This is a genomic window from Ruminococcus albus 7 = DSM 20455 (genome assembly GCF_000179635.2).
GTDB classification, from domain to species: Bacteria; Bacillota; Clostridia; order Oscillospirales; family Ruminococcaceae; genus Hominimerdicola; species Hominimerdicola alba.
The window spans coordinates 2,438,497-2,553,839 of the sequence record NC_014833.1; the positions used below are offsets into that span (position 1 = coordinate 2,438,497).

Below are 115,343 nucleotides of genomic sequence, written 5' to 3' on the forward strand. Positions count from 1 at the left end.
ATATCCTTTGCGTAATTCTCGTAAAGGGTAATGGCTGTTGGATTCTTCAGTACAAAATCCTTATCCATAAAACTTTTCATCATTATACTCCTTTTTTACAGGGTAACACCTGTTTTGAATATTGCAATATCTCGGGAATCGTATATTTCATTTACGGTCTTCTGACCTCCTGCAACAGCTGCAACAAGATCAACAAGTGAATCAAGCTTGCTTTCAAAGCTTTCGCCCTGAGCTATCGTTCCCGCATCAAAGTCTATCCAGTTTTTCTTACGCTGAGAAAGCTCTGTATTGGTAGATATTTTCACAGTAGGTACAAAACCGCCGAAGGGAGTACCCCTGCCTGTTGTAAACAGCACAAGCTGACACCCTGCGCAGGCAAGATCAGTAACAGCTACCATATCATTTCCGGGGCCATTCAGCAGATTGAGTCCGTGTTCAACAACACAGTTTCCTTCCATCAGAACGTCACACACTTCACCGGTACCAGATTTCTGAGTACAGCCGAGAGATTTATCCTCAAGAGTGGTTATACCACCTGCTTTATTGCCCGGTGAAGGATTTTCATATACAGGCTGATCATGTCTTTTATAGTACTCCTTGAATCCGTTTACCAGATGAACGACCTTCTCAAAGGTCTCAGCATCCTTTGCGCGGTTCATAAGGAGGTGTTCAGCACCGAACATCTCAGGCACCTCAGTAAGTACTGTAGTACCTCCGACCTCAGCCATATAATCTGAGAATCGTCCGACCAGCGGATTTGCAGTTATACCGGAAAGACCGTCTGAGCCGCCGCATTTAAGACCTACTTTAAGGCATGAGATATCCTTTGGCTCGCGCTTATCATTTTTAGCTGCTTCATATAATTCTTCGAGAAGCTGTACACCTGCTTCTACCTCGTCAGGAACATCCTGGGCGATCAGGAAACGTGTACGGCTCTCATCATATTCACCGAGGGTATCTTTGAAAACATCCATGCGGTTGTTCTCGCAGCCAAGACCAAGAACAAGAGCACCTCCGCAATTAGGGTGCTTTACCATTCTCTGCAGAAGCAGCCTGGTCCTTTCATGATCCTCACCGATCTGTGAACAGCCATAAGGGTGTGTGAAAGCATGACAACCGTCAACACCTGAAAGTTCAGGATGCTTTTCACAGAACACCTTGACTATACGCCTAGCCTGAGAATTAACACATCCGACTGTGGGTATTACCCAAAGTTCGTTGCGTATACCTGCATCTCCGTTCTTACGTACATATACATTCACATTTCGGCTGACCGCCTTTGGAAGTTCCGGCTTTGCAACTTTGTTAAAAGTATACTCCAGTGTTCCGTCAAGACAGGTATGCATATTGTGGGTATGAACATGGCTGCCTGCATTTATCTGCTGCGAAGCTGCGCCGATGACCTCACCATATTTGATGACCTGCTCACCCTCAGCTATGTTTCTTAGGGCAAATTTATGTCCCTTTTCGATATCCTCGCAAAGGACAACATTTTCAGCTGTTTCTCCTTTTGCAAGTTTTGTCAGCGCAACGCCGACATTATCCAGGGGATTGATAATGATAGTCTTTCTCATATCTCATCACCAAGAAAAGCTTTAAGTGCAGTTCTCATACCATTTTCTGTTATAGCTTTGATATGACCTGCTACCTGACGGACATTGTCATCAGTACACAGATCGCAGCCCCATATATCCGAAGCTGAAAGAGCCTTTCTTGCAATATCCTCACAGTCTGAAAGCTGCCAAAGCTCATTCCAGAAGCGCAGATACTTTTCATCATCCTTCAGAGCTATAACTTCTTCACCTCTCCTGCCTCTGTAAAATACTGTAAGTGCAGCAAATGCGAACAGGATATGTTTTGGAGCACTGCCAAAACGTTCGAGATGATACTTGTAAGTGGGGAGAAGTCTTGTAACGAACTTGGTAGTTGAATTAAGTGCTATGGACATAAGCTCATGACGAATGAAAGGATTCATGAAACGGTCAAATACGCTGTTTGCAAAAGCATCCATCTCATTAGCGGGAAGATCTATAGTAGGCTTGATCTCATCGTTAACAAGTTCTCTTATGAATCTGCCCACATCCTCATCTTCAACAGCCTCACGTACTGTGTCGATCCCGCAAAGATATGCAACGGGTACCATAGCGGTATGAGAACCGTTAAGTATCTTTACCTTGCGCTGCTTATAAGGAGTTATATCATCTGCATAGATAACGTTGAGCCCTGCCTTGTCAGCGGGGAGTTTTTCCTGTACAAAAGGTTCTTTCTGAAGTACCCACAGGTGAAAAACTTCGCCCTTGACGATATTGACATCATGGAACCCTGTTTCATTACAGATAGCCTCTGCATTATCCTTCGGATAACCAGGAACGATCCTGTCAACAAGAGTATTGGTAAAATGGTTTGCTGATGTGATCCAGTCAATGAATGCCTCATCCATACCGTTGATGCGAGCAAGCTCAATAAGAATACGCTTCAGTTCATCACCGTTATGGTCGATAAGCTCACAGGGAACTATTGCAAGACCCTTGTTTTTATCACCGTTAAAATGGTCATATCTTGCTTTCAGGAAAGCCAGCATCTTACCGGGGAAGCTTTTAGGGCATACTGAGAAATCAGTATCCGTTTTATCAAGAGCGATACCAGCTTCTGTTGTATTTGATATAATTGTTTCAAGATCCTCATTCTCAGCCAGTTCAAGAAACTTTGCATACTGAGTATATGGATCACAAACATCACTCACTACATCTATGATCTCACGTTTCTGAACGCTCTTGCCGTCATCGATGCCTTCAAGACAAAGTGTGTAGAGTCCATCCTGAGAAGCTATCTCATTTATCCTCCCTGTGGGAGTAGGCTGTACTATGACTACACCTGCATCGGTAAGACCCTTATTATTCATCTGCTGGATTATCCAGTCAACAAAAGCCCTTAAAAAGTTACCCTCACCGAACTGAAGTATCCTTACCTTTTTCTTCGGTACGGTGTGATTTGTTCTGTTTAGTTCTTTCATAATAGCGACCGCCTCATTTATTTCTCAGTTTTATGCGTTTCTCGGTCTGCTTGTCGAACAGATAAACGCTCTCATAGGGCAGATAAAAATCAAATCCCTCTCCGCTTTCAGGAGATACATGTGGATCTACTTTAAGTATGCTGTTGCCGTTGTAGATATCCACATACACATTTGTATTATCTCCAAGCAGTTCCACCAGTTCAACTACTGATGTCATATGATAACAATTTTCCGGTACATTTCTCTCTGCAAGCTTAACAGCTTCAGGACGGAAACCTAATACAACTTCCCTGCCCTCTAAACTTTCAAGTATATCCTTATCGACACATTTTTCAAGGTCGATAGTATTATTCTGCAAAGGAAGCTTTCCGTTTTCCACCCTGCTCTCAATAAAGTTCATGGGAGGCTCACCTATGAAGCCTGCAACGAACATATTTACAGGAGAAAAATACAGTTCATACGGAGTGCCTACCTGCTGGATATAGCCGTTTTTCATAACTACTATCCTGTCAGCCATAGTCATGGCTTCAGTCTGGTCATGGGTAACATATATGGTAGTAGCACCTGTCTGGCGATGTATCTGAGTTATCTCGGAACGCATTGTAACACGCTGCTTTGCATCAAGATTGGAAAGCGGCTCATCCATAAGGAAAATATCGACCTTACGGATTATCGCACGTCCGACTGCAACTCTCTGTCGCTGACCGCCTGAGAGCTCACGAGGAAGTCTATCCAGATAATCGGACAGTCCGAGAATATCTGCCGTAGATCTGACCTTTTCATCTATAACGTCATCATCAACGCCCTGTAGCATCAGACCGAATGCCAGATTATCGTATACTGTCATATGAGGGTAGAGAGCGTAGCTCTGGAACACCATAGCAACTCCGCGATCACGCGGACCCATTTCATTAGCCCTCTCACCGTCTATGAGAAAATCGCCCTTACTGATATTCTCAAGACCTGCGATCATACGCAGTGTAGTGGACTTTCCGCATCCTGACGAGCCTACAAAAACTATGAACTCGCCTTTATTTATCTCAAGATTAAAATCATGAACGGCATGAAATCCGTTCGGATAGATCTTATTGATCCCTCGCAATGTTAAATATGCCATATCTAATCCCACGCCTTTCGATCGGTATCAGGTCATTTCAGGTCAAGATTGCTGATGTTGTCCATATCATCATATGTCTGGTTCTCACCGCACATACCCCAGATGAATGTATAATTACTTGTAGCTGTACCGCTGTGAATTGACCAGCTGGGGCTGATGACTGCCTGCTCATTATGCATGATGATATGACGTGTTTCTTGGGGCTGACCCATCATGTGGAATACCACGTTATCATCTTCAAGCTCAAAATAGAAATATACTTCCATTCTTCTCTCATGAGTATGAGAAGGCATAGTATTCCATGAGCTTGTCTTATCCAGCTCTGTCATACCCATTGAAAGCTGGCAGGACTTGCATACAGCAGGATGGATATACTGATTTACTACTCGCTTATTCAGGTTTTCGGGAGAGCCGAGAGGTATATGATTAGCCTTTTCCTTGGTGATATATACCGTAGGATAAGTCTGATGTGCAGGACTTGAATTGATATAGAATTTTGCAGGCTTTTCAGCATCATCAGAAGTGAAGGATATTTCCTTAGTACCCATACCGATATAAAGACCGTCCTTGTAGTCAAGAACATATTCCTTACCGTCAAGTGTAACTGTACCCTTACCGCCAACATTGATGATACCCATCTCACGTCTTTCGAGGAAATAATCTGTTCCAAGTTCCTTTGTGCTGCCGAGTGCGAGCGCTCCGTTCACAGGCATAGCACCGCCTGCGATCATTCTATCCTGATGCGAATAAGTAAGGGATATCTCATCTGCTATGAATATATCCTCGATCAGATAATTACTGCGCAGCTCATTAGTATCATAGTGCTTAGAATCATCTGGGTGATTGCTGTATCTTATATCAAGTTTCATAACCTTCACTCTCCTAATTTAAATTCTATCTTTCAGATGTTTTACTGCAAACGGGATATCATCACCCGTTGTACCTTCAAGAACAAGTTCAGCATCAGGAACTACTTTTCTTATCTCTGAAATGATACGGTCATAATCAAATATGCCATTGCCGACTCCGCACTGTCTGAGCGTACCGTCAGCAATAACACAGTCTTTTATGTGGAAAACACATATCCTGTCGCCAAAGGTCTGTAAGCCTTCATCAAGGATATCATACATCCTGTCAATATTAGAAATATCCAAGTAATTGTACAGATCAAAAATTATCCTTATGTTTGGGCTGCCTATGGCTTTAATGACTTTGTCAAGGGTACTTACATCATAGCATACATGACCGAAGGCACCCTCCATGCCCACATTAACACCAAGCTCACCGGCATACGAACATAATTCACCAAAAGCTTCTATAACTCTACGACAAGCCTTGTCGGTACGGTTATCAGGATGATATGTCCATTTATCACCATTATATGAGCCGGTCTCGGAACCCACGATATCACAGCCTAAGCTTTTAGCAAGCCTGAGATGATCCTTGAAGACATCCATACCGTTTTGTATCTTGCTCACATCAGGGTGAACAGGATTGAAGTAGGCTCCGATAAGCGGGATATTCTTTCCCGCTGTACGGAAGACATCATTCAGCTGCTGTGCACGCTCAGGTGACATGGAAGCAGGAGTATAGCTTACATCTTCAAGGCACTTATACGTAACAAGCTGTACGCCGTCAAGACCAAGCTCATCAAGCCTTGAAACTATATTCTGCTCACCTTTTACACCTAAGTCATGAGCGCGGATATTAAGCTTCATCATCTCTGAACTCTGCCGGAAGCGTCACCGCCCATGAGGCTCTCTACCTCAGCACGGGTAACAAGATTGAAGTCACCGGGGATAGTGTGCTTCAGTGCAGAAGCTGCAACTGCAAATTCAAGTGCAGACTTGAAATTCCTGCCGTCATTCAGTCCGCAGATAAGTCCGCCTGCGAAGGAATCTCCGCCGCCCACACGGTCAACGATGGGCTTGATATGGTACTTTCTGGAATGATAGAATTCTCTGGTGCTTCCGTCCATTATGCAGGCAGACCAGTCATTATCAGATGCAGAATGGCTCTCGCGGAGAGAAGATATAACGTACTTGAAACCAAACTTGTCTATCATACGATTGAATATATCAACGTAACCGGCAAGCTCAAGCTCGCCCTTAGTAACATCGGTTTCACCCGGTTTGAAGCCAAGGACCTTTTCAGCGTCCTCCTCGTTGCCGATACATACATCTACGTACTGCATGAGGTTTGTCATGACCTTCTGAGCTTTTTCGGAGGTCCAGAGCTTCTTACGGAAGTTGAGGTCTACAGATACAGTAACACCATGCTTCTTTGCTGCTTTAAGTGCTTCCTCTGTAACTTCTGCTGCAAGATCAGATATAGCAGGAGTAATACCTGTGAAATGGAACCAGTCAGCATCAGCAAATATCTTATCAAAATCAAAATTAGAAGCTGTAGCTGTTGCTATGGAAGAATGAGCTCTGTCATATACAACATTTGAAGCTCTCATAGATGCACCTGTCTCCAGGAAATAGATACCCAGTCTTTCACCGCACTTAGCTATATTATCGGTCTTTACACCGTACTTTCTAAGTGCTGCCACAGCGCACGCACCAATAGGGTTATCGGGAACTGCAGTTATAAACTCTGCATCGTGGCCATAATTTGCCAGTGATACAGCAACGTTTGCCTCACCGCCGCCGTAGTTTACATCAAATTCATCAGCCTGAATAAATTTTTCGTTATTTGAGGTGGAAAGCCTGAGCATTATCTCACCCATAGTTACTATCTTAGCCATTACTCATCGCTCCTTACTTCTTTTCAACAAGATGTACGGCAAATCCGCCGAACTCGTTTTTGAGATATACTACTGTAAGTCTGCCGTCAGCATCGTATTTAGCTGTAGACATATCAGCCTCTATGCCCTTATGTGAAAGCTGATATACAGCCCTGCGCACACTGTTTACGGATACTGCGATATGTCCCTTGCTGCCCTTGAAAGGCGACTTCATACACTCAACGGCACTGCCAGCAAATACGCTGCTGTTTCCGTTCTTCTGTGCCCAGCCGAACATATCTTCAAAAGCTGAAGAAACATTAAGTGCATCAGATTCACTGTCGCAGTTGATACCGATGTGAGCAAGAGAGAATCCCAGCATCTTATTTACAGCTGAACGGCAAAGATCGGTTATCTCAGACCATCTGCCTTCCTTAACGAGCTTATCGGGAACTATCCAGCTTCCGCCGCAGCATACGATCTTTTTAAATGCAAGATATGTATTGAGGTTATTCTCATTCACTCCGCCTGTAGGCATGAACTTCATATTAGAATAGGGAGCGGAAACTGCTTTGATATAGGGCAGACCGCCTGCCTGTTCTGCGGGGAAGAACTTGACAAAATCAAGTCCGAGCTCAATAGCCTGTTCTATCTGGGATCCATTGGCAACACCCGGTACAAATGGTATGCCTCTTGACAGACAATGCTCAACGACCTTTGGATTAAGACCGGGAGCAACGCAGAATTTAGCACCTGCATCTATTGCTCTGTCACACTGTTCAACAGTAAGCACTGTACCAGCACCGACCAGCATATCGGGATAAGCCTTGACCATATCTGCGATGACCTTATCAGCGCCCTCTGCACGGAACGTAACCTCTGCACAGTGTATACCGCCCTCATACAGAGCCTTTGCAAGATTGACAGCATCAGCTGTGTTTTCAAGCTTTATAACAGGTACGATACCTGTGCATTCAAGCTGTTCAAGAAATTCTTTATTATCCATCATATTTACCTCCCCTAATTTATCTACCAAGCCAGCCGCCGTCTACCGCAAGGGTATAACCGTTGACATAATCACTTGCAGAAGATGCAAGGAACACTGCTGCTCCCATAAGGTCATCAGGTGTGCCCCATCTTCCGGCTGGTATCCTTTCGAGTATAGCAGCACTGCGGTCAGCGTCCTCACGCAGAGCCTGAGTATTATTTGTAGCCATATAACCGGGGGCGATGGCATTGACGTTTATACCGTACTTAGCCCACTCATTTGACATTGTCATGGTGATACCCTTTACAGCAGATTTACTTGCTGTATAGCTTGGTACTCTTATACCACCCTGATACGAAAGCATACTAGCGATCGAAATGATCTTACCGCCGCTTCCCTGTCTGATAAACTGCTTTGCGGCAGCCTGCGACAGGAAGAAAAGTGTGCGGCAGTTTACGTTCATGACAAGATCCCAGTTCTCGACTGAGAAATCTATGCTATCCTCGCGCTTGATGATACCTGCGTTATTAACAAGTATATCCAGCTTGCCAAACTCCTTGACTGCGGTACCGATTATATCACTTACAGCATCAAGAGATGAAAGATCGGCAGTGATATACTTAAAGTTCTCCTCACCGAGAAGCTCCTGTGTTTTTGTGCTGGGTGATCTGGAAACTCCGAGCACCTTAGCACCTGCTTCAACAAAAGCCTTTGAAATACCTTGACCAAGACCGGTATCACTGCCTGTAACGACAGCAACCTTTCCGGCAAGGCTGAACATATCAAGTATCATAACAATTACCTCCGTAATATATATTTATCAGAATATACCAACACTGCGAAGAATGGTCACATATATAAATATAGTGAACGTGCCCGCAAGTGTAGTCCATATCACCAGCTGACCTGCAAGTTCTTCATCTGCACCCATCTCCTTCGCCATTACAGCGGAAGCCACTGCAACAGGTGTGGCAAACACGCCTACGTATGAAGCAAAATGCTCTCCGCCAAGATGAAGTCTTTCACCCAGGAAATATGCAGTTCCTAAACCAAGTATGGGAACAGCCAGTGTTCTTATCAATGTACCTAAAATTATCTCACGTTTCAATCTGGCAGCCGTCCTGAATTCAAACTTTCCTCCCAGCACGATAAGTGCCAGAGGGGTACACATAGACTTCAGTGTTTCTAGTGTCCTGAATACAACCGAGATATCATTCAGACGGAAAGATATTCCGTTCTTAACTAATACCTCACGAACAGCAAGCACGGCAAGCCCCGAAAATGTTCCGATAATAAGGGGATTTCTGATGATATCCCTGAGTATCCCCATAAGATCAGGTCTTTTCCTGTCATCCTTTTTACCAAAAACAGTAAGTGTTATCACACTAAGGATATTGAACAAGGGGACACAAAACGCCGACATGACACCTGCCGCTGCTGCACCCTTTTCACCAAAAAGTGATGCCGCGAGAGGTATACCGATTATAGCATAATTAGAACGAAATACAGCCTGTATCAGCGCCCCGCGCTTTGCGTTTTCCCTTGTGATCATACAGCCGACTGCTATTCCAAGGAAAAATACAGCAAACACTGCCGCAACACCATATATAATGAAACCGATATTTACATCTCTTATACGTTCGATACTGTAAACATTCAGAAACAGCATTACCGGGAGGAGAACTCTGAAAACCAGTTTATTTCCCACATTCAGGAACTCTGTTGTAAGCAGCCCCGAGCGTTTGAACAGATATCCGAGTACGATCAGGAAAACTATGGGCAATACAGCGTTAGCAGAAAATGCAAAAGCATCTAGCATAGTGTCAGCTCTTTATCAGAAAACCATGGTTCAAGATAATACCTTGTACCGTCAACCATGCTGCTGAACAGTTCACGTGCTTCAGTTATAGAAAGAGCACTGCAAAGCGGCTGAGCTATGAAAGCCTCAAACAATCTGTTCAGATCACGGTTCTTTATACCATAGTAAGTATTCTCGATATTCAATGCGTTGCGAAGGACAAGCGCGCTTACATCCTCGGGAAGCTTTCTTGATGTTATGGGCTTCAGGCTGTTATGCGAGAATACACAGTTTGTCTCAACGACTGAACCCAAAGGCATTTGCGGCATCTGTCCAACATTCGGGACATTTGCATTTGATACCTTGGGCGGTATCAAACCAAGCAGTGCCTTCATAAGCTCTACTACTTCTTCATCACTGCGGTTCAGACTGATGCTTTCCGTACCATCAGCAAGACGATGTGAACGAGCTATCTTTTCAGCCATATCCTTTTTACGATAGCTTACCTCAGTAAGATGATAAAGCCATTTGTCCACAGAAGCCTTATCCTTTATGTACCAGGCACTGTTCATGAATTCAACAAGGTGCCTGTCACCTGCAGCTGCCAGTATACCAAAGCGCCTGAACAGATCCATCTTGACTTTGTTGCCGTACAAAAACGGATCATTCTTAAAACCATCAGGTGCTACTCCCTCACGCTCGCAGTAACCGCTCTCGTAGTATTTATCTATGAATGCGGGGAGCAGACTGAAAAGATCTGTGCCTTTATAGTTAGCTTCGGTGATCCAGGTAAAATGATTTACACCGCAGGCATCAATATTGATCTCCTGTCTGGAAGGTCTTGGAATAACCAGCATATCACTTACTACACAGCAAAGGAACTCCTGTGCATGGAATACCTCGTGACAGCAGCCAAAGGCTTTGATCTCCGGGAAAACATCGTAAAGTGTCTTTGTGCAGGCTGTCATGGGATTAGTCAGATTAATCACCCATGCATCCGGACAATATTTCTTGATCGCCTTAGCGAAGCCTTCATATATCGGGACTGTACGCATAGCACGAAGAACACCGCCCGGTCCGACAGTATCACCGACCGATTGATATATTCCATATTTTTCAGGGAGATGAACATCATACTCCATCTCATCAAATGTACCCGGAAGTATGGAGCATATCACAAAGTCAGCGCCGTCAAGGGCACTGCCGATATCAGGATATACCTTATAATCCCACTTCGTTATTGTATCATTGCAGGCATTTATCTTTTCACCTATACGCCTGTTAAGTTCAGCTGCTTCAAAGTCAATATCATAAAGAGCTATCTCTCCACCAAGACCTTCAGTGAGAGCAAGATCATTCATAAACACCCTTGCCCACATTTTAGAACCGCCGCCGATATAAGCTATTTTTATTGTTTTCAATTTTATTACTTCCCTTAAATTGATCTTCTAACCTCGGTATAGCACAGTATGAAAGGAGCTACACCTTTTGCATCATTTTCTACCACAGGTTCTGAGATATAGTATTCAAAGCTTCCGTCACGTCTTCGGTTATCCTCGGGACCAAGCCCTGCAACAAGGCATATACCTCCGAGATCAAATTCTCCTGTGGGACTTATCTTCAAATACTTATCGCATATACCATCAAAGGTCTTTCTGCCCATATCTGAATATGAGCTGTCAAGTACACCAAGTCTTGCACCCTTCATCATAGCATAAGCTATCATACTGCTTCCGCTTGTTTCGAGATAATTACCGTTTTTGTCACCCTGATCAACGACCTGATAGTACATACCGGTCTTTTCATCAACATAACGGGCAATACCACCAATGACTTCGCGGAATATATCACTGAGTTCAGACTTGTATTCATCATTGTCGATATATTCTATGATATCAGCAAGCGCTACAGTGAACCATCCTGTTGCCCTAAGCCAGCAATTCTGAGACTTTCCTGTTTCCTTGTCTGCCCAGAAAGCTTTTTTGGAACGATCAAGGCCGTGACACAGCAGTCCCTTATCTTCATCGAACATATAACGACGAACATTCCTGATCTGTTCCATTGTATCAGAATAGTCCTTGCTGCCGAACTCCTTCTCGTACCTGACATAGAACACTTGAGCCATATATATTCCGTCAAGCCATATCTGATCGGGGTAGATCTTTTTGTGCCAGAAATTACCTGTATCAGTACGCGGCTGATCTTTAAGCTGATCTCTCAGAAGCATGATAGCTTTTTTATACTTCTCCTTGCCTGTGAGCCTGTACAGATCAAACAGAACTCTGCCCTCGTTGATATCATCAAGATTATACTTATCTTTTGAATAACCGAGAGGTGTACCGTCTTCACCGATATAGTGATCTATGAAGCGTTCACAGAAATCCAGATAGAAAGGCTCATTCATTATTTCGGAAGCATTTAAGAGAGCAGTCATCATGCAGCCGTCTATATAATTCCAGTATGCGGGCTTTCCCTGACGGATACTCTCGATATTCCACAGAGGTTTTTCGGGAGTAGAACCCATGGCGAGTCTTTTTATATATTTTTCAATATCGGAATACATCTTATCACCTGTCATTCCTTTATAAGCTCCCCCACATTTCCAACGATAAGTTTATCTCCGATGCAGCCATCAATGGTTACATTCTTTATAGAAAGCTTATCTACATTATCAAAATACATTCCTGCCTTGCACATCTCTACTGCATTGTTCTTCATGGCAGGTATACCGGGGCGAGCATCATCAGCAAATGTAAAATGTATATCCTCAACATTTATCTCACTGATAGGCATTTCCGGCAGACCGTCACAGTAGCAGGCAGCAACACTGCAATCCAGGCATTCCATATCACGGAAAGTAAATTTACCGAGATACGGAGTTCTGTCATCAACAGGCAGCTTCTCACGGGTAGTATTATACTCGGAATACCTGTCGGGATCACAGCAGTTATACCACATATTTATTACTATAGGTGTAAGCACACCGTTCATTTTCATCTTTTCAAAAAGCACTCCGTCTATGACAGCGTCCTTTCCTCTGCCGCGGCGTGTCTTGATCCTGAGTCCGCGATCTGTATGATCAAAGATGCAGCGTTCAACCGTCAGATTTCTTACTCCGCCTGCCATTTCGCTGCCAAGGGTGACAGCTCCATGACCGAACTGCATAAGACAATTCCTGATATTATGGTTCTCAGCAGGCTGTTTGAATTTTCTGCCGATATCAATCTTTCCTGACTTGATAGCTATGCAGTCATCACCGACACTGAATCTGCAGCCTGATATCCAAACATTATCGCAGGCTTCGGGATCGAGGGCATCGGTATTGGGACTATCCTTAGGAGCAGTGATATCAAGATCGAGAAAATGCAGATAGGATGAAAAGTACGGATGTATCTGCCAGGAAGCTGCATTACATACAGTTATACCGTGTACGGTGATCAGCTTGCAGCGGTTGAAAAACAGAAGTCTTGGTCTTGGGATATTTCTTTCCTTGACGTTCTCCCACCAACCGCCTGCCTCAGCGTTTCCGTCTATCACACCTCTGCCGACGATCCTTATATCCTCAGCATATTCAGCAAAAATGAGAGCCTGATGCATGGGTACTGCATTACCCTCCCATGTGCCGAAATGTATATCTTCTCCGGTAATGATATCCTTGGCTGTACCGGGTATCACATTATATGCTGACTGATCCGGCAAGCCAAGAAGTTTCGCTTTTTCAGAGATATCGAGAGTGATATGACTTTTCAGGACGATCGGCGCAGTAAGATATACGCCCTCGGGGAAATACAGCCTTCCGTTATTCGGCAGACAATTTATTGCAGTCTGGATGCTAACAGTGTCATCGCTGAAACCGTCACCCTTTGCACCGAAATCCCTGACACTAACAGCGCAGGATTCCTTAGCTGTCCTGAATGTTACCGGATCTTCACCGGATATTTCAAGAACATACTCCCTGTCGGGCATAAGATCAAACACAGAAAATACATTCGTATCTGATTCAAAAAGAGCCTTGCCGTCAAGACATACAGTATATTTTTCCTTACTGTGATATGCAAGATCGTTATCGATCTCGAAGCAGGCACTTACAGAGCCTATGAATATAGTATTTATCATTTTATCCCTGCCCTCCGGTATTTGTGCAGGAAGCTTTAGCACCTGCATCCTGAAATATCTTTATAAAAGTATTTTTGATCGTTATAAACAGCATATCAAAGCCCAGATATAATAATCCGAACAATAAGGGTTCAACACCCAGCATACTCTGAGCAGCGGATGCATCTGCATTCGCATCTACTCCGAGTAGTACATTCAAAGCGAAGTATGTTCTGAATACACAGTATATTACAATGCCCGAATACAGAACATTGATAAACAGCGACCAGTATTTTCGTACCGTCACCATCATCCATCTGTCGTATTCTCGTTCACGCGGTTCAAAGCCTCTCAGCAGCTTGTTGACCATCAGATCGTTTGCAAGACCCGATGCTATAGCAAGCACTGCAAGCAGATCTAGACCGTGTACATATATACCAAGTCCCCACAGGATAAAATAGCAAACTGCACCTGCAAACCAGAACTTGATAAATATTATCTTCAGCCATGAAGGGATACTGAACTTCTTATCTGAAGTATATTTTCGTATCTCGGAATATGAAACCTCAGGTGCTTTCTTTGCATCAAGAAGTCTGTCTACGGCGTTCTTTTTCAGCTTATAATTACCGTAGGAAGAAATATTATCTTTATTATGCTTATTATCTGCCATAACGATCATTCCTTAATCATACATCTCAGTCGCCTGTGATATCAAGTGCTTTCATACTTCCGTTATCTTCAACGTCTACAGAAGTCCTGATCTTTCTTAAAAGTTTTGAATAAACCGGAAGAAGGATCAGCAGACCAAGAGTAACACATATAAGGATTATATGCAGGGATACTACTGTCTGGGCAGTATTTATATACATAGAAGAATTATTGATAACTATGGGATTATTTTCCCTGGTAGTTGCATTTACTATACGTTTCATATAAATACTGTCAACGAAGATCAGCGAACCAAGCATAGCAAACAAAAGACAAAGCATGACCTTATCAGCTTTTTTTCTTCTCGGGAATGTTCTCAGGAATACAACGAATGCAAGTATAGAAAACAGCATAGCAATAAATTCGCACTGTCCCATATTGGCACCGTTTATCCTTGCTGTTGTATCAGCTATTGACGACAGATTCAGGGAATAGATAAGAAACCCTGCAACAAGTGACAGAAGCGGTATGGTCTGCGGTGAACGCTTGAGGGATACCATCGACTTGCGAAGGAACTCCTTGGGACCGCGTCTGTTTGTCCTCATTTTTTTAACGGACATCTTCCTTACCTCCTTGATCTCATCTTATCGCCATTGTAGTTTCTTTATCAAAGAAATGCTTCTTATTGAATGAAACATTTACCTTATCACCTAACTTGTAATTGCACCATTCACGGAACTTACAGGTTATCTTGTGTTTGCCAGCCATACCGTTAACGAGGGTATTATAACCAAGGTTCTCATTTGAAATGACATCCACTGTTATATTGCCGCCCTCAACTACATTTTCGGGACGAACGCCCATAGTAACGGTTATACCTTCATAAGCTGAAAGCATTTCAGTTTCTTCATCAGTAAGCTTTACGCAAATATCACTGCTGACTGCCTGACCGTTCTTGATAACGACATCGAACAGGTTCATGGGGGGCAGACCGATAAAGCTTGCTACGAAGAGATTAGCGGGAGTATCATACAGCTCCAGCGGTGTACCTATCTGCTGTACATGACCCATGGACATACAGACGATCCTGTCAGCAAGTGTCAGGGCTTCGGTCTGGTCATGGGTCACATATAGCATAGTGGCATTCAACCTTTTGTGGAGGAGAAGTATCTCTCTACGTGTTGCACTTCTGAGTTTTGCATCAAGGTTTGACAATGGTTCGTCAAACAGGAAAACCTTTGGCTTACGTACTATAGCTCTGCCCATGGCAACTCTCTGACGCTGACCGCCCGAAAGCTGTGAGGGCTTTTTGTTGAGTTGGCTGGTAAGATCAAGTATCTCCGCAGCAGCAAGCACTTTCTGATGTATCTCATTTTTATTTTCTTTACGCAGCATAAGTGAGAAAGCCATATTCTCATAAATGGTCATATGTCCGTAAAGCGCGTAATTCTGAAAGACCATTGCGATATCACGGTCCTTGGGCGGCATACGTGTAACGTCCTTGCCGTCGATAAGGAGCTTACCCTTTGATATATCTTCAAGACCGGCCACCATACGCAGAGTAGTGGATTTACCGCAGCCCGAAGGTCCTACCAGTACTATAAGCTCACCGTCTTTTACATCAAGGTCGAAGTCATATACAGCCTGTACCTTGTTGTCATAGATCTTTTCAAGATGTTGTAATTTAAGATCGCTCATCGCAGCTACCTCTTATCCTTCTTCATCAAGCAGCGCCTGATAGCTGCTCAGAGTTTTTGTTTTTATGATCCCTATGATACCTGCCGCAACAAGAAGTGCAGCCGATACACACAGACATATCGTAACATACCTGAACTGTCCGCCTGACATAACAGTAGAACCATCGGCACCTACAACCGGACTTGGTGCATTATGTGCTTTCATGGGCAGCAGGAAGATACGTACTATCTGTAGTGCTCCGAGAAAGATCGAAACAACAGCATAGCTCATCTTGTAGCCCTTTACTCCTTCGGAGGAAAGAAATGCAAACAGCATAAAGATCAGGTTATATACTATTGAACCGCCTATAAAAAGCTTGTAATACCAGTTGCCGACATCGCTTCCGTATATGCTTACAAAATACAGGGCATTTACAGCTATGGCACCAAGTATAAGATCAGCGGAAAGTTTATTTTTTGTGAAACGCAAACGATCCTTTTCGACCGATGGAATGTTCTTTACTGGCATCTCATACACTCCTTCCGCTGGCAAGTGCCATCTGTTCTGCTTTCATGACCTTGATCTTGAATACCAGATTTACGATCAGCAGACAGGCAGTAAATAATAAAAATCCCAGAATACCGTATGTAAGATCAAACCAGAATGTATCTTCCGGACCGATATACAGTGTGCCCCAGTCCTTTGAGAACTCTTTCAGTGCAGTAAAATCGACCTCATTCTGAAAACGGGACTTGAATGCTGCAATATTCGGAATACTCCATGCAGCCATACCTGCCGAAGCTGCAACAGACAGTCCTGTAGCGGTATAATTACCGATATAGTACTTTCTGCGGGTATGTGTGTTAGTTAAAAACAATAATACATTTATGATGATCAGCACGATGCTCGCCTTTGTGAAAGCAGCATTGAAGCCGAACATATCATAGTATACTCTTGAGCCCTGAACGGACGTTGCATCCAGATCATAATCGGGATAGAGTATCGTTCTGGACAAGGCATCATACAGATCGGTAGACAGTCCCAGCGAACTAACGAATACAAGTGCTGAGGCTACTATAGCCATCATACATACGATCTTTTGTAATGTCATCTGTTTTTTGTACATAAGGACCTTCCTTTATGTCGTCTGCTATTATTCCCTATCATGGCCGGAACGGCAATGTCACAGCTGTAATAAAACTGTGACATACCGACCGATACCTTAAAGGGTGGTGTTAGGTAGTTGACGTTATCAAATATCAGCCATTGAGGCCTTTGTAGAAATCAAGAAGTCTGTGCCATGCTTCATTTCTGCGGGTAAGGTAAGTAGAACCGCCCCAGCCGCCGTCAGCGACTGCATTGGATACCTTTTCAGCAGTAGAAGCTGCATCCTTACCGGATTCACCGGTAAAGCCCTTGGCAATAATATCTACATACAGGTTGACCTGATCCTTAGCCATACCGAACTGTCCGGTAGCACTAAGAGCTGTCAGCTCATTTATAGCATCGATCTCAGCATTTTCCTGAGGGAGTACAGTAGGTACGGATGTGTACCATGGGTTTTCAGAAAGTGCCAGCTCAGGGTGCTTAACTGTACCAAGTGCGATCGCATTGGAAATGTGTCCTGCACCTTCCTTGCCTACATCATGAGTACACTGATACTCAAATGCCTAGCTCTTTACAAAGCTGATAGTTGAACCGATATAGTAACGTGCATAGTTGGTATAATTACCGTTCTGGAGCTTCCAGAGATCATCATAGGAAGCATCAGAAATAACAGGCCAGTCGTTACCGTTGAATGTGAACATCTCTATTTTGCCTGAATCATCATGCTTGATGAAATCATCAGGACCATAGGACATGAGTATCTGACCCTCGGGGCTGTAAGCATAGTCAATGAGCTTCAGACAAGCATTGAGCTTATTTGTATCATCGCCTACACCTGCAACAGAAATTCCCCAGCCATCGACCTTTACAGAACGCCATGACTCAGTGAATCTCATATACTTCTCCTCGCCGTCATTCCAGCGGGAAACAGGCACCATTACTGCCATATACTTCTCACCTGATGCATTATCAAGAGCAGTTGCATTGTATGCGGTCTGTGTCTGGTTATAGTCATAGTGCATGAAGCCGTTATCGTCTGTAAGGTACTTCTCGGAATTAACATCCTCCTGATTTATGAATGCCTGAGAGATCAGACCCTCGGAAGCCATATCATGCATCTTAGACAGTGCTTCATAAGTCTGGGGTTCAACTCTGGAATCGTGCAGCTCGTTATCATTACCTACATAGAGATAATCAAGTCTTGATTCCATACCGCGTACACCGAACAGAGAACCTGCAAAACGGTACATATCAACACGGCGCTGATTGTTTGAATCCTCACGGGAGAACAGGCCCTGAACATTGTCAGTACCATTTAAAGTCTGGGGATTTGCCTTAACGCAACGCAGCAGAGCTACCAGCTCATCAACATCCCATGCTGCATTCTGTCCGATGAACAGATCTGCACGGTTCTCACCGTAGTAACCATCATAGGTCTTATCAATATACTCACGCAGCATATTTACAGCGGTAACGCCATCAACAGCACCTGCTGCATTCATCTTATCAACTATATTGCCATAAGCATCATAATTCTTGCTTATGGTCTCAGAAGCAGAACCGTCAGGCTTAACAACATCAACATCAACACTGCCGGAAGTAGGCATAAAAGGTGTATATACAGGAGCTGCAGTCTTATTGCTCTTATCAGCAGTGAACTCACCTGAACCATTGAGAAGCTTCTCTACCCAGTCCGTTCTCATCAGAGGCATACGTTCAATATCATTTACACCGTCAAAGTAAGGCGCAAAATATATAGCACCTGCGTTAGGTCCTGCAGCAGCACCTGTGATAGAAAGTCTTACGATAGGATTCTGCTCAAGATAAGCCTTGAAGTTCGGCATAGAATCAAGATAATTTGCAAGATTTACAAGTTTGCCCTGCTGACCGTTCTCCGAAAGAAGAGTAGCTGTTCCGCTGAGCATATCTATCTGATCCATCTGAGCATCCCAGTACTGATACTCATCAGCAGCACCGTTACCCTGATACTTATCCTCGATCTTGATACCGAGGAGCTGTTCAATAGTCTGCCAGGTAGGCTTCAGATCGCCTGAATTATAGGTTTTTCCGTCAGCAAGAGTTATACCCTCGCCTGCAAGCTCAGCTGTGAAGCTCATACCGGTCTTATCGCTGTTGTAGCCGCACGCCATACGCAGTACAGTTCCCTCTGCAATTGTAAGCTCCTGAGCAGAACCGTCAGGCTTATTTCCTCCGTTTTTGCTGTTTTTAGCGGAGCTTCCGCAGGCTGCAAGAGAAGCAGCTGCAACGGTAAGTGAGAGAACTAACGCTGAAAGCTTCTTGATGTTCATAATGGTCATCCTCCTTAAATCATATCATTAATTATATATCACCTTTCTCACACAACACCAGACAAAGCCCGGCGGCAGTAAATATCAAATACAATGGCAGATATCTTACTGCCCGCTCGAGTATCATCTGAGTTTTTTGGAGATAGGCAACTGTCATATTATTCGCCGTATTTACGGCACTTCTTAATTATTCCTTCACGCCGCCGACGTTAACGCCCTTGGCAAAATATTTCTGAATGAACGGGTATATCACAAGTATGGGTATTATCGAGCATACGATAAGTGCATATATTACCGAATCAGGTGCATAGTTATGGCTCAGCTGCCAGTTAGTAGTGAGCTCGGGGTCTGAGTATTCCTCCAGACGAAGTCTCATATATACCTGCAGCGGCTGTTCGTTAGGACTGGAGATCATCTGTCTTGCCCAGAAGTAACCGTTCCATCTTGAAATACCGAAGAACAGAGCGACTGTCGCAAGTATGGATTTGCTCATTGGCAGATAAACTCTCCAAAGCACCTGAAGCTCGGTAGCACCGTCAACGATGGCTGCCTCTTCTATCTCGGAGGGAACACCCTCAAAGGCGTTTCGCAGAAGAATGATATTCATAGCCTGCATACCCATGGCAATAACGACGAGCCATTTGTCATCGACTATACCTACACCCTGGAATACTCGCTTGGTTGCAAGGTAGTTCAGATACTGAGGTACAAGACCTGCGCTGAACCACATTGTGAATACCAGGAAGAAGTTGAAGGTCTTTCTGAAAAGTAGTCTTTTCTTAGAAAGGGCATACGCTCCGAATATTGAGAGCATCATTTCCCACAGTGTACCGTAGAAGGTAAGGAAAAGAGTATTAGTATAAGCATTCCAGAATACATTGTCGCTGAATACATCCTTGAACGCATCGAACTGCGTATTCTTAGGGAAAAGCACTATCTTTGAATCTCTTACTTCAGCATATCCGCTTATAGCAGAAGATATGGTATAAATGAACGGATACAGACATCCGACTGCAAACATCGTCAGCAGCAGATAACTCAACAGCTTGAATATAAGCTCTGACATCTCAAGTTTTCTTCTCATAAAGCAACCTCTTTAGTAAAGTGATACATCGGATGCCTTGCGTGAGATGGTATTAGCTCCTATAACAAGCAGCATTCCGATTATATTGTTCATCATCTCGGCTGCGGAAGCCAGGCCTTTAAGGGAACCCGCGATACCGTTACGCTGAGCGAATGTTGATACAACATCGGCTGTAACATAGGTATTGGGATTATAAAGCAGCAGCACTTTTTCGTAACCGATATTCAGAAGTGAGCCGATCCTTGTGATGAGCATGATGACTATGGTCGAAAGTATCGAAGGAAGTACAACATATCTCATCTGAGCCAGCTTGTTAGCGCCGTCGATCTGCGCAGCCTCATAACTGGTGGGTGATATGGCGATTATTGCGGCAAAGAATACGATACTGTCATAGCCTGCACTTTCCCATATACCGCTTATCTGATATATAGCTCTGAAAAATTTGGGATCGTTTAACATACCTGCATAGGCTGTATCCGCTGATATAAGTCCCAGACCGGAAAGCATATGTGCAATTACACCGGGCTGCATACCTGATGTATCCGAGCCCTGCTTTACAAGCATCATCACAAGGGATGTCATAACGACTGTCGACATGAACTTCGGCAGATATGTAAGTACCTGATAGATACTTCTTGCTATATTTGAACGGATCTCGTTGAAAAACAGCGCTATCAGTATGGGCATAGGGAAACCGAATACCAGACCGTAGAAGCTAAGAAGGAACGTATTCCTGAAAGCCCGCCAGAACTGTGTCGAAAGCTCGGCGTTACCCTTGCCGATAAGCAGTGTCCTGAAATAGGAAAAACCTGAGTAATACTGCTCCGAAACAGTTTTTGCATCCTCTGTCAGTTTGAAACTTCCCAACAATTCATACATCGGGAAGTATCTCCACAGAAGGAAAACCAGTATCATCGGCACGAGCATAAGATACAAGCGCCAGTCCTTCAAAACAGTGCGGATAACATTTTTCCAGTAATGTTTTTCAACATCATCCCTTACTGCCTGCTCAGGGTCTTCCTTATAAGTTCCGCTTTCTTCATCAAATATCAAAAAGTCGGTAGCTTTGTTTGTCATTATTTTTAACCTCCCTGATATCAAATATCACCGTACCCGCTGTCTGTCTGATCAAGCATCTGACTTCTCCTGCGTTCTGACTGAGTGCGGATCAGATAAGAAACCTGATCCTCAAAAATGCCATCGAGCCTGCGGGTCAGCTGTACAGTTACGACTGCGAAAACCAGCGAAAGTGAATCTGTCAATATAAATCTTACAATATCTCCCGCCGAGCCGCCAAACACGATACCTGCAGCTGTTCTTCCTGCCTGAGCAGCAAAAAAAGCAGATGCGGTAAAGAGAAGCGAAAGTGAAGTCTTTGTTCTGACTTTTTCTTTGCCGAACGCTTTGAAAAAGAACATCGCCGCCAGTGCAAAACAGTTGCCTATACAGTAGACAGCCGTCTGTCTTAATCCCGCACCGGACACAGCACACAGTGTAAGTCCTCCTCCGAGTGCGTGAAGTGCAGCGTAGCCTCCCCAACGCATCATAACGATACAAACAATGGCGATAGTCGGCGAAAGAACATAAAGCTCATCGGGAAACCACGACCTTGCTGCAGCACCTATCAGCGCTTCTGAAACGACCAGCAACATAAGCATGATCACAAGATCTATGGTCCTGTATTGTTTCAACGATAAATTCATTATCATCATTCCTTTTATGGTGCAGTTGTCTTTCTGCTTAATTATTTTAACTTATAATCATTGAAAAGTACATCACAAAATAAGATATATTTATGGACGATACGGATAATATGGATAATTATTTAAGATATTTACCCTGAAAAATTTCCACAAATACAATACACAACGAGGTTTATCATTGTGTACTTTGACAGTCTATAATGCAGCTTTTGACTAAAAAAGGCAATTTATGAGCATATAAACAGCATCGTCGCAATTAATGAGTGTTGCTGCGTATATTCACAAATCAGCACAGTTTACAAAACCCATGTACGTTATTATCCATTTTCTACAGACTTCTCAGATATTCGTCCATAGTATCTGCCACTTGTTTTGAGTAATTTACGGCTTCAACTACAGTTCTCGCACCGCGTACAACATCACCTGCAGCAAAAATACCATCTCTGGTAGTCTTTCCGTAAGTATTGGTTACGAGGAGTCCCCTGTCGGTAACATCAAGACCTGTTGTGGTAGAAACTATCCTGTCGCGAGGACCTTGCGATACAGCGATAATAGTCGAATCTGCAGGATACAGTTTTTCACTGCCCTCGATACGCTTCCTGTTTCCTTCCTCATCCTTTTCAACACTTACAAATATTGTTCCGTTATCAGTTATCTCAACAGGCTCTACTCCCATAACGAAATCCACACCGTCAAATTTAGCGTACTCGACTTCTGTTACGCTGGCAGCAAGTTTTTCCGATCTTGAGAATACTGTAACCTTTTTGCATCCGTGTCTCAGTGCAGTACGTGCAACATCCATAGCAGAGTTGCCTGCGCCGATAACATTAAGCGTTTCGCCCAAAGTATAAACATCGGGATTGGTAAGGTAGTTTATTGCAAAATGCACATTTCCAAGGCTTTCACCTTTGATATGCAGAGTATTCGGTTTCCAGACTCCGGTACCTATGAATATAGCCTTGTAGCCGTCACGGAAAAGATCATCAATGGTTATGGTGGTACCGATGGAGGTATTCGGACGTATTTTTATACCCAGGGAAATCATGAGCTTTTTATACCTCTCCAGCAATTGCTTAGGAAGTCTGAACTCCGGTATACCATAGCGAAGTACTCCGCCTATCTTCTCACGTGATTCAAATAACGTTATGTTATATCCGCGCTGAGCAAGAAGTATAGCTATGGTAATACCTGCAGGACCTCCGCCGATGACACCTACATGGATATTGTTCTTTTTGATCTCACCGAACTGAAGCTTATCAAAATAAGTATCACTGATATAATTCTCAATATCGCTGAAATGCACAGGAGAGCCCTTGCGTCCGAGAACACAATTACCCTCACACTGATTATCGTGATTGCATATCAGAGAGCATATAACGCTGAGAGGATTATTCTCAAAAAGCATACCGCCAGCCTTATCTATATCACCATCAAGAAAGGTTCTAATAACATCCGGTATAGGCGTACTTATAGGGCATCCCTTTTTACATCCGGGATTTTTACAGTTAAGACATCGTCTAGCTTCGGTTATGATATTGAATGCCATATTATCACCTTTCCTTCCTTATCTGATTAGCATATTTCTTAGGAGAGCATCCGAAGTATTTTTTGAAAACTCTTGAAAAATAGAGCGAATCAGAATATCCGCAGATATATGCTATCTCTGAAATATTCTGCTCAAGACTCTCCGTTGAACACAGAAGCTTTTCAGCCATCTGTATCCTCAGACCTGTAAGATAATCATGGGGTGTCATACCCATCTCACTTTTGAAAAGCTTTCTCAGATAATCATAGCTGAAAGGAACTGTTCTGAGATATCTGTCAAGCCTGTAATCAGGATCGCTGAAATTCTGCATGATATTATTCTTTATCTCATCAACTATCCCATGCATGGGTTTTACATTTTTGAAAGCGTTTACATAATTGACTATAAGATTTCCGAGTGCACCTATGATAAGCTGCTTGCTTTCGATATCACTGTTGAAGAAATAGAATGCATCCCTGAAAGCAGAAAGGATATGTTTATCACTGTCATCAGTAAGGATAAGCGGCTCCTTTAAATGAAAAGTCGCATCTGCGATATGGATATGGATATTAGTAAAACCTTCCTCGCTGAAATTAGTATGAAGCATCTGAGGGGGGATCAGAACTATATCTCCCTCTCCGTATTTTAGAACTGTTTCCTTGAATTCAAATTGCCCCTGACCGCTTGTACAGTATACAAGCTCCCACTCAGTATGACTATGCTGCTTGGTAGAAAAAGTGATCAGGTGCTTACCTGCATACACTATACTGTTCATGACTTTCCTCCAAAAATACACTTTACATTACACCTTATTTTCCGTGCCCTTAACACGGGCGTGCTGACAACTGAGCCTTACACCTCCTGATCAAAAGCTTTCAAAAGCTGCCTCATCTCATCATCACCGATAACAGTGCTCCACGGAACACGGTCCGACGGGATACGACCGTACTCAGCAAATCTGGCAGTCTTATCCCTGCCCGAGTCGTTCCAGCTGTCGAAGCCTGCCGCAGCGATATGTCTGCCGTATGTACAATCAATAAACGTACACTTACCGTGATCTCTCCACGGGCGGGCAAGATAGACAGAGCCATCCGGAACTTTATCTTCACAGGTAAATATGCACTCATTGAACACGAAACCAACCTTTTGTTCATATCCATGTGCAGGTGCTGCTGTGAACCCATGCCCTCTTACGTCATAAACAGAATGGATCTCACATCTGTCAAAGAGAGCGGTGGCACAGCCGAATATAAAATCCACATTACCTGCGATAAAACAGTCCCTGAATATCTGCCTCATGGTACCGCCTGCACGAAGCGTGCTTTTCAGAAAGCCGTAATATCTGATTATCAGATCTGATGGCAGCGGTCCGCAGAACACAGTATCCTGAGTTGAGATAAAACGGCAGTTATAAGCCCTGAAGCCGTCGGCACACACAGTAAGTGCGACCTCCTGACCCTTTATCTCGGGATAAAGGGCATCATTTTCAACTGTGATATTGCGGAAAGTCACCCGCGGAGCCAGCACAGCGACTGTATATGTCCTGAACGTGTTGTATTCTACCCCTTTTTCATCCGGCTTGGTTGCATAGTCATCCCATACTATCTTTGTTTCTCCGGCAATATCACCAACTATTTCGATATCAGGCACAGTTATCTCGATCTTCTCTCGATATGTACCGGGTGCAAGTATAAACCGCGTACCCTTTTCAGCCGATCTGATCGCCTTGGAAATGCTCATGTCAGATGATAATTTTACAACATTCATCGCTAACTCCTTACAGGTCAAAACGGATATGTGTCCGTTCTGCCAAGATCCGAACAATCCATAAACTTATGGATCATGGTATAATATTACAGTATTTACAGTTCCATTTCTATAATTTTTCTTATCTATTTTATAGATAGTTTATGTTTTTTAACATCGGGTTTCAAAGAATCAAATAAATTAAGCTGTTTTCTTGATGCATATTACACAAATTTTAATCCACTTTGCGGTAATTTACCTGTGATCTGACCAAAAGTTCTACATTCTATGTAAATTGCAAACAAAATTGCAGCATACAACGACCTTCTTTTATATATTTTAGCTTATTACACCAAATTTTACAATACAAATAGCGTTTTAAAAATGGACAAATCGGACATATGAAATCAAATGAAAATATTTGAAAGTCAATATTTTTATATATAAAAATTTACTTCACGTCATTATTAACATTAACAATATTTATTTTTGTCAAATTCGACTAATAAAAAAAGACCGTGCAGATCTATCTACACGGTCACGTAAACATATTATCCGCTAAAAAGCCCTGAATCAGTGCTTTTTAAGTATTTTTTTACCTTTGATATAAGCAGATATCATCGAAATATCAGTAACGTTAACATTACCGTCACCGCTAACATCTGCTCTCGCCTTGCGTTTTTCGCTGAGAGACTTGACTCCTTTTACATGACCAGCCGTCATAGCAAGGTCAACTATATTTACAATATCATCACCGTTAACATCGCCGGGAGCAGTTTCATCACCTGTTGTATCGTCATCATCCTCACCAAAGATTATATCCGGAGTGTCAGGATCAAGAATCTCATATTTCAGATCATTCAGAACAGCGTAGATATACGCCTTTGAGTTCATATAGCATCCGATCTTGAAACCGCTGAGCTTGGTATAAACTGCCGACTCACTGTCACCAATGGTAAAACCGAAGGCTGCATCCTCTATTTCAGCTGTATTCGCAGGTATATTTACCGTTTTAAGAGAAGTACAACCAAGAAATGCTTCATACTTGTATGTAACGCCTACATCAGGTAAAGTAACCAATGTAAGAGCTGTACAATCAGCAAAAGCAGCTTCTCCCACTGTTTTTAAAGATGCAGGAAGATTTAGCTTTTTAAGTGATGAACATCCGCTGAAGGCACATACACCGATAGTCTTGACAGAATCGGGTATCGACACTGATGTCATTGATTCGCATTCCATAAATGCGCTGTTACCGATAGATAACACAGTGGAAGGTATAGTTACCGAAGTTATGGCATCGCACTGAAAAAATGCATTATCAGCTATGGAAACAACTTTTTTACCGCTAATTTTCGAGGGTATAGCGACCTTGCCCCCGTTACCTGTGTAAGCTGTTATAGCTACACCGCCGCTGACAGCCTCATAGTTAAAATCACCGTAAGAATCAGCATAAGCAGTTATGTTATCTGTTTTTTCAGTAATGGGCAGTACTCCGCTGCCGCCGATAATGAATACAGCTGCCGCAAGGCAAGCTGCCAGTCTTTTATTTAACATAGTTCCTCCGATCAATATATTACAAAATGATTACATTACTTTACTATTATACCCTAATACCTAATTTCTGTCAATTGCCATAAATGCAGAAGAAAGCCCGAAAAGACAAGCTTTTTCGGGCAATTTCATCAATTTTACGTTCATAACGCATTTTAATCATTCAGGACACAACAACCTAGCGCCTTATGTATCTGATCTTCAAATCATCCATTTACAAAAACTGCCTTATTCCCCGCAGGGACAAGGCAGATAGATTATGAAATCACTTTTCAAATGCTTTAACAGCATTGAGTTTCTGCTCATAGATGGTCTTAGCAGAACCGAAAGCAGTTGATGCTGCCTGAGCGGAAGCCACTCTGTCACTGACATTCTGCTTTGCAGCTTCAAGTGCAGATGAAACACGGTTGAACTGATCTTCTGCAGCTTCTGTGCTCTTACCCTTGATCGCGCTGCTATAGTAGCTGTTGAACTTATTGGCAAAATCCTTTACAGACACAAGATTACCTGCATCATAGCCTTCATCACAGAAAAGAACATTATGAACATTTCCCTTCTTATGGCTGAAACCGAACCCTGCACCCTTATGAGCTTCATTTATAAGGCTGAGATAATTTCCGCCCTGTGAATCCTTTTCATCATAATACCATATTGTGAAAGGATCATCAAAACCGATAGCAAGATCTTCGTCAAGACCTGTACCGTTTGAATTATTGCTGTCAGCAGCATAAAGATCGTTATTGAGGGCTGCCAGAGCCATAAGCTTGCAGCTTACTCTGATCTCGGGCATACCTTCAGCGACCCTTACCTGATTTACAAATTTAAGATAATCCACGCTTTTCTTCATACATTCAAGTGAAGCAGCATCAGCAGGATCTGCAAAATTAACAAGAGAGATAAGGTCAGAACCGACAAGTGTATCAACTCCCATCTGATCACCAACGCTCTCAAAGAAACCCAGCATACCCTTATTGTAGTTTTCCTTCTGGCTTTCATCATAATTGCGGTTAGCTTCATCAAGCTTTGCCTTTGCAGAATCATATTCGTTCTGCAGCTGATCTCTTCCAGCCTTGGCTTCATCAAGAGCTGTATTACACTGATTTAGCTTTTGTTCTGCCTGCTCATACTTTTCTTTAGCAGCATCCAGCTCATCCTGTGCTTTCTGTTTTCTTTCTGCTATCAACTCTGCCGTTGAAGCTCCGGAAGCATTTGCATCGGTATTGCGGCGGTTGTTGATCCTCTGGGTGGACTGAGTCACTATGATGTCGCCATATTCATAAGGCGCACTCTCATCACCGTCTAAAGCGATCTCAGATTCGTTACCGTTCTCATTTTCAACATCGCTGTCCTTCGCTGTATCCTCATTGAATCCGGTGACATTACTCTTATGCGAGAGGCTCTTCTCTGAGCGCTCGATCGACATCGGATCTTTTCTTAGCGAGTGTCTTATAACAAGTCCTGAAAATGCTACTACAACAATAACAACTATACCTATCCAAAGTTTAAGACTGTGTTTAACCATTTTATACCTCACTTTTCATAATTAGTGCGATTCACTCTCCTAATTGAATACAATGAATATTATAGCACAATGGAATAAATAATTTTAATACAGTTAGTGAATAAATAGTGAACCCACAAATTTGAGTGTAATTCTTTTAAGCTAACAAATGTTTCCAGCTGTCGTAATTGCACAATTAATCGTGAAAAAAGTGTTTTTTATAAATGAACGGTTAAAAAGGCACCCCTTTCGGAGTGCCTTTATATCATTCGGTATCAGTTGTATTTTTGTCTTTTTCAAGAGTAAAGAAACTGTCATTCTTATGTTCGCCATAAGTAGAGATATAAGCCTTTTTAATGATGATATCCTTTTTGGGGCGCAGATCTTCATCTTCCTTAACTACTTCAGAACCGCATATAGCATCATAAGCCTCAAAACCGTCATAGACCTGAGCGAATACTGTATACTGCTGAGAGAAATTAGGTACACCGCCTTTCAGCTTAAAGGCTTCTACAAGTTCCTTGTTTCCCCCTGCATCATCAAGTTCAGCCTTGAATTCATCCGTAAATTCAACAGTATCAACAAACAGGATCCTACTGCCTGACATTACCTTTTTATCAAATATACTTCCGCCTTTATCACCATAGGAGATAAGAGCACCCCTGAAAGGCCACAGATCCTTGTGAAGTTCGGAATCTATGGAAGTTTTATCAGTATCTGAGGTTTCAGTGCCGTCAGAGGCCTTCGAGCCGCCCATGAAATACACGTCCTTCTGTACAGCAAATACGTAAGTACCGTCATAGTAACCATCATTGACAAGATCCTCGAAGTACTGAACGAACTTGGGAGCCTGATCGGGATAAAGAACAGCTGTGAAATTACCTTCAGATGTTTCAAATACTACAACCGGCGCATCATCCTTCGGCACCTGATACTGTATAAGTTCAACATTTTCAGGATCGAGCCTTCCGCCTGATCTCATCCTCTGGCAAGCGCTGAAAAGAGAGAACGCCAGTACAAAAGCAAGAGCTATCATGGAGAAATTGAAATAGATCCTGAAACGTCGTCTGCGCTGCTGATCGTAATAATTATTCTTAGTATTCTTTTTTTCCATCATATCCTCCGCTTAAAGCTTAGTTATGGTAGTGCCCTGACGAGTTTCCTTGACCTCATATCCAAGTGCGGTTATCTTATCGCGGAGCTCATCTGCTTTTGCAAAATCCTTAGCCTTTCTGGCAGCCTGTCTTTCCTCAACAAGAGCCATGACCTCAGCAGGGATATCAGCAGAGCTGTTCTTCTCATTCAGCTTATTAGCAGCAGCAATAAGACCTACACAAAGTACCTTGTCGATATCTTCGATAGCTGCCAGCTTTGTAGCTGCAGAAGCATCGGATTTGAGTATATCATAGATGACAGTCATGCCGTTTGAAGTATTGAGGTCTTCATCCATAGCTGCTGCGAAAGCGGCTTTGAGCTCATCTTTTTTAGCGGCATCTGCAGGTGCTGCATCCTTTTCGTTCAGCAGTGCAGCGATCCTTGCTGTCAGCTTATCATAAGCAGTCTTTGCATTGTCAAGGTTCTCCCAGGAGAACACCAGTGACTTTCTGTAGTGTGACTGTAGGCAGAAAAATCTGTAAACAAGGGGATCGTAGCCCTTTTCTTCAAGCAGTGACACTGTCAGGAACTCGCCCTTTGACTTGGACATCTTACCTGTATCGGTATTAAGGTGATGCACATGGAACCAGTAGTTGCACCATTTGTGTCCGATATAAGCCTCTGACTGTGCTATCTCATTAGTATGGTGTGGGAAGATATTATCAACGCCGCCGCAGTGTATATCAAGCTTATCACCCAGGTTCTTCATAGAGATACAGCTGCACTCGATATGCCAGCCGGGATATCCAACGCCCCATGGAGATTCCCATTTAAGCTCCTGATCATCGAATTTGGATTTTGTGAACCACAGCACGAAGTCTGCCTTGTTGCGCTTATTGGTATCTTCCTCAACGCCCTCACGTACACCTACTTCCAGATCTTCAGCGCTGAAATTATGGAAAACATAATATTCGTCCAGCTTTGAAGTATCAAAGTAGATATTTCCGCCTGCCTCGTAGGCATAGCCCTTTTCAATAAGTGAAGAGATGACCTTGATGAACTCATCGATGTATGTAGTTGCAGGTGCGACAACATCAGGGGTCTTGATATTGAGCTTAGCGCAGTCAGCGAAGAAAGCATCGGTATAGAACTTAGCTATCTCCATGACAGTCTTATGCTCACGCTTTGCTCCCTTGAGCATTTTGTCATCGCCTGTATCACCGTCAGAGGTGAGATGTCCCACATCTGTTATATTCATTACACGCTTAACATCAAGACCTGTCCAGCGCATATACTTTTCGAGAACATCTTCCATGATATAGCTTCTGAGGTTGCCTATATGTGCATAGTGATACACGGTAGGACCGCAGGTATACATAGATACCTTACCTGCCTCGTTCGGAACAAATTCCTCTACCTTATGGCTTAGTGTGTTATAGATCTTCATTATATGTTACCTCCATATATATTACTTGGTTTTACCTGTGATCTCCATTCTTACGGGCTTTTTGAAATTAAGTTCATTTACACCCGTTACGCTGAACCAGCTGAACTCACCACCGAACAGCGAGTATGCATCATCCATTAGTGCAGCTTCGTCCTTGAAAAACTTTCTGCGCTGGATGATCTTCGATTCAGTTTCATAAGCTGACAGCCATCCTGCGCTGTCAGCAAGACAAACAGCATAATAGCAGTATGGATTGATCTTCCCTCCCGTATGCTCAGCAAAAGTTCTCTGCTGTTCATCAGTAATCGGTGTACGCTTGTATGACTTAATCTCAAGTCTGCGGAAACTGTCAAAGTAATTGACGAACATACGGTAGCCTTCCTTATCACCGAAATATGTCATAAGTATATCGTACCAATCCGCATTGGGTTCATCATAAGTCAGTGAACACCTGATATAATCCGTGAACAATCTCCAGTCTGCAGGCAGAAGAGAATACTTCTCGGGACTGTCGCTCAGTATGCCGTTAGATGCTTTGCAGAAGTCATATCCGAACTGGAAATATCTCAGCGCTGTAAGATTCTCACCGCCCGTAAACAAATACGGTTTTGCAAGAATATATTCGATCAGTTTGATAGTGTCCATTTATTCACCCTCTTGATCAAGGCGTTTTTCAAGTTCTTCGATACGTTTTTTTAGACGATCGATCTCAAGTCTTTCCTTGCACAGCTCCAGCGAAACAGGGTCAGGGATATGGACCTGGTCAAGATCGAGGGTACGCTTGCCGTTCTGCTTTACTACCCTTGCGGGTACGCCTACACAAGTGCAGTTTTCAGGAACAGGTTCAAGCACCACAGCATTCGCAGCTATCTTTGAATTATCACCAACTTTGAAAGGACCCAGAACTTTAGCACCGCAGCCTACCATGACGTTATTGCCCAGTGTAGGGTGTCGCTTGCCCTGATCTTTTCCGGTACCGCCAAGGGTACATCCCTGATACAGCAGGCAGTTATCGCCTATCTCAGCTGTTTCACCAATGACAACACCTGCGCCGTGGTCTATTAGCAGACCCTTTCCTATCTTTGCACCCGGGTGTATCTCAATACCGGTAAGAAAACGAGCTGTCTGAGATATCAGCCTTGCAATAAACTTGAAGTTTTTTAAATAGAACCAGTGAGCCACACGGTACATAGCAACAGCGTGAAGACCCGAGTATGTCAGTATCTCCAAAGTACTTGTAGCCGCAGGGTCTCTCTCTTTGATAGAGCGTATCTCCTCTTTATAGGTGCTTATTATCCTGCCGATAAAATTGCTCATTACCTATCCTCCGTATCCGCCGAAAGTCTGCCTTTCAGCATATCACACGTCTCTACATCCTCGTAGACGCTAAAGAAACATTTATTTTCTATATCAAACATATACAGTATATACAACAAAAGCCTCCGAACACGCATACAAGCGCATTCGGAGGCGTATTTAACCGCTGTCCCACTCCGTTTCACTGTACAAAATATTGTACAGCCTTGAGATCCTTAACGCGGATAAACGTGGAGAGATACTGAGCTATAAATGCCGTTCCCTTCTCCCTGCTGTCAGCCGCACTTCCCTCCGCCACGGCTTAGCCTTGCACCAAACGGCTCTTCTCTTTACGCCATAGATGCGGGGTACTCTTGCTGATACGCATTTTCGTGGTATTCAATTATTCGTTGGGGTCAATATATTTACCGTAAGCTTTAAGATAAATACCGCCTGATATAACAGTAAGCACAACTGCTATCCAAATAAGCAATTCGTTTATAAGGAATACAGGGTGTGTCCAGTTGAGATCGGGTGCACCCTTCAGCTCGGGATAGACGATCTGCAGGAACATTATGGCGATCATAGCCACCATAGTGAAAGCTGTCTTCAGCTTGCCCCAGATACCTGCGGCAACCACAACTCCTTCTCCTGCGACCACAAGCCTGAGTCCTGTAACCATGAACTCACGGGCAAGTATGATAACTACCGCTACGGGATCTATCCATCTTTCAAAAGTAAAGCATATCAGTGCCACCATAACAAGCAGCTTATCCGCCAGGGGGTCAAGGAACTTGCCGAATGTTGTCACAAGATTCTGTGATCTTGCTATCTTGCCGTCCAGCATATCCGTAAGTGAAGCGATGATGAAAACAGCCATCGCAAGCGCTGTGTGCAGCCTGGGTCCTATCTCAAACCAAAGCATGAATAACATAAAGAACGGTATAAGTATGACCCTGAGTACCGTCAGCTTATTTGGCAGATTCATTTTCTTCATGGAAAGCCCTCCTTATTCCGTTACAGTTCCCAGCAGATCATAGTCAAGGGTATCAAAAAGCTCGACCTTGACATACTGACCCACAGCGACTTTTTTCTCGGATGTAAAGAATACCTTTCCGTCTATATCGGGAGCATCAGCTGCCCCTCTGCCGAAATAGCATTCGGCATAACGGTCAAAACCTTCACAGACTATCTCAACTGTTTTGCCCAGCTGAGCCTGATTGTATCTGTCTGCTACCAGCATCTGCTCCTGCATTATTATATCAGCACGCCTGTTTCTGGTCTGTTCATCGACCTGATCGGGCATGGAATAAGCCTTGGTACCTTCCTCGGGAGAATATGCAAAACAGCCGAGTCTTTCAAAGCCCACGTTCTTAACGAACTCACACAGTTCCTCAAACTGAGCTTCTGTCTCACCGGGAAATCCTGCGATAAGCGTTGTTCTGAGAACTATGTCAGGTATCCTTGCACGAAGCTTCTGTATCAGCTCCAGAAGATACGCTTCACTGCCCACACGGTTCATCCTTTTAAGTATCTCCGCGTTACAATGCTGAATCGGCATATCTATATATTTTACAAGCTTTTCTTCACTTGCGAGGACATCAATGAATTCATCGCTTATACGTTCGGGATAGCTGTAAAGAGTTCTTATCCATTTAAATCCATCTATTTCACAAAGCTTTTTCAGGAGTTCGGGAAGCATTGACTTACCGTAAAGATCCTCACCATAGCGTGTAGTATCCTGTGCTATAACAACAAGCTCGGTAACACCGTGTTCAGCCAGCCATTTTGCTTCTTCAAGGATATCTTCCATCTTTCTGCTGCGGAACTTTCCTCTTATCGCCGGGATAGCGCAGTAAGTACAGCAGTTTGAACATCCCTCTGCTATTTTAATATATGCAAAGAACGGCTCAGTCGATATCAGTCTGCCGCCCTCCATAGGAAGATCGGTCTTACTGCCGTATGCACATATACTTTCCTCAGTACGGTAGATATCCCTTATTATATCGGCTATATTACCGTTTGAGCCAAGACCTACTACTGCATCAAGCTCCGGTATCTCCTTTTTCATCTCATCACGGTAACGCTCTGCCAGACAGCCCGTTGCTATTACGTGCTTGATCCTGCCTTCCTGCTTCAGGGTGCAGAATTCCAGTATAGTATCGATCGCTTCCTGCTTTGCAGATTCAATAAACCCGCAGGTATTAACGATGACAACATCTGCCAGTGCGGCATCACTTACAAGCTCATAGCCCTCTTTTTTCAGGTCAAATAACATATGCTCAGCATCGACCTGATTTTTGGGGCAACCAAGAGAAACCATTCCCACTCTTGTAGACATAAAATAAGAACTCCTATCGATTTATCTTTCCGTTCAATTACATTATTATATTATAACACCTTTTTTCTGATTTGTAAAGGGTTGAAAAAATATTTTTACATTATGTGGCATATCATACTAGATATCAGAAAAAACAACAGTCCTTTCAGCTCTGCGTTATCCTGCATGGCTGAAAAGACCGGTCATATCTAGCTCAACAGATCTTACCCTCGCAGGATACTTCTATAGAACCATCACCAAGAAGTTCGATCATAACACCTTCACCAAGCGCACCGTTTTTTGCAGATACAGAAATGCTCAGCACAAGTCCGTCATCATCCTCATCCACAAAGGCGCTTTCGATCTCCATGATCTCTTCGATCTGAGCGGAGGTAAGCAGCGGATATTTTTTCTTGTCATACTTTCCGTCGCGCTTGATTATCTCAGCCAGCTTTGATTTATTACGCTCTACCCTGCCCAGTTTATCAGCGATATCAGAAATATTATCCATTATATCCTGCTGATCTTCCATATAAAAAAGCACCTTGACCGGCTTTCCCCATATCTCATAGGATATCTCAAAGGCTTCCTGTTCCTCATTATATCTTATCTTATCCATAGTCTACTCCTCCTCGCCATATTCTTCCTCTATATCCCGCAGTACGTCTCTGATAAGATCATAGCTGTAACCATATCTTACAAGAGAATTCTTAACGCGGTTGACCCCTTTTTCATCATCAAGATAACGAAGAAACTTTTTCTCCACCAGTTCATAAAGGCGGTCATACCAGGTATTCTCCTCATCTTCATCATATTTATCAAGCACATCATTTATGACCTCTGCAGTAAGACCTTTTGTGCGCATCTCACGGAAAGCCCTTGTTCTGCCGAATTTTTTGACCTCAACATAGTGCCTTGCAAGACCCTCTGCATAGCGCCTGTCATTTACGGCACCCAGCTCTACCATTTTATCAAGCACGCGGTAACAGGTATCTTCCGAATAGTTCTTTTCCAGCTTACGGAAAAGCTCAATATACGAATAATCCTTATAATCCAGCAGATACAGTGCCCTTTCACGCGCCTTGCGGTATTCCTCCTCAGCTTTGATCTCTTCCCACGCAGACAAAGGCAGACTGATGCCTGCCTTTAAATTATATCTGCTGACGATATCGCGGTTGAGAAACTCAGCGTCCCTGTCCTCGAACTCAATGATGTAAGTAGCGCCTTTGTATACAGAAACGTTGGTGATACTGAGCATTTTATTCACCGAGAGATCCTATATCTATAGGAGCAAATTCTTCAAAATCCTCTTCCGCAGAACTATCTGGTTCAGATGCCTCTGAGATACCTGCACCTGCATTAGCCTTTTCTTCAAGCTTTGACTTCTTATCGTTCTTCTGACCTGCTGCAGCGATCATTTCTGCAGACGAAGCCTTGATCTTGTTTTCGATCTCAGCCATAATATCTGGATGATCGAGAAGGAACTGCTTGGAATTGTCCCTGCCCTGTCCCAGCTTATAATCCTCATAGCTGAACCATGCGCCGCCCTTCTTGACGATGCCAAGATCTACAGCGGTATCAAGCACCTCACCCACACGGGAGATACCCTTGCCGTACATGATATCGAACTCACACTCCTTGAAAGGAGGAGCCACCTTGTTCTTTACGACCTTACATTTAGTCCTGTTACCGAGGACTTCTCCACCGTCCTTTATCTGCTCGCCGCGTCTTACTTCGATACGCACCGAAGCGTAGAACTTCAGTGCACGTCCGCCCGGAGTAGTTTCTGGGTTGCCGTACATTACACCTATCTTCTCACGCACCTGATTAATGAATACGCAGGTGGTGTTTGATTTTGAAACAACGCCAGTCAGCTTTCTCATAGCCTGTGACATAAGTCTTGCCAGCTGACCTACGTGAGTATCGCCCATTTCACCGTCGATCTCAGCCTTTGTTACCATAGCTGCAACGGAGTCGATAACTATACAGTCGATAGCACCCGATCTTGCCAGCGCTTCAGCGATCTCCAGTGCCTGTTCACCGCTGTCGGGCTGTGATACAAGCATACTGTCTATATCAACACCCAGGTTCTTGGCATATACAGGGTCAAGTGCGTGCTCAACGTCTATGAAAGCGACCTCGCCGCCCATTTTCTGAGTTTCAGCGATAATATGCAGTGCAACTGTTGTCTTACCTGAGGACTCGGGTCCGTATATCTCAATGATACGTCCACGGGGAACTCCACCGATACCGAGTGCCATATCCAGCATCATGGAACCTGTGGGTATAGCCTCAACGTCCATGGCTCTTGCATCGCCAAGCTTCATTATAGCGCCCTTTCCGAACTGCTTCTCGATGAATGCGATAGCAGTTTCAAGAGCCTTCTTCTTTTCCTCAGCGTCTGTGATGTTGTGGACCTTGACGTCCTTTTCCTTTTTCTTCTTATCGATAGCCATATTTTTTATTTCCTTTCAAAATTGAATTTTATCGGAAATCTTTCTTTCCTGCATATATTATAACACATTAACTGTCCCTTTGTACGGACTGCAAGTGATTTTTTGCCATATTTATGATTTGAGTACCGAATTTTGTACGCTTAGCGTTAAGTGTACTTTCTGATGTACTCCAAACGTTTTTTACGACGTTCTGCACCGTTTTTCTTATGAAAAAAGTTATCCTGAAGACTTCTTTTTCTCATAAGTGCATGATATATAGCCATATGTCCACTGAGTTCGGATCCTGCATCAAACAGAATACCCCATGGCCTTGCGGGCCGTTTGGCACACATGGGACAACCAGGATCTCCGCAGACATCTTCTACCCATGTATCACAGGCTAAACAGGCTTTAGCATCATACATCGGGAAATCGTACAGAATACCACCGCAGTTATCACATACAAAACCTGTTTCAAAAGCAAAGCCCTCATTTACAAGCCTGCGGAGTTTTGATCTGCGTTTCAGATAGTTCTTCCTGTTTTTCAAAAAGCATCACCGCCGATATACCGGCATTATTTTATTTCGTCTTCGGACTTTGGCATAGGGCAGTTGTAATGCCACACAGCATTTATCAGTCCTGCATTGAATCCCTCATCACAGAAATCTATCCTTGCCTTATCTTCTTCGCTGCCCTCGTAGAAAACTTCCTCCGGTGCAGTGAAGCTGAAGGCTTTGAAGCCTATGAATTCCATACTTTTCGGGATATAAATACGTTTCAGCGATCTCATCCCGGCACAGCTGTACTCTATCATACGTTTACAGCCCTCGGGTATAACGATAGTTTCAAGTGACTTCGCATTCAGCGCTGTGTCCCCTATCCACCGAACTCCTTCGGGAACAAAGAAAACCTTCCCATCAAACTTCGGCGGCATGAAATATAATTTTTTCATGTCCTTGGAATACAAACCGCCCTCGTACACACGGAAATACTCATTATCTTCCTCTGCTATAAATCGTTCAAGCACTGTGTTGTAATCGAAAATGTCACCCTCAATATAAACAACAGGTGCACCATTTATCGTATTCGGGATATAAAAATCTCTGATATCACTGATACTTTCACGCGTACCTATAAGCCAGATGCTGCCGTCATCTTCTTCCTCGGTACTATAATAGATCTTGCAGCCATCGCATATATAAAAGTTTTCATCTGTTGCGATATGCTTTGTGTTCATTTTTTTGTACCCATAACACATCTCATTATACCGCAGGGGTCGGGTTTGCAGCGGACGTTCTCAAAGCCGTGCTGAACCATTATCTGCATAACGTCATCCTCCTGACCCATGCCGATCTCGTATATCAGGGTACCGCCTGTTTTAAGCCTGTTTTTCCAGATGCGTGTAACAGCACGATAAAAGTCAAGACCGTCTTCACCGCCGAAAAGTGCTTCAACGGGTTCATAGGTAACTTCCTTTTGAAGACGTTCCATATCTTCCCCTGTGAGATAAGGCGGATTGCATACGATCAGATCACATTCGGGTATACTCTCGGCACATCCATATTCAAGTACATCGCCCATAATTAGCTGTACAGCCGAACCGTTCATTTTAAGGTTTTCCCTGAGATGAACAGCAGCAGCTTCACTTTTCTCAACTGCGTAAACTTTACTGCACTTCAGAAATCTTTCAACAGCAAGGGCTATGCAGCCGCTGCCCGAACAAAGATCGACAGCAACTATGCCGTCCGTATTTTTGTACTTATTCACAGCAAGCTCAACAAGAGTCTCTGTGTCCTGTCTTGGTATAAGCACACCTTTTCCGACCTTCAGAGGAATACCACAGAACTCCCACTCACCCAGCAGATACTGTAGCGGTTCTCCGTTCCTGCGTCTTTCACAGAGTTTCTCAAAGTCTTTGCTGAGGATTCCGTCAGCCTCATCATCAAGTGCTGATGAAAACGCTCCGCTGCGACAGTCTTTACCCATAGACATACCCAGCAGCTCACTGCAGTCGAAATACGCGTTGTCGTTGCCTTCCTTTTCAAGGAGGTCAGCCTGCGTTTTCAGAAGCTGTCTGTATGTCACCACTGATCATCCTCTTTATTTTCGGGGATAACTGCTTTAAGTGCTGCGATAGCACACTCTATCTCCTTTTCATCAGGTTCACGGGTAGTTATACGCTGTATCCAGAGTCCCGGAGCGGAGAATATGCGAGTGCAGGCGTTGGTATACTTTCCTGCCAGACGTATAAGCTCATATGCGATACCTGTAACAACGGGAAGAAGCGCCAGCTTGCAGAGTACTCTCAGCGGCAGACTCGCCCAGGATATACGGAATATAGTATTCACAAATATGCTTATAAACAGTACCAGGAATATAAAGCTTGTACCGCATCTCGGATGAAATCTGGTGAACTGCTTAACATTCTCCGGTGTTAGCTCGGTTTCAGCCTCATAGCAGGCTATGGTCTTATGCTCAGCACCGTGGTATTCGTAAAGGCGCTTCATATCCGGCATAAGAGCAGTAAGGGAGGTATAGCCTATAAATATACCTATCTTCAGGAAGCCTTCGATAATATTTTTCAGGACAGTATTGATCTCGGCAGATACCAGTTTTTCTATAAGCTTTATAATTGCAGAGGGCACCCACATGAACAGGAACATGGCGATCACCAGACCTAAGATCATTGAGATAGTGGATATCACAGGCATCAGTTTATCGCCAAGTTTTTCATCCAGCCATTTCTCGAACTTAGTAGGTTCTTCCTCTTTATCATCATCTGTCATCTGCTTATCAACAGAGCGCGATATGCACTTATAGCCGTCGATCATAGAAGTAACAAAGTTGAATATGCCTCTCAGGAACGGTGTCTTTCTGTACCAGGGTGGATTTTTGCCGCCTTTTATCTCCCACTCGTCAATATCAATAGTCCCGTCAGGCATACGGTTTGCCATAGCGCCCTTATCGATGCCGCGCATCATAACGCCTTCTATAACAGCCTGACCGCCTATCTTGGATTTGAATTTTTCCTTACCCGAATTACTGCTCATCGGTATCTTTCCTTTCTACAGCCCCTTCGGGCTTGTCATCAGAAGATATGAGCTCTACATCCACAGTGTCGCTCTCCTCCGATCTTTCTTCCTGCTCAATGAATGGCAGGGTTATCATAACGGTCGTACCAACACCCTGCTCACTGTCGATAGTCAGGGTGCCGCCGTGTCTTGCTATTATCTCATCAGCCACAGCCAGACCTATGCCCGAACCGCGTCGGGTCTGGTTAGCCTTAAAGAACTTCTGCTTGATACGCGGCAGGTCTTCCTTTGAGATACCAATACCGGTATCTGAAACGGAGATACATATCTCCCCTTCTTCCTCATAGGCTTCTACCGATACTGTATCGCCCTTGTCAGAATACTTTATTGCATTATCCACCACGTTTATGAATACCTGTCTGAGCCTGTTTTTATCACCGTAAACAAACGGCAGCATATCAGGTTCAAAGTAGTTCAGGGTTATACCCAGCACCCTTGCACGCTCCTGATAAATGAGCACTGTTTCACCCAGTTCGGCAAGTATGTCTATAGTGTCCATCTGGAGCATCAGTCTGTTATCCTGTATACGTGAGAAATCCAGAAGTTCCTCAACCATCTGCGAAAGTCTTTCTGTCTCACTGTTGATGACACGCATACCCTTTTTGAAGGTCTCAACATCACCGTACATAGTAGCAACAGTTTCCGTCCATCCCTTTATTGCTGTAAGGGGTGTTCTCAGTTCGTGGGATACGGATGATATGAACTCGTTCTTCATCTGCTCGGTATTTGAAAGCTCCTCAGCCATATTGTTTATTGAATCGCAGAGCTCGCCAAGCTCATCCTCGCTTTTTTTCTCGATACGCTTTGAGAAATCTCCCTTCGCGTACTTATGTGTAATATCAGCTATACCGCGGATAGGTATTACTATCTGCCTTATAAAATACATACCAGTAAAGAACATGAGCAGTATTATCCCAAGCACGATAGCTGTTATCACTGCAGCGATCAGACCTATCTGATGATCTACGTTCTTCATGGAGCTGAGCATTCTCAGCGCTTCGTAATCACAGCCCTTCGGAGATATGACCGATGTGACTGCAACCACCTTTTCACCTGTAGCCAGCCTGATTATCTGTGCAGCAGTGCCCGCCGCCGAAGACTTCGCCTCATTGTAGTCAGTCATGCTGTCTCCGCCCTGAAGTGAGAATCCGGATGAGGTAACATCAACATCACCGTCAGCGGTTATCGCCATAAGCTCTATCCTGTCCTTATCCTCATAGCTTTCAACAATATTTCTGATCTCGGCATTGTAGTTCGTGGTATCTCCCGCAGAATTCATAACCGAAGTAGTGATGATATTCATTTTGGATGTGACGTACTGCTTGGCTGAGGTGTAATAATAGCTTTTAACGATAACTATAAGTACTATCTCAACGGCGAGAAGTATCAGTGTGACTATGCCCATGCTGTTAACGAGCCAGTGACGTGTTATGCTTTCACCGCCGCGGTATTTCCGTTTTATATGAACGCTCAATTTCTGCACCTTTAGCCGTTTCCGCCCGACCACTTATAGCCGAAGCCCCATATAGTCAGTATATACTTGGGGTTTGAAGGTTCATCCTCTATCTTCATACGTATACGTCTGATATTTACATCGACTATCTTATCATCACCGTAATAACTCTCACCCCAGATGTGGTTAAGTATACTTGATCTGTCAAGTGCAGCATTCTGATTCTTGAAGAAGTACTCCATTATCTGATACTCGACCTGAGTAAGGTCTATCTGCTTGTTGTTTTTGGTAACTGTCCTGCTCTTGAGGTTGAGCACAAAAGGACCGGATGTTATTGTGGAAGCCTCCTCGGGCTTTACAGCAGAGCGGTTCACTCTCCTGCACACAGCATCTACCCTGGCGATAAGCTCGGATATAGAGAATGGCTTTGTTATATAATCATCAGCGCCGCTCATAAGGCAGGATATCTTATCCATCTCCTGGCTCTTGGCTGAAAGCATGATTATACCAACAGAATTATTTTTCTCGCGTATCTTTTTGCATACCTGCATACCATCGATACCGGGCATCATTATATCAAGCAGCGCAACATCAAAGCCGCCTTCGTTTTCCTCATAAGCTTTCAGTGCATCCTCACCGCAGTTTACATCGACTACCTCGTAACCGCTTCTAACAAGATTTATAACAACAAACTCGCGGATGGAGTCTTCATCTTCACAAACAAGAACTCTTTTCATGTTCCATGCTCTCCTCTCATTGTAATGATCTGTAATAAATTTATACGTCTGCTTGTCAGTCAACAATAAAGAAATTGTTCCTGACCTCATCTATCGTAAGTATAAGCTGTTCACGTTTATCTTCGGGCAGCTTGACATAATAATCCAGCTGACCCTTGCTGGCTATGAGCTTATAGCCGTCATCGGAATAGGAGCTGCTTTCTTTCCGGCTTACAGCTGCTATCCTCATTATCTCGGTATTGGAGCTGTTGATGTCTCCGTTGTATTTATAGAATACAAGTTCCGTCATATCAGCATCGCGCTTGACAGTGACCTGATCGTTCCACCTGTTTGGGAATGAGAAGAAATAGCCGTTGGATATTGAATAATACCCGTGATACTTACCTGTCAGGTCAAAGAAATCCTTATACACGTTCCACGTGGTCATATAAACCATTTCATCGGTAATGGCATTCTCATAGCCTGTCATAGGTTTAACGGACGGTATCTCCACTATGCCGTCACCGTCAACATCGGTGCTGTAATACCTGTCAGGTCTTGTACAAAGGGGCAGCAGCTTCTGCTGGCTGAGCTGCATGGGATTCTGGAGGGTCGAATACCTATAATAAACTATCTCCGTCTGGAGGTTACCGTCAGCATTTGTGCCGTCGATGAATATAGCCTCATGCTGCTTATTAAGCAGACCCGAGCGGGTGTTGACATAATTCACAACATTACTGCACATATCTATGCCCTCTGTTTTTACCAGCTCATTATCGGCTGACATATCAAGAAGTGAGGCCTTGGCAGTGGTCACATTTGTTTCGGGATTTGTCTGCCTTTGTATGGTAACTATCTCACGGTAGCCGTCATAGTTGATATCCAGTGTATCAAGTATAGAATAGGTATCGGTGCCCACCCTCTTGAAATCACCGTCGTAGCAGCTGTATATCTCCAGTGTACAATCACTTCCCGCCACAGACTGATATCCAACAAGTACATTATAGCGGTTCTTTTCACCCATCTGTGATACTATAACTCTGTCAACCTCAGTTCCTGCACCTGCCAGCTCCTTGACTGAGAACCACTTGCCTTCACTGTCCTTATCGAGCAGATTGACCCTTATACCGTTATCAGAGCCTGTACCTGTATTATATTCGTAAAAGACAAGAGCTTCTTCACCCGGTTCACCATCGAGATTGCCTATAACAAAAGCCGAACGATTGTCACCTTTTCTTGGATATTTAAGTGTTATGCTCCCACCTACAGCAGCAGTCAGAGCCTCATGTATCTCACCCTGCTCCTCAGTGAGCTTGGGAGCATTCAGCAGACTGTCAACAGTAAAGCTGAATCCCGTACATCCGCTGAGTCCGACACTGAGCGCCGTTACAGCCGAAGCAAGGCACAAACGCAAACAGCTCACCACATCACTTCCGATCATATCAATTTCATTTCATACATTGATATTATACCACATTACCCTGTCTATTGCAAGTCATTTCACTGATTTTTCACCCCTCGGTGAAAGAAAAAATATGACCGACATGATGACTATGATATCACTTGATGCAGTAATAAAAAAGCAGCCCCGCATAAGCGGAGCCGCGCAACTTCTTATTGACCCAGGAGGTCATCGAAATAGAATACCTCATCTGCGGGTCTTGATTTTTCATCACCGATAATGTAAAGCTGATTGGAGAACAGACCGAAGTTAACAACTTCTGCGTTGCCAACATAGCCCTTTATCCTTACGCTTGCAAAATCAGCATCTTTAAGTCCTACAATGATCGCCATTTCACCCTTTACTGATGAATACTGCTTGTAGCCATGACCCATATCCACATAGACCATATATTCGCTGCAGCCTTCAATAGCGTTCCATGAGATGACTGCGTAGTCATCTGTCTTGCTTACCAGTGCTGCTTCGGTTACTTCGGGAAGTGTGGTCTTCACACGGTTTGAAGCTTCGGTGAAGAATTCCTTGCCTTCCTTGGAGTTATAAGCCTTGACGAAATATACTGCACCATGAGGATCATCTATGTGGTACGAGCAGACATCTGTTCTGCCGATCTCAGTTTCATTACCGTTGATATCAACTTCGTATACCACATATCCCATAGCATCATCTATCTTGTTCCATGAAAGACCGTCTTCGCTGGAATCAAGATCTACATTTCCTCTTGGAGGATAGCTTATTCCTTTGAAAGAACAGATATTTGAAGCAGCTGATGTGAACTTTTCACCATCAAGTTCGGTATATGCCTGAACATAATAATCAGCTGTTACACTCTCATCAACGACCAATGAAGTGCCGCTGACATATTTTACGCTCTTGGTTCCATTCCTATCTCTGGTAACTACATAACCATCAGCATCGGGAACCGAAGTCCATAACAGCTTATTGGCTCTCAGCTCTGCATGAGGCTCACGCGAGGGAGCATTTGAAGGAAGGGATACCACCTCGGAATAATCACCGTAAATACCATTCTTGTTATAAGCCCTTACAACAGCTGTTCTCTTTTCAAGCTGAGATCCGCTTATCTCAAAGCTTGTAGCCTTGGTAACACCTGCACGGGAGATCACACCGTAAACGGAGGTATATACCTCATAGCCCACTGCACCGTCAACTGCATCCCAGCTGAGAGTAGCCTTGTCGATACCGCTCCTCTTAACTTGTACCGAAGCAGGTGCTTCACGGAAGCTGTCTACCTTTGCAGATACACTGCCATAGTGCTTCTTTCCGCCGAAATAATTGTAAGCCGCTACACAGTAGCTTGCACTTTTCTGATTGGATATATCGAAGCTTGTACCTTCAACATCGGCAACAACGTATTTATCTGAACCATTATCCGAACCGTATACGGTATAGCCGTCAGCACCGGCAGCCTTGTTCCATGAAAGAATGCCGTTATTGATCTGCGCATTTATCTTGGTGACAGGAGCATAGCTGACATCATACTTTACGCTGATATCAACGCCGCCTGTGATTCCATCGATAGATGCGGAGCTTGAGTACTGCCATGCATCATATATACCGGGATAGTCAACGTAAGTATCATAGCAGGCTACCCAGGTCCTGTAATCATTACCAAGCTCGGGACCGTTTATCATATGGGTCAGCCAGTTGAGGTTAGCATATACACCCGACTCATAGCCGTAGGATTCTATCCTGTCGCAGAACGACCTGCACAGCTTGGTCTTCTGAGCCTTTGAAAGGCCGGCGTGATCAAGTCTGCCGTAATCGTAATCAACGCTCTCAATATCATAGTACACGGGAAGATCAATAGTATAATCCTTCAGTACAGCCGCACAGAAGTCAGCTTCCTGACGAGCCTCGGCGTAGGTTATTGCCTGGGTATAGAAATATATACCTACTTTAAGACCAGCAGCCTTAGCACCCTTTATGTTCTCATAGAACCTATCGTCCATCATGAGCGTACCTGCAGAACCGTATCCGCGGTAGCCCAGTCTGATTATAACGTTATCGATGCCGTCAGCCTTGACTTTTTTCCAGTCGATAGTATACTGCCACTGTGAAACGTCGATGAAGTATGTTTTTTTCATACCATCGAATCTGCTGTCGTGGGAAAGCCTTGTACCAAACACGCCGCTTATAGTCGAAAAATCCGCCTTTATCCTGCCGCTTGGTGTAAGACTGTTCATCCTGTCGGTCACAAGCTTATGTCTATACTTCAGATAACCTGCATCCTCGGAATGATCTGAATCTGAATAGTTTATCTCATAAGATTCTCCTCCCGCGCTTACGACCTGCTTTTCAGAAGTATCTGCTTTTTCAGCCAGAGCGGTGACGCTCATGCCTGCGCAAAGTATACACGCGATAGCTGCACCCGCAGCCGCTTTGAATAATTTCATACTAAATTAGACCTCCGTAAAAGTTACATTGTATTACATAAAGGTTACATTCCAATGCTGTATATTATACTCGATTTCACACAGCTTGTCAATAGAGAGAATTTTCCAAATATAAGAAAAAACTCCCAAAAATCCGATTTTTAGTAAAAAATCACCGATTTTCGGGAGTATACTATGTTGACTTTTAACAAAAACAATTAGTTAAAAAACAGTAAATTTTACGTCACGCATTTTCGATATCGTGTATCTTGTCAACTCTGCGCTGATGTCTGCCGCCCTCAAATGGAGTATCGATAAACACCTTGATAAGTTCGCAGGCAAGACCTGCACCAACCACTCTCGCGCCAATGCAAAGAACATTAGCATCGTTATGAGCTCTTGTGTACTTAGCCGAGAAATAGTCTGAGCAGCACGCAGCCCTGATACCCTTGACCTTGTTTGCCGCCATTGACATACCGATACCCGTTCCGCAGATCAGCACTGCAAGAGCACACTCGCCGCTTGTCACCTTAGCACATACCTCCTGTGCCTTGTCGGGGTAATCGCACTTTTCGCCCTCCTGTACACCGAGATCGGTATATTCTACTCCTATCTCGTCCAGATATGCCAGTACCTCTTTTTTAAGTTCAGGACCTGCATGATCGCAGCCTATTGCAAGTTTCATAATTGCTTCCTCCATATTAATTTATTATCATCGTATACCGCCGCACGCCTCCGTAATGAGGATACGGTATATCATTGTTACGCTGTATCTCAGCCTCGGTGAGCTTTATCCTTTTCAGCCTTTGTGGCCTGCAGATATGACACAGCAAGCTCATCTGCTGTACAAATAAGGCTATCATCATCCTCAACAGCCATACACAGTGAAGACGCTCTCTGCAGGATGCAGTTAACAGGTGCAGTACGCACATTTTCGGCAGTCGCAAAGCGACCCGCCTTTAATTCAGCAGCACAGTCACCGACCAGCATGATATTTTCACAGAACTCCATCTGTGAGAAAAATTCTTCCTCACTGCACACCTTATCATCAGTGATTCGCCTTATCTTACCGCCGCTGCTCTCGAATACAGCACCGTAGATTATTTTAGGCCTTGCCCTCATTACAGAGAATATCCTGCCCTCGTGTCCAACGCAGTTATAAGCAAGAGCCAGCAAAGTGGATACTCCTGCCGCTTTTATATGAGGTGCTCCCAGACATATACCCTTTACAGCACCCACGCCTATCCTCAGCCCGGTATATGAACCCGGACCATTCGCAACAGCTATACAGTCTATATCCGTATAATCAAGACCGGTCTCTGCAAGTGCCGACTCAACCATAGGCAGTATCACCTGTGAGTGTGTAAGCTTTGTAAAAACCGTTTTTTCCCACAGCAGACGTTCTGCATCACTAATTGCCACAGAAGCCGTCTTGCCGCTTGTATCAATAGCTAATATTTTCAAATCTGTCATCTCCGCCGCAGGTCTCAATGGTGAGTTCGCGCTCATCATCGGATATCCTGTTTATCGTTATCCTGATACATTCTTCGGGCAGCTCATCTTCGATATTCTCCGACCACTCAACTGCCAGTACGGTATCCTCGTCCATATAATCGAAAAAACCCGTAGTTTCAAGATCCTCACCCGAGGTTATCCTGTACATATCAAAGTGTATCAGGCTAAGTTTGCTGTCCGTTTTACGGTACTCGTTAACAAGAGCAAAAGTGGGTGAGGTAACTTCGTCACCAAGTCCCATACCCTCGGAGATACCGCGTGTTATAGTAGTTTTGCCCGCGCCGAGCCCTCCGCGGTAAGCAAGTACATCACCGCCGTGCAGACGTCTGCCTATCTCCCTGCCGAGAGCTATAGTCTGTTCGGGAGAAGATGTTCTGTATGTATAGTTCAATTTATCACAACCCACTATTCTTCACCGACGAATTTGTGATCGCCGTAATAATTAAGCATAAGGTCTACCATCCTGCCGTAGGACTCTATTCCGTCCTCCACGCCGTTAGCCTGCAGTGAAGCCTCCATAGCTTTATCACTGACCTCACTAACAGTCTGACTGTCAAACACTGTATCTTCGGCTTCTTCTACCGACTCCCAGTACTCGCGGTTCTCGTTGATATCCACCCATACCTCATCGGAGATAGCATCGTCAAGGGCAAACTGAGTGTAATCATCACAGTACTCAAATACATTATTTCTTACATATGTCAGAGCCGAAAGATAGCCTGAATAACGATACTCAACACTATCACTGCGGTCACAGGCAACAAAGGCAATAAAATTCGCCTCTTCCTCCCTCATGAAGCCTTTTGTATGTGCCAGTTCATGACAGATAGTATCAGGCAGCTTCGCCTTATACATATCGGTATTATAATTTGCTTCCATGGAAAACGGGAAGTATATACCCATAAGATCCATCTGGCTCATAAAGAATGAACAGTATATAGGCTTGGGATGTACCTCATATCCGCCGAAGCAGACAAACTCATCTTCAAGACCCTCAACAGCTTTGCGTGCGGCATCGGTATCAGCCGTAAGGACGAACCTGCCGTTTTCATCACGTTCCACCTGCGTAGAAAGCTCATTTACCTGCGCTACTAAACGGAACGCAAGTTTCTCCAGTTCTTCGGTGGAATGTTTTTCTGAACTTATTCCGTTCAGTTCTTCAAAAGTTGAAGTGTGGTACAATATAAAACAGTTCAATGTTTCTGTACCAAGTATAAACACAATTATCCAGCCGTATATGAACCCGAACACCTTAGCAACTTTCCCGCGTCTGCCCTTTTTAATTATGAGCAAAACTATCATTACTATAAGCGAAAGCGGAATACCGAAAACAGCGATCGCGATAAGTAATTCCCCGAAAGAGAAAGGCAGGAGTGATGTAACGCGTCCGTAGGTATTCACCCAGAACGGGTATACCCATTTCTGATAAAAGTCACAGAAAGGTGTGCATATCCAGGCAAGACCGTTCAGCAGCGCGAAAAACACTGCGCTGCCGATAAGCCATTTAAGCTTGGTATGCTTGCATTTTTTGTCCGTAGTTTTGGACACTTTTACATCAACGCCATTTACCGAAACCTGTTCGGTCATGACTTCGGTTTTCATTTATGTACCCCGTTATATCAGAACAAGCCGTAGATATTGCCCTGATTATCACAGTCGATATTGTTTGCTGCGGGTACCTTAGGCAGACCGGGCATGGTCATGATATCGCCGGTATAAGCTACAACAAATCCTGCACCTGCCGACACTCTCAGGTCACGTACTGTTATCTCAAAGCCCTCAGGCTTGCCAAGCTTGGTGGGATCGTCCGAAAGCGAATACTGTGTCTTTGCAACACAAACAGGTATCTTATCATAGCCCAGTTCGTTGATCTCTTTCAGTGCCTTCTCAGCCTGTGCAGTAAAGATAACACCGTCAGCACGGTATATCTCCTTAGCAATTATGCCAAGCTTTTCCTTGATAGGCAGCTTTTCATCATAAAGGGGCTTGAAATTGCTCTCGTTGTTTTCAATGGTGGAAACAACCTTTTCAGCCAGATCTGTACCGCCCTTGCCGCCATTTGCGAATATCTCGGCAAGAGATACCTCAACGCCCATATCAGCGCAGGTCTTTTTGATGACTTCGATCTCAGCTTCGGTGTCGGTAGCGAATCTGTTGATAGCAACAACCACAGGCACACCGAACTTCTTCATATTCTCGATATGTGTCTTCAGATTTACTATACCCTTTTCAAGTGCAGGAACATTTTCAGCTGTAAGATCAGCACGCGCAACACCGCCGTTGTATTTCAGTGCACGGATAGTCGCAACCAGTACTACACAGCTGGGCTTGAATCCTGCAAAGCGGCACTTGATATCAAAGAACTTCTCAGCACCCAGATCGGAACCAAAGCCTGCCTCGGTGATAGTATAATCTGCCAGCTTCAGTGCGAGTTTAGTTGCTCTTACAGAGTTGCAGCCGTGAGCGATATTTGCGAAAGGACCACCGTGTATCAGTGCAGGATTGTTCTCCAGCGTCTGCACCAGATTAGGCTTCAGCGCATCTTTAAGCAGTGCCACCATAGCACCGCAGCCCCCGATATCCTTAGCGAAAACAGGCTTGCCGTCGGTAGTGTATGCAACGAGTATACGCTCAATACGCTTTTTAAGATCTTCAAGGTCAGCTGCCAGACAGAGTATAGCCATTATCTCAGAAGCAACGGTTATCTGGAAAGAATCCTCTCTCGGTATACCATTTACCTTTGAACCCAGACCGATGATGATATCTCTTAGCGCTCTGTCATTCATATCAAGACATCTCTTGAACATTATCCTTCTCTGGTCGATATGCAGAGGATTGCCCTGCTGCATGGAGTTGTCGATAAGTGCACAAAGCAGATTGTTAGCCGCTGTGATAGCGTGCATATCTCCCGTAAAATGGAGATTGATATCCTCCATGGGAACTACCTGAGCATATCCGCCGCCGGCAGCGCCGCCCTTTATGCCGAACACAGGTCCGAGGGATGGTTCTCTCAGTGCGAGTATAGAATTCTTTCCTATAACGTGCATAGCCTCATTAAGACCAACAGAAATAGTGGTCTTACCCTCACCTGCAGGGGTAGGATTGATAGCTGTAACAAGAATAAGCTTACCATCGGGCTTATCCTTGGTCTTTACATACAGAGATTCAGAAAGCTTAGCCTTATAGTGTCCATAGGGTTCATACTCCTCCTCGGTTATACCGAGTTTCTTTGCGATCTCGGAAATTTTCAGCATTTTAGCCTGCTTGGCTATCTCGATATCTGACAGCATAGCGATCAGTTCCTTTCCAACAAAAATAGTACATACACATTATATCACACAGTGCTGTAAAATGCAAGTATAAAATATTACTTCTAAGGTATAGCAAAAAAGTATATCTCCCTGCATACACAAAGAGATATACCTTTTGATCGCATGATTTTAACTATGTCAGTATCACTGCATAACCGCTGTCTTTGTCTAACAGTGCACCCACACCTTTTTCATAGGGTCCGTCTGTCCACTATATCTTAGCATCATAAAACTCTTCCCGCCTGCTGTCATATATTCCCGCTAAAAAGACCTCCCCGTTTTCAGGAAGGTCTCATGCAAAAGAATATAAAATATTACTTAGTCCTCTTTCAGCAGGTCATCCATAGCATAAAGCCCCGCAGGCTTGTCCTTCAGGAATACAGCCGCGTTTACAGAACCAACTGCAAATACAGACTTAGAGTGAGCTTCGTGCTTCAGGCTTACTACCTCATCTCTGCCAGCAAAGATTATCTCGTGCTCACCTACGATAGTTCCGCCGCGTACAGAGTGCATACCGATCTCGTTTCTGCCTCTCTTGGCACGAACGGAGTGTCTGTCATAGGTGTAAGAACATCTGTTGTCAAGCTCACCATTGATAGCATCAGCCAGCATAATAGCAGTACCTGAGGGTGCATCAAGTTTCTGGTTGTGGTGCTTCTCGATTATCTCGATATCAAACTGGTCACCCAGTATCTTTGTAGCCCTGCGGGCGAGGTCTGCCAGCAGGTTAACGCCCAGTGACATATTAAAGGTGAAGAACAGAGGTATCTGCTCAGCAGCCTTCTTGATCTTGGCAGTCTGTTCCTCGTTGTAGCCTGTGGTAGCAACTACGAGTGCAGTTCCGTTTGAACGGCAGTAATCCAGCAGTCCGTCAAGAGTTGAGGGGTGAGAAAAGTCTATTATAACATCAGGCTTTTCGGGCAGCTCTGCAACGTTCTCAAATATGGGAAAATCTGCATACTGTGCTGTTACCTTGTCGATACCTGCAATAGTTTTGCAGTCATCGCGGTTGCTTATAACATCAGCGATGACTCTGCCCATGTGACCGTTAGCGCCGCATATAACTATGTTTGTCATTTTTTTATCAGTCCTTTCGTTTATGCAATTCCGTTAAGGTGAAAAAGAGCGGTATACCCAAAAAGATAAATACCATATAAAATGCGACTCTATTCCGAATGCGCAGGTAATACACAGTCGGACCATCACCTTTTCTGCTTTTTATCGGAAAACGTATTGTCAGCATAAAAATCCATTTTATATAACAAAGGGCAGAGCGTTCACCGCTCCGCCCCCTGAAATGTTATTACTTTACAAGTCCCAGCTCAGCCATCTTAGCTCTGAGCTTCTCGATCTTAGCCTCTTCCATCTTGATAAGGGGCAGACGGCATTCGCCAACATCCCAGCCCATGAGATTAAGTGCTTCCTTTACAGGGATAGGATTGACATCACAGAACAGACCGTTTGAATTTGCAAAATCAAGCAGCTTGTTCATCTTAGCGTTAGCCTCAGGATACTTGTTCTCCAGGCAAAGCTGAGTGATCTCGTGAGTTTCCTTAGGCATAACGTTGGACAGTACGGAGATAACGCCCTTGCCGCCCAGTGCCATGATAGGAACGATCTGATCATCGTTGCCCGAATAGATATCCAGCTCATCGCCGCAAAGCGCTGCAACTCTTGCTATCTGCGAAATATTGCCGCTTGCTTCCTTAACAGCCACGATGTTCTTTACCTTTGAGAGCTCCTTCAGAGTTTCGGGAGTGATGTTCACACCTGTTCTGGAAGGAACATTGTAAAGGATTATCGGGATATTTATAGCGTTTGCTATTGTTGTATAGTGTACTATCAGACCCTTCTGAGAGGTCTTGTTGTAGTAAGGTGTTACCAGGAGTACTGCATCAGCGCCAAGCTCCTCAGCCTTCTTGGAAAGACCAACCGCATACTCAGTGTGGTTTGAGCCTGTACCTGCAATAACAGGTATCCTGTGATTTACCTTATCTATAGCGTACTTGATAGCCTCAACGTGCTCATCATCGCCCATTGTTGAGCTTTCGCCGGTAGTTCCGCAGATAATAATGGCGTCGGTACCGTTATCTATCTGGAAGTCTATCAGCTCGCCCAGCTTATCGAAGTTGATAGAACCATCGGCGTTCATAGGTGTGACGATAGCCACGCCTGCGCCGGTGAAAATAGTCTTCTTCATGATTCATTCTCCTTTGCCGGAAAAATACTGTCTTTGAAATTTATGATTGTTCTCCCGAAGTTCTTCAAAGGTCACGGGAACATAATTATTTATCATCACACCTGCATTGAAAGCTTCATCTTTGCGGTGTTTTGACATAAACTCGAAGCCGTCGTCAAGACTGCCGTGGATATGACCGTATATGAGATAGCATCCCTTAGGTCTGCGATACCATTCCACCAACGGGTAATGGTAAAGGAAAAACATCTTTCCATCACTCTCGATATATTTTTCGTATACACATTCACAGAACAGATCTTGAAGCTCGGGATCGTTTTTTATACGCACATCATGGTTGCCGTATATAAGATGCTTTCTGCCGTTAAGAGAACTAGCATAACGTATGATGTTCTCGTCGCTTTCCTCACCGTAGTAGGTAAAGTCACCTACGATATAAACATCGTCATCGTCCCTGACCTTAGCGTTCCACCCTTCACGCATGACCGCAAACATCTCATCAGCGTTTTTGAAAGGTCTCTCATCCCATATTATTCTGTCCTCATGACCAAAGTGCAGATCCGAAATAAAGTAGTTCACTGTACGGACCTCTTTTAGGAAACTCTATTAGTCAAAATAACCCTTTGCTGCCAGCAGCTCTGCCAGCAGTACAGCACCGCCTGCAGCGCCTCTCAGTGTGTTGTGAGACAGGCAAACGAACTTGTAATCATACTGAGTATCTTCTCTCAGTCTGCCGATGGATACAGCCATGCCGCCTTCGAGGTTTCTGTCCAGCTTAGCCTGAGGTCTGTCATTCTCCTCGAAGTAGTTCAGGAACTGCTTGGGAGCAGAAGGCAGCTGCATCTCCTGGGGAACACCTGCGAATTCCTTCCAAGCCTGAAGGATCTCCTCCTTAGAAGGCTTCTTCTCGAAGCTTACGAATACAGCAGCGGTGTGACCGTCAGAAACGGGAACTCTCAGACACTGTGCAGTGATAGCAGGCTCAGTAGCGTCAACGATCTTGTCACCTTCGATGTGACCCCAGATCTTCATGGGTTCCTGCTCGCTCTTCTCTTCCTCGCCGCCGATATAAGGGATAACGTTGTCAAGGATCTCAGGCCATGTCTCGAAAGTTCTGCCTGCGCCGCTGATCGCCTGATATGTGCAGGCAAGAGCCTTAGTTACCTTATACTTTGTGTGCAGAGGAGCCAGTGCGGGAACGTAGCTCTGCAGTGAGCAGTTGGACTTAACTGCGATGAAGCCTCTCTTTGTGCCCAGTCTCTTTCTCTGAGCAGCGATGATCTCGATGTGATCGGGGTTGATCTCGGGGATGACCATAGGAACGTCATCAGTGTGTCTGTGAGCAGAGTTGTTGGATACTACAGGGCACTCAGCCTTAGCGTACTTCTCCTCCAGTGCTCTGATCTCTTCCTTCTTCATATCTACTGCGCAGAATACGAAGTCAACCATTGAAGCGATTTTCTCAACATCTTCCTCAGCGTTGAGGATAACCATATCCTCCAGTGCCTTGGGCATAGGATCAGCCAGTTTCCACTTGCTGCCTGCAGCCTCTTTATAAGTCTTGCCTGCGCTTCTGGGGGAAGCAGCCAGACAAACTACATCGAACCAGGGATGCTTGTCGAGAAGCAGAGAAAATCTCTGACCTACCATACCGGTCGCACCGATGATACCTACCTTGAACTTCTTTTCCATAACTAAAACTCCTTTTCCTCTTGCACAGCGCCGTCAATAATACTAAATGCACCAGCATATACCGACAACATTTTGCGCAAAACATAAAAAATTGACAAATAACAAAAAAACCGGTTGAAAACCGGCGCATCATACAATATAATAAGAATGTTGGCAAAATAATTTATCCGCCGATAGCACTCCATCATAAAGTCATGATGACAACCGATGACCTGTTAAACCATCAGTCAGCAAACGATATCCCACATCGCAGCTTCGGCAGTTTTACCTTTCACATCGGTCATTCGGCTTAGGGAGCTTAGTCCGCAGGATAACCCGCAGGACAGACTGTGCTACTCTTTTCAACTGCACCTCTATCTGTTCTGAAATAAAGAATAACATATATTCAGCCGCTTGTCAATAGAAAGCGCCCATGTTCCGAATACATTTCTATGAATTTTCTGTAAATTGTCGACAAACCACCCGTGTTTTTGTACATAACGCGGTATACGATATAAGCAAGGAGAGTTTTTATATGCTAGACCTGAACAACATGAAGAGATCGGATTTCTTTTATGAGCTTCCCCAGGAACTCATAGCACAGACACCTGTCGAGCCGAGAAACGCATCAAGGATGCTTTGCCTTGACCGCTTTACCGGAGAGGTAGGTCATGACCACTTCTATAATCTATGCGACCACCTGAAAAAAGGTGACCTGCTGGTACTTAACGATTCAAGGGTACTGCCCGCACGTATCTACGGTGAGACAGAGGATACACATTCCTTTATAGAATTTCTGCTGGTGGAACAGCGCGCCAATATGGAATGGGAGATACTCTGCCGCCCGGGCAAAAAAGCCCGTGTGGGAAGACGCTTCGTATTCGGGGATGGTCTGCTCAGAGCCGAGATAACGGAAGTTCTCGAAGACGGCAACCGCATCGCAAGATTTGAATGTGATGACAGTACGAATCTTTTTGCTGCCCTTGACGAGATAGGACAGATGCCCCTCCCCCCTTACATAACTGAAAAGCTCAAAGACAAGGAACGCTACCAGACAGTATATTCCAATGAGATAGGTTCATCTGCCGCACCTACGGCAGGTCTGCACTTCACTAAGGAACAGCTTGCCGATATTGAGGCTATGGGTGTTAATATCGCATACGTCACCCTCCATGTGGGTCTGGGCACATTCCGCCCCGTCAAGGAGGACAAAGTCCTCGACCACAAGATGCACCGTGAGCACTATGAGCTTCCAAAGCGCACTGCTGACCTCATCAACAAGACAAAGGCTGAGGGCGGACGCGTTATCGCTGTAGGCACTACTTCATGCCGCACCCTTGAAAGTGTAGCCGCGCTCTATGGTGATATACGTCCCTGTGACGGCTTCACCGAGATCTTCATCTACCCAGGATTTGAGTTCAAAGTTCTCGACGGGCTTATAACTAATTTCCACCTGCCCGAAAGCACCCTTATCATGCTGGTATCAGCTTTCGCAGGCTACGAAAACACCATGAACGCCTATAAGATCGCCGTTGAAGAAAAGTACAGGTTCTTCTCGTTCGGTGATTCCATGTTTATCGCCCCGGGAGCAAACAATAAGTAATCAAAAGAGCGTATGCACGAAATGCATACGCTCTGATCATTTTAATAGCATTATCACTGTTCATCGTTCCATATACAGTAATACTCATCGTCGTCATCCCACGGAGTATTGCCCTCACATGGACCGACATATTTCAGCTTGTCCCCTCTGATTATGACAGAGCACTGATGCTCGGGCTCCCATGGACAATCAGCAACAATTTCATATCCTATCTCATCGCTGTCCTCATCGGATATCTCGATATTCAGACATGGTGCTTTCAGGTGCTTCAGTATATCTCCGCCGGATTCATACTCCTTCACAGCCTTCTCTGTATCCTCGGCTATATCATCATATATGCCCATAGCTTCCCACTCATCGCGCATATAGTACATGAACTTTGCAAGCTTCTCACGGATATCAGCCATAAGTCCGGGATCCTTATCAAGGCGGTTGTAGTGGGCTATACATTTTTCAGCATACCCGATATACTCATCGGTATCGCCATATATCGTTATATCCATACTGCCCTGAAACAGCGAGACCGAATCGAACCTGCCATTCAGCCAGCCCAGTCCGCCATCATCGTGAACGATATCTCTTATAATACCCATGTTCTTCTCCTTTATACTGCAGCCTTGGCAGAACGCTTTTTGTTCTTGCCTGCAAGAGCTTTCCAGCTCTGCTTGTAGCAGCTGTATGCAGCCTCGAATTCAACCTCTGCAGGCTTATATCCGCCGAAGCACACCTGCTCAAACAGGCTGACTGCACGGCTAACCTCAGCTTCTCTCGATATACTCAGCTGAAGTATCTCCTGCGGTGTCATTCCGCGTATATGCTTATCCTTATCTGAGGATATCTCAAGCAGTCGTACTATACGCTTATAAAGCGCTAAAGTCTTATCCTGAGTAGTCCTGCGGAACTTCATCCTGATACGGAAGAAGAACTCTATTATCCTGTCAAGGAATATAACGAACACCAATACGAAGACTACGCCAAGGAACAGCGCTATCTTGCTGAAATAATCCATAAATGTTCTTATGGCATTCGCTGCATTGTTTCCGTTGCCTTCAGATGCTCTGTCCTTGTAATCGGGCACGGTAGGATCAAACGTTACCCAGCCTGCACCCGCTATATAAGCTTCAACAAAGGCATGAGCGTGACTGTCACGCACTACGATCTCGTCATCGTCATTCCTCTCATAAGCAGCAAAGCCCTCAACATACCTGGCAGGTATGCCAAGTGATCTTGCCATGAGTACCATTGAAGTAGCATAGCTGGTACATACGCCCGTCTTGCTTTCAAACAGGAAATAGTCTATCGACTCATCATCGGGGATGTAATCCAGATCGTAGATATAGTCGTTATCGATAAAATAATCTACTATAGCTTCGCATTTATCGAAATCCGTTTTACAGCCGCGTGCTATATCCTCAGCAAGGTCAGCGATAGGCTTGGTTATACCGCCCTTATCGGTATAGCGGTCATATACCCTGATCACTTGTGAATAATCTTCGGGAGTGATATCGCCGTAATAAACACCCCTTGTCAGTATCTTTTCAAAGCTTTCGCGTGTGAAGCCCAGCCTGTTCACATAGCTGTACTCTGCATTACCTTCCTGTAGATAATCAAAGTTGACACTCAGTCCGCCGTAACGGGTACTATTTCCTCTCTCAAAATAGACCTCGCCATGTACGGTCCTATAGCCTTTATTGTAATTGTTATCTGTAATAGAATCAACATCCGTCATGAGAGGCGCAGGTATATAGCTTGGGCTGTAGCTGGGACCCGTAAGAGTTATGGGCGTTAAGTTCTTGTATTCACTGCCGAAAAGATCCTCGGTAAGTCCAAGATCCTTATAGCGCCCTGTCTTTGCCATATTGTACATAAGCTCATGTATATAAGCCGGTGAATTGACAGCATTGTCAACATTGTCACGGGCACCGTACCAGGTATTGTATTCGTCCCTCAGCACCCACTGATCAGCCCTGAACACATCAAAGGATTGTCTGCGTAGATATACCGATGAAATGCTATGTTGCGACCTTGCTTTGAAAAGTATCTCACCTGTTGAGTTTGCTCCGAATCTTGGAGATGAAACATCGTTCAGGTCATCGTAGTCGGTGGTATTGGAATTGAGATAATACTTGAATATACCTCGGTTAGCCTCCAGCTGTGACTGATATTGCTGTTTCGGCAGCATCATGGTAACAGCACCCACGAAGGTAACAAACAGTGATATTCCTATAACATACGAACGGTTCATCAGAAGCCTGCGGCCTTTCTTGTTGGTGTAATCGTCTGCCATCACCTTCTGGTGGAGCATCATAGCAAGAAATACCGTCATCATGAATGTCAGGCTGAGAGTACTTATATTCTGAGCACGTTTGCCGTATATAACAAACGGGAACATGGTCACAAGCATCACGCCGAATATCCTGAATCTGTACACAGTAAAATAATACAGTATGGATATCAGGAAAAATCCAAGTCCGACAAACAAAAATATGTTGTAATAAAATACCGAACCCACTTCCTGTGAGTTGACATAGAACCAGTCGATGAAGCTTACACCCGAATCACGCCAGCCGCTGCTTATAAGCCAGCCCGAGATAGTCAGCACGACCAGACCCAGTCCCGTATATACAAAAAATCGGAGTATCTTCCGCTTTTTTATCTTCTCGAAAAACCAGAAGAGTGCACATTCGTATGCTATAAAACCCGCAGTAACAGGTCTTACGAAGAAATCATAATATGTGCTGAATATAACATTCATGACTACTGCACCCAGCAGCAGCGGAAGAAAATATTTAGCTATGGAAGCATAGAGCCATTTTAACGGTTCTTTCTTTTCAGTCATGGCCCGTCCCCCTTATACCATTTTTTCAAATTCAAATTCACGGCTGACAGTCCACATATCATTACGCAGTGCACCTATGCCGCTCTCCTTGACGATCACGAGCAGACCGTCAAAACTATCCGTAAGTTCGGCAAGCTCATTGGTCATAGTGCCTGTGCAGGCAGTAAAGCATATCATTGACTTGCCCTTCTCATTTATATCATGGTCAGGTGAACGGTTCTCCTTAGGATAAGGTACGATGCCTGCAAGCCTCTCCTGAAGCTGTACAAGCGTTGCCTCATCGGATACATCCGCCATCTCCCACTTGCCTTCTATAAAATAATTATACTCACTCTCATATCCCGATCTTATAAGCATTGAGAGCATTGCCAGCGAACCTTCAATAGATATATCCATCATCTGGTAACTGATAAGATCAGGTGATAGGTTCATTGGCAGATCAAGCCTGAATATCTGACTTGAAGATGTTACCTTCTCATCCAGCCTTACCATAAGCTGATCCTTTTTGGAGGAAAGCTTCCAGTTCACCCTTTTAAGAGGATCGCCGGGAAGATAAGCCCTGTGCTCATATCCCGGAACACCTGTCAGTGCAGATGAAGTTTCATCCGATTCCTCATCACTGTCATCAAAGGATATATTCTGTGATACAGACCTCAGCACATCGGTCTGTGAACCTGTATCGGGGATATGCGGTATTATCTTTATCAGGCACTTTGCAGGCAGATCCTTTTTAGTCCTCCTGAACATACCCATATGATCTGTAAAGGTTATCTTCTCTACAGATATCTCACCGCCGCCGCAAAGAACAGCTTTCATCGGTATCTCTATACACTCGCCATGCATACCCGAGCACATTACCCTGTAATACAGCGAACTATCCTCACCCTGTATATTGGGCGTTACCTTCAATGAAACATCTATGAAGGTGCTGGGCAGTATGGTCTTTTTATTGAAGTCAAGCCTTGCGGTGAAATCATCGCCCTTGTTTACTATATCACCCGGAAGCGACAGGGATACTTCTGTGGTGGCATACGATACAAAAAGCAATATCAGTGATATTAAACTCGCCATGATGAGCAGCAGACCTATGAATATTCCTCCGCTGCCGCTAATCAGGTATGCCAGTATGAAAGCTATGCCAAGACACACCAAAAAGCCGACTATATTTCTTGCAGTTTCCAAATCTTATCACTCCGCAGTCGTAGGACTTTCCACGGTCATCGCCACAGCTCTCAGTGCGGCACCGTTGGTATCAAAATTGGACTTGCCCTTGGGTGACAGCATCAGCCTGTGAGCAAGTACTTCCTCCATTACAGCCTTTACATCATCGGGCACAACATAATTTCTGCCCAGCACATAGGCGTATGCCTTAACAGCCCTCAGCAGTGCGATAGAGCCTCTGGGAGAAACTCCGAGCCTGATATACTCTGAATTTCTTGTTGCTGTAACGATATCAAGGATATATTTTCTTATGCTCGGAGCAGTAGCTACCTTCTGTGCTTCATCCATAAGCACAGCGATATCATCGGTAGACATTACGGCTCTAAGATCCTTTGCCGATACTGCATTCTCACCGTTGGTCATTATCCTCAGCTCGTCCTCATAGGAGGGATAGCCCATTGATATCTTCATTATGAATCTGTCCATCTGCGCCTCGGGCAGATGATAGGTACCGTATGTTTCAACGGGGTTCTGTGTTGCCAGTGTCATAAAAGGTACGGGGAGCACATGGGTCACACCGTCGATAGAGATCTGATGCTCCTCCATGATCTCCAGCAGGCTGGACTGGGATTTCGGTGAAGCACGGTTTATCTCATCCGCCAGCAGGAAGTTGCACATCGCTGCGCCCTCCTTGTACTCCAGTTCCCTTGTTACCTGATTTATCATTGAGAATCCGACTATATCCGACGGCATAACGTCGGGAGTCAGCTGTATACGATTGAATTTACCCGCAACCGACCGTGCCAGTGCGGATACCAGCTGTGTCTTTCCGACACCGGGCACGTCCTCTATAAGTACATGGCCTCCGCAGAGCATAGCAGTTACGATCTTGAGTATTGTTTCCTGCTTTCCGACGATGACCTTTTCTATATTAGCCACCAAAGCTTCGATCTTATTATTCATCAAATATCCTCCGTTTCAGAGATAGTATGAGATCCAAAAAATCACATACATTATTAATTTATTATACCACATTTACAAACGTATGTCAACACAGCCGAACCCATGAAATACGTTATCCATACATATCCGGAGCCCCGTTACACGAAGCTCCGGCAAATAATGACAGACTTCTTTTAAAAAGCTGTAAACTGTTTTATCTGCGGTTTTTCGTCACTTTCCTGACAGTTTTTCTGCGAGGTGTCAGAAAGACCTGTTCTTCCTCAACCTGTTTCTTTTCCTTCCTTTCAAGACACACTACAGTTTCGATACCCATTGTATGCGGAAACATATCCACAGGCTGAATATTCACCGCCTTATAACCGCCTTTGGTCAGGATCCTGAGATCACGTTCGAGAGTTTCTATCTTGCAGGATACGTATACTATCCTCTTCGGCGCCAGCTTCAGCGCACATCCGATAAATTCGCTGCTGGCGCCTGCCCTCGGAGGATCCATTATCAGAACATCACAGCTCTCCCCGCGCGAAGCCATAGCCTGCATGAATTTTCCTGCATCCTCATTGTAAAAACTGATATTATCAAGACCGTTCAATCCTGCATTGACCTTAGCATCCCTGCAGGCGTGCTTGTTCGATTCAACGCCTGTCACATCAGCACCGTTCACAGCACATATAATACCTATCGTACCTGTGCCGCAGTAAGCATCTATTACCTTTGTGCCCTTGGTGATCCCGGCTGCCTCGACAGCATAGCTGTACAATTTTTCGGTCTGTATTGGATTGACCTGATAGAATGATGCAGGTGATATCCTGAATCTGCAGCCGCACAGTTCATCCTCGATATAACCGTCGCCGTAAAGCACTATGCTCCTTTCACCGAGGGTGAGGGGCATACCATCCGGACATATATTATGCACAACAGTGGTTATCTCAGGGTGCGCCTTTACCAGAGCCTTGACGAAATTGTTCTTTGAAGGCAGCATAGCCGAGGCAGTAACGATCACCACCATGACCTGACCTGTGCTGAACGATGTACGTATCAGGGTATGTCTTACTATGCCCACCCCTGTACGCATATCGTATGGTCTTATACGCATATCCTTCATAAGTTTTTTTATCGTACAGACAATGGGCGCTGCTTGCTGTGCTTCAAGCATACAATCATCCACCGCGACCATACGCTTGCTGTTTGATTGGTACACACCCGAAATTATACGCTTCGAGCTGTCTGTTGCGTAAACGGTCTGGACCTTGCACCTGTAATTATACGGTTCTTCCATCGGCACTATATCTTCCACCCTGCCGAATCCTGAAAGCATCCTCGCGGCTTTCTCCTGCTTGCGTGTAAGCTGTTCGCTGTAGCTCTCACTCAGCTGACAGCCTCCGCATCTTTTGAAACAGCGGCATTTTCTCTCGCCGCTGACCGAATCTTTAACTATCTTTTTAGGCATGATCTGCCCTCCCGGGATCATAAGAATACTGCGCATGAGCGCTTTTACTATAATACCACATTCTTCCTGTGCTGTCAACGAGTAAAAGCCTCTTTTACACAAAAACAGCCGTCAGGTAAGGGCAGTACTCATACGGAAGTTTTATGTTATCTATTGGGGAAAACCCTTTTGAAAAAGGGTTATTCCTAAGCGTCAGCTTCGCTGATGCTGACCCCTTTCCGAAAACTTCTATTTCTTTTGGGCAGTGGGTAGCTATGTTTGCAAACATAGCTACCCACTGTCTTTTTCTGTCTTTATAAAAAACTACCCCCTGCCCAAAAGAGTTAAAAGTCTTTTGAAGGGGGTTCGGGGGATAACTTTTCTTCAGAAAAGTTTCCCCCGATAAATAATATAAGCTTCTATATGGACACTGCCCTTATGTGACGGCTGTACGTTTCAGATATTATTCCTCGCTGTTATCATCATTCTCCTCAGAGATCTCAGCATCAGTATCTTCATTCTGATCCCCGTTGATCTCCTGTTCAGGCTCTTCGCCGTGTGCAGCCTTGCGGCGGGCATCGCGTGCGGCAAACGCCTTCTGAAGATCTGCACGCATCTCCTCATCATTCTCAACTTCTGCCTCAACTTCTGCCAGCTGGTCCTCCCTCTCGAAGAAAGCTTCGGCAGCAGCAAGCTTTTTGCGGCGCTTGCTGGTGGGCTTCATAATAATAAGGTATTCCACAGCGATAATTACCATAGTCAGTGCAACAGCGATAACTATCAGAAGATTGCGAACTGTCTTATCGGGAGCCCCGGAATTATTACTGTTATCTGCTGCAGCTACAGTCCTGTCCTGCCCGTCGGTAGTGATAGTATCATCGATGATGATGATATCATAGGTCTCAAGTGTATCATCATTGAATACTACATCAAAGGATGTTTCACCGGCAGCCAGGAATTTGAAAATACCGTTCTCAAAGCTTACAATACTGTCATCGGCAACAACGATGTTTCTGTAGTTCTCTATGTTCATTTCGGAAGGTTCAGCCTGAACTTTGCTCTTCTGAACTCTTACCAGCTTATTATATTTTGGTGTATCCTGATCACCCTGTTCGCCCGATACATCAGGATTTGTTACTATACCGTTATCGACAGAGTAAGATATGGGCACACCTGTTTTATTATCAAGCGTGGTAACTGTCAGGAAAAGTGTCGAAGACACCATATTCTTGTCAAGCACATCAAAATTCAGGGTAACGTAATTGCCCTTGTATTTGCTGCCTGCATCGTTGGTATAATTGAATACGTACTTTCCGTTGAAGCTGTTCTCGGCAGCAACTCCGCCTGCTTCGGGATTTATCTGTGTGCTTGTCAGCTGTAAGGTCGCTGTATCAAAGGCAACGGACATAAGTGCGCCGGATACCGAAGCATCAGCTTCTATCCTCAGTTCTACAGAAACCTTGCCGTCCTTCATCTCACCGGGCTTCAGATACACCCTTGACGGAGCCGATGTGGGCTTATCCGTAACAGGTGCTGTAGGCTTGTTCTCCATGCTTGTGACTTCATTACCCGCTGTCTGGGCAGGATCATACTCAGGCGTTGGGGCTGCAGTTGTGGTAACTTCACCATAACCGTTATCATAGCCGTTATCATAACCGTAATCGTAGCTGTAATCATTGTTATAATCATAATTATAGTTATAGTCATTATAATCGTAATTGTTGTAATCATAATTATAATCATAGCCGTATTCCGCATATACAGAAGGTGCTGATGCCGCTACTGTCAGAGCTGCGGCAATGACCGCAGCAAACCTTTTTAAATTCATTTATAACACTCCCGAACTATTTTGTCTGTACACCGCAAAAGCCTCTATATTTTATAATACAGAGGCATCTGCTTTTACAATTTTATCCATCAGTCAACGATGGTGACTTTCTTCATTACCTGTGGCTCCAGGGGCTTATCATTGAAATCTACCTTTGCGTCAGCGATCTCATCAACTACTTCGATACCCTTTACTACCTTGCCGAATGCTGCATAGTCACCGTCAAGATGAGGTGCATCCTGATGCATAATAAAGAACTGGGAGCTTGCGGAGTTGGGCATCATGGATCTCGCCATAGATATAACACCTCTGGTATGTCTGAGATCGTTCTTGACACCGTTTCTTGCAAATTCACCCTTGATCTTTTCATCAGAACCGCCCATGCCGGTACCTTCGGGGTCACCGCCCTGTATCATAAAGCCCTTGATGACTCTGTGGAATATCAGACCGTCATAAAAGCCCTGCTTTACCAGTTTTTCAAAATTCGCCACCGTGATAGGTGCTGTTTCGGGATAAAGTTCGATAAGTATCTCCTTACCGTTTTCCATTTCTATTCTTACCATTTCCACTTTCCTCTTTCCTTATATTATTCGGCATCGCCGTAGAATTTCTTTTCTTCTTCCTTTGACTTGGGCAGAAGACCCGCGTCATACCTTCTCTGAAGATCCATAAAATACTCGCTCTCGGGAGTTCTTGTCTTCTTGAAAAGGGATTTTCTTACCTCGTCCAGTGTGAAGAAATCACGCTTACCGTCGGTATTTACACAGTAAAATCTGTTCACCTTAGCAAAATTGCCGTTCTCGTCATACCTGTTCTTATCGAAGCAGCAGAAAATATCTCTTGCCATAAGATCACATAATCTCAGCACCCTGGTGTAATTGGATGCATCCTTCCAGTCATCAAGCTCCTCCTTGAAATACTGCTGAACAGGCACACCGTTGACCTCCATGCGCCTAATTATCCTTGCAAGCGCTACTGATGCATCATGGTCGGTCAGCTTATCAAGACGTGCATTTTTATACTCCAATATATAATCATTGACCGTTGCATAGAAAAGCTTGTCATACGGAAATACCTTCCCTGCATCGGAATACTTTATTATCGGATTTTCTGTGTTGATGTTCAAAACCTATCGCTCCTAAACCATTCTCCGTGACCTACCTGCGGTCACCGTACTTTGCCTCAAATTCCTCGACCTTCTTCGCCAGGAATTCCTCATCAACAAAACCTATATTGTCGGGATCCTCGCTGTGATCGATCACTCCCAGTTTCTCTATCTCAGCCTCGTCAGGCTCGGACGCTACGGCTGCTATATCCTTATACTCAGCATAATCTTCAGGCTTCTTTGCATAGGGCAGATCGGCAAGCTTCTTATCCACTTCTGCCTGACCTACCTCACTGAATTCAAACTTAGTGTTCTCCACCTCAGCCACCTTGGCTTCATGCTCGGCATACATAGCCTGCATCTTTTCAGCAACATCCTGCTCCTTAGCCTCGGTGATCTCCTCCTGATGTGATCTCAGATATTTCTCATGCTCGACCTCGTAAAGCTTCTCATACTCTGTCTGCGCATCAACTATCTCCTCACGTCCGACAGTGCTGGTACCATAATCCGCATGGGTCTTTACAGGCTGATTCTTTTTCTCCTCAAGCTCCGCTTCAAGCTGAGCCATCTTAGTCTTTATCATCTCGGGGTCAACGCTCTCGACCTCAAGAGTTTCGGGAACAGCAGTATCGTACTTGGATTCCTTCAGCGTAACTGTCTGCTTGCGTCTGGGTGAAGGAGTGTTCCAGATATCATCAGGATCAACGGGCTTAGCCGCAGGTACTGCCACAGGTGCAGCCGGTTTCTTTTTATTAAATAGAGCCATTACATATTCCCCCTATAGTTAGAATGTCAGATATGATCACCCGCACCAAAAAGCCTGTTTACGCGGACTGATATCTATACATTCTAATTATACAATATTTTGCACAAAAATGCAAATATTTTTTATATGCTAATTGAGATAAATTTCAGAGATTAATTTAGGCAATATTACGTATGTTCATATTTGGTTCACGAAACGTTTGATAAATAGTGATATATTGTTGTATGATATTTGTTATAATTGGTTTGACATATTAATGGGAATGCATATTGTGGAGAGAATGTATAATCTTTTAACCGTTTAAAACTTTTTTATGATAATTTTTACATTTACACTTTTACCTTTAAGGGGGAATCACTTTGGCAAACCAGAAACTTGGAGTAACCGCTAACGAGCTTTTCGCCTGCAATCCTTTCAGGATATTAGGTCTGCCTGTTACTGCGGAGGACGAAGAACTGACCGCGACCTACAAGAAGCTGCTGTCCATGGCAGATTCGGAGAGTTATACTACTGACTATGATTTTCCGACAGCCCTGCCGCCTTTCAAGAGGGATGACATCACGCTGAGAACTGCATACGCCAAGCTTGCCAGCAACGGCTATCGCTGCTTCGCATTTTCAGACGGAGTATTCTCACAGTCGCTGAACGAGGACGATGTGCTGCTGAACCTGAAGGACGTTACCTGCTATGATGCGTTCATCAGATGCTATATGTGGCTCATAACCAATGACAGAGGATTTGAGCATCCCCAGCTGTGGGTACTTCTTGCAAAGTACATAGACAAGCTCATCGACTCCAAGCAGAACGAATGGAAGCGTCTTTTTGATAACCGTTTCCCTCAGTCGGTAATGTCATCAGGTGCAGATCAGATGCTTTCCGAGCTGCACGAAACATTCAAGGACATCATACTTCTTCCTCTTAAGGAAATGGTAAGAGGTTCCATGAGATGTACATCAGCTGTACAGATACTCAAGGCTGCCAAGATAGATGTAGATAAGGTATACACCATACCTAACATAAGCCAGGCAAACGGCACAGGTTCAAAGCTGAGGATAGCTGCAAGAGATATCTCAGGCGTATCCGCAGCTCCCAAGCAGGAGGAGGTACACTCCTTCGCAGCAGCTCCTTCCGCTATATCGGCTGATGCTATCATCAGCGAGGAAGCGCCCAAGCCTGTAGCAAGACCAGTCGTACAGACAGCTAAGCCTGCACCTGCGCCCGCACCTGTTCAGCAGCAGAAGCCTCAGGAAGAGCACAAGGTCAGCCTTGTTGATGACGCGATCGCTGCTCAGGCAGCAGCTTCACAGCCTGCCGGCACATCAGGCAGCAGCAGTTCTTCCGGCAAGACTTCACTTGTCGAGGAAGAGATACCTGTTAAGCACGTTGAAGCTATAGACGGTCTCGCAACAAGACGTAAGCCTGTTATAAAGAAGGAAGAGCCCAAGGCTTCCAATCCTTTTGAGATACCCTCAGACAAGGATCTTGCAAGCAGCTTCACTGTAAACGCTACTCCCGATGAATACAAGAAGCCCAGAGAAAATATGGGACCTGTATCCTATCGTCCCGAGGGCGATGACCTGCCCTCTGCAAATGTCGGTGAAAGGACTCTGGAGGCAGTGGATCCCTTTGCTAATGTGGGCAGCTCCTCTGCAAGAGTGTACGACGAAGGCAGCATAGCTACCGGCACCAAGCGCAAGAGCGTGAACCTTACAGGTCTTGACGGCACCGGCGATGACTTCGCTGATGAAAGGATCGAAATGCAGTTCACTGCACCCGAGGGCGCAAGACGTGTTGAAGAAGAGGAAGATGTCGTTGAAGAACGCGAGATAAGCAACCGTTCTCTCACCTACCTCATAAACGAAGTTGATTCACGTACCGATGAAACTACAGATCAGCTGCTGACCGAGCAGGAGATCGAAGATGAGCTGTATACCGACACCCTTATCAAACTGCTGCGTTCCAACCGTTCCAGCAAAATGATGAAGGAAGTTGATACCGAACACGTATACCTGAACGGCGGCGGCACGACCGAGAAGAAGGGTCCCGATATCACCATGGAGGATATCGACCTGAAGAAGAAGGACAATTCCAATCTCGATTCCGCTTACGGCTATCACAAGTATGACGAAGCTCATGCTGCAGAGGCTATCAAGGAGAAATACAAGAACATCAACATCGGTGATATGCTCAATCCTACAGTCGGCAACTCACTGAAGAGAGAGTATCACGAAGATCCTATCAAGGAATACATCAAGTACAAGAAGAGTGAAAAGGCACTTTCTGCTACTATGATAAAGGTATTTGGTTTCATAGCACTTGTGGGACTGCTGGTATTCCTGATGATATTCTATCTCTGATTTATAACATCTTTACGGAGAGGTTTTATGCCTCTCCGTTTTTTATGCCCACAGGTTATTACATAAAGCAGATATTATATATATATTATCATATATTAATATAGTATAAAAAGATAATATAGTTGACTTTCATATGATTATCTGTTATAATTTATAATGAATAAGTCTAAATCAAAAGGGCTTTTTTGCCTGCTAAGAGGGTTATACTGATGAATGAGAAAAGAAGCGTACAGCTGCACCGTATGCTGGGCAGTCTGTGGAGCGAGCTTATGCACTGTACAGACAGTGTGGGAGCTTTTGTGCTGTGGAACAACAGCCGTGAATATTATATTGATGACAATGCCCTTGGTCTGCTGGGTATGGACAGAGAAGATCTGACCTGTGAGGGACTAAGGAACGTGCTCCTTTGCGCCCTTGAAGCAGAAGCATCATCAAGTCCCGCAAAGGTCATCACTGTGGATGTGGACGAAGAAGAATGCTGTATGGCAGGCTTTGTGATAAAGCGCGATACCACTGTCCCTATTGATATGGGCGAGATATATCCACTGCTCAACCAGAACCAGCTGGCAGAAAAAATGTCCGAGGCAGGCAGTGATGCTTTCCTTATGCTGATACAGCTCGAACATATAGAATCAGGGCGCGATGAAAGATCATTCATAAGGAGCGCACTGGAAAAGATAGGTATGACATCACCCGAGGGTACTGTGCTTGCCTATCATTCAGGACTGAAATTCTGGGTATTTGTCAAAAGCGGCATAACCGCCCCGCAGGAATTCGCTGAGGATCTACAGAAAGTAGTAAAGAATACTGCGGTAACTGACGAATTCGGAGTTGTCATAAGCAAGGGACATTCCATGACCTTTACCGGAGGCTATGTTACATTCAGCAGCAGAAAAACAGCTGCTGTAAAGGAATTCCACTATGCCTCATTTGCACTGTACGAAGCTGTCAGCGAAGGTACCGGCACCATAAGCAGCTTTTCAAGTGCTGTATACGAACTGCAGAAAAATGATTACCGCAGGGTGCAGTATTTCTTCCGTGTACTGGATGAAAATTCTTTCATGTACCACTTTCAGCCCATTGTAAGTGCAAAGGACGGCAGCATCATCGCATACGAAGCACTTATGCGTACCGACAGGAAATTCGGGCTCAGCCCTTTGCAGATAATCGACATGGCAGCGAAGTATGACAGACTGTACGATATAGAGCACGCAACTATGTTCAATGTGCTTTATCAGCTGAGCAGAAACCAGAACTTCTTTAAGAAAAGGAAGCTTTTTATAAACGCCATCCCCTCCAGCTATCTGACGGATGAGGACTGGTCTGCGCTTATGACGGTATACGGTGAACTTATGGAAAAGGTAGTCATCGAGCTTACAGAGCAGACAGATACATCTGATGATAAGCTTGAATACCTTATGAACAGGCTCAAACAGCATAAAGTGGAAATGGCTATAGATGACTACGGCACAGGGTATTCAAATACCTCGCGGCTGATACGCTATGCTCCGCAGTATATAAAGCTTGATCATTCGCTGATCTCGGGGATCGATACCAACCCGAAGCTGAAGAACATAGTTTCCCAGCTGATAGATATGATGCATTCAAACGGCTTTCTCGTACTGGCGGAGGGCGTTGAAACTTCTGCTGAAATGCGCACGCTTTCGGCTATACACGCTGACCTTTTTCAGGGCTTTTACATATCACGTCCCAAACCATTCTTCATAAATGAGATAAGTGAACGGATACGCAGCGAGATAATCAGGTATCACCTTGAAGTTCAGGGCAGCGCAGACAAGATATACCATGCGGCTCAGGATGAACCTGAGGTCATCAGGCTCGCTGATCTGATAAGAGATAAGTATACGGGCATATACATAAGCGGCAGAGATGTTGAGATCATCGGTGCAGCGGATATGCCTGCGGCTGTAATGCCATTAATGATAAAAGAGGGTGCAGTTTGCAGCGTGCACCTTCGTGATGTTTCAATTGAAGCTGCCGGCGGACGTGCCGCAGTAACTCTCGGCAGCGGCAGCAAAGTTACGCTTAAAGTAAGCGGTACAAACAGGCTGACCAAGGGCGGTATACTTGTGCCCGAAAAAGCCGAGCTGACACTGGAGGGTACCGGCAGACTGACTATCATACCCGAAAGCATCAGCTGCTTCGGCATAGGAAATGAATATGACCTTACCTACGGCAAGATAACTTCCCTGCTATCGGACGAGCTGACCATAACCGCCTGCGGTGACAACTGCGTGGGTATAGGCGGCGGAAAATGCAGCAGTCCCGATGGTATATCCATAAAGGCAGGTGCCGTTGAGATAAGCTGTTCGGGTGCTAACAGTATAGGCATAGGAAGTTCACTTGAAAGCAGCAACATAACCATACGGGAATGTTTCATATCAATCGGGGCAGCTACTGCAAATTTCACAGGTGTAGGTGCTTTGCAGGGCGATACCTCTGTTATGATAAAGAACGTTAAGCTTGTGATAGCTGCAAGCGGAAATTCAATGTGCGCTGTAGGCTCTAAGGACGGCGGCAAGGCTCATATCGACATAAGTGACTGCGAACTGTTCTCAAATATCAAGGGCAGAGAGATAGTAAATATAGGTTCGCATAAAAGCGAATGCGATTGCAGTATACAAAGGTCTTCCATAAACCTGAACTGCGAGGGCAGCCGTGTATCGGGCATAGGTGACAGCGAGGGTTCGGGTTCTGTAACCATAAGAAAGGCGGAGATAAATATAGGATTTCTTTCTGCTGACAGCTTTGATATCGGATGCAGGGACGGGATCCTTGATATAGAGGATTGTACGAGGAATGTAAATATCAATAAGTAAAAGGAAAATAAGTGTAGGAATGCGAAGGCAGTCTGTGGAATAAAGTAGTGTATAACGGACTGCGAATTATTGGGAACGGAGTGTATATATTAATGGATGGGGCTACAGGAGGAAGACGCAGGCTCAGGGTGGGTCTGCTCATCAGCAATCCCGAAGACGATTTTGACAGTGCGGTATGCGAGGGTGCCATGATCGCTGCAAAGCAGTATGACGTTGATCTTTTCATACTTCCCGGGCGATATATAGATGCACAGTATGCCGACAGGATCAGAACTGCATACGAGTACCAGTACAACACGGTATTCGAGCTGGCTAACGAGGAAAGGTTCGATGCGCTGCTGGTACTTATAGGCACCATTGGAAGTCACCTGGACAAAAAGCGCAGGGATGAATTCCTGAGAGGGTTCAAGGGTATACCCATAATCACACTGACCTCTCAGATCGAGGGTTATCCGTGTATCACGGTAGATAACCGCACAGGGCTGAAACAGGTGATAAAGCATCTGATAGAATGCCACAGCTGTTTCAGGATAGGCTTTGTCAGCGGGCCCATGACCAGCGATGATGCTGTGGAAAGGTTCGAGGTATACAAGAGCGTACTGGCTGAATACAACATTGAGTACGACGAAAACAGAGTTGCATACGGAAACTTTTCCAAGTACGTGACCGATGAGGTAGGGGAACTCCTTGACAGATGCCCCGACCTTGAAGCCATAGTATTCTCAAACGATCACATGGCAATAGGCGGCTACGAAGCTATGGAGAAAAGGGGCATAAGACCCGGCAGGGATATACTTGTAACGGGCTTTGACGATGACCCTGCGGCTACAGATCTTTCACCGCACCTGACTACCGTGGCGATGGATTCGACCGAGCTTGGTTTCAATGCGCTGATAGAAGCTGTAAACTATATAAACGACGGTACTATCCAGCAGGAGATACTTTCATCCAAGATGATAATAAGAAATTCCTGCGGCTGTACCGATGCTATTTCTGCCGAGCTGAACGGACTTCAGAACGATGCGAAGAAGATCTCAGCCCATGCAGAAGATATATGCAAGACGGTATTCAACAGGTACAGGCTCAGCGACAAATCAAAGGCGTACCGCGAAGAATTCGCTCTGATAGTAAGGGATCTCTGTTTGTGCGGCGAAAAGATAAAGACAGACAGTGACTATGACCCTTACGAAATATTCGACAGGCTGGAGGCTATGATAACCGATGAGTTCTTTGAATTCACCGATCTGGAAACGCTTTACTCGGTAGTGGAGTATCTGCACGTTTCACTTGCCTGCGACCTCAGCACCAAAAACGAACAGCTGAGACTCAACAGTATCATAGTCAGGATATACAAGCTTATATCCGAAAGGGATGTAAGGGTCAGCGAAGCTAAGATCAGGGACAATATCTATATGACCTGGCTGACCAATTCAATAACCCGTGATATGCTGGTATTTGATGCTTATGACGATGAAGCGTACCGCTCGGTGGTGGATAAGCTGAGAAAGCTCCATGTGACTTCAAGCTATCTATATGTATACGATAAGATAGTTGAGCACCGCAAGGATCAGAACTGGAAGCTGCCCGAGGGCATAAAGCTGAAGGCATGGCACAACATGGGCAAGACCATGCTCCCCTCCCCCGAAGAACAGAGCATAGCACCAAATGAACTGCTGACAAACAAGTTCTTTGTACATGACAGACGCTGCACCATGATATGCCTGCCGCTGTTTACCAATGAAGAACATTTCGGTATGCTGATATGTGAAATGGAGCATGAATATTTCAGCTTTCTGCCGTCGATAACAGTACAGCTTTGTGCGGCGCTTAAAATGCTGATTGTCATGAAAAACCAGAAGATAATCGAAAAGCAGCTGAACCAGAGCCTTATCGAGATACGCGAGAACAATCAGCTGCTGGATGAACTTTCAAAGCAGGACTCACTTACAGGCACACTCAACAGACGCGGTTTCTTCGAGGCTGCAAGAAAGCTGATACGAGCAGATGAGAATGACGGACGCAGCGCCATGATGATATTTGCCGACCTTGACAGCCTGAAGACCATAAACGACCGTTTCGGCCATGAGGAAGGTGACTTCGCGATACGAGGCATCGCAGGGATTCTGTCAAGAGCTTTCAGGGGCGGAGAGGTTATAGGCAGGATAGGCGGAGATGAATTTGTAGTATGTGTACTTTCAGACGACAACTTGACAGCCTCTGCCATAAGAAAACGTATAGATGAGAACTCTGCACACTTTAATGATAATGAGGGAAAGGACAAGGAATTCTATGTTCACGCCAGCGTTGGCGTATTCCCTTTCAAATGCTCAGCAAATGCCGAGATAGGCGAACTGCTGAGCCATGCGGATGCACTGCTGTATTCGCAGAAGAAAAACAAGCTCTCTGTATTGAAATCGGAGAGAGCAAAGCAAATCAAGGAATGATATCGAGGTTAGACAATGGGAAAGATCTGTAAGTCATGCGGAAATTATTACAGCGGAGAATATTGCGACAATTGCGGCTACGGTAAGCCGACAGGAGTATCGGAATCGGTAAAGAAGTACAGAAAAGCCGCAAGGAACAAGCCTTTGCGTATGCAGACCGAGGAGGACAAAAAGCTGTATGCAAAGTGGGCTAAGGAGGAAAAGCAGGAACATACCGAAAAAAGGAACGACCCGAAAGCGAAGATGCATTTTCTGCTGGTAGTCATCATCGCCGCTGCAATAGTGATAGGGTACGCGCTTTACAAAAGCGGTGCTTTATTCTCAAATACCCGTGAGGAAGTTATCGAACAGTATTTTTCTTCCATATCCCAAGGAGATTTTGACAAGTTCGTAAAGTGCTTCCCGAAAGAGATCAAGCGTGAATACGAAGATGACAGACAGGCTTCGGGTCTTGGCAAGGAAGAGTACATGAAAGCCCTGTATCAGGAATTTACCGATACCTACGGCGAGGGATACAGTATAATAGTAAAGTTCGGCAATACGACCGAGCTTTCGGCTGAGGACTACGATATGTCTGCCTACAAGGATCAGCATGGTTCTGCACCAAAACTCAGTGAGGTCTGCGAGGTAGTGACCACCGTGGAATTCCGCGGTGCTAAAGGCAGCCATACATCAAGGCTGTATATCTACGTTGGAAGATCAGGCGGATACTGGCGCATATTCGGTATGGATGAGGATATGGGCAGCATCAACGCTGACGGTACCCCCAATGAGGGTGATGTACCGCCCATAGAGGATGGATCAGATCCCGAGAGATAAAGTATAAAAGCACCCCGTTCAACGTGTGAACAGGGTGCTTTGTTATGTGCATCATATTCTGTGGCGTCTTCGGCTGACCTTGTAGCGGTACATATTCTCATCCGCGATAGTCAGCAGTTTTTCAACATCGGTATCATCCTCGTCACTTAGTGCACAGCCAATGCTGGCGGTAACTGTGTAAGGCTTATCATCCCCTGCTGTCAGCTTGCTGAGATTGTCACAGAAATCATTGACATACTTATCATTGTCAAATTTATCCTTCTCTCTCAGACCAAGGATGTAGAATTCATCGCCGCCTGCACGACAGCAGATATCTCCGTCGTTTGCAATCGACCTTACGGCATCTGCAACTCGGATTATACCGTGGTCACCCTCTGAATGACCAAATGTATCATTTATGTATTTCAGACCGTCCATATCTACAACGGCTGCAAACAAACGATCATGCGGTTTTGCCCTCTTAAACAGCTTTTCTATCTTCTGGAACATACCGCGCCTGTTAAGCAGTCCGGTCATCTTGTCATTTATGGAAAGCTCAAGGAATCGGTTCCTGGTACGTACCATTTCAAGGGCGTTGTTGACAAATCTCAGCCAGTTGCGGTATACCATATTGTATTTTGGGGCATCGCTCAACTTACGCTGCAATACACCATATCCAAGTGTATTATTCGCAAAATGCACAGCAGAAAAATAGTATATGGAAGGTGGCTCATTTTTTATAAACTGCTGCGGCAGCATCTCCGAGGTATCGAAAGTTATCCTCTTTTTTAGCTCCTGCAGATCGTCAAGTCTATCCTTGGATCTGAACATAACAAGATCCATCTTTTCGGGATAACCCTCTTTTATATCCCGTGAATCATCGAGCCAGTCCTGTCTCAGACAAAGAAAGAAATTTCTCATCGGAGATACAATATAAGCCGAATTATAGATATTCTGTATGCATTCCTCAGGATCACGTGAAGCTGTAAGCTGTTCGGGTATATGGTTCTCCATAAGCAGTCCTATGTCGATATTATCCTCATATACATTCTTAGTATAGTTCCTCATCAAAAAATAGATAGATGTTCTTACTGCATCAAGAGTATTCCTTGCATCAAAAGTACATCCACAGCTCATACCTGTATGCAGTGCCGAAGCTACATCGACCTCGTATGGACTGATCTCTGCTCCGGGTTCGATACGGCGGCGTAAGATATCCACTGCATCTGCTGCACATTTGGCATAGTTTGACTCTATGGAGGTGAGTGTTATATCTGAAAGAAAAGCATCAATTGTAGCCTCAAATCCGAGGACTATCATATCCTCGGGAATATGTCCGCCAAGATGTGTGTATTCTTCTATAAAACCAAGAGCCATGTGGTCGCTGGAGGCTATGAGAGCATCCGGTTTTGATACCTTTCCGGATACTATATCCTGTGCAAGCTGTACACCGCTGTTGTACCAGAAATCACCATAGATTATATGATCCTCAGACACCTCAAGACCATGCTTGTGTATCTCGTCCAGCATTGAGGCAAGACGGTCTTCAGCCTCATAATTGTCCTTGAAACCTGTTAGCAGACAAATATCCTTGCAGCCGTGAACTTCGATAGCATGACGGCAAAGTTCACGCATAAGCTGGTCATTGGAATTCTCGGACACTATAAGATCTTTAAAAGGCTTTCCTATGCTGATACAGGGTACCGATGTTTTTTTGATTAAATCATTATAGATCTTATTGATAATATCCGTATTATTATTATAAGTCATACCTATGACATCAACAATGATGCCGTCGAACTTACTGTAATTTGGAAGATTATAAATGTTATTCTCACCGTCGAGATATTCTTTCAGATAGAAATCAAACGCCACCATTGATGAGACGACCACAAGATCATAGCCATATTTTTCACACTGAGCCGCTGCACCGATACTTACTCTTTTCGGATGAGCAGTTTCGAGCATACAAGTCAGCAGGCAGATAGTTTTACGTTCATTCACAGTGCACACCTCCAGACACTGACATATTTTATTAATTGATTATAACACACTTTCAATAAAAAATCAACCACTTTTAACCATTTTTTATGATAATTATTTAGAATTTTTGTATTACTACCACAGATACAGCAAAAAGGGCGTGTAGCATACGCGCTCACGCCCTTTTTATCATTATCGTCAGATCATTTACGATCTTTTATAATATTTTTGCTGCTGAAATAAGTCACGAGGAAGTATCCGCCGTATATCGCTGCAAGTATAAGTGAGGTCACAGTTATGGAACGTCCCATATCCTCAGTGCCGAATACCTCCAGAGTCTTTACTGCAAAGTTCATGCCGAATACCGAGTGCAGCACTGCAAGTATCAGGGGTATAAGGAAGAATATGCCTGTCTGTCTGAACAGTGATCTGTTGAGATCCTTTTCGTCTGCGCCTATCTTTCTGAGCATCTCATATCTGCCTACACTGTCAGCACTCTCAGAAAGCTCTTTCAGCGCAAGTATCGCTCCGCTTGCTATCAGGAATACAAGTCCTACATAAAGTCCTACGAATGTAGCTATAGCACCTAAGCCTGCCGAATTTCTGTTAACTTCCTGGCGCGATGTGAACATGCAGGCGCCGAAATTTTGGTTTTTCATCAGTTCGTTGATTTTGTTATTTACGGTCTTTTCAGCTGTGTCTTTGTCATCGGAAAGATAGTTGCCTATAAAGTATTCCATTTCCAGCGGACTCGATCCCGTTATAACATCGTCGGGTACTATTACAATACCCGTGTTTGTCCTTGCAACGTCTAAAGTGATGAATCCATCAACTGTATCATCGTACTGCGATCTCAGTGTTCTTCCGAATACACTTATCTCATCACCCTTGTCAAGGGTGCGGTCACGCAGTTCTTTAGTAGACTTGAAATTGCAGGTAACTATAAAGCTGTCTTTTTCAAGTTCAAGTTCATCTCTGCCGTAAAGTCTCATGAGAGCGTTGTAATCACTGACTTTTACTATTTTCTCGGGTTGATCGAACATTATCATACTATTATTTTTCTTGATCTCCTCAGCATCTTCACCCAGCATTTTTTCAAATGTCAGACTTTCATCCATATAGGTGTAAAAGTGAGCGTATTCACTGAAATCTTCAGTAATATCAATACCCTCCTCCTCAACGATCTTCATAACGTCATGTTCCGGATAATGACCGTTTAAATAGAACTGAAGGTCGTAATCCGCAGGGCAGAGTTCCTTGATATTTTTGTTCAGCGAATTGCGTATGCAAAAGGCTGCCGCAAGCATACAGATAGTTACGAAAAGCATAAGGCATATCATCGTCATGGACATTACCATAGTGTTAACCTTGCTGCTGATCTGACGGAAGGTGAAACTGTTAAGGCTGCGGAAGTACATACCCTTCATGGACATCACTGTACGCAGCAGCATACCCGATACCGACCAGAATATAAAGAAAGTTGAAACAGCACCTGTTATGATGCTTCCGATGATTTTTGCTCTGCTGAGATCCTGATAGCCTGCAGTTACTGTGTAATAAGCTGCACCCAGAGCTATGGCGGATATGATGAATATAACCACGCATACAATGGGATTTTTCAGCTTTATCTGCTCGGAGCGTTTGCCCGACTGCATAAGATCGATGAGCTTCATCTTTGTGATGACTATGCTGTTGAATACCATAACAACAAAGTACATCACACCAAAGTAGAGGATCGTCTTTGTTATCGCCTCGGCCGATACCGTGAACTTGTATGCGGTCATATCAGCTTCAAAAAGGTTTGCAACCAAAGCGCTCATCAGCTGAGAAAGTCCTATGCCCACCAGCAGACCCGCTGCCAGTGAACCCAGACCGATGATACCTGTCTCTACAAGCAGCAGCCTTGATATGCTGCCCTTGCCCATGCCGAGGGTCATATACAGAGCGAACTCCTTATGCCTGCGCTTCATTAAGAAACGGCTGGCATACACTATCAGCAGACCCAGCACACCTGCCACGAAAATGCTTATGCCCGAGAGAACGGTGGAAAGCATATCAATTATCTCATAGCTGCTTTCGTCCAGCTTCATCATGGCTGCCTGTCCGCCGATCGCATTGAATACATAGAATACCGATACGCCTATCATCAGCGTGAAAAAATATATCGCATAGTCCCGCAGACTTCTGCGGATGTTGCTTACAGAAAGCTTAAAGAGCATCGCTAATGTCACCTCCCAGCAGTGTCACTACATCTATTATCTTATCAAAGAACTGCTTGCGGGTATCCTGACCGCGGTTTATCTCATTGAATATCTTTCCGTCCTTTATGAATATCACACGGCTCGCATAACTTGCAGTGAAGCTGTCGTGTGTGACCATCATAATGGTAGCGCCGCATTCTGTATTCAGGTAGCGGAAGCGTTCAAGCAGCATCCTTGCACTCTTTGAATCCAGTGCACCTGTAGGTTCGTCAGCAAGCACCAGCTTAGGTGATGTGACTATTGCACGTGCCGAAGCCACACGCTGTTTCTGTCCGCCCGACATCTGGTATGGGTACTTTTTGAGAACGTCTGTTATGCCCAGCTGTTCAGCTACGGCATTTACGGCTTTCTCGATCTCACCTGCAGGCTTTTTCTGTATTGACAGTGCAAGTGCGATATTTTCGTAAGCTGTCAGTGTATCCAGCAGGTTGAAGTCCTGAAAGATGAAACCCAGTTTCTCGCGCCTGAACTTATTGAGCGCCTTGCCCTTTATCTCGGTGATATCGCTGTCATCAAGATAGATATGACCTGCGGTAACACGGTCGATGGTGGAAATGCAGTTTAACAGCGTTGTCTTTCCGCTGCCCGATGCACCCATTATTGCAACGAACTCGCCTTTATCCACCCCGAAGGATATATCATCTATCGCCTTAGTAAGGCTGGATCGGCTGCCGTAGTACTTCTCGATGTTTCTGATCTCCAGTAATTTTTCCATTCTCTTTTTCTCCTTTGCTATTGCTTTTATATAACTGATCTTTACAGTTGTCTTCTCTCTTTTGTTCTATATTTGCGGGGGGCTCTCCCCTTCTTTATTGATCTTTATATCCGTTTTGCTGTCGCTCTTTCTTTATGCCTTATTATAATGTCTGCTCCTGCTTTAAAAGATCTGTGTACTTTTTCTTTGCCAAAACATACATTACTGTGCATACTGCAAGGGTAGTCATGCCCTGTGATTCGATCGCACCCGTCTGTATAGTATTTATTACCATTCCCATAAGGACTGCTATAACTGTTACTGCACAAATGATAACTGATATTCTTGTCTTTTTCATAACTATCTGCCTTTCCGCTTCAGCTTTTTTCGTCAGGGGTTCTTTCCCCTTGGTGTATCTTTATTATATCACGTATCTTGCTGTCTGTCGTTTTTTCTATATTACTTTACATTACAATTTTGTAATGTTGCTTCTTCTTCCTCTATCTCCTCTTTGTATTTCATGGAAGAACATCCGTAGATGAAGGTACCTAAGACGATCATTGTCGCCATTGCAGGATCAAAGACCTCTGTATGCGAGTAGTTTATCACTGCGATCACGAAAAATATTATAGTTGCCAGTGCGCTTATTACCATTATTTTTCTTGTGTTCTCCATAGTTATCATCCTTTCTTCCGTTCACATCTTTCAGGGGTCTTTCCCCTTGCTGTGTCTATATTATAACAGAAGAAAAGCTGTCTGTCGCAATTTCTACATTACTTAACATTACAGTTTTGTAATATTCGCGGTAACATGATATCACCCCTATCCCTTCTGCAGAAAAATGCAGTCGGGGTACGGGGTGTGATAGTTATTACATATTATGCAGTCTGTCCTTACCGAATACTATGGTGATCTCTGTATACTCCCCCTGCACCGAATCAGCCTTAACGGTATGTCCAAGCTTCGTGCAGAGCATTTTTACTATATATAGTCCCATTCCGGTAGACTTTGTGTGCGTCCTGCCGTTTTCGCCGGTAAAGGATTTTTCAAAAATATTCGGCAGATCGCTTTCGGGTATGCCTATGCCGTTATCCCACAGATGCAGTACTGTCCTGTCATCGAGATCCTCAGCGTATACCCTTATCTCATCGGCTTCATACTTTATGCTGTTGTTCATAAGCTGACCCAGTATGAAAGCCAGCCACTTTGCATCCGTCATTACCTCAACATCAAGCCCCCGAGCAGAAAGGGATATATTGCGCTCCTGTATCTCGGTGCGGTTCTTCATGGCTGTTTCACCGAAGATACGTTTCAGGGATGCATTCTTTATTATATAGTCCTTTTCTGCGTTGCGGCTCCTGGCATAGAACAGCACGTTCTCGATATAGTCATCTATGCGTTTGAGCTGTTCGGCATACCTTGTACTGCCGTCGTTGTGACACATAAGCTGCAGTGATGCCACAGGCAGCTTTATCTCATGCACCCATAGTTCTATATACTCACGGAACTCAGCATTCTCACGGCGGTATTCCGCGATGCGTTCGCACATGGATTTATCCGTTCGCCTTAACACATCATGCAAAAGCCTGCCCTCGAAGAAATCGGGATCTTCCAGCACTTCCGCCAGCAGATATTTTTTATCCAGTTCATCAAGGCAGTTCACCATTTTATCGTAGTACAGCTTTTTTCTTACAAAAGTCAATACCTCGGAAATTATGCCCCCAATAAGAAATATTGCATCAAGCATGATCATCTGCTCCGCTTCCATATGGAAAGCGTTCATGAAAATAAAAGCGATAACAAGTGCGGCAGCAAATATCCAATAGGCTGCTGCCCTGTCCTTAATATAGTCTGCAAAACTCATTTCAGCACGTACCCCTGTTTCTTGCGTGTTTCGATAGCATCCTCAAAGCCAAGGTCAGCAAGCTTGCCGCGCAGACGGCTGATATTTACCGACAGTGCGTTATCGTTAACGAACTCATCATTATCCCACAGGGCAGTCATAAGGTCATCGCGGGTGACTATCTCTCCCTGTCTGTCAAACAGCAGCTGGAATATTATCATCTCATTTTTGGTGAGCACCTGTTCCCTGCCGTTCCTGGAGATGCTGCCCTTGACAGTACTCACCTCAGCATCGTGGAACATCTGTAAGGTGCTTGTCCTGTTAAATCGTTTGAGCACCGCGGATATCCTCAGCAGAAGAATAGTGGGATTATAGGGCTTGGTCACGTAGTCATCAGCCCCGAAGCTCATGGAGAGCACCTCATCTATCTCGGTGCTGCGGCTGGTGAGCATTATCACAGGGGTATCGGTGAACTTGCGGTACTCCTGCAGCAGGGCTTCACCGCCCACGAAAGGCAGGTTTATATCCAGCAGGATAAGGTCTGCATCGGATGCTTTCATCTGTTCAAGGGTATTGCTGAAATCTGTGACAGCGGAAGCTTCATAGCCTGAATTGCGCAGCAGAGTAGCAACTTCATCGCGGAGGGCATTATCGTCCTCGATAACGAGTATTCTTTTCATATATGTAAAACTCCTGTATCATAAATTTATACAATATAATTATAAACTATTTATGCAGATACGTCAACCCCGAAGCACTTTCAGCCTTCATGATGCAACGGCATTTATCCGCATACAAAAACGAGCGTGGGCATATGATCGCTCACGCTCGTAAAATGTTAAGTACCTACACCATGCCGGTAACACTGTGCTTAGCCGCTATTATGCCAAAGGTATAGCACTTGCCCAGTGAAAGTCCCGTCTGGTGGAAGGGATAATCCGCACCGCCGTAGAACTGTCCTCCCAGATTGCCCACGCAGTAAAGTCCCTCTATGGGTCTGCCGTCAGCATCCAGGGCTCTTGCATTCTCGTCGGTGATGACTCCCGATACCTCGGCAGATACACGTATATGCTTTCTCGCTCCCCAGAATGGTGCTTTCTCTATCTTGTGCATATACTTTGCAGGCTTGCCGAAGTCCGTATCCACGCCCTTATCGCAAAGCTCGTTATAGCGGTCAACGGAAGCCTTCAGCTTGTCATAGGGTATATCAAGTTCCTTGGCAAGTTCTTCCAGTGTAGCGCATCTGTGGAGGTCTATAAGGTTCTTGAATACGCCCTGAGGATTTTCCACCGCACCCGGTATGAACTTCTCCATAACAGCAGGCGGAACTTTACCGCTTACGAACTCATCGTCAGACCAGTCCATATAGGTGCTGTCATAGACAGTGCAGTACCAGCCCTTTGAGCCTGTTTCCCTGTGTTCGGCATCCAGCATCGAGCCTTTGTATGCAGGCTGGGTTCTCAGGATATTACCCATGTATACAAATCCCGTATACTCATTGGTGAAGCGTTCGCCCTCCATATTCAGGTAGAGGAAAGGTTCTTCAAACATGAGTGCGGAATCGAAATCGTGCATCATCTTTGTATGACCGAGAGGTTCCATAACTGCACCTGCGGATATTGCAAGGATATGACCGTCACCTGTTTTGCCGAACTGTTTTTTATCGAAGTCGGCTATATCGGGACACCATCTTTTAACCATAGCAGGGTTGTTGGTATAGTCACCTGTTGCCAGTATGACTGCTTTCTTCGCATTGTAGCGGATATACCTGCCTTCTTTGTTCTTTGCGATGACAGCACATACCCTGCCATTCTCACGCACCAGCTGAACAGCCGGGGTATTATAGAACACCTCCAGGGGTGCACCTGCCTTCTGAACGTTGTCTATGATATTCCTCAGTGCATGACCCACGTTCTTTGGCTTGGGACCCACCCAGGGTGCCCAGAAGTAGCAGTGGTCATCGCCGTATTCATAGGAATTCTCCCTGTCCTGCCAGTGACCTGTGAAATCGCCGCTGGTGCTGATAAATGCACAAAGTCCGTTGCCGTCGTTGAGTAATTCTGCCGAACGCTTATTATCGTCCACTTTGCTTCCGTCACCGTACTCGGTTTCCCTTGTAAGTCCTGCCCTGTTGAGGAACCACATCATAGCTTCCTCGGAGTGTTCGGCATAGGCACGGAGAAGTTTAGTATCTGCACGCCAGCTGCAAAGGCTGTTGGTATGGTGTATCCACTTGGCGATACCTGCCTCGGTTGAACGCGATTTTATTATAGCCGATCCGCAGTTGCCCTGAGATACAGCTCCTGATTCTTTTTGCAGCAGTGCGACTTTAGCGCCAAGCTCCGCTGCTTTACAAGCGGCAGGGACCCCTGCTGCGCCTGCACCTACAACGACGATATCGTAATCGTTTACATCATCAGGTATGATATCCTGCAGTTCACAAACAGAAGCATCCAGTTCCTGTTCAGTGATATTGATATTTTCCTGTGCCATTATTCTTCCTCCTTTTTAAGCACATACTGCCGTCCTCATCAGCGTAGGACGGCAGCTTTTATGGTTACGGTTCGTTAGTCCATTTTGCGGACTGTATTTCATTTGCTATGGTCTGTGTGTTTGGTACTTCCTGTCGGTCATGCCGCGTAAGGAGTTTATACGGTGGTATGCTTTGGTATCCGTTGGCAGACTTTCGTACTGCGGTTGACCTGTCGCCCCTTGCGGGTCGAGAAATCTGATTCGCTTCGCTGTCAGATTTCGTGCGCGGCAATAATTTTACGCGGATAGTTTGTGCGTGTCGTATGGTTTGGTACACGCTCGTACAATTTCGTTATTGCCGCGCTTTTTTGACAGGGGGCGGGAGTTTGCTGTGCTTTAATAGTTCGCTTTGTATTTTGGTTTTGCGCCTTGAGTTGAGGGCTCTGCCCTCAAACTCCCGCAAGCCTGCTAGCGCGAGGCTTGACCGCGCGCTTTGATTCCTTGGCATTCTATCCTCAGTACAGCTGCGTTATCTTCCTGACAACAATTATGAATTATTCATACCTCAGTGCGTCGATAGGATTCATATTGCCCGCTCTCTTCGCAGGATAGTAACCGAATATCAGTCCAGTCAGCATCGAGAATGCCAGAGATATAATGATCGCAGGAATCGATGGCTGTACACTCAGTGTGATGTATTCAGCATATTCAGCCGCCATATTGTTAAGCAGCAGCGCAGCTACCTTGCTGAGAAGCACACCGTTCAGCACGCCTATAAGAACACCGATGGTACCGCCCGTAAGACATATTATTACAGCCTCTACCACAAACTGCGAACGTATATCTCCGTTCAGTGCGCCAAGGGCTTTTCTTACACCTATCTCGCGTGTACGTTCAAGGATGCTCACAAGCATTATGTTCATAACTCCCACGCCGCCAACTATCAGGGATATCGCCGCTATAATTGATATCGCTATGGTTATTACGTTCAGCACCGTGGTTATCATGCCCATTTCTTCCTGCTCGTCATATATATTCATACGCCATACCTCGTTGTTGCGGTATATAGGCTCGAAGTAATCGTTGATGTACTTCTTTGCAGTCTCGGAATCACAGCTGCTGGTCCAGCCTATCTGTGCACTGTGGAGTATGGTCTCTTTCGGAGAAAGACCCTTAGCTTCAAGCATGGTGTTGTATGGGAAGAAAACATATATCGCTTTAACGGTATAGATACATAGCCTTAAAACCGCCTAATATCGTCATTTTTCACACTTTATTTGAACGTTCAAAAAAGTGTGTTTTCGTAGATGACCGAGCCTATTTTGTACCGACTTTCATTTTCAATATCTAAAATTGATATTTCGTATATCAATCATTCATAGCTGTGATATTGAACGCAAAAAATAATAATATAATAATTTTAACCTCGCATTTCTTATTCATCGTGACAAAATATCGGTGCATTATTTATCCATAGTGAACTTGTAATTTGTTTCGATAAAAGCACAAAGCAATCTCCCCTTGTATCATTGAGAAATAATACAAGGGGAGAAATTATCTCTGTGAAATTTTGAAAGTTTACTTTGTGACCGTTTCTATCGTGCAAGTATGAACCTTAGTCTTTTCATCATAGTTGATGCCGACAAGTATGATCTTACCTTTACGGTTCTTTAGGATAGTCGGATATTCACGGTCTTTGATCTGCTGAATGGCTGCCGTGTCAGACTTGTTCCATTTCAGCTCGATAACAAGTGTCGGATCGGTAGCCTTACGAGGAATGAAAACAACATCAGCGATACCCTTACCGCTTGGAAGCTCCTCGATCTTCATGTAGTTATCAACACAAACGATATAGGCAAACTTGATAACATACCTGAGTGCCTGCTCGTCATTGTAATAGGTGGGAGCATAGTTCATCATACGAATTTCGTCAATGGCTTTCGCAACAGCTTCTTCATTTCCGCTTATTGTATCTTGCAGGAGCTTTTTGGAATTACTGAGAAGATCGACCAGCACTTCATGCTTGGTCATTTTAAGGATATTGGAAAATTCAAGCCTGATTTCGTCGTTCGGGATATGAACAAACTCCCTGATGATCTCGTCCTCGTCATCGCCCTCTCCGAGTATCTCAACTTTCTGTTCGTATGCCAGATAGCCGAGGTGAACAAGTAAGGTCAGAACATCGTCTTTCAGCTTGAATCCTGTTACGTCATTCTTAAAACTGCTTGTGTTGATCTCAATGGTCTCGCCAGCAATAAGCTGTGCAATATCCCCTTGCAGACCTTCTTCGTCCATTTCAATATAGTCAAGCAGATTATCCGCCGCCGAGGTCTGTCTCCAATACGATGTGTATTTTTTCTTTTTGGCAGCACAGATAACCGAATACGGGTTGTAAACAGACTGAACATCACCAACAGTATAGCCGTCATACCATTTCTTCATCTTGCGGAAGTCAGCGTGATATTTGTCGCATATCTTATGAACATCTTCTTCCAAAAAACCAGTATATTTTGCAAATTCATCAGGCTCTATGATTGAATGTTCCTCAAAATCAGATATAGCAGACTGTGAACCATCTTTCTTTATAGGCAGGATACCTGTCATATATGCTGCGGCAAATATCTTGGGCGTTGTTGAACTGCTTTTAAAAAGCATACGCAAGAACAGTAGGTATTCTTTGGAATTGACCATAGACTCACGAATGGGTGCGTCCCACTCGTCTATTATCATCACAATTTTTCTGCCTGTTTTTTCTACTGCGTTAATAAGCGTTTGATCGAATGATGAACCTTTTATGATGTTTGTATCAGTAGCAAGGATTTCATTTTCAACGTTGTCCTTAATGAATTGAATCAGCTTCTCAGGTTCAACTTTTTCAAGCAAATTTGTCATATCAAGATAAATAACATGATATTTATTGATATTACTCTCATAGGTTCTATCGCTGCTGATCTCATACTTTTCAAAAAGGCTGTGAGAATCGCAAGTGTAGTCATAGTAGGCACAAAGCATTTTAGCAGCATAAGACTTGCCGAAACGGCGCGGACGGCTGATACACACCAATTTGCTCGGAGTATTGATACGCTGATTTATCAAGGCGATAAGACCTGTCTTATCAATGTAGTCACCATTCAGCACTTCCTCAAATCCGCTGTTGCCGGGATTGAGATATGTTCCCATAAAAATCACCTCCGTGATCGTAACACGATACACTTTATCTATTCTATTATACCCTATATCAAACAAAATTGCAAGAGGTCACAACTAATTTCTTCCGAAAAATCGTAGGCTGTGACCTCCTGCATATGTAACATTACTTCTCTACCGCCACATTCATTTCATGCCCATCCTTGAAGATGATCTGCACCTCGTTCTTGGACAGTACCCTGATAACCTCAATGACCTTGCGGACGGTCACATCGTCATATTCGGCAAGGTGGCAGTCATGACGGCGCAGCTCCTCACCGACAGCCATGAGAGCGTATTTCTTCTCATCACTCAGCTTGGCTTTGGTCTGCATATCGTCAAGCTGGGTTTTCAGGTAGGCTTCCTCGTCGTTCAGGCTCTCAAAGTTTTTGTCGAGGGCATCTTCATCGACTGCACCGCTTGTGATCTGACGGACAAGTGAATCCCTCTCGTCCTCTATTTCTTCAAGGCGTTTCTGTATTTTGGCAGTCTGTTTCTGCATATCGCCATTGTCGCCGATGACAGCAAGGATATTCTGCTCCATTCGGGCAAGCATATCGCCGTTTCGGGAATAGACAGCGTTCAGAGCCTTGACGATAGCATTTTGCAGGCTTTCTTCGCTGATTGAGGGAGAATGTTTGCAGTATTTACTGCCGTGATCGAGCCTGCTGATACACCGCCACACGATACGCTTGTGACCGTGTGAAGTCCATGTTACCCTTCGGTATGCCGTTCCGCACTCTCCGCATATTAGAATATCGGTCAGGGCGTATTTGCTTGAATACTGCCCCAATTCCGTCCTTGCCTTTGCAGAGCGTTTCTTGATCGCTCCACGCTTCGCAAGTTCCTGCTGAACACGATTATATGTATCACGGTCGATAATGGCAGGGTGGCAGTCATGAACGATGTACTTATTTTTCTCGCCGTTGTTCTTGACACGCTTGTGGGTGATGCAGTCGATGGTGTAGCTTTTTTGGAGGATTGCATCGCCTGCGTATTTCTCATTTTTGAGGATGAAATTCACATTCGCCCTGTTCCATGTTGACGAACCGCTTCGGCGTTTGATACCCTCCGACTGCAATTGATCTGCGATGCCCTGCATACTCATACCGTCAAGAAACATGACATAGATACGGCGGACAATCTCCGCTTCTTCCTCCACTATATACGGCACACCGTCCTCGCCCATGCGGTAGCCGAGTGTCTTGTCGAGAACATACTTGACCTTGCCCTCACGGAAAGATTTCTCGATACCCCACGATACATTTTTGCTGATACTCTCGCTCTCTGCCTGAGCGAATGAACCATACAGCGATATGATAAATTCGCTGTTCATCATCATGGTGTTAATGTTCTCTTTCTCAAAAATAACGCCAATGCCGAGCAGTCTCAGTTCACGGATATATTCAAGACAATCCACAGTATTTCGGGCGAAACGGCTGATTGACTTGCACAGCACAAGGTCGATTTTCTTTTGCTGACACTTGCGTATCATCTTGTTGAACTGCTTGCGGTTCTTGGTCTGCGTACCGCTGATGCCCTCGTCTGCGAATATGCCTGCAAGCGTCCATTCGGGGTTGGAGTTGATGAGGTTCGTGTAGTATTCTATCTGCACCTGATAGCTGTTCGCCTGTTCCTCGCTGTCGGTGGATACACGGCAGTAGGCAGCCACACGAATTTGCCTGTATTTGGACTGTTTCAGCTCGGCAGGCGAGAGGGCAGGTATCATCGTAACATTGGAAGCCATATCGTTATTCTTCGGCATTGTTAACCTCCTTGTATGCGATGCGCTTTCCGTTTCTGAACTCTATCGCTATAACCTTGTTTTCATCAACGGTTATTCTGCTTACGATCTGCAATAAAAGCTCCGTATCAATCGTTTCGGAAGGCTCATGTCCTGCAATCAGGTCTTGAAGCTCCTGCGTGATATACGGCTCTCTGCTGTATGTGCAGGCGTTGTATTTCATGACTGCCAGCGCAAGCGTTTTCGACTTTATCAGCTCATATTCAATGGGCTGAACAGCACAGAGCTGAGATATTTCCTTTTCTGCCTGCCGTATTTCTTCGGTAGGCTCATACACAGTCAGAGGCGTACCTGTTTCAAGCATATCGGAATTACCGACAACATCGTTCATAATGCTCTGCACCACCGACACGAAATAATCATCGGGAATCCTCGGCTTAAAGTTCGCACAGCCCTTACGAGTACACCGCCACCGTTTGTAGCCTGTCCTGTCGGAGAAATGCACCATATTCGTACCGCACACGGTACAATAGGACAGCTTTTTCAGCACCGTGTAGGTATCGGGGACTTTCACTTTTTTGGCTGAGTTTCCGATATTTGAAGCGCCGAAAATGTCCTCCGAAATGATTGCAGGATAGCCGTCCGCACCGCAGTACCGCCCGTCACGGAGAATGCCGTACACCTTGTCGATAGCTTTTTTCTTATCCTCCGAGAAATAGGGTATCTGTTCATCATAGAGTGCTGCACCGATCTTACTGCCAGATAAGCCGTTTGCCTTTTCGTCAAAGATACGGCGGATTATCTCGGCTTCACCAATATCAACAGCGATCCTGCCCTCTGCCCAAATGTAGCCGTAGGGGGTCTTTTTAATTGCCATTCCTATCCAACCTTTCTGTAAATTCAAGTCCGCTGGGCAGCCTGAAAGTCAGCGTATCGCCCGAAATGGTGATGCTCTCGACTGCTGTTTCAAGTATCTCCTTACGGGCTTCGGGAGTGCCGTCATAGCCTTTGAAAAGCTCTGCAAGAGTTTCCATATCATCAATGGTCTTGTCCTTGTTCTCACTTGCCCTGTCCATACTGCGTGACAGGCTGCTGATCTGCATATCAATTTCCGTGACCTCACGGTCATACTTCTCGGTGGTGATAAAGCGTTTTCTGTACAGCGTGGCGAGCCTGAGCTTCTGCTCTTTCAGGTCGGCAATGGTTTTTAGCTGATTTGCTCCCTCTGCCGTACCGTATTCCATAAGTCTTTGAAGCTCCGTGAGCTGTGCATAGCACTTGCCGATGATCTCCGCATTATGGGTATGGAGCTTGTCGCACAGTGCTGTGAAAGCAGTCTGCAATTCATCAGCATATAAAACAGTGTTATTGCAGGGATTGCCGACATCGTAGCGATAACCGCATTGCCAATAATCACGCTTTTTGGAGCGTATCAGGGCATATGTGTGACCGCATTTTCCGCAAATCAGCTTCTTTCTGAATGGCGATTCGACCTTAGTGCTTTTCTGAGGTGTGGACGCTTTCCGCATATCCCTGACAAGGGCGAATTTCTCCTTGCTAATGATGGCAGGGTGGCTGCCCTCGATGTAATACTGCGGCACCTGTCCCGAATTGGGAATGAACTTCTCACCCATGAATTTGGAGTAGGTTTTCTGCCAGAGTGTATCGCCGATATACTTCTCCTGTTCCAGAATGTTCAGCACCGTCTTTTGATTCCACGCTTTACCTGTGGGTGAGGGTATGCCCTCATCGGTCAGAGTAAGAGCGATCTTCCTTGCACCCATTCCGCTGATATACATATCGAATATCCTGCGGACGACCTCGGCTTTATCGGGTTCGATGATGAGCTTGCCTGTTTTCTTCTCTTTGGTGTAACCGTAGGGGACACGGCAATGCCCGAACGTACCCGATGCCATTTTCTTTTGAATGCCCCAGCGGACGTTGTTGGATATGGACTGTGATTCCTCCTGCGCCAGACCGCCCATGACGGTTATCATCATTTCGTCCGATAGCCTTGCCGTGTCGATATTTTCTTTCTCAAATGCTATGGTGATGCCCAGCTCTTTCAGCTCTCGGATAGATTTCAGGCAGTCCTTAGTATTTCGGGCGAAACGGCTGATAGACTTCGTGACGATACGGTCGATTTTGCCAGCCCTGCAATCCTCCATGAGCCTTTGAAACTCCACACGCTTATCCATGCTCGTCCCCGAAATGCCCTCATCTGCGTACACACCGACAAGCTCCGATGTCTCCGAACCTCTGTACAGGCTCGTGAAGTACCGCACCTGTGTTTCGTAGGAATGCTCCTGATCGTCCTTGTTGCTCGATACTCTGCAATACGCAGCCACTCTGATACGTCCCTGCCTGATCTGCGACACGGCAGGGATCACTGTCATTTTCTTCATAAACATCAGCTCCTGTTTTTACTGTTCAGATTTTGATACATATTTACGGTTTAGATGACCTGTTGCTTTTTGAATACGGAACAAGCAATTCGCCTGTTCCGTACCAATTCCGTTTAATCTTCGTCAGTGCAGTATGTCAGCCCATTCTGCAACTGGATAAAAATGCACTCGTTTCTTTCATGCTCCTCGCCGTCCGATGCCATCATCGCTTCAAGAAAGAAATGCTGTGCGTCTTCACGGTCAGACCATACACGTTTTACTCCGTTGCAGACGGTTGTAATCTTGCGACTGCGGTTCATTGCCAATTCGGGGATTTTAAGCATCTGTGATACCTCCTAAACCATAATCTTCGATAGACGGATAACTGGAGAAGATCATATCACGGTCAAGCTCGTCAATTTTTCTGCGCTGTTCCTCGGTGATAAGGTTCTTGCTGACGAGGTCGGCAAGAATTTCACGGCTGACAGCGTAATAATACTCTGCCTGACCGTAGCGTGTCCGCTCCGTTACACTGTCGCTCTTTGTACAGAGAGCCGATGTACTTTCGTAGGATATTCCGTTAAGCATTGTTCCTCCTTCCCCTTGTCGGGGAGACATGGAATACCCTCATCTTCAATGTTACACTTTAAAGCGGTGAAAGTCAACTGTTTCGCAGCAAGTTTGGAGATGCGCCGCAAGAGTGACACTGAAAAGGGATATTCCCCGGTTGATTTTGCACATACATATAGCAATACAAGAAAATAGCAGCATAAAGATTTCGAGAGAAAATTTCACAGTGCAAGGAAAACGACCGCAGTTGGGCTGTCGCCCTGCAAGGGAGTTTGACGCAGCAATGTGGAATTTTATCCGAAAGATTTGTGTTGGTATTTTCTTGGATTGCTATAATATAGGTGCGACTTACAAAAATGGTGTCTTGGTGTCTGAATGGCGTAATATCGCCGTTTTGGGTGTCTGGTTTGCCGTCTTATCAGACAGAAAGGTGTCTGCTCCATACACCCTGCCTGTCTTTCATACACCATTTCAGACATCTGAAACAACGTAATATCGCCGATAAGACACCAAGACACCTTAAACTCAGGTCGATATATATTTTATAGCGATACCTCTGAATCCTCTGACGGTCTTTCCACCTACTGAGATGTTATTGGTGTACTTGATGCTGAACTGGTCGCTGTTCTGCTTTACCCAGCTTGTGAAAGTGTCTCGCTTCAATGCCGTCAGAGCATTATCATCACACCATCGGTAATAACTGTCATATAGTGCCGCCGATGAAACGCACAGCTTTTCCCCATACATCACCCTGTCCGTATCTTCCAGAAACTCCGTGATATTGCAGTTATCCTGCATAGTCTCCATGACGTTCTGCCTTGCCCTGTCGGATATCGTGAAGCGGTAATTGTTGGCAAGCAGGCGGAGCAGTCCGTCATACATCCAGCAGAAAATCTTCTCTTTCTCAGCGATGAATTTCTCGGCGATATAGGGGTCAATAATTCGCCTTTCGGGCGGCGGCAGGGTGGTAAGGATTATCATTCGGCGTGAGAAGCCCTTGCTCTTGTCATAGAGCGTTTTGGGACTGCCGTTGCCGAAGCACAAAAGCCGTGTATACAAGAGCGCCTGTTCCGACTGCTTGCCCTTTGCTTCAACATCTATGGGCGTTTCGGCGGTGACGAGGTTCTTGATGTAACCCGTTGAGGACAGCGCCTGCATTTGCATATCGTCATCTATCATAAGCAGACGGTCTTTCAGATTGTAGCGAAAAAAGCGGTCTGTCTCGATTCGGTGGATATTGCCCGTAAGCATATTATCCCTGAAAATCTCACGGAGTACGATGCCGATGCGAGACTTTCCCTCGCCGCCCTGACCTATGAGAAACATCATCTTTTGCCCTTTCGTGGAGGGTATCAACAGATAGCCGAGATATTCCTGCAAAGTGACCACATCTTCCGGTGTGAGCAGTTCCAACAGAAACGTCATGAACTGTTCGGGATAATAAGCACCGTTTCGGATATTCGGGTCATAGCAGATGTTCAGGCGGTTGGTGCAGAACTCCCTGTTGGGATAGAAGTTCCCTTGGAGGTCCAGCTTTCCGTTCTGAACATGGATAAAGTTCATGTCGGGCGGTATAGGCTCGCTGTATGTATAGAGCCTGAGCGCGTCCATTATCTGCACGACTTTCTTTGACAGCCCTATCCACACACCCAGACGGAGCATACGATAGACCTCGTTGCCGAGTGCGTTCTCGTCCACAAGTCCGTCATAATCGAAGAACCGTCCGCCGATGCATTTCATAGGGTGCTTCTGCGTGAACAGCTTGCAGAATTTCAGCTCATTAACGGTGGTCTTGTCCAGCATCCAATCGGGAAGCTCACGCTCTTTCTTCTTTTCAGGTGAAACGGTTGCCGAGGCATTCTCCCCATTCTTCGATACATCGTTTGTATTCTCGTTCAATCCTGTCTACCTCCGTTTTTATTTCTTCCTGTTGCTCTTTGTCGAAACGATTGAACGTTTCAAGCATATACTCCGCATAGCCGATATTCTGCAAAGCGTATACGAAACGCCTGTCCGTTTCATCATCGGGAGAAGTCGGAACATAAAGCATTTTGTACTTGTCCAGCAAAGTAAAATACCTGAGCAGAACATCATACATATGCTCCGCCCTTGCTTTCTCTGCCTTACGCTCGGCGATCTCCCTGCGCCGTCTGTTGACTTTCTCCATATCCGGTGGCTTGTCCACGTCCAGACCAAGTGCAAAATCGCTGTTGAGCTGTTTCACCGCTTCGATAGATGACAAGCCGAAAAGCTCCTGCACCAGCTTGATAACATCGCCGTGTGCCTGACAACCGAAACAGTAATAGTGGTCATCATACAGCTTGCAGGACGGGTGACGCTCCCTGTGGAATGGACAGAGCGCCATGTTTCCTCGGTGGACTTCCACGCCGTAACTGCGGGCGGCGGTGGGTACGTCCACAAGCTCTTTTACTTCATCAAATATTGTCATTAAAAGACCTCCTTCACATACAGCCTTTTTCACCCCAAAAGTTGTACGAAAACGTACAACTTTAAATAAAATATGTTTTTATTAAATTAAAAATCATATGTTATCACAAAATGAGAGCCTGCATTTTGTGATAACAGCACAGCACATTTCCCGATACTTGAAATACATATCGCTTTGTGCTATAATGTATATTGGATAATTATTGAAAGGCGGCTATCTATGTACAAGTTCTGCGACTTTCAGTCTGTTACCAAATTGCTGTACAGTGGGCTGATAAAATCTACGATCAAATCATATAACGTAATGATGAGCGACCTTTTTGGTGCATATAACGCCGCTGAAAGAAAACAGGCGTTTACAAGCAGTGAGCTTTCACGTCTGGGCAACGGTAAGCGTGTGCCGTCAAAAACGTGGGTAGACTTCTATCAGCGGAATGATAAGTCTGTCATGATCGCAGATATTATGAGCATTATTCCAAATATCGTAGATAAAACATCAATGCAGAAAGCACTGTTTGAGCTTTACACCAACGACAGATTTATCCCCGATGATTATATGCAGATATTTTTATCAAGCCATAAACCTGAATATTCCGATGATAACGCACTTGCGGAACTCATTTATGATGTTCTGTTCATTTCTATCGTCCGTCCTTATGAAGAAAAAACAAAGGAATGTTTTGTAGTTATACCCTTTGATGTTTCCGAGAATGAAGTTCCGTTTACAGATCAGAAAGCCGATGTACTGCCCACTGTAAACATAAAATCTCCGGAATCGCCTGACACATTGTTCGCCAACAGCGAATATGTACCGCCGTGTCCGCATTTCTGCGGTTATGCGTCTGATATTGATGACCTGAACACAATGTTTGCAAAGGACAACAAGCTGTTTGTGACAGGCTATCCCTGTGTTGGCAAAAGTGAGTTTGTTCGTGCTTATATTGAGAAATACCGTTCCCAATATAAGAAAATCGGTTATTATTTTTACAGCGGCAGCCTGCGTTCGATCATTGCAAATATGAACTCGGATATGCCTGTATCGCTGAGTGATACAAATAACGCTCTCTACATAAGCAACCTTAATATTCTCCACACACTTGATGAAAGCACCCTTATCGTTATTGACAATTTCAACGTCGGCATTGAAGATGATGAATGTGCGGACGATATTCTCAAACTGAAATGCAGGGTCATCTTTACTTCACGCAGGCGATATGAGGGAGTGACTACATTCAAGCTAAATGGTATTTCCAAGAATGACGGAATGGAGCTTGTAGAAAAGTTTTTTGACAACCCCACGCCTTTAGCTGAACATAGGCTTAAGGGCATTGTCAGTATGCTCGGAAGAAATCCTCTTTTCATAGAAATAGTCGGCAAAATGCTGATAAAGGGCGGCTGTACAACCGAAAGATTAGATTTTGAGCTTCTCGCCGGAGACTATTCCAAATTTGATCAAAAAGTAACCTTCACAAAAGATGGAAAACTCATGAAAGAGTCTCTTATCGGTGTTCTGAGAAATATGTTCGGATTTTCTGAACTCTCGGAGGTTCATCGCAAGGTTCTGTGTATGATGCACGTTGCAGTAGAAGCCCCCATACGAAAAGATGCAGCAATAGCCATGTTTGGGATTAACAGCGTTCAGCCGATAGACGATCTGATCGACGCAGGTTTTGTATCGGAAACTTCAAACGGCATGATACAGATGAGCCATTTCATATCGGAGATTGTTTTCAGCGCCCTGAAACCCGACAAGAATATCTGCCGTGAGCTGATAGACCGAATCAGGCTTATCGGAAAAGATGAAAGTATTCAGTGCGATTTCGGCGATATAAGAAATATCATAGCTGAGTTTGCATTTTTCCCCATAGTAAAGCCTGACACTGAAGCCGTGGAGGTCGCCTTCGACTGTTTCAAATTCTTTTGGCGTATCCATGATATTGAACGTATGGAAGAACTGAATGAGAGAACCTTTACCCTTCGTGGATTGACAGAGCCGAAACAGCTTGCGATACAAGAACTGGAAGAAGCCGCTATCGAAGCCGAAAAGAGAAATTATGTCAAGGCATTGGAATTTCAGAAAAACGCCATTGAAAAAATCATGGCACTTGATGATGAATATCTGAAAGCAGAAGCTGTAAGCAGCTATGCCTATTACCTTGAATATTCGGAAACGGCTGATTCCACCGAAGAATTATATGAAGCCTACCAAAGAGGTATAGAACTGTTTGAAGGTCTTGAACTTGATAACGGCGGCAAAGTGGAACAATGCCGTATCATCACCCGTTATGCCTACTTGCTCCTCATGACCTGTAAAACAGATGAAGCACTTGCGTGGGCTGATAGAGCCGTTAATACACTTGCAAATCTCAGACCAAGAACTGTACCCAGATATGAGTCTTTTGCCGATGCGCTATATGTCGGAGGGCTGTGCCATTTGCTTAAAAATGATGATAAAATCGCAAAATTTGAACTGGACAGGGCTTTCCGCATATACTTAATGGATCACAAAAGAGAATCCGATTTCATCGAAGACAAGCTCGAATGGGTATTCAATTTTGCCTTAGATGTGGACTCTGATATTATGGAAACGAAGCCTTTGAAATATCTGTTTGAGGTTGAAGATGATTACGATGATGACCTTGATGATGACGATCTGATCGATGACGATGAAGAGTTCTTCCTTGATCCCGATGCCTTTACAGAAGATGAGGACACCGATAAATCCGACTCATCAGATGAAATCGAATAACCTCAGCAGCACATCAATCACCACAGCAACAGGTGCGGCATAGTACAAAACATCGCCAATCGTTCTGACGGTGCAGAAACGTTTTACTGACTTGCTGATTTGCTCGGAAGCATTTTCCGCCGCCGCTGTTGCCGATCTCACGCTGTTGGTGCAGGAAGTTATATCCTTCTCCATCTGATCGCTGTTTGCCTGCACATACTGCATCAGCTCGTTGATGGCTTCTTTCTCCTGCGCTTTGACCTGATGATAGATGTTGTAAACACTGTCAGAGACCTCTGTCCTGACGCTTTTTGCGTACTGCTCTTGCAGGCTCAGGTTCTGCATCTGATGTTCGGACAACCTTTGTATTTCGGCGTTTATAGCTGTCGAATAGTTCTTCAAAAGTTGGCACATCTTTAGCGTTGCCGTTACCAGAAGAAGGACTCTCTCGTCCCTCTGTGCGTCCACTGACGATACTCCGATCTCCTCCGCCATTTCCCGAACTCTCGTTTCGATTGCGTCCAGTTCCGGCAAAGGTGCTGCCTGTTTCTTGGTTTCCATTGGTCTTACCCCCTGTCTCTGTGCCTTGTGTGATTGTTCGTACTCCCTGTGGATACGCTCCGCTTCTTTTATCATCTGTTCCCGTGTAAAGACCGCCGTTTGCTGTTTGTGTTCTGTCTGCGGTTCTTGTACTGTCGGCGGTGAGGGCTTCGGCTCTGTCGGCTTCTTGCCCTCGCCAAATCTTGGTAAGCTCATATTTGATTCCTTTCACTGTATATTTGTCACCCAGCTTACTGCCCCTGACCGAGACAAGTTTACCGTTCTTATCGGTATAATTCGGGTGACGGTAGGATATAGTGTTGCCCTTGACACGGCATTCCACATGATAATGCTTCATCAGGGCATTGACCACATCTTCTAAAGTTTTGTTGTTCGAGTCGGCGCACTCGATACGAATGACTTCCCGAAGTTCATCTTTGAATGTTTCCTTACCCTTAGCTTTCATCTGCTTCTCGGCAAAGGTTTCCTTGTCACGGTCGGGATCATCGTTATAATAATCCTTACGGACAGAGTGTACAAGCCCTCGCTTCATGCACTGCTCCCCGAAAAATTCGCACATGGTCTGCAAATCTTTCTGACTGCGGCGGTATGCCTTGCCTGTGACGGTGTGGCAGTTGCCCAGAAGAAAATGGACGTGCTTGTGCGGTTTGTCGGTGTGAACGGCAAACATGACCTGATAGCCGTCAAAAAACTTCTCGGCGAACTCCTTTGCAATGTTAAACACTTCTTCATAGGTCAGCTTGTCATTATCATCGGGAGAGAACGACAGCGACATCTTGAACGCAAGGTTCGTCCGCTTGTTATCACGCTTGCCGAACAGCTTTCGTGTGGTGAGAATGTCACAAGAATAAATGTTGCGGTCGCAGTTCATCTCCCAGCACAAATGCGGCGCAGTTTTTATGACACCTGCCTGCTGCTGTTCGGGCAGCTCACCCAGCATATACCGTGAAGCCCGGTCAAGCTGTATCTGCGATTTGCAGGGTTTATAGTCCACATTGACATTTCCGTACATCACTTAACGCCTTTAATGCTGAACTTCGGATTATCCAGAAATGCAAGAATCCGCTTCATGACGGCTTCATTGGTAATTCGGATAGCCCCGATCTCGGCTCTGACCTTATCGTCCTGCCCGATGTTGGAATAGTAAGCAAGCTGATTGAGGTTCGTGCCGATCTTGCGAATCTCGTGGATAAGCGGTGCGATGTCATCTGCCACGCTGTAGATCCTGACTTCGCTGTCCCTGATTGCTTGCATCAGATAGTCGGTCTTGCTCAGTCCGCTTGTTTCATGCTTGGTATTCCAGAGCTGAAGCTCCTCGTCGGTCAGTTTCAGACTGATCGAGTGATAGCGCTTTCTGTTTATCATTTTTATCCTTTCTCCGCCTGCGGCGGTCTTAGGGGAAGGTCTCGGAGGGGGAACGTCTCTGAGCAGGGAGACCGATGTGTCACTACATCGGTGCTACCTGCCCGGCGCAATCCGACGGGTCACGGTCCTGTTATTACAAGACATCACGGCGATAAGCCGTTTTTTCATAAGCAATTCGCTCCGCCGATTGCGTTCGAGTCTGCAAATTCCTCTGTGATATTTGCAGGCTTTCTCTTTTCGCATAAAATGCTATCGGGCATTTTTGCGTTATATCCCCGATTTTTCCACCGTCTATTGGTTTGTTGCTGTTGTTGTAACACTCCGATATATGTACGGCGGTAAAGCTGTTTCAAGCAGTATCAGCCGCCGATAAAATCGAAATCAATACCGGAATAATCATCATTTTCGCTGTTATCAGCGTTGCCAAAGCCCTCCGCGGCGCTCGGATTGCCGCTCACGGCATATCCTCTGCTGTCCATTGTTCCCATGGGAACAGCTCGAATCTCATTGAACTGTACAGGGTAACTGCTGTTCAGACTCAGCATCAGACTTGCGAGAAACTTCGGCATTTCGGCGATAAACGCCTTGCCTACCTCGCTGACGATCTGCTGAATGAAACGCTCCTCACGCTGACGGGTCTCGAAATACGGGTCATCAGCCAGTTTTCCCATACGGTCAAAGTAGTCATTGACCGCCGTAATGGCTGCAACATTGGTGGACTTGATCTTGTCCTTATCATAGTTATGAAGATAGTCCCAGGCTTTGGCGTGTTCGGGGTTATCCATATTGAAGCGGAAACAAGTAGTCAGAACCTTGCTCATTTCTTCTCCTCCTTTTTAAGCTGTGCAACGGCGAAATATTCATAGCCCTTTGCAGAAGCCTTAATGTCCTCGATGATAGTTACTCTATCCTTATCATAGTTTCCGAAATTTTTGATGAGCTTTCCTCCGCCGCCCGTGATGTAAAGGCGCATCATTTTCGGGTCATATTCATACTTGCGGAGCAGAGCAAAAATGCTCTCGGCGTATTCGGAAATTGCCTGTCTGAGAACCTCGGCATACTCGCTGTCAATGTCGGCAGTTCCGTAACGGATCATCGACTGGATAATGGTCTCGTCAACGGTCACGCCCAGCTTGTTCATCATAGCATTGGACGCAGCCTTTACGCACTGGTTCACGCCCATTTTCTCGGTGTAGGTTTTGGTGTTGATGACACGCTTGTTGCTGACGAAAATGATGTTGACCGTTCCGTTGCCGATGTCTGCAATCATGCTGAGACCTGTCATATCGTTCAGCTTGTCCACCACGGCAGCGTAGCCCTGCGGATACACATAGCAACCGATGATGCGGACGGAGTAGAGCTTGTCCTCGTATTTGAAGTCCACGCTCTCCCTCTGCAACATATACTTGCGGAAATCCTCACGCTGTCTGCCTACCCAGGTGATCGGCAGTCCTACAGCGAGGTAAATCTTAGCCGAGGTGATGCCCTCTTGGTTCAGCTCACGGGCGATACCCATAAGCGTGAAGATGTAGTTGTCATCGTCCTGCCACTTGTCGGCAAGATACTCCTTGTGTCCCTCACCGATCTGATAGTAGTTCCCTTCAAAGAAAAGAGTATTTTTCGTAAAGGTCGGTGCGGCATCGAGCTTGGTGATGCCTGTGGGCGTGACCGTGTTGGCGGTCTTGATGTTGCCGTAACCGTGGTCGATGCCCACGATCAGGAAGTCGTTATAGTGTTTCATTGGTATTCCTCCAATCTTTTTATTCAGTCATTCGGATAGCTGTGCGCTGTCCTTTGGCTGTAATTTTAGTATAGCACAGATCGGCTCTCAGTGGGTTGACAACAACCTGACAAGAACCTGACAAAACAGGTTTGTCAATTCTGTCAACTTTGTCAGGTCATGTTCTGAGTTGCAACGGAGAGGGCAGAAATATGTGCTATAAATGAACAAGCCCTCGGAGCGTTATACTCTGAGGGCTAGTAAGCGTATAACCCCCCGCATCATAAAAGCAAACAGCCGGGCAGATAACACCCGGCCGTAACATCATATTCTGGCTTTGATTTCTCCATTTCTCTTTGCGTCCATGTATATTTCTTTGAAATCAGCTTTGCTGTTCGGACCGAATATGATCGGCATAACAGATACCAGGCCATCGGAAATGATCGCATTTTTAAATGGCAGAAGCGCTGCATCAAGCAAAGTTGGCATCGGTGCATTTCTCAGCATTTCCTCCCAACTGCTGACAATGCCGTTTACAAGAAAAACAGAATTGTCATCGATCGATATAAATACCGATCCCTTTTTCCAATGTCGCTCAATGATAAATCTGCCGGTGATGCACCCTTTCCAGCTTTTAAGTATCTCCATGTGTTCTTCGGGCAGATCCGATCGCTCAAGATAATCATCAATGATCCATGTCCGTTCCCATAAAAAGTGGGCAACCTCCGCAGCGTCCTGTGGGTCGATCATTCCTTGCCCGAAATAATCTTCCTCAGGAAGTATATGATATTCTCTGTTCACATAGTCAAGCAGTGGAAAAAACAGTTCATAAAACAGCTTTGCATCTTCATTACTAAGTTTCATTTTCTTCCCTCCATGGTAATAATATCGTCCCCGCAGGCTGTGAAAACAGCTCGGTCAGGTATTTCTCAGCATCAACACCGTTCGCCTGTGCAGTTGAAATGATCGAATACAGCGTTGCACTTGATCTGGCTCCGTTTGCTGTATTTGAAAACAGCCAATTTTTTCGGCCTAACGCAAACGGTCTTATTGCGTTTTCGGCTCTGTTGTTGTCGATAGGCACGTCTCCGTTTTCAAGAAACGTGTAAAGATATTTCCGTTCATTCAACGCATATCTTACTGCATCTGTCAGCTTGCCCTTACCACTGACCTGAACATTTTCAAGCCACGCAAAAAACTCGTCAAGCAAAGGCTTTACCTTCACAAGGCGCTGTTTATATCTGTATTCTGTGGAGCTGTCGGCAAGCAGATTTTCTTCGTGATATATCTTGTTGAAATATTCTACTGCCTTTGCCGCAACAGAAGTGCTGTGCAGCTTTTGGTCGTTCGGAAGAGCCTGAATAAAACCACGCCTTGCATGAGTCATACAGCCGCATCGCTTAGCACCCTCGACTGCATTGTAGGCATCGTATCCGTCACAGATAAGATAGCCGATAAATCCTTTCAGGAAATTCGAGGCGTGCTCACCCTTTCGTGTCGGCTGATAATCGAAAATGATGATGCTCCTGTCATTCATTTTGCCGTTGCAGTAGACCCACATTCTTGATGTCGTGGTAGGCTTTCGGCCTTCCTCGTGAAGCACCTGAACGGTCGTTTCATCGGCATGGATCATCTGCCCTGCGATAAGCGTCTCATGCATTTTCTCCACAATCGGCAAACACCATTTTTCGGCAGCAGTGCCTACCCAATTAGACATAGTCGCTTTGAGCAGAGGTATGTTTTTGGAATTAAAGTCCTTTTCCTGACGGTGCAGAGGTACTGACTTTGCATATTTTTCGTAGATGATATGAGCCAGAAGTTCGGGAGAGCAATAGCTTCCCGGGATCATAGCGTGAGGATATGGCGCACGGATGATATGACAAGGTTCGTCCCTTTCTTCGGGCTTTTCTCCGCACTCGGGACACTTGTACTTATGTACTATATGCCTGCGGATATGATATTTTGGCGGCGTAAATATAAGTTCATCGTAAGCCTTTTCGGGAGTCAGTTCTTCCATTTCGGCGCCGCATATTTCGCATACCGGGTTGTCAATTTTGTGATGTTCTTCTTTTACAGGCAGATTGTTCATCCATTCATCGTGAGTGCGTTTTTTCTTGCGCTTGTGTTCGGGAACAGTAATTGTTTCGGCAGATTTAGCTGCGGATTTTTCTTCATTGTTTCCGAACATGGAAAGCTGAACACCGAACTCCTTTTCCATAACAACAGATGTCTGCTCTGTTTTTCTTCCGAATATCTGCTTTCTGAACCACGCTAACTGCTGATTGGCAAGTGCTAGTTCTTCCTTGAGAACAGCGTTTTCATTACGGAGCGATACAATTTCCGATGTCATATTTGGTTCGGACATAAAGCACCCCTCCGTTCGTGATGATACTTTAATGATACCACGAAAAGAGGGGCTTTTCAAGCACATATTCTGAATATTCGGTAAGTATTGCCTTAATACAGCGCCCCCGGCTTTCCCTCACGGATAGCCTTCGGCTGCTCTATTTTCAAGCCTTCCAGAAGCCAGCGAATTTGCTGAGATGTGAGCATTACTGCTTCGGTCTCACTGCGCGGCCACTGGAATCTTCCGTTGTCAAGGCGCTTGTACAACAGCAGAAAACCATCGCCCTCCCACAGCAGACCTTTGATGCGGTCACAACGTCTGCCGCAGAACAAAAACAATGCTTTCGAGAACGGGTCAAGTCGAAGCTGAGCCTGAACGATAGTCGCAAGTCCGTCTATCCCGCGTCGAAGGTCGGTGTATCCCGTAACAAGATAGACCTGTGCGTCCGCTGCCAGATCATTCAGCATAGCTCATGCACCAAAGCGGTCAGAGTGTCCGCAGATATATCTGCCGGAAGAGATATTTGAAGTCCGTTTTTCTCAATGCGGATATTTTCGTTTGAGCAAGGAACTGATACAGGAACGATGGTCGGAGAATTTTCGATATACTTTTCACGAACTTTTCTTAGGCGGTTGTAATACGTGTTTGGCTTGATCCCTTTTTCTTTGCACCATTCCCGGATCGTCAGACCGCTTGCCTGCTGTGCTTTGATCTGCGCAGACCATTCCTGAAGCTGCATTTCTTTTTTGATTGTTGTGATGGATGTTGTTTTGTCCATACCTGTTACCTCCTTGTCTAATCGTCTCCAATGAACTCCATGGATCAATTTGGATTATTCAATTTACTTCATGGTGTTCCTTGGAGTTTATTATACTTTATTAGACTTCGGTGGGGTAGGTGCTGGGGGTTATACGCTTACGGTTATACGCTTACGAGGGCTATTTAATGTGTGGTAGCAGGGCAGGGTAACTTTGATCCCACCGGAATCAAAGTTGACATAAAAACGGCTCCGGAATATTTCATCCAGAGCCGTTTTCGGGTTAATTATGGGTTGCTTTTAGATTGCTCAATAACAGTAGGATATACCTTTGCATTGGTGTATACCAAATAATCAGTAGGCTTATTACCAATTGTTTCGCCACTGCCATCAATCAACTCGGCTTCAAGAAATACTTGATAGTTTGCATATTCAGTGAAGCCGCTTCCGGTAATCACATAGTATTGAATTGTTGCACTATAAATCTTATCAGTTGCAGGATCTATTGACATTTCATAGATATATGTATCGTTTGTGCTTTCGCCAATCTTTGTTAATGAAGTATTGCCAATTTTTAAATCAATACCAGAAAGATAATTTGAAATATCACTTACTTTGACATACTCAACTTTAGTAATAGCTGCATTGGCAATTTGAGGAGTATCCGTTTTCTTATTTAATGTTAAAGTAAATCGTATTTTTCTTGTTGTTGCGTGTGTTTCGTCCTCAATTGCCGTTGCATTTAATACCGCTTCCGAGTCTATCAACATAGCAGTTCTATCGTTGTTTGTGCCGTTAGAGGTTCGACCATTTACACCCAGCCTTGAATAGTTCTTACTCTCCTCGCCTATGGTATCATAGATGTCTAATTCTCTTTTGGCTTTGTAGGTTAAAATCGAAGCGTTTGCTGATTCTCTGTAATAGTAGTAATTATTTGGTGCAAACGGTTTTGTCATACTTGTATGCGTAAGCTGTGTACTGTCATAAGCAAGATTTGATGTGGCAGAGACCTTTACACCAACACGAGGATTTGAAGTGAGTTTTTCAGGAAATTCAGCTTGAATATCTGAAAATACCATGTCTATATCAGCAGATACTGTTAAGGTGTAGTTGCTTGCATTTAGCAGATTAGACATCACGTTAGTTGTGTTTACGAGTATATAGTTTGATTGCTTATCCACCACACAAGCAGTAGCTGAGCTATTTCCTATTTTATAGGCAGCTGTGCTGTTTGTAGCATCATAGCCGGCGATCTCATTTACTACACTTCCGTCCTCGCCATAGCAGTTCAATGAAATATCGAATGCATGATATAGTGGTTTGCCGCTATCAAGTAAATATGATCTCGCTGTATCATTTGTTAATCTGATAGTGGTTTCTGCATTAACTTCAATATGCCTATTGGAATCGGTGATTTGAACCTGAGTATTTCCTAATGTGTAAGAGGTTGTCTGTTCATACAAATCAGCAATAAGAACATTGTAAGGTGAATTTGAAGTTCTTGCAGCAGATTTTGTTCCGGTCAACCGTGATGGTGAGTCAATTCTATAAAAATATAGTTCACTATCATAGCCGTCAACCTTTGGAACATACATACTGATATAGTAATCTTCGTTCAGAACATAACTATTTGAAACGGACAAGTTGATATTACCGCTGCCGCCAACATATTCATAATAGTGCTTTATTCCGTTGTTGTCTATACGATATACACTATACTCATTATCTGTGACCGTATGACCTTCTGCGAATGTCAGCTCATTATACATTCCTCCTGTATCTGATTCTAATGTTTCAACCTCGATTTCCTTTGCAATCATTTTATTAAAGCTGCTTACGGAAAATGAAGTACCACCGCTATCACTTGTGAAGTTAGTTAAATCAATCTTCCAGCCTGCTTCACCTAAAATATAACCGGTTTCGCCGGAATCAGGCAGAGCTTCAAAGTCATCTGCTGATGCATAGTATACCTTATCTGAATCTCCGTTCGGGTCAACAAGTACCATGTAAGTATCATCCGGCAGCTTATACGAAGCTATCTGCGTGTTGAATGTCACATACTTGTTATGATTCCATTTAAGATTTCCAGCAGAAAGCAGGATATTCAAGTCTTCTGCTGTATAGGAAAATCTGATGTATTGTGTAACCCAGGTGTTAAGGCTGTCAACGTGAAGACGATTATTGCTTGCCATTGCAGCTTCATAGTCAGAAACAACTGATGGTGTCTGATATGTAACAGAGTTTGTATCGGTCAGTGCTGCAGCCGAGAAACTGAATGTCATCTGCTTGACTGTATATACAGGAACATACAGATGATAAGCTACATCAGTATGATCTGAGTCAAAAGGATCGGTGAATTGAACGTCAATCAGCGTAAATGTGTTTTCTTTTCTTGCTCCCGAATCAGCATTTGCACCACTTAAAGCGAATACTCCATTATTAAACGTCAGACCAGGAGCATAATCAGGATCATCTGTATCAGTTATAACACTAAACTTTCCGCCGCTGTACTTGCAAGTGTTTATTGCAATATTATAATAATTGCTTGAAGTTGTATAGTCGTTGGAAGTATTTGTTACTAACTGAATATAGCGATTGATAAGATTAGTTGTCTCTGTGTTGTCTGTGTTTGATATAACAACCACAGCAAAATTGTTTACTCCTGTTGGCAATGAGCCTGCCTCGGTTTGATAAGTCGAGATACGATCTCCGTCTTCGCCTGCTATGTGCTTCATGTAATTATCAATAGATACGCCCGTATTATCATCTCTTGTCGGAATAGGATCATCAACAAATGAAGTATAACGTCTTGTATTTGTTGTGTCGCTAAGTTCCGAATAGATTTTAGCTGCCATAGTTTGGTCGGCAGTCTTACCGCTGTATCCTGTGATTGATGAGCCGAAAAGCACAGCACCGTCACCTGAAATGATTTCATTAGTGCCAACAGCAGAGTGTGGATTGATATTAACATATGGAGCTTTAGGCATTCCAACATTGTTAGTATCATTGAAATTAGATACTGTGTTATTGGCTGATGTCTTACTCCGTCCGTCATAATCTGCGAATACGAAGCTTGCATTATCGAAGTTCTCCCTATTGCCTACGTTTTAGTAAAACCGTTTTCATAAACAGCCATACCCGAGAACTGAATAGAGGTTGTATCATCACTTCCGTCAACATAGCCTACCCAAGCACCCATATTAGTGCCTGTTACAGCTTCTACATCATCAAGTTTGATATTATAGCCGAGGATTTTGTTTGTGCTTGATGCACTTTTTCTGTCAATTCGTCCGATAGCACCGCCGGCATAATTACCGGAATCACCCATAGTACAATTAATAACAGAACTATCGTGAATATAGCAGGTTACAGAACTATTATTAGCAAATGAACCAGAGTAACCAATGAATCCTCCACAATAAGTACCCTTAATGCTGTAATTTGAAACGGTACTATCCTGAATGAGAATGTTAGGATCGCCGTTATCCAATACCAATGCTCTACCGATAAATCCGCCTGCATAGTTTGCATCAGTTGTATAGACGGTCACTGCCTCTATTGTGTTTGGTGAAGCAGAATTACCCGTCACTTTACAATTGTTTATGGCGATTGAATAAGGTGTATAGCCTGTTGTTCCCCATTTGCCGCCATAGATACCGCCGACAAATTGACCTTTGAAATTGATATTTTCTATTGTGCAATTCTCAAAAACAGCATAACAGGTCGGCACATAATCGGGTATAGGATCGCCTGCCGTGTGACCATTTTCTGTTTTTTCATAAGCACCGGAAGTTCTCGACTGCATAGCTCCGCAAATTCCGCCGGCAAAACGTATTCCTCCGCCGCCAATCGTAACAGGGCTGCTGCTATCACTTGATTGTATCTTCATATTGTAAGCCTGACAGCCGTCACCTGCGAAACCAACAAGTCCTCCTGCTGATGAAAGGTATTCTGCATTAGCTGATTCAAAGCCGATAGATTTCAAACCTACTGTTGAATAGCTTGCTGAATTACCCTGAACGATTACCTTTCCTTGGAAACATACACCTACAAATCCGCCTAAACCATTTCGGGCTTTTTCGGAGCTTTCCTGATCGGAACTTGAATTCATCTTCATTGAAAGATTTGTTGCACTGCACTGTGTCGCTGTGATAATGTTTGTCTCTACACCATTAACAGCTTTACCAACATTGCCGGAATAGCCGAGAAGACCGCCTACGGCACTTGAACCGCATACTGTCAGGTCATTCAATGAGATTTGATCAAAAGTAATATTCACATCAGTCAAACTTGCACCGCAGACACCACCCACGCTCAGAAATCTTGCAGTTGCCGATGCAACAATATCCATTTCGTGTGTTGAAGCGCTGTAATCGTTACTGAAAATTTCAGTATTTACAGAACCAGAGAGAGTGAAATTGGAAATACTGCTGCTTGCATTTTTGGTTACTATGCTGTCAAACAAGCCTATTCCGTGGTTTGAATCCGACTTGCTGACATTATTAGTACCGCTGTCTGCACTCAAAATTTGGGTTGTAGTTGAATGAAGGTTATTGAAGTAGTTGTCATACTCAAACTTATTCAAGTATATATCAACATCTATTGTGCACTTAGACGCAGTAGAGGTAAAAGAGTCAACCTTCATTTTACTTCCTGCTACATAGTTTCCAACACAACCTAATCCACGGAAACTATCAGGCATGACATAGGAAGAACCTGTAAGACTTATGTCGTAATATCCTGTTGATGATGTTACAAAGCGAGCAGGATAGCTGTATGTGATTTCGTCATATTCTTCGCCTGTCTTCTCATAGAAATCCAGCTGCGCTCCATTACCTCCACCACCTTGTGCCTGACCAGTGAAATGATTGCCATTTCTTAAACCTAAGTATTTCCTATTATCTGAAGTAGAACCCTTTATTTCCCATTTTCCTGCCGCTTCTCCTGAGGTTATTTGTGTTATTTCGAAGTTGTATGAATTATTAGATGAAATAATATTTCTACTTGTACCATTTTCAAATGCAATATAATTAGAACCATTATTAAAAGATATTGTATAATCATTGCCACTTATTTTAGTAAATGTTAACGGTAATTTTGTTGTATTATCAGAATTAACAGCTTGAAATCCTTTCGCATTAGAGTAAGTACCTGTTGTACTGCTTAAAAACATATTTCCAAATGCGATGTATAGTTCTTTTCCATTGGGATCATCGCCTGAAAACAGTTTTACTCCCGAAGCATGATGAGTGTTTGTGGAAGTTCCGTATGTATACCACTTGATTATATATGGTAAAGCGGTATTAGCAGCCGTATCTTTGCTTGCAAAATTATCATAGTCCGTTACTGTGTATTTATCCGTGACCGCAGTACCCACGTCACTATAATCCGCTATATGGCTCATACCGTAAACATTAGTATTATTAATTCCATACGAAAACGAATTTACATAAGCATTGCTGTTAGACGTTGTAGCTGTTCCTGCACCAGACTGCGTTATAAGCGACAGAATGAAGAGTGCTTGTGCATTAGGAACCGTTATCGTTCCGTCTGCTGTTGCACTTGTAGGTGGTGTGACAGAAAGTGAATTAGCTGTTGTTATAGTCGTATACTTCTGAATATCGGCAATAGAATAATGCTTTTTACCGTTTTTCAGAGTGTGTTGTGTTCCTGTTCTTGCAGCACCTGCGTCACTATTAGCATCATCGTGATAAGTGCCGTTTTCGGTCACTGATAATTGATTTGATTCATTGACCGCATAACCGTTGATGACACGTCCGACAATCGGATTTACATAAATTGCTTCCTCAGCGGAATCCTGTGCAAGATTATGTGTTGTATTAGTCTTGTAATATACGTTAAGTCCCGTATTAGCTACAGTTGTTTTTGAGGAAGTCATATTTTTGAAAATAAGACCGCCATAAACAACAACACCCACATAACCGCCGACAGGCACTATTGTACCATAAGTATTTGTTCCGTTATCTGTCAACTGTATCGCTGTAGAGAAAGATTCATCGTTCTCATCACCATCGGTGTCGGTATAAGAATATCTCACATAGCTGTTGTCAATGATATTGTCGCCGCCCATAATTTCGCCAATGATTCCACCGTAATACTGACACTGAGAATTATAACCAAAATAAGCAGCACTGTTAGTAGCAGCGGACTGAGTACGCACGATAGTATCTGTGTCAACATCAATATTAATGTCTTTTATAACGCTTCCGTTAGAGACATTGATGAGCGGATAAGGGCTATTGTTCGTGATAGTCCATTTTGGAACGGCATTGCTTGCACTTGTCTGTTCTCCAACAATAACTCCTCGGAAAGCATAATTTCCATTTATTACTGTTGTACAGCCTAAACCGACATAGTTAGCACCAAGAGTAATATCACTGTTTATCTTATAATATGCACTTGCAAGGTACAGACGAACATTATCAGAAGTCCATGTGTAAACCGTTGCAGGGCTTGTTGATGAATCAGTATAGACGTATTTTCCGTTGTTATCACCGGATGTAGCAAGCTCAAATACAGCGCACCCAGTTTTGCTTGCACACCAACGATCACCTTTTGCATTATTTGTAATTCCATTGAGCTGCGTTTTAGGCAGACGTATGCTCTGCATATCACTCGGCTCACCGGAGGAGATGAATTTGGCAATAACTACAAGATTGTCACCTGATACAACATAAGGGTGGTTATAAGTGCCGCATCCGGTCTCAGGACCGGTCTTTTCGACATTGACCTTCAACTCTCTGTTATACATTTCATTGGCATTTGTTGCTGTGAATGCTACGGCAACATAAGGCAGCCAACCACTTGAGAAATTATATACTCCTCCTGTTCCCGATATGGGGTTCGTGTAGGCACGATTTGAGCCGGAGTAGCAGTTTTCAAGGCTAACATCATTTTCTCTGTATTCCAAGGAGTCCTTAACTTCTTTGCCGTATGTTACATATCTGTCTGCTACTGAATCAGCATCGTCTCCGTCCTCCCAATCCTCTGCATAGGTATAGTAGTATTCAAGAGTTGCTGTCTGATTAGTTTTGATAGAATGCAAAAATACAGCATCATTAAATATAGACCTTGATGTGTTATATGCCGTATCCAAACCGCTGTTTCCTGATAATGCAGTAGTTCTTGCATCGAGTTTGACATGAGAAAACTTTATAGTAAGATCATTACCCGTTGCACTGCCTATAAGACTGCTTGCAACAGGGAGAGTGCCGGTATAACCGCTTCCCGAATAAAGATTATTTATAATGAGCTGAGGAGCAGCAACGGTATCACTTTCTCTAACTATATTATTGATAAGCAAATAACCGCCTGTATATGCACCGTTATCTGTTGTTTTAGGAGTTATTCCGGCAAGTGCAATCGAACCGGTTTCGCATATGAAATTACCATTCATCACCTTGCTGATAATAACACCGCTATATCCATTAGCGGAATTTGTTGTCTCATCAACCGTACCGTCAAGACCAAGAAATGTTCCGGCAAGCGATAAATCACCTGTTACCGTTATTGCCTTGCCTGTTTCTAAATTCATAAATAATCCCGAATGCATCAGGAAATGCTGATTTACAGCACCAGGGTCACGGATATAGCTGTCACCATTGATTACATTCTCAGCAGTAGAGTAGATTCCGCTATAATCAAATGTAAGTGAAAGATCACCTATGGTATAGGTGTCAGCATTTTTTAGCGGATAGAAAGAAAGACCTGTAAGATTGGCAGTTCCGCTAAAGGTTAATATACCTGTTTTAGAATCCGCAGCAATCGTTGTACCAAAGCTTTCTCCCTCGCCTTGAATGAATTCATCTGCAATATTGGAAGCAGCATACTTGCTTACACTCCACAATACCAGATTCTGTCCATAATCTGCGTTTGACATTACATCAAGATTGTAGTAGTATCTTGATTTTCCATTCGCATACTTGGCAGCATTTATAGCAGTGATATTTGTGCTGGCTGCCCTTGAAATCTGGTTCTGATATGTACCCTTGACAGTTATTTTTGCTTCCGTTCCGCTTCGACTACTGTTCGTATTTACTGATACAACGCCCCCGCCGCCTGCAATCACATCACTGGCTGAATAAGCAGCAAGTTCGTCAAAATCGCCTATACTATTTGGTAGTGTTATATCAGCATTCGTTAATTTATATCCGGAATTCAGAACGTCAAGATACAAGCCATCAGTGCTGTTATAAGCCTTGTTGACAATTATGCCGAGTGATGTTCCGCCGCCATTAGTCATAGACATCTTTTTTATGGAAAGTGAATTTACTGTCCACTTGCCGGTGGCTACATAGCAAATAACACCAACGTTAGCAGCAGTTTTGGATAAAACGGTATTATTGATTGAACTTGTTCCCTTTACAGTAACTCCATCAATGGTCGTAGTTGTATTCATCCAGGCATAACCAAGAAATCCACCAGCTGTTTTCTCAGCACAGTTATTAATCACACAGCCATTGAATTCTACATTTCTAACGTTTATTTTACGGTCATCATAGCTGCCATTTGAAATGATATAACCAATAAGTCCGCCGCAATCAGAATTATCACCAATAACAGTCACATTATCTACATCAGTATTCATTCCAACAGTTAAGATATTACTGCCGCTTTGTTCTATGTTTACTATGATGCTTTCAGATGCGATTTTGCCTATAACACCTCCGTAAACCAGCCAGGTTTTATGAGAACCTGTAAACACAAATTTAGGAGAAGCAGTAGATGTTCCTGTAATAGTAATTATTCCATTATCGGTGTTTTCATCAACATACCCAATAAAGCCGCCAATGTTCTTACCTAAATCCTCGGTGCCAGGTGAAATAGCTCCTTCATGGTAATTAACTGTCAAAGCGTTAGTCCCGCTTGCTGAAACTGTAATTGCATTAAGTGCAGTGTTTCCGTGTGAGCGAGCAGCGACAGCACCAAAGCTCATGCCGTCAGCACCCGCATTGCGAATATTGATGGTTCCGGCAATATTTAGGCTATTGACCGTACCTGTTCCTGTTGTATCGTTTCCAATTACAGAAAAGAGACCGTTATACTGATGACGATAAATTTGACCTATACCTTCATCAGTTGAAGATGAACTAATACCGAAACCATATTTTTCTCCTGTTGCTAAGGTTATGGTATTGTTTCCGCCACTGAGTGTTCCAATGAACGTTCCTACACCGCCAATATCGGAGCTGGTTGCACTTGAAGCCGCAACGCCCTCACTGACAGTTATACCTGTACCGTCACGCATAAAACCATTGATGCCCGTTCCGGAAAGACTGAATCCACTTGAAATGGTCAGAGTTGTACCAAGAAGATACGAACGGGTATTATTGCCTGATGTAAATAATAGGCAGTTGTATCCGGAGCCTTGATTGAGCTGAATATTGAGAGCTGTTCTTACAAAATCATCGGCATTACCCATAGATGGTTTGGCAGCAGCAATTGTTGCAGTATGATTTGTACTTGTACTGTCAAAATAAATAGCATTGGTTGAAGTGCTATCATCAATACTGCGTACAACCTCGCCCCATGTGCCGAGATCATCTGAAATTGCTCCACTTGACCGCTTGAAAGACCAGCCGCTACCATATGAGTTGCCGTCAGAACCATTACCAAGTGCATATACAAGAACATTATCATTATAGCCTACAAGCTGTCCATAGCTTGCATAACGCAAGCCGTCAGCATCTGTGGTAGCGTATGCACCGTTAGGCTTTGCACTTGTCATGTCCGTAATACCACTGAAACGAAGAACTCCGTTATAGAACTGTCCTACAACTCCGCCACCGTTAAAACCAGAGGTATCTGTTACCGTCAGCGTAAAGTCGCCAAGGTCAATAAAATCACCGTAACTTGCAGAAGTTGCGCCTACAAGCCCACCGAAAAATGCATAATTGTTGCAGGAAGTGCCTATGGAATCCCTGCTCTCCGTTCCACTTGCGGTTATAGCTACATTGTCAGCCTTAACATACGCAGCTACATCAATATATCCTATCGCTCCACCAAATGCATTGAATGAGTCGTCAGAAGCTACAGAATACTCTAATTCGCTAAGTTCAAGGCTGTTTGTAAGGCTATCAGTTGTATATCTGCCAACAAGACCGCCAAAATAACCGGTTTCGTCATATGTGTTACCTGAACCAGATGTTGCAGTCAATGTAGCGTGTCCTGAAGAAGTGGTATCTGTAATTGTAAGGGTATTTGGTGCAGATGATACCATTTTATTTTCAAGAACACCGAAAAGACCTCCGCAATATCGCCCATAAACAGAAGCCTCGTTACTGTAATCTTTAATATCAAATGTATTGCTCGCCGTTACGTTTTCATAGTAACCGAACAAACCGCCGGCACCAGCCGCACCTGTCACGCTGCCGCCGACAGGGATAGATGTTGCTGAAGAACCTCCAACCGTAAATCCGCTATCCATATTAATTATTGCTTCTGATGTGATATTTCCGACAAGACCTCCGGAATAAGCCGAGGTCGAGACAACACTTTTGGAAGCAGATGCAGAAGACATAGCAAGAAGGTTTATTCTTGCATTACCATTCATAGAGCCTACAAGCCCGCCCGCATTACCGTAGGCAGATGTAATGCTGTATGATGATGAGTTATCAGTATATGAGAGGTTAAGTATCGAACCGGTCTGCATTTCACCGCATATAGCGCCAACATCTGCGACATAGTAAGAATCGCTTATTGAGGCATTTGATACTACATCAGCAGCAGAACTATTCGTATATGTCAAGTTGACCTCTGTATCAGCAGTAATATCTCCAATAACACCTGAATACGTTAATGCGTTTGTGCTTACCGTTTCAACATTCCAATGTGCAGGAGTTGACGAACTATTGTTGTAAACGTGTTGAGCGAATAATGGAGCGCTCGTATCCGCACCTACGTTTGAAAGTCTTGCAAATTGTATTTTTATTTCAGGATAGTAATATGTATCTGTATCCACGTCATGAACACGGGAATTGCTCAGAATTTTTACAGAATTATTGACATGAGAAAACAGAGGTATCCCATATGTGCTTAAAGGGAAAGCGCCCGAACCATTATCAGGGAGAGTTATTGTTCCGTTAAAAGGATAATCATCATTGCCAAGACCTACAAATCCCTCCGGTATCTCTCCACGTG

The 115,343-nt window shown here is 44.5% G+C and carries 98 protein-coding genes and 1 riboswitch (2 of these 99 only partly in view); of the genes, 6 read left to right on the forward strand and 92 right to left on the reverse strand.

From position 1 onward, the window contains the following. The 54 genes from uxaC to asd all read right to left on the reverse strand — a co-directional run. Positions 1-80, reverse strand: partial view of a glucuronate isomerase gene (gene uxaC, locus RUMAL_RS11020; protein WP_013498818.1) — the 5' portion only. Its footprint begins 1,315 nt before the window's first position; only the first 80 of its 1,395 coding nucleotides appear in the window; it begins with the start codon at positions 78-80; its stop codon lies off the left edge, out of view. 15 nt (positions 81-95) lie between these two features. Beyond that, a complete protein-coding gene (locus RUMAL_RS11025) occupies positions 96-1,574 on the reverse strand; it encodes a UxaA family hydrolase (protein WP_013498819.1) in 1,479 nt (492 codons plus the stop codon). Further along, positions 1,571-3,013 (reverse strand): tagaturonate reductase, encoded by a 1,443-nt coding sequence (locus tag RUMAL_RS11030; RefSeq protein WP_013498820.1) that lies wholly within the window; start codon positions 3,011-3,013, stop codon positions 1,571-1,573. Before RUMAL_RS11030 ends, RUMAL_RS11025 begins: the two co-directional genes overlap by 4 nt. Positions 3,014-3,026: 13 nt before the next feature. Continuing rightward, positions 3,027-4,130, reverse strand: coding sequence for an ABC transporter ATP-binding protein (locus RUMAL_RS11035; protein WP_013498821.1), 1,104 nt, complete (start codon positions 4,128-4,130; stop codon positions 3,027-3,029). A 32-nt stretch (positions 4,131-4,162) separates the two neighbouring features. Next, on the reverse strand, positions 4,163-4,999 hold the full coding sequence (gene kduI, locus RUMAL_RS11040) for a 5-dehydro-4-deoxy-D-glucuronate isomerase (protein WP_013498822.1): 837 nt from the start codon (positions 4,997-4,999) through the stop codon (positions 4,163-4,165). An 18-nt stretch (positions 5,000-5,017) separates the two neighbouring features. Continuing rightward, on the reverse strand, positions 5,018-5,851 hold the full coding sequence (locus RUMAL_RS11045; protein ID WP_013498823.1) for a sugar phosphate isomerase/epimerase family protein: 834 nt from the start codon (positions 5,849-5,851) through the stop codon (positions 5,018-5,020). After that, complete coding sequence (locus RUMAL_RS11050) at positions 5,848-6,879, reverse strand: sugar kinase (RefSeq protein ID WP_013498824.1); 1,032 nt, start codon at positions 6,877-6,879, stop codon at positions 5,848-5,850. Before RUMAL_RS11050 ends, RUMAL_RS11045 begins: the two co-directional genes overlap by 4 nt. Positions 6,880-6,892: 13 nt before the next feature. Then, positions 6,893-7,867 (reverse strand): bifunctional 4-hydroxy-2-oxoglutarate aldolase/2-dehydro-3-deoxy-phosphogluconate aldolase, encoded by a 975-nt coding sequence (locus RUMAL_RS11055; RefSeq protein WP_013498825.1) that lies wholly within the window; start codon positions 7,865-7,867, stop codon positions 6,893-6,895. Positions 7,868-7,883: 16 nt separating this feature from the next. After that, positions 7,884-8,639 (reverse strand): 2-dehydro-3-deoxy-D-gluconate 5-dehydrogenase KduD, encoded by a 756-nt coding sequence (gene kduD, locus RUMAL_RS11060; protein ID WP_013498826.1) that lies wholly within the window; start codon positions 8,637-8,639, stop codon positions 7,884-7,886. Positions 8,640-8,666: 27 nt separating this feature from the next. Beyond that, a complete protein-coding gene (locus RUMAL_RS11065) occupies positions 8,667-9,665 on the reverse strand; it encodes an AEC family transporter (protein WP_013498827.1) in 999 nt (332 codons plus the stop codon). Continuing rightward, entirely contained in the window at positions 9,659-11,065 is a 1,407-nt protein-coding gene (locus tag RUMAL_RS11070; RefSeq protein WP_013498828.1) for a family 4 glycosyl hydrolase, read from the reverse strand. The genes RUMAL_RS11065 and RUMAL_RS11070 overlap by 7 nt, the downstream gene beginning before the upstream one ends. Before the next feature lie 14 nt (positions 11,066-11,079). Continuing rightward, positions 11,080-12,222 carry a glycoside hydrolase family 88/105 protein gene (locus RUMAL_RS11075; protein WP_013498829.1) on the reverse strand — a complete coding sequence of 381 codons (1,143 nt, stop codon included), beginning with the start codon at positions 12,220-12,222 and terminating at the stop codon, positions 11,080-11,082. Further along, a complete protein-coding gene (locus RUMAL_RS11080) occupies positions 12,219-13,760 on the reverse strand; it encodes a glycoside hydrolase family 28 protein (RefSeq protein ID WP_013498830.1) in 1,542 nt (513 codons plus the stop codon). The genes RUMAL_RS11075 and RUMAL_RS11080 overlap by 4 nt, the downstream gene beginning before the upstream one ends. A gap of 1 nt (position 13,761) precedes the next feature. Continuing rightward, a complete protein-coding gene (locus RUMAL_RS11085) occupies positions 13,762-14,409 on the reverse strand; it encodes a hypothetical protein (RefSeq protein ID WP_013498831.1) in 648 nt (215 codons plus the stop codon). Positions 14,410-14,434: 25 nt separating this feature from the next. After that, entirely contained in the window at positions 14,435-15,007 is a 573-nt protein-coding gene (locus RUMAL_RS11090; RefSeq protein ID WP_013498832.1) for a hypothetical protein, read from the reverse strand. Between the two features lie 19 nt (positions 15,008-15,026). Further along, positions 15,027-16,085, reverse strand: a complete 1,059-nt coding sequence (locus tag RUMAL_RS11095) for an ABC transporter ATP-binding protein (protein ID WP_013498833.1) — start codon at positions 16,083-16,085, stop codon at positions 15,027-15,029. 12 nt (positions 16,086-16,097) lie between these two features. Further along, positions 16,098-16,592 carry a hypothetical protein gene (locus RUMAL_RS11100; RefSeq protein ID WP_013498834.1) on the reverse strand — a complete coding sequence of 165 codons (495 nt, stop codon included), beginning with the start codon at positions 16,590-16,592 and terminating at the stop codon, positions 16,098-16,100. A 1-nt stretch (position 16,593) separates the two neighbouring features. Next, on the reverse strand, positions 16,594-17,190 hold the full coding sequence (locus RUMAL_RS11105) for a hypothetical protein (protein WP_013498835.1): 597 nt from the start codon (positions 17,188-17,190) through the stop codon (positions 16,594-16,596). A gap of 133 nt (positions 17,191-17,323) precedes the next feature. Then, positions 17,324-17,524, reverse strand: coding sequence for a hypothetical protein (locus RUMAL_RS20790; RefSeq protein ID WP_013498836.1), 201 nt, complete (start codon positions 17,522-17,524; stop codon positions 17,324-17,326). A 210-nt stretch (positions 17,525-17,734) separates the two neighbouring features. Continuing rightward, positions 17,735-19,480: a type 2 periplasmic-binding domain-containing protein gene (locus RUMAL_RS11110; protein ID WP_013498837.1), complete on the reverse strand. Its 1,746-nt coding sequence runs from the start codon at positions 19,478-19,480 to the stop codon at positions 17,735-17,737. A 187-nt stretch (positions 19,481-19,667) separates the two neighbouring features. Then, positions 19,668-20,564, reverse strand: a complete 897-nt coding sequence (locus RUMAL_RS11115) for a carbohydrate ABC transporter permease (protein ID WP_013498838.1) — start codon at positions 20,562-20,564, stop codon at positions 19,668-19,670. 12 nt (positions 20,565-20,576) lie between these two features. Then, the gene (locus tag RUMAL_RS11120) at positions 20,577-21,641 is read right to left on the reverse strand and encodes an ABC transporter permease (protein ID WP_013498839.1); all 1,065 of its coding nucleotides are present in this window, start codon (positions 21,639-21,641) and stop codon (positions 20,577-20,579) included. 20 nt (positions 21,642-21,661) lie between these two features. Further along, positions 21,662-22,267 (reverse strand): hypothetical protein, encoded by a 606-nt coding sequence (locus tag RUMAL_RS11125; RefSeq protein ID WP_013498840.1) that lies wholly within the window; start codon positions 22,265-22,267, stop codon positions 21,662-21,664. A 328-nt stretch (positions 22,268-22,595) separates the two neighbouring features. Then, on the reverse strand, positions 22,596-23,813 hold the full coding sequence (locus RUMAL_RS11130; RefSeq protein ID WP_013498841.1) for an NAD(P)-dependent oxidoreductase: 1,218 nt from the start codon (positions 23,811-23,813) through the stop codon (positions 22,596-22,598). Between the two features lie 4 nt (positions 23,814-23,817). Continuing rightward, positions 23,818-24,567 (reverse strand): AraC family transcriptional regulator, encoded by a 750-nt coding sequence (locus RUMAL_RS11135; RefSeq protein ID WP_013498842.1) that lies wholly within the window; start codon positions 24,565-24,567, stop codon positions 23,818-23,820. 77 nt (positions 24,568-24,644) lie between these two features. After that, complete coding sequence (locus RUMAL_RS11140) at positions 24,645-25,559, reverse strand: pectinesterase family protein (RefSeq protein ID WP_013498843.1); 915 nt, start codon at positions 25,557-25,559, stop codon at positions 24,645-24,647. A gap of 552 nt (positions 25,560-26,111) precedes the next feature. Further along, positions 26,112-27,092 (reverse strand): leucine-rich repeat protein, encoded by a 981-nt coding sequence (locus tag RUMAL_RS11145; RefSeq protein ID WP_013498844.1) that lies wholly within the window; start codon positions 27,090-27,092, stop codon positions 26,112-26,114. Positions 27,093-27,354: 262 nt separating this feature from the next. Continuing rightward, complete coding sequence (locus RUMAL_RS11150; RefSeq protein WP_013498845.1) at positions 27,355-28,611, reverse strand: hypothetical protein; 1,257 nt, start codon at positions 28,609-28,611, stop codon at positions 27,355-27,357. A 244-nt stretch (positions 28,612-28,855) separates the two neighbouring features. Next, complete coding sequence (locus tag RUMAL_RS11155) at positions 28,856-29,704, reverse strand: peptidylprolyl isomerase (protein WP_013498846.1); 849 nt, start codon at positions 29,702-29,704, stop codon at positions 28,856-28,858. Between the two features lie 12 nt (positions 29,705-29,716). Then, positions 29,717-31,132, reverse strand: coding sequence for a cysteine--tRNA ligase (cysS, locus tag RUMAL_RS11160; protein ID WP_013498847.1), 1,416 nt, complete (start codon positions 31,130-31,132; stop codon positions 29,717-29,719). A gap of 21 nt (positions 31,133-31,153) precedes the next feature. Beyond that, positions 31,154-31,777, reverse strand: a complete 624-nt coding sequence (locus RUMAL_RS11165; RefSeq protein ID WP_013498848.1) for a hypothetical protein — start codon at positions 31,775-31,777, stop codon at positions 31,154-31,156. Further along, positions 31,778-32,449 (reverse strand): serine O-acetyltransferase, encoded by a 672-nt coding sequence (gene cysE, locus RUMAL_RS11170; protein WP_013498849.1) that lies wholly within the window; start codon positions 32,447-32,449, stop codon positions 31,778-31,780. 382 nt (positions 32,450-32,831) lie between these two features. Further along, on the reverse strand, positions 32,832-33,425 hold the full coding sequence (gene pgsA, locus RUMAL_RS11175; RefSeq protein ID WP_013498850.1) for a CDP-diacylglycerol--glycerol-3-phosphate 3-phosphatidyltransferase: 594 nt from the start codon (positions 33,423-33,425) through the stop codon (positions 32,832-32,834). A 12-nt stretch (positions 33,426-33,437) separates the two neighbouring features. After that, the gene (rimO, locus tag RUMAL_RS11180) at positions 33,438-34,769 is read right to left on the reverse strand and encodes a 30S ribosomal protein S12 methylthiotransferase RimO (RefSeq protein ID WP_013498851.1); all 1,332 of its coding nucleotides are present in this window, start codon (positions 34,767-34,769) and stop codon (positions 33,438-33,440) included. Positions 34,770-34,962: 193 nt separating this feature from the next. Continuing rightward, complete coding sequence (locus RUMAL_RS11185) at positions 34,963-35,367, reverse strand: hypothetical protein (protein WP_013498852.1); 405 nt, start codon at positions 35,365-35,367, stop codon at positions 34,963-34,965. Between the two features lie 3 nt (positions 35,368-35,370). Beyond that, complete coding sequence (locus RUMAL_RS11190) at positions 35,371-36,006, reverse strand: regulatory protein RecX (protein WP_037303853.1); 636 nt, start codon at positions 36,004-36,006, stop codon at positions 35,371-35,373. Between the two features lies 1 nt (position 36,007). Beyond that, complete coding sequence (gene recA, locus RUMAL_RS11195) at positions 36,008-37,204, reverse strand: recombinase RecA (protein ID WP_013498854.1); 1,197 nt, start codon at positions 37,202-37,204, stop codon at positions 36,008-36,010. Positions 37,205-37,350: 146 nt separating this feature from the next. Continuing rightward, on the reverse strand, positions 37,351-37,731 hold the full coding sequence (locus RUMAL_RS11200; protein ID WP_013498855.1) for a hypothetical protein: 381 nt from the start codon (positions 37,729-37,731) through the stop codon (positions 37,351-37,353). A gap of 26 nt (positions 37,732-37,757) precedes the next feature. Next, positions 37,758-38,420, reverse strand: a complete 663-nt coding sequence (locus RUMAL_RS11205; protein WP_013498856.1) for a leucine-rich repeat protein — start codon at positions 38,418-38,420, stop codon at positions 37,758-37,760. Next, positions 38,417-39,271, reverse strand: coding sequence for a peptide chain release factor N(5)-glutamine methyltransferase (prmC, locus tag RUMAL_RS11210; RefSeq protein ID WP_037303852.1), 855 nt, complete (start codon positions 39,269-39,271; stop codon positions 38,417-38,419). Before prmC ends, RUMAL_RS11205 begins: the two co-directional genes overlap by 4 nt. After that, the gene (locus tag RUMAL_RS11215) at positions 39,265-40,233 is read right to left on the reverse strand and encodes a DUF1385 domain-containing protein (protein WP_013498858.1); all 969 of its coding nucleotides are present in this window, start codon (positions 40,231-40,233) and stop codon (positions 39,265-39,267) included. Before RUMAL_RS11215 ends, prmC begins: the two co-directional genes overlap by 7 nt. Next, positions 40,223-41,749: a HAMP domain-containing sensor histidine kinase gene (locus tag RUMAL_RS11220; protein WP_013498859.1), complete on the reverse strand. Its 1,527-nt coding sequence runs from the start codon at positions 41,747-41,749 to the stop codon at positions 40,223-40,225. The genes RUMAL_RS11215 and RUMAL_RS11220 overlap by 11 nt, the downstream gene beginning before the upstream one ends. Before the next feature lie 11 nt (positions 41,750-41,760). After that, a complete protein-coding gene (locus RUMAL_RS11225; RefSeq protein WP_013498860.1) occupies positions 41,761-42,465 on the reverse strand; it encodes a response regulator transcription factor in 705 nt (234 codons plus the stop codon). Between the two features lie 55 nt (positions 42,466-42,520). Further along, positions 42,521-43,867, reverse strand: coding sequence for a hypothetical protein (locus tag RUMAL_RS11230; protein ID WP_154662752.1), 1,347 nt, complete (start codon positions 43,865-43,867; stop codon positions 42,521-42,523). 191 nt (positions 43,868-44,058) lie between these two features. Beyond that, positions 44,059-46,317 (reverse strand): GH25 family lysozyme, encoded by a 2,259-nt coding sequence (locus RUMAL_RS11235; protein ID WP_013498862.1) that lies wholly within the window; start codon positions 46,315-46,317, stop codon positions 44,059-44,061. 223 nt (positions 46,318-46,540) lie between these two features. After that, positions 46,541-46,981, reverse strand: a complete 441-nt coding sequence (gene rpiB, locus RUMAL_RS11240; RefSeq protein WP_013498863.1) for a ribose 5-phosphate isomerase B — start codon at positions 46,979-46,981, stop codon at positions 46,541-46,543. Between the two features lie 89 nt (positions 46,982-47,070). Continuing rightward, positions 47,071-47,760 carry a tRNA (adenosine(37)-N6)-threonylcarbamoyltransferase complex dimerization subunit type 1 TsaB gene (gene tsaB, locus RUMAL_RS11245; protein WP_013498864.1) on the reverse strand — a complete coding sequence of 230 codons (690 nt, stop codon included), beginning with the start codon at positions 47,758-47,760 and terminating at the stop codon, positions 47,071-47,073. Then, positions 47,741-48,202: a tRNA (adenosine(37)-N6)-threonylcarbamoyltransferase complex ATPase subunit type 1 TsaE gene (gene tsaE / locus RUMAL_RS11250; protein WP_037303865.1), complete on the reverse strand. Its 462-nt coding sequence runs from the start codon at positions 48,200-48,202 to the stop codon at positions 47,741-47,743. The genes tsaB and tsaE overlap by 20 nt, the downstream gene beginning before the upstream one ends. A 14-nt stretch (positions 48,203-48,216) precedes the next feature. Beyond that, on the reverse strand, positions 48,217-49,413 hold the full coding sequence (locus RUMAL_RS11255) for a DUF3810 domain-containing protein (RefSeq protein ID WP_013498866.1): 1,197 nt from the start codon (positions 49,411-49,413) through the stop codon (positions 48,217-48,219). Positions 49,414-49,430: 17 nt separating this feature from the next. Then, positions 49,431-51,101 (reverse strand): formate--tetrahydrofolate ligase, encoded by a 1,671-nt coding sequence (locus RUMAL_RS11260; RefSeq protein ID WP_013498867.1) that lies wholly within the window; start codon positions 51,099-51,101, stop codon positions 49,431-49,433. 339 nt (positions 51,102-51,440) lie between these two features. Next, positions 51,441-52,199, reverse strand: coding sequence for a 4-hydroxy-tetrahydrodipicolinate reductase (gene dapB, locus RUMAL_RS11265; protein WP_013498868.1), 759 nt, complete (start codon positions 52,197-52,199; stop codon positions 51,441-51,443). 226 nt (positions 52,200-52,425) lie between these two features. Then, on the reverse strand, positions 52,426-53,322 hold the full coding sequence (gene dapA, locus RUMAL_RS11270) for a 4-hydroxy-tetrahydrodipicolinate synthase (RefSeq protein ID WP_013498869.1): 897 nt from the start codon (positions 53,320-53,322) through the stop codon (positions 52,426-52,428). A gap of 3 nt (positions 53,323-53,325) precedes the next feature. Continuing rightward, positions 53,326-53,898 (reverse strand): metallophosphoesterase, encoded by a 573-nt coding sequence (locus tag RUMAL_RS11275; protein WP_013498870.1) that lies wholly within the window; start codon positions 53,896-53,898, stop codon positions 53,326-53,328. 27 nt (positions 53,899-53,925) lie between these two features. After that, positions 53,926-55,011: an aspartate-semialdehyde dehydrogenase gene (asd, locus tag RUMAL_RS11280; protein ID WP_013498871.1), complete on the reverse strand. Its 1,086-nt coding sequence runs from the start codon at positions 55,009-55,011 to the stop codon at positions 53,926-53,928. A 166-nt stretch (positions 55,012-55,177) separates the two neighbouring features. Next, positions 55,178-55,375: riboswitch (Lysine riboswitch) on the reverse strand. A gap of 150 nt (positions 55,376-55,525) precedes the next feature. Here asd and queA point away from each other — a divergent pair. Next, a complete protein-coding gene (gene queA / locus RUMAL_RS11285) occupies positions 55,526-56,593 on the forward strand; it encodes a tRNA preQ1(34) S-adenosylmethionine ribosyltransferase-isomerase QueA (RefSeq protein WP_013498872.1) in 1,068 nt (355 codons plus the stop codon). A gap of 53 nt (positions 56,594-56,646) precedes the next feature. On the opposite strand, the gene RUMAL_RS11290 is transcribed toward queA, so the two are convergent. From RUMAL_RS11290 to RUMAL_RS11330, 10 genes are all read right to left on the reverse strand, one after another. Beyond that, positions 56,647-57,186: a DUF6985 domain-containing protein gene (locus tag RUMAL_RS11290; protein ID WP_013498873.1), complete on the reverse strand. Its 540-nt coding sequence runs from the start codon at positions 57,184-57,186 to the stop codon at positions 56,647-56,649. Between the two features lie 11 nt (positions 57,187-57,197). After that, entirely contained in the window at positions 57,198-59,432 is a 2,235-nt protein-coding gene (locus RUMAL_RS11295) for a DUF4129 domain-containing transglutaminase family protein (RefSeq protein WP_013498874.1), read from the reverse strand. Between the two features lie 12 nt (positions 59,433-59,444). Further along, positions 59,445-60,614 carry a DUF58 domain-containing protein gene (locus RUMAL_RS11300; RefSeq protein WP_013498875.1) on the reverse strand — a complete coding sequence of 390 codons (1,170 nt, stop codon included), beginning with the start codon at positions 60,612-60,614 and terminating at the stop codon, positions 59,445-59,447. A gap of 6 nt (positions 60,615-60,620) precedes the next feature. Next, on the reverse strand, positions 60,621-61,556 hold the full coding sequence (locus RUMAL_RS11305; RefSeq protein WP_013498876.1) for an AAA family ATPase: 936 nt from the start codon (positions 61,554-61,556) through the stop codon (positions 60,621-60,623). A 193-nt stretch (positions 61,557-61,749) separates the two neighbouring features. Continuing rightward, positions 61,750-63,003 (reverse strand): 23S rRNA (uracil(1939)-C(5))-methyltransferase RlmD, encoded by a 1,254-nt coding sequence (rlmD, locus tag RUMAL_RS11310; protein ID WP_013498877.1) that lies wholly within the window; start codon positions 63,001-63,003, stop codon positions 61,750-61,752. 94 nt (positions 63,004-63,097) lie between these two features. Continuing rightward, positions 63,098-63,271, reverse strand: a complete 174-nt coding sequence (locus RUMAL_RS22155; RefSeq protein ID WP_169736136.1) for a hypothetical protein — start codon at positions 63,269-63,271, stop codon at positions 63,098-63,100. A gap of 174 nt (positions 63,272-63,445) precedes the next feature. After that, positions 63,446-64,810: a hypothetical protein gene (locus tag RUMAL_RS11315; RefSeq protein ID WP_013498878.1), complete on the reverse strand. Its 1,365-nt coding sequence runs from the start codon at positions 64,808-64,810 to the stop codon at positions 63,446-63,448. 89 nt (positions 64,811-64,899) lie between these two features. After that, positions 64,900-65,373, reverse strand: coding sequence for a peptidylprolyl isomerase (locus tag RUMAL_RS11320; protein WP_013498879.1), 474 nt, complete (start codon positions 65,371-65,373; stop codon positions 64,900-64,902). Between the two features lie 23 nt (positions 65,374-65,396). Then, on the reverse strand, positions 65,397-65,936 hold the full coding sequence (locus RUMAL_RS11325; RefSeq protein ID WP_013498880.1) for a hypothetical protein: 540 nt from the start codon (positions 65,934-65,936) through the stop codon (positions 65,397-65,399). 31 nt (positions 65,937-65,967) lie between these two features. After that, positions 65,968-66,681 (reverse strand): hypothetical protein, encoded by a 714-nt coding sequence (locus tag RUMAL_RS11330; protein ID WP_013498881.1) that lies wholly within the window; start codon positions 66,679-66,681, stop codon positions 65,968-65,970. 359 nt (positions 66,682-67,040) lie between these two features. On the opposite strand from RUMAL_RS11330, the gene RUMAL_RS11335 reads away from it, so the two are divergent. The 4 genes from RUMAL_RS11335 to RUMAL_RS11350 all read left to right on the forward strand — a co-directional run bounded on the left by RUMAL_RS11335 (position 67,041) and on the right by RUMAL_RS11350 (position 75,141). Next, positions 67,041-69,038, forward strand: a complete 1,998-nt coding sequence (locus RUMAL_RS11335) for a hypothetical protein (protein WP_013498882.1) — start codon at positions 67,041-67,043, stop codon at positions 69,036-69,038. Positions 69,039-69,247: 209 nt separating this feature from the next. Next, positions 69,248-71,878 (forward strand): EAL domain-containing protein, encoded by a 2,631-nt coding sequence (locus tag RUMAL_RS11340; protein WP_013498883.1) that lies wholly within the window; start codon positions 69,248-69,250, stop codon positions 71,876-71,878. Between the two features lie 92 nt (positions 71,879-71,970). Beyond that, the gene (locus RUMAL_RS11345) at positions 71,971-74,322 is read left to right on the forward strand and encodes a diguanylate cyclase (RefSeq protein ID WP_013498884.1); all 2,352 of its coding nucleotides are present in this window, start codon (positions 71,971-71,973) and stop codon (positions 74,320-74,322) included. A 15-nt stretch (positions 74,323-74,337) separates the two neighbouring features. Then, complete coding sequence (locus RUMAL_RS11350) at positions 74,338-75,141, forward strand: hypothetical protein (RefSeq protein ID WP_013498885.1); 804 nt, start codon at positions 74,338-74,340, stop codon at positions 75,139-75,141. Between the two features lie 51 nt (positions 75,142-75,192). On the opposite strand, the gene RUMAL_RS20795 is transcribed toward RUMAL_RS11350, so the two are convergent. The 17 genes from RUMAL_RS20795 to RUMAL_RS11440 form a co-directional block, all read right to left on the reverse strand. Further along, on the reverse strand, positions 75,193-77,124 hold the full coding sequence (locus RUMAL_RS20795; protein ID WP_013498886.1) for a GGDEF domain-containing protein: 1,932 nt from the start codon (positions 77,122-77,124) through the stop codon (positions 75,193-75,195). 182 nt (positions 77,125-77,306) lie between these two features. Continuing rightward, a complete protein-coding gene (locus tag RUMAL_RS11360) occupies positions 77,307-79,322 on the reverse strand; it encodes an ABC transporter permease (protein ID WP_013498887.1) in 2,016 nt (671 codons plus the stop codon). Continuing rightward, a complete protein-coding gene (locus RUMAL_RS11365) occupies positions 79,312-80,079 on the reverse strand; it encodes an ABC transporter ATP-binding protein (protein WP_013498888.1) in 768 nt (255 codons plus the stop codon). Before RUMAL_RS11365 ends, RUMAL_RS11360 begins: the two co-directional genes overlap by 11 nt. Positions 80,080-80,221: 142 nt before the next feature. Beyond that, entirely contained in the window at positions 80,222-80,416 is a 195-nt protein-coding gene (locus tag RUMAL_RS11370) for a hypothetical protein (RefSeq protein WP_013498889.1), read from the reverse strand. 101 nt (positions 80,417-80,517) lie between these two features. Then, a complete protein-coding gene (locus RUMAL_RS11375; RefSeq protein WP_013498890.1) occupies positions 80,518-80,733 on the reverse strand; it encodes a hypothetical protein in 216 nt (71 codons plus the stop codon). A gap of 196 nt (positions 80,734-80,929) precedes the next feature. After that, positions 80,930-81,922, reverse strand: coding sequence for a sensor histidine kinase (locus RUMAL_RS11380; protein WP_013498891.1), 993 nt, complete (start codon positions 81,920-81,922; stop codon positions 80,930-80,932). Continuing rightward, entirely contained in the window at positions 81,919-82,581 is a 663-nt protein-coding gene (locus tag RUMAL_RS11385) for a response regulator transcription factor (protein ID WP_013498892.1), read from the reverse strand. Before RUMAL_RS11385 ends, RUMAL_RS11380 begins: the two co-directional genes overlap by 4 nt. A gap of 166 nt (positions 82,582-82,747) precedes the next feature. Next, positions 82,748-84,394, reverse strand: coding sequence for an FAD-dependent oxidoreductase (locus tag RUMAL_RS11390; RefSeq protein WP_013498893.1), 1,647 nt, complete (start codon positions 84,392-84,394; stop codon positions 82,748-82,750). A 533-nt stretch (positions 84,395-84,927) separates the two neighbouring features. Further along, positions 84,928-85,560 carry an ABC transporter permease gene (locus RUMAL_RS11395; RefSeq protein ID WP_050793282.1) on the reverse strand — a complete coding sequence of 211 codons (633 nt, stop codon included), beginning with the start codon at positions 85,558-85,560 and terminating at the stop codon, positions 84,928-84,930. 391 nt (positions 85,561-85,951) lie between these two features. Beyond that, entirely contained in the window at positions 85,952-87,553 is a 1,602-nt protein-coding gene (locus RUMAL_RS11400) for an AAA family ATPase (RefSeq protein WP_013498894.1), read from the reverse strand. Between the two features lie 133 nt (positions 87,554-87,686). Next, the gene (locus RUMAL_RS11405; RefSeq protein WP_013483878.1) at positions 87,687-89,324 is read right to left on the reverse strand and encodes a recombinase family protein; all 1,638 of its coding nucleotides are present in this window, start codon (positions 89,322-89,324) and stop codon (positions 87,687-87,689) included. After that, positions 89,311-90,180 (reverse strand): recombinase family protein, encoded by an 870-nt coding sequence (locus RUMAL_RS11410; RefSeq protein ID WP_013483879.1) that lies wholly within the window; start codon positions 90,178-90,180, stop codon positions 89,311-89,313. The genes RUMAL_RS11405 and RUMAL_RS11410 overlap by 14 nt, the downstream gene beginning before the upstream one ends. Next, a complete protein-coding gene (locus RUMAL_RS11415; RefSeq protein WP_013483880.1) occupies positions 90,170-91,708 on the reverse strand; it encodes a recombinase family protein in 1,539 nt (512 codons plus the stop codon). The genes RUMAL_RS11410 and RUMAL_RS11415 overlap by 11 nt, the downstream gene beginning before the upstream one ends. 113 nt (positions 91,709-91,821) lie before the next feature. Further along, positions 91,822-92,031, reverse strand: coding sequence for a hypothetical protein (locus RUMAL_RS11420; protein WP_013483881.1), 210 nt, complete (start codon positions 92,029-92,031; stop codon positions 91,822-91,824). Next, complete coding sequence (locus RUMAL_RS11425) at positions 92,024-92,275, reverse strand: hypothetical protein (protein WP_013483882.1); 252 nt, start codon at positions 92,273-92,275, stop codon at positions 92,024-92,026. Before RUMAL_RS11425 ends, RUMAL_RS11420 begins: the two co-directional genes overlap by 8 nt. A gap of 507 nt (positions 92,276-92,782) precedes the next feature. Further along, positions 92,783-94,156: a DNA primase family protein gene (locus tag RUMAL_RS11435; RefSeq protein ID WP_013498895.1), complete on the reverse strand. Its 1,374-nt coding sequence runs from the start codon at positions 94,154-94,156 to the stop codon at positions 92,783-92,785. After that, complete coding sequence (locus RUMAL_RS11440; protein ID WP_013483884.1) at positions 94,092-94,706, reverse strand: CHC2 zinc finger domain-containing protein; 615 nt, start codon at positions 94,704-94,706, stop codon at positions 94,092-94,094. The genes RUMAL_RS11435 and RUMAL_RS11440 overlap by 65 nt, the downstream gene beginning before the upstream one ends. A gap of 219 nt (positions 94,707-94,925) precedes the next feature. Here RUMAL_RS11440 and RUMAL_RS11445 point away from each other — a divergent pair, with 219 nt between their 5' ends. Continuing rightward, a complete protein-coding gene (locus RUMAL_RS11445) occupies positions 94,926-97,454 on the forward strand; it encodes a hypothetical protein (RefSeq protein WP_013483885.1) in 2,529 nt (842 codons plus the stop codon). Here RUMAL_RS11445 and RUMAL_RS11450 read toward each other — a convergent pair. The 11 genes from RUMAL_RS11450 to RUMAL_RS11500 all read right to left on the reverse strand — a co-directional run. Further along, on the reverse strand, positions 97,437-97,778 hold the full coding sequence (locus tag RUMAL_RS11450; protein WP_028504500.1) for a hypothetical protein: 342 nt from the start codon (positions 97,776-97,778) through the stop codon (positions 97,437-97,439). The genes RUMAL_RS11445 and RUMAL_RS11450 overlap by 18 nt on opposite strands. Next, positions 97,720-99,006, reverse strand: coding sequence for a relaxase/mobilization nuclease domain-containing protein (locus RUMAL_RS11455; RefSeq protein WP_013483886.1), 1,287 nt, complete (start codon positions 99,004-99,006; stop codon positions 97,720-97,722). Before RUMAL_RS11455 ends, RUMAL_RS11450 begins: the two co-directional genes overlap by 59 nt. Further along, positions 99,006-99,359: a plasmid mobilization protein gene (locus RUMAL_RS11460; RefSeq protein WP_013483887.1), complete on the reverse strand. Its 354-nt coding sequence runs from the start codon at positions 99,357-99,359 to the stop codon at positions 99,006-99,008. The genes RUMAL_RS11455 and RUMAL_RS11460 overlap by 1 nt, the downstream gene beginning before the upstream one ends. Before the next feature lie 359 nt (positions 99,360-99,718). After that, positions 99,719-100,180: a hypothetical protein gene (locus tag RUMAL_RS11465; protein ID WP_013483888.1), complete on the reverse strand. Its 462-nt coding sequence runs from the start codon at positions 100,178-100,180 to the stop codon at positions 99,719-99,721. Then, on the reverse strand, positions 100,177-101,100 hold the full coding sequence (locus RUMAL_RS11470; RefSeq protein ID WP_013483889.1) for a ParM/StbA family protein: 924 nt from the start codon (positions 101,098-101,100) through the stop codon (positions 100,177-100,179). Before RUMAL_RS11470 ends, RUMAL_RS11465 begins: the two co-directional genes overlap by 4 nt. Positions 101,101-101,403: 303 nt before the next feature. Beyond that, complete coding sequence (locus RUMAL_RS11475) at positions 101,404-101,943, reverse strand: hypothetical protein (protein ID WP_013483890.1); 540 nt, start codon at positions 101,941-101,943, stop codon at positions 101,404-101,406. Continuing rightward, positions 101,933-103,444 (reverse strand): IS66 family transposase, encoded by a 1,512-nt coding sequence (gene tnpC, locus RUMAL_RS11480; protein WP_013483394.1) that lies wholly within the window; start codon positions 103,442-103,444, stop codon positions 101,933-101,935. The genes RUMAL_RS11475 and tnpC overlap by 11 nt, the downstream gene beginning before the upstream one ends. Before the next feature lie 92 nt (positions 103,445-103,536). Further along, entirely contained in the window at positions 103,537-103,893 is a 357-nt protein-coding gene (tnpB, locus tag RUMAL_RS11485; RefSeq protein WP_013483393.1) for an IS66 family insertion sequence element accessory protein TnpB, read from the reverse strand. After that, entirely contained in the window at positions 103,887-104,204 is a 318-nt protein-coding gene (gene tnpA / locus RUMAL_RS11490) for an IS66 family insertion sequence element accessory protein TnpA (RefSeq protein ID WP_013483496.1), read from the reverse strand. Before tnpA ends, tnpB begins: the two co-directional genes overlap by 7 nt. Positions 104,205-104,470: 266 nt before the next feature. After that, positions 104,471-107,092: a hypothetical protein gene (locus RUMAL_RS11495; RefSeq protein ID WP_043550768.1), complete on the reverse strand. Its 2,622-nt coding sequence runs from the start codon at positions 107,090-107,092 to the stop codon at positions 104,471-104,473. Between the two features lie 191 nt (positions 107,093-107,283). Then, positions 107,284-115,343 carry the 3' portion of a beta strand repeat-containing protein gene (locus RUMAL_RS11500; protein WP_013498897.1) on the reverse strand. 379 nt of this gene lie beyond the right edge of the window, so the window shows 8,060 of its 8,439 coding nt (coding positions 380-8,439); the start codon falls outside the window, past its right edge — the gene reads right to left on this strand; its stop codon occupies positions 107,284-107,286.

Coding starts and splice junctions, on each gene's coding strand:
- RUMAL_RS11025 (WP_013498819.1), bottom strand. CDS start 1,574: ATGAGAAAGACTATCATTATCAATCCCCTGGATAATGTCGGCGTTGCG.
- RUMAL_RS11030 (WP_013498820.1), bottom strand. CDS start 3,013: ATGAAAGAACTAAACAGAACAAATCACACCGTACCGAAGAAAAAGGTA.
- RUMAL_RS11035 (WP_013498821.1), bottom strand. CDS start 4,130: ATGGCATATTTAACATTGCGAGGGATCAATAAGATCTATCCGAACGGA.
- kduI (WP_013498822.1), bottom strand. CDS start 4,999: ATGAAACTTGATATAAGATACAGCAATCACCCAGATGATTCTAAGCAC.
- RUMAL_RS11045 (WP_013498823.1), bottom strand. CDS start 5,851: ATGATGAAGCTTAATATCCGCGCTCATGACTTAGGTGTAAAAGGTGAG.
- RUMAL_RS11050 (WP_013498824.1), bottom strand. CDS start 6,879: ATGGCTAAGATAGTAACTATGGGTGAGATAATGCTCAGGCTTTCCACC.
- RUMAL_RS11055 (WP_013498825.1), bottom strand. CDS start 7,867: ATGATGGATAATAAAGAATTTCTTGAACAGCTTGAATGCACAGGTATC.
- kduD (WP_013498826.1), bottom strand. CDS start 8,639: ATGATACTTGATATGTTCAGCCTTGCCGGAAAGGTTGCTGTCGTTACA.
- RUMAL_RS11065 (WP_013498827.1), bottom strand. CDS start 9,665: ATGCTAGATGCTTTTGCATTTTCTGCTAACGCTGTATTGCCCATAGTT.
- RUMAL_RS11075 (WP_013498829.1), bottom strand. CDS start 12,222: ATGACAGGTGATAAGATGTATTCCGATATTGAAAAATATATAAAAAGA.
- RUMAL_RS11080 (WP_013498830.1), bottom strand. CDS start 13,760: ATGATAAATACTATATTCATAGGCTCTGTAAGTGCCTGCTTCGAGATC.
- RUMAL_RS11085 (WP_013498831.1), bottom strand. CDS start 14,409: ATGGCAGATAATAAGCATAATAAAGATAATATTTCTTCCTACGGTAAT.
- RUMAL_RS11090 (WP_013498832.1), bottom strand. CDS start 15,007: ATGTCCGTTAAAAAAATGAGGACAAACAGACGCGGTCCCAAGGAGTTC.
- RUMAL_RS11095 (WP_013498833.1), bottom strand. CDS start 16,085: ATGAGCGATCTTAAATTACAACATCTTGAAAAGATCTATGACAACAAG.
- RUMAL_RS11100 (WP_013498834.1), bottom strand. CDS start 16,592: ATGCCAGTAAAGAACATTCCATCGGTCGAAAAGGATCGTTTGCGTTTC.
- RUMAL_RS11105 (WP_013498835.1), bottom strand. CDS start 17,190: ATGTACAAAAAACAGATGACATTACAAAAGATCGTATGTATGATGGCT.
- RUMAL_RS20790 (WP_013498836.1), bottom strand. CDS start 17,524: ATGGCTAAGGATCAGGTCAACCTGTATGTAGATATTATTGCCAAGGGC.
- RUMAL_RS11110 (WP_013498837.1), bottom strand. CDS start 19,480: ATGAACATCAAGAAGCTTTCAGCGTTAGTTCTCTCACTTACCGTTGCA.
- RUMAL_RS11115 (WP_013498838.1), bottom strand. CDS start 20,564: ATGAGAAGAAAACTTGAGATGTCAGAGCTTATATTCAAGCTGTTGAGT.
- RUMAL_RS11120 (WP_013498839.1), bottom strand. CDS start 21,641: ATGACAAACAAAGCTACCGACTTTTTGATATTTGATGAAGAAAGCGGA.
- RUMAL_RS11125 (WP_013498840.1), bottom strand. CDS start 22,267: ATGAATTTATCGTTGAAACAATACAGGACCATAGATCTTGTGATCATG.
- RUMAL_RS11130 (WP_013498841.1), bottom strand. CDS start 23,813: ATGGCATTCAATATCATAACCGAAGCTAGACGATGTCTTAACTGTAAA.
- RUMAL_RS11135 (WP_013498842.1), bottom strand. CDS start 24,567: ATGAACAGTATAGTGTATGCAGGTAAGCACCTGATCACTTTTTCTACC.
- RUMAL_RS11140 (WP_013498843.1), bottom strand. CDS start 25,559: ATGAATGTTGTAAAATTATCATCTGACATGAGCATTTCCAAGGCGATC.
- RUMAL_RS11145 (WP_013498844.1), bottom strand. CDS start 27,092: ATGTTAAATAAAAGACTGGCAGCTTGCCTTGCGGCAGCTGTATTCATT.
- RUMAL_RS11150 (WP_013498845.1), bottom strand. CDS start 28,611: ATGGTTAAACACAGTCTTAAACTTTGGATAGGTATAGTTGTTATTGTT.
- RUMAL_RS11155 (WP_013498846.1), bottom strand. CDS start 29,704: ATGGAAAAAAAGAATACTAAGAATAATTATTACGATCAGCAGCGCAGA.
- cysS (WP_013498847.1), bottom strand. CDS start 31,132: ATGAAGATCTATAACACACTAAGCCATAAGGTAGAGGAATTTGTTCCG.
- RUMAL_RS11165 (WP_013498848.1), bottom strand. CDS start 31,777: ATGGACACTATCAAACTGATCGAATATATTCTTGCAAAACCGTATTTG.
- cysE (WP_013498849.1), bottom strand. CDS start 32,449: ATGAGCAATTTTATCGGCAGGATAATAAGCACCTATAAAGAGGAGATA.
- pgsA (WP_013498850.1), bottom strand. CDS start 33,425: ATGAAGAAAATGAATCTGCCAAATAAGCTGACGGTACTCAGGGTCATA.
- rimO (WP_013498851.1), bottom strand. CDS start 34,769: ATGTCTACAAGAGTGGGAATGGTTTCTCTTGGTTGCCCCAAAAATCAG.
- RUMAL_RS11185 (WP_013498852.1), bottom strand. CDS start 35,367: ATGGATAAGATAAGATATAATGAGGAACAGGAAGCCTTTGAGATATCC.
- RUMAL_RS11190 (WP_037303853.1), bottom strand. CDS start 36,006: ATGCTCAGTATCACCAACGTTTCTGTATACAAAGGCGCTACTTACATC.
- recA (WP_013498854.1), bottom strand. CDS start 37,204: ATGGCTATCGATAAGAAGAAAAAGGAAAAGGACGTCAAGGTCCACAAC.
- RUMAL_RS11205 (WP_013498856.1), bottom strand. CDS start 38,420: ATGAACACAAAGCATATCGCAACAGATGAAAACTTTTATATATGCGAT.
- RUMAL_RS11215 (WP_013498858.1), bottom strand. CDS start 40,233: ATGAGCAGTAATTCGGGTAAGGAAAAATTCAAATCCAAGATAGGCGGT.
- RUMAL_RS11225 (WP_013498860.1), bottom strand. CDS start 42,465: ATGAAAAGAGTTCTTGTTTGTGAAGATGAAGACTCCATCCGCGAGTTT.
- RUMAL_RS11235 (WP_013498862.1), bottom strand. CDS start 46,317: ATGAAATTATTCAAAGCGGCTGCGGGTGCAGCTATCGCGTGTATACTT.
- rpiB (WP_013498863.1), bottom strand. CDS start 46,981: ATGAAACTTGCAATAGGCTGCGATCATGCAGGTCCTGAACTTAAAAAA.
- RUMAL_RS11255 (WP_013498866.1), bottom strand. CDS start 49,413: ATGAAAACCGAAGTCATGACCGAACAGGTTTCGGTAAATGGCGTTGAT.
- RUMAL_RS11260 (WP_013498867.1), bottom strand. CDS start 51,101: ATGCTGTCAGATATCGAGATAGCCAAGCAGGCTAAAATGCTGAAAATT.
- dapB (WP_013498868.1), bottom strand. CDS start 52,199: ATGACAAACATAGTTATATGCGGCGCTAACGGTCACATGGGCAGAGTC.
- dapA (WP_013498869.1), bottom strand. CDS start 53,322: ATGAAGAAGACTATTTTCACCGGCGCAGGCGTGGCTATCGTCACACCT.
- asd (WP_013498871.1), bottom strand. CDS start 55,011: ATGGAAAAGAAGTTCAAGGTAGGTATCATCGGTGCGACCGGTATGGTA.
- queA (WP_013498872.1), top strand. CDS start 55,526: ATGCTAGACCTGAACAACATGAAGAGATCGGATTTCTTTTATGAGCTT.
- RUMAL_RS11290 (WP_013498873.1), bottom strand. CDS start 57,186: ATGGGTATTATAAGAGATATCGTTCACGATGATGGCGGACTGGGCTGG.
- RUMAL_RS11295 (WP_013498874.1), bottom strand. CDS start 59,432: ATGACTGAAAAGAAAGAACCGTTAAAATGGCTCTATGCTTCCATAGCT.
- RUMAL_RS11305 (WP_013498876.1), bottom strand. CDS start 61,556: ATGAATAATAAGATCGAAGCTTTGGTGGCTAATATAGAAAAGGTCATC.
- rlmD (WP_013498877.1), bottom strand. CDS start 63,003: ATGCCTAAAAAGATAGTTAAAGATTCGGTCAGCGGCGAGAGAAAATGC.
- RUMAL_RS22155 (WP_169736136.1), bottom strand. CDS start 63,271: ATGTTTGCAAACATAGCTACCCACTGCCCAAAAGAAATAGAAGTTTTC.
- RUMAL_RS11315 (WP_013498878.1), bottom strand. CDS start 64,810: ATGAATTTAAAAAGGTTTGCTGCGGTCATTGCCGCAGCTCTGACAGTA.
- RUMAL_RS11320 (WP_013498879.1), bottom strand. CDS start 65,373: ATGGTAAGAATAGAAATGGAAAACGGTAAGGAGATACTTATCGAACTT.
- RUMAL_RS11330 (WP_013498881.1), bottom strand. CDS start 66,681: ATGGCTCTATTTAATAAAAAGAAACCGGCTGCACCTGTGGCAGTACCT.
- RUMAL_RS11340 (WP_013498883.1), top strand. CDS start 69,248: ATGAATGAGAAAAGAAGCGTACAGCTGCACCGTATGCTGGGCAGTCTG.
- RUMAL_RS11345 (WP_013498884.1), top strand. CDS start 71,971: ATGGATGGGGCTACAGGAGGAAGACGCAGGCTCAGGGTGGGTCTGCTC.
- RUMAL_RS11350 (WP_013498885.1), top strand. CDS start 74,338: ATGGGAAAGATCTGTAAGTCATGCGGAAATTATTACAGCGGAGAATAT.
- RUMAL_RS11360 (WP_013498887.1), bottom strand. CDS start 79,322: ATGCTCTTTAAGCTTTCTGTAAGCAACATCCGCAGAAGTCTGCGGGAC.
- RUMAL_RS11365 (WP_013498888.1), bottom strand. CDS start 80,079: ATGGAAAAATTACTGGAGATCAGAAACATCGAGAAGTACTACGGCAGC.
- RUMAL_RS11370 (WP_013498889.1), bottom strand. CDS start 80,416: ATGAAAAAGACAAGAATATCAGTTATCATTTGTGCAGTAACAGTTATA.
- RUMAL_RS11375 (WP_013498890.1), bottom strand. CDS start 80,733: ATGGAGAACACAAGAAAAATAATGGTAATAAGCGCACTGGCAACTATA.
- RUMAL_RS11380 (WP_013498891.1), bottom strand. CDS start 81,922: ATGAGTTTTGCAGACTATATTAAGGACAGGGCAGCAGCCTATTGGATA.
- RUMAL_RS11385 (WP_013498892.1), bottom strand. CDS start 82,581: ATGAAAAGAATACTCGTTATCGAGGACGATAATGCCCTCCGCGATGAA.
- RUMAL_RS11390 (WP_013498893.1), bottom strand. CDS start 84,394: ATGGCACAGGAAAATATCAATATCACTGAACAGGAACTGGATGCTTCT.
- RUMAL_RS11395 (WP_050793282.1), bottom strand. CDS start 85,560: ATGCTTGAAGCTAAGGGTCTTTCTCCGAAAGAGACCATACTCCACAGT.
- RUMAL_RS11400 (WP_013498894.1), bottom strand. CDS start 87,553: ATGGGAACATATCTCAATCCCGGCAACAGCGGATTTGAGGAAGTGCTG.
- RUMAL_RS11405 (WP_013483878.1), bottom strand. CDS start 89,324: ATGCCGAAGAATAACGATATGGCTTCCAATGTTACGATGATACCTGCC.
- RUMAL_RS11410 (WP_013483879.1), bottom strand. CDS start 90,180: ATGGCAATTAAAAAGACCCCCTACGGCTACATTTGGGCAGAGGGCAGG.
- RUMAL_RS11415 (WP_013483880.1), bottom strand. CDS start 91,708: ATGAAGAAAATGACAGTGATCCCTGCCGTGTCGCAGATCAGGCAGGGA.
- RUMAL_RS11420 (WP_013483881.1), bottom strand. CDS start 92,031: ATGCTTAAAATCCCCGAATTGGCAATGAACCGCAGTCGCAAGATTACA.
- RUMAL_RS11425 (WP_013483882.1), bottom strand. CDS start 92,275: ATGCTTAACGGAATATCCTACGAAAGTACATCGGCTCTCTGTACAAAG.
- RUMAL_RS11440 (WP_013483884.1), bottom strand. CDS start 94,706: ATGACAATATTTGATGAAGTAAAAGAGCTTGTGGACGTACCCACCGCC.
- RUMAL_RS11445 (WP_013483885.1), top strand. CDS start 94,926: ATGTACAAGTTCTGCGACTTTCAGTCTGTTACCAAATTGCTGTACAGT.
- RUMAL_RS11450 (WP_028504500.1), bottom strand. CDS start 97,778: ATGCAGAACCTGAGCCTGCAAGAGCAGTACGCAAAAAGCGTCAGGACA.
- RUMAL_RS11455 (WP_013483886.1), bottom strand. CDS start 99,006: ATGTACGGAAATGTCAATGTGGACTATAAACCCTGCAAATCGCAGATA.
- RUMAL_RS11460 (WP_013483887.1), bottom strand. CDS start 99,359: ATGATAAACAGAAAGCGCTATCACTCGATCAGTCTGAAACTGACCGAC.
- RUMAL_RS11465 (WP_013483888.1), bottom strand. CDS start 100,180: ATGAGCAAGGTTCTGACTACTTGTTTCCGCTTCAATATGGATAACCCC.
- RUMAL_RS11470 (WP_013483889.1), bottom strand. CDS start 101,100: ATGAAACACTATAACGACTTCCTGATCGTGGGCATCGACCACGGTTAC.
- RUMAL_RS11475 (WP_013483890.1), bottom strand. CDS start 101,943: ATGAAACTTAGTAATGAAGATGCAAAGCTGTTTTATGAACTGTTTTTT.
- tnpC (WP_013483394.1), bottom strand. CDS start 103,444: ATGTCCGAACCAAATATGACATCGGAAATTGTATCGCTCCGTAATGAA.
- tnpB (WP_013483393.1), bottom strand. CDS start 103,893: ATGCTGAATGATCTGGCAGCGGACGCACAGGTCTATCTTGTTACGGGA.
- tnpA (WP_013483496.1), bottom strand. CDS start 104,204: ATGGACAAAACAACATCCATCACAACAATCAAAAAAGAAATGCAGCTT.